Annotated in this window: 111 protein-coding genes, 1 tRNA gene, 1 riboswitch and 1 other annotated feature (1 of these 114 running past the window's edge); of the genes, 82 read left to right on the forward strand and 30 right to left on the reverse strand. The window is 38.5% G+C overall.

All coding sequences use genetic code 11. The features are described 5' to 3' along the window. Positions 1–58: 58 nt before the first annotated feature. The 3 genes from IV80_RS05525 to IV80_RS05535 are packed head-to-tail and all read right to left on the reverse strand — an operon-like array spanning position 59 to position 2580. The gene (locus tag IV80_RS05525; RefSeq protein ID WP_057750708.1) at positions 59–1354 is read right to left on the reverse strand and encodes an MFS transporter; all 1296 of its coding nucleotides are present in this window, start codon (positions 1352–1354) and stop codon (positions 59–61) included. A 45-nt stretch (positions 1355–1399) separates the two neighbouring features. After that, positions 1400–2128 (reverse strand): LiaF transmembrane domain-containing protein, encoded by a 729-nt coding sequence (locus IV80_RS05530; RefSeq protein WP_057750711.1) that lies wholly within the window; start codon positions 2126–2128, stop codon positions 1400–1402. Continuing rightward, positions 2128–2580 carry a LytTR family DNA-binding domain-containing protein gene (locus tag IV80_RS05535; RefSeq protein ID WP_057750714.1) on the reverse strand — a complete coding sequence of 151 codons (453 nt, stop codon included), beginning with the start codon at positions 2578–2580 and terminating at the stop codon, positions 2128–2130. The genes IV80_RS05530 and IV80_RS05535 overlap by 1 nt, the downstream gene beginning before the upstream one ends. Before the next feature lie 203 nt (positions 2581–2783). Between IV80_RS05535 and lepB (IV80_RS05540) the strand changes: the two genes are divergently transcribed. The 6 genes from lepB (IV80_RS05540) to IV80_RS05565 all read left to right on the forward strand — a co-directional run bounded on the left by lepB (IV80_RS05540) (position 2784) and on the right by IV80_RS05565 (position 10579). Next, the gene (gene lepB / locus IV80_RS05540) at positions 2784–3398 is read left to right on the forward strand and encodes a signal peptidase I (RefSeq protein WP_057750718.1); all 615 of its coding nucleotides are present in this window, start codon (positions 2784–2786) and stop codon (positions 3396–3398) included. Between the two features lie 96 nt (positions 3399–3494). Next, positions 3495–4100, forward strand: coding sequence for a signal peptidase I (gene lepB / locus IV80_RS05545; protein ID WP_147186327.1), 606 nt, complete (start codon positions 3495–3497; stop codon positions 4098–4100). 133 nt (positions 4101–4233) lie between these two features. Beyond that, complete coding sequence (locus tag IV80_RS05550) at positions 4234–5550, forward strand: C1 family peptidase (protein WP_057750721.1); 1317 nt, start codon at positions 4234–4236, stop codon at positions 5548–5550. 160 nt (positions 5551–5710) lie between these two features. Next, positions 5711–9460 (forward strand): MMPL family transporter, encoded by a 3750-nt coding sequence (locus IV80_RS05555; protein WP_057750724.1) that lies wholly within the window; start codon positions 5711–5713, stop codon positions 9458–9460. Between the two features lie 103 nt (positions 9461–9563). Beyond that, the gene (locus IV80_RS05560) at positions 9564–9971 is read left to right on the forward strand and encodes an HIT family protein (RefSeq protein ID WP_057750727.1); all 408 of its coding nucleotides are present in this window, start codon (positions 9564–9566) and stop codon (positions 9969–9971) included. 71 nt (positions 9972–10042) lie between these two features. Next, on the forward strand, positions 10043–10579 hold the full coding sequence (locus tag IV80_RS05565; protein ID WP_057750730.1) for a hypothetical protein: 537 nt from the start codon (positions 10043–10045) through the stop codon (positions 10577–10579). 17 nt (positions 10580–10596) lie between these two features. Here the strand turns inward: IV80_RS05565 and IV80_RS05570 are convergent, their stop codons facing one another. After that, the gene (locus tag IV80_RS05570; protein ID WP_057750733.1) at positions 10597–11058 is read right to left on the reverse strand and encodes a GNAT family N-acetyltransferase; all 462 of its coding nucleotides are present in this window, start codon (positions 11056–11058) and stop codon (positions 10597–10599) included. A 389-nt stretch (positions 11059–11447) separates the two neighbouring features. Here IV80_RS05570 and cls point away from each other — a divergent pair, with 389 nt between their 5' ends. Both cls and nhaC read left to right on the forward strand, forming a co-directional pair. Continuing rightward, positions 11448–12905, forward strand: coding sequence for a cardiolipin synthase (gene cls, locus IV80_RS05575; protein WP_057751105.1), 1458 nt, complete (start codon positions 11448–11450; stop codon positions 12903–12905). Positions 12906–13342: 437 nt separating this feature from the next. Next, positions 13343–14761 carry a Na+/H+ antiporter NhaC gene (nhaC, locus tag IV80_RS05580; RefSeq protein WP_057750736.1) on the forward strand — a complete coding sequence of 473 codons (1419 nt, stop codon included), beginning with the start codon at positions 13343–13345 and terminating at the stop codon, positions 14759–14761. 10 nt (positions 14762–14771) lie between these two features. Here the strand turns inward: nhaC and IV80_RS05585 are convergent, their stop codons facing one another. Beyond that, a complete protein-coding gene (locus tag IV80_RS05585) occupies positions 14772–15791 on the reverse strand; it encodes an SGNH/GDSL hydrolase family protein (RefSeq protein ID WP_057750739.1) in 1020 nt (339 codons plus the stop codon). Between the two features lie 12 nt (positions 15792–15803). After that, on the reverse strand, positions 15804–16379 hold the full coding sequence (locus tag IV80_RS05590; protein ID WP_057750744.1) for a DNA-3-methyladenine glycosylase I: 576 nt from the start codon (positions 16377–16379) through the stop codon (positions 15804–15806). Between the two features lie 416 nt (positions 16380–16795). On the opposite strand from IV80_RS05590, the gene IV80_RS05595 reads away from it, so the two are divergent. The 4 genes from IV80_RS05595 to IV80_RS05610 all read left to right on the forward strand — a co-directional run bounded on the left by IV80_RS05595 (position 16796) and on the right by IV80_RS05610 (position 20043). Next, a complete protein-coding gene (locus IV80_RS05595; RefSeq protein ID WP_057750746.1) occupies positions 16796–17863 on the forward strand; it encodes a methionine ABC transporter ATP-binding protein in 1068 nt (355 codons plus the stop codon). Next, the gene (locus IV80_RS05600) at positions 17863–18531 is read left to right on the forward strand and encodes a methionine ABC transporter permease (protein ID WP_057750749.1); all 669 of its coding nucleotides are present in this window, start codon (positions 17863–17865) and stop codon (positions 18529–18531) included. Before IV80_RS05595 ends, IV80_RS05600 begins: the two co-directional genes overlap by 1 nt. Before the next feature lie 96 nt (positions 18532–18627). Then, positions 18628–19479 carry a MetQ/NlpA family ABC transporter substrate-binding protein gene (locus IV80_RS05605; protein ID WP_057750752.1) on the forward strand — a complete coding sequence of 284 codons (852 nt, stop codon included), beginning with the start codon at positions 18628–18630 and terminating at the stop codon, positions 19477–19479. Positions 19480–19569: 90 nt separating this feature from the next. Further along, positions 19570–20043 (forward strand): S-ribosylhomocysteine lyase, encoded by a 474-nt coding sequence (locus IV80_RS05610; RefSeq protein WP_057750755.1) that lies wholly within the window; start codon positions 19570–19572, stop codon positions 20041–20043. A gap of 75 nt (positions 20044–20118) precedes the next feature. Here IV80_RS05610 and IV80_RS05615 read toward each other — a convergent pair whose 3' ends face one another. Both IV80_RS05615 and IV80_RS05620 read right to left on the reverse strand, forming a co-directional pair. Then, on the reverse strand, positions 20119–21429 hold the full coding sequence (locus tag IV80_RS05615; protein WP_307723481.1) for a nucleobase:cation symporter-2 family protein: 1311 nt from the start codon (positions 21427–21429) through the stop codon (positions 20119–20121). 166 nt (positions 21430–21595) lie between these two features. Beyond that, positions 21596–21694: riboswitch (purine riboswitch) on the reverse strand. A 157-nt stretch (positions 21695–21851) separates the two neighbouring features. Then, positions 21852–23144 (reverse strand): aminotransferase class III-fold pyridoxal phosphate-dependent enzyme, encoded by a 1293-nt coding sequence (locus IV80_RS05620; protein ID WP_236699577.1) that lies wholly within the window; start codon positions 23142–23144, stop codon positions 21852–21854. 106 nt (positions 23145–23250) lie between these two features. Between IV80_RS05620 and IV80_RS05625 the strand changes: the two genes are divergently transcribed. The 3 genes from IV80_RS05625 to addA all read left to right on the forward strand — a co-directional run bounded on the left by IV80_RS05625 (position 23251) and on the right by addA (position 31270). Next, a complete protein-coding gene (locus IV80_RS05625) occupies positions 23251–23856 on the forward strand; it encodes an SDR family oxidoreductase (RefSeq protein WP_057750765.1) in 606 nt (201 codons plus the stop codon). A 69-nt stretch (positions 23857–23925) separates the two neighbouring features. Then, complete coding sequence (locus tag IV80_RS05630; protein ID WP_057750768.1) at positions 23926–27513, forward strand: PD-(D/E)XK nuclease family protein; 3588 nt, start codon at positions 23926–23928, stop codon at positions 27511–27513. Continuing rightward, positions 27500–31270 carry a helicase-exonuclease AddAB subunit AddA gene (gene addA / locus IV80_RS05635; protein WP_057750771.1) on the forward strand — a complete coding sequence of 1257 codons (3771 nt, stop codon included), beginning with the start codon at positions 27500–27502 and terminating at the stop codon, positions 31268–31270. The genes IV80_RS05630 and addA overlap by 14 nt, the downstream gene beginning before the upstream one ends. 2 nt (positions 31271–31272) lie before the next feature. Here the strand turns inward: addA and IV80_RS05640 are convergent, their stop codons facing one another. Beyond that, entirely contained in the window at positions 31273–31800 is a 528-nt protein-coding gene (locus IV80_RS05640; protein ID WP_057750774.1) for a GNAT family N-acetyltransferase, read from the reverse strand. Positions 31801–32012: 212 nt separating this feature from the next. Continuing rightward, positions 32013–32228, reverse strand: coding sequence for a CsbD family protein (locus tag IV80_RS05645; RefSeq protein ID WP_057750777.1), 216 nt, complete (start codon positions 32226–32228; stop codon positions 32013–32015). A 153-nt stretch (positions 32229–32381) separates the two neighbouring features. Here IV80_RS05645 and IV80_RS05650 point away from each other — a divergent pair, with 153 nt between their 5' ends. Continuing rightward, positions 32382–33026 (forward strand): NAD(P)H-binding protein, encoded by a 645-nt coding sequence (locus IV80_RS05650; protein WP_057750780.1) that lies wholly within the window; start codon positions 32382–32384, stop codon positions 33024–33026. Between the two features lie 237 nt (positions 33027–33263). Here IV80_RS05650 and IV80_RS10240 read toward each other — a convergent pair whose 3' ends face one another. The 5 genes from IV80_RS10240 to IV80_RS05670 form a co-directional block, all read right to left on the reverse strand. Next, a complete protein-coding gene (locus tag IV80_RS10240) occupies positions 33264–33398 on the reverse strand; it encodes a hypothetical protein (RefSeq protein ID WP_261763747.1) in 135 nt (44 codons plus the stop codon). Between the two features lie 26 nt (positions 33399–33424). Next, on the reverse strand, positions 33425–33658 hold the full coding sequence (locus IV80_RS05655; RefSeq protein ID WP_057750781.1) for a hypothetical protein: 234 nt from the start codon (positions 33656–33658) through the stop codon (positions 33425–33427). A gap of 2 nt (positions 33659–33660) precedes the next feature. After that, on the reverse strand, positions 33661–34206 hold the full coding sequence (locus IV80_RS05660; RefSeq protein ID WP_057750784.1) for a CvpA family protein: 546 nt from the start codon (positions 34204–34206) through the stop codon (positions 33661–33663). 258 nt (positions 34207–34464) lie between these two features. After that, a tRNA-Ala gene (locus tag IV80_RS05665) sits at positions 34465–34537 on the reverse strand. Between the two features lie 160 nt (positions 34538–34697). After that, positions 34698–35216 (reverse strand): helix-turn-helix domain-containing protein, encoded by a 519-nt coding sequence (locus IV80_RS05670; RefSeq protein ID WP_057750787.1) that lies wholly within the window; start codon positions 35214–35216, stop codon positions 34698–34700. A gap of 708 nt (positions 35217–35924) precedes the next feature. On the opposite strand from IV80_RS05670, the gene IV80_RS05680 reads away from it, so the two are divergent. From IV80_RS05680 to IV80_RS05715, 8 genes are all read left to right on the forward strand, one after another. After that, positions 35925–36542, forward strand: a complete 618-nt coding sequence (locus IV80_RS05680; protein WP_057750792.1) for an ATP-binding cassette domain-containing protein — start codon at positions 35925–35927, stop codon at positions 36540–36542. Then, entirely contained in the window at positions 36539–37693 is a 1155-nt protein-coding gene (locus tag IV80_RS05685) for a hypothetical protein (protein WP_057750795.1), read from the forward strand. Before IV80_RS05680 ends, IV80_RS05685 begins: the two co-directional genes overlap by 4 nt. Positions 37694–37883: 190 nt before the next feature. After that, entirely contained in the window at positions 37884–38825 is a 942-nt protein-coding gene (locus IV80_RS05690; protein ID WP_057750798.1) for an alpha/beta hydrolase, read from the forward strand. 135 nt (positions 38826–38960) lie between these two features. Continuing rightward, entirely contained in the window at positions 38961–39911 is a 951-nt protein-coding gene (locus IV80_RS05695) for a diacylglycerol/lipid kinase family protein (protein WP_057750802.1), read from the forward strand. A 105-nt stretch (positions 39912–40016) separates the two neighbouring features. Continuing rightward, positions 40017–40844, forward strand: coding sequence for an alpha/beta hydrolase (locus IV80_RS05700; protein ID WP_057750805.1), 828 nt, complete (start codon positions 40017–40019; stop codon positions 40842–40844). Positions 40845–40947: 103 nt separating this feature from the next. Beyond that, positions 40948–41826, forward strand: coding sequence for an aldo/keto reductase (locus IV80_RS05705; protein WP_057750808.1), 879 nt, complete (start codon positions 40948–40950; stop codon positions 41824–41826). Positions 41827–41933: 107 nt separating this feature from the next. Next, on the forward strand, positions 41934–42260 hold the full coding sequence (locus IV80_RS05710) for a thioredoxin family protein (protein ID WP_057750811.1): 327 nt from the start codon (positions 41934–41936) through the stop codon (positions 42258–42260). A gap of 90 nt (positions 42261–42350) precedes the next feature. Then, complete coding sequence (locus tag IV80_RS05715) at positions 42351–43019, forward strand: MgtC/SapB family protein (protein WP_057750813.1); 669 nt, start codon at positions 42351–42353, stop codon at positions 43017–43019. Between the two features lie 26 nt (positions 43020–43045). Here the strand turns inward: IV80_RS05715 and IV80_RS05720 are convergent, their stop codons facing one another. Then, a complete protein-coding gene (locus IV80_RS05720; RefSeq protein ID WP_057750817.1) occupies positions 43046–43822 on the reverse strand; it encodes an alpha/beta hydrolase in 777 nt (258 codons plus the stop codon). 115 nt (positions 43823–43937) lie between these two features. Between IV80_RS05720 and IV80_RS05725 the strand changes: the two genes are divergently transcribed. From IV80_RS05725 to IV80_RS05750, 6 genes are all read left to right on the forward strand, one after another. Then, positions 43938–44573, forward strand: coding sequence for an SDR family oxidoreductase (locus IV80_RS05725; protein WP_057750820.1), 636 nt, complete (start codon positions 43938–43940; stop codon positions 44571–44573). 223 nt (positions 44574–44796) lie between these two features. Next, positions 44797–46179: a PTS sugar transporter subunit IIC gene (locus tag IV80_RS05730; protein ID WP_057750823.1), complete on the forward strand. Its 1383-nt coding sequence runs from the start codon at positions 44797–44799 to the stop codon at positions 46177–46179. Between the two features lie 153 nt (positions 46180–46332). Continuing rightward, the gene (locus IV80_RS05735) at positions 46333–47772 is read left to right on the forward strand and encodes a 6-phospho-beta-glucosidase (protein WP_057750826.1); all 1440 of its coding nucleotides are present in this window, start codon (positions 46333–46335) and stop codon (positions 47770–47772) included. Positions 47773–47860: 88 nt separating this feature from the next. Next, on the forward strand, positions 47861–48769 hold the full coding sequence (locus IV80_RS05740) for an ROK family protein (protein ID WP_057750830.1): 909 nt from the start codon (positions 47861–47863) through the stop codon (positions 48767–48769). 125 nt (positions 48770–48894) lie between these two features. After that, on the forward strand, positions 48895–49359 hold the full coding sequence (locus tag IV80_RS05745; RefSeq protein ID WP_057750832.1) for an RrF2 family transcriptional regulator: 465 nt from the start codon (positions 48895–48897) through the stop codon (positions 49357–49359). 13 nt (positions 49360–49372) lie between these two features. After that, entirely contained in the window at positions 49373–50179 is an 807-nt protein-coding gene (locus IV80_RS05750; RefSeq protein WP_057750835.1) for a PHP domain-containing protein, read from the forward strand. A gap of 104 nt (positions 50180–50283) precedes the next feature. Here IV80_RS05750 and IV80_RS05755 read toward each other — a convergent pair whose 3' ends face one another. Then, positions 50284–50802, reverse strand: a complete 519-nt coding sequence (locus IV80_RS05755) for a helix-turn-helix transcriptional regulator (RefSeq protein ID WP_057750837.1) — start codon at positions 50800–50802, stop codon at positions 50284–50286. Positions 50803–51049: 247 nt separating this feature from the next. On the opposite strand from IV80_RS05755, the gene IV80_RS05760 reads away from it, so the two are divergent. From IV80_RS05760 to IV80_RS05835, 16 genes are all read left to right on the forward strand, one after another. Then, positions 51050–51262, forward strand: a complete 213-nt coding sequence (locus IV80_RS05760) for a hypothetical protein (RefSeq protein ID WP_057750840.1) — start codon at positions 51050–51052, stop codon at positions 51260–51262. A 40-nt stretch (positions 51263–51302) separates the two neighbouring features. Further along, the gene (locus IV80_RS05765; RefSeq protein WP_057750843.1) at positions 51303–51488 is read left to right on the forward strand and encodes a hypothetical protein; all 186 of its coding nucleotides are present in this window, start codon (positions 51303–51305) and stop codon (positions 51486–51488) included. Positions 51489–51524: 36 nt separating this feature from the next. Then, positions 51525–51716, forward strand: a complete 192-nt coding sequence (locus IV80_RS05770) for a hypothetical protein (RefSeq protein ID WP_057750846.1) — start codon at positions 51525–51527, stop codon at positions 51714–51716. Positions 51717–51739: 23 nt separating this feature from the next. After that, entirely contained in the window at positions 51740–51907 is a 168-nt protein-coding gene (locus IV80_RS10095) for a hypothetical protein (RefSeq protein ID WP_157048829.1), read from the forward strand. Positions 51908–52091: 184 nt separating this feature from the next. Further along, positions 52092–53438: a sensor histidine kinase gene (locus IV80_RS05775; RefSeq protein WP_057750849.1), complete on the forward strand. Its 1347-nt coding sequence runs from the start codon at positions 52092–52094 to the stop codon at positions 53436–53438. Beyond that, complete coding sequence (locus tag IV80_RS05780) at positions 53439–54188, forward strand: response regulator transcription factor (protein ID WP_057750852.1); 750 nt, start codon at positions 53439–53441, stop codon at positions 54186–54188. A 203-nt stretch (positions 54189–54391) separates the two neighbouring features. After that, positions 54392–55027, forward strand: coding sequence for a hypothetical protein (locus tag IV80_RS05785; RefSeq protein WP_057750854.1), 636 nt, complete (start codon positions 54392–54394; stop codon positions 55025–55027). A 192-nt stretch (positions 55028–55219) separates the two neighbouring features. Beyond that, positions 55220–55420 (forward strand): hypothetical protein, encoded by a 201-nt coding sequence (locus IV80_RS05790; protein ID WP_057750857.1) that lies wholly within the window; start codon positions 55220–55222, stop codon positions 55418–55420. A 1121-nt stretch (positions 55421–56541) separates the two neighbouring features. Beyond that, complete coding sequence (locus IV80_RS05800) at positions 56542–57366, forward strand: hypothetical protein (protein WP_147186324.1); 825 nt, start codon at positions 56542–56544, stop codon at positions 57364–57366. Between the two features lie 15 nt (positions 57367–57381). Continuing rightward, positions 57382–58290, forward strand: coding sequence for an ABC transporter permease (locus IV80_RS05805; RefSeq protein ID WP_057750866.1), 909 nt, complete (start codon positions 57382–57384; stop codon positions 58288–58290). 7 nt (positions 58291–58297) lie between these two features. After that, entirely contained in the window at positions 58298–59194 is an 897-nt protein-coding gene (locus IV80_RS05810; RefSeq protein ID WP_057750867.1) for an ABC transporter ATP-binding protein, read from the forward strand. Between the two features lie 1173 nt (positions 59195–60367). Further along, positions 60368–61144, forward strand: coding sequence for a hypothetical protein (locus IV80_RS05815; protein ID WP_057750870.1), 777 nt, complete (start codon positions 60368–60370; stop codon positions 61142–61144). Beyond that, positions 61131–61820, forward strand: a complete 690-nt coding sequence (locus IV80_RS05820) for a hypothetical protein (RefSeq protein WP_057750874.1) — start codon at positions 61131–61133, stop codon at positions 61818–61820. Before IV80_RS05815 ends, IV80_RS05820 begins: the two co-directional genes overlap by 14 nt. Next, a complete protein-coding gene (locus IV80_RS05825; RefSeq protein WP_057750875.1) occupies positions 61817–62485 on the forward strand; it encodes a hypothetical protein in 669 nt (222 codons plus the stop codon). The genes IV80_RS05820 and IV80_RS05825 overlap by 4 nt, the downstream gene beginning before the upstream one ends. Positions 62486–62500: 15 nt before the next feature. Continuing rightward, positions 62501–63133: an ABC transporter ATP-binding protein gene (locus IV80_RS05830; RefSeq protein WP_057750878.1), complete on the forward strand. Its 633-nt coding sequence runs from the start codon at positions 62501–62503 to the stop codon at positions 63131–63133. Positions 63134–63483: 350 nt separating this feature from the next. Further along, positions 63484–64785, forward strand: coding sequence for a D-serine ammonia-lyase (locus tag IV80_RS05835; RefSeq protein ID WP_057750881.1), 1302 nt, complete (start codon positions 63484–63486; stop codon positions 64783–64785). 402 nt (positions 64786–65187) lie between these two features. Here IV80_RS05835 and IV80_RS05840 read toward each other — a convergent pair whose 3' ends face one another. Together IV80_RS05840 and IV80_RS05845 are read right to left on the reverse strand one after the other, a co-directional pair. Further along, positions 65188–65691, reverse strand: coding sequence for a helix-turn-helix domain-containing protein (locus IV80_RS05840; RefSeq protein WP_057750885.1), 504 nt, complete (start codon positions 65689–65691; stop codon positions 65188–65190). Positions 65692–66077: 386 nt separating this feature from the next. Next, positions 66078–66599 (reverse strand): helix-turn-helix domain-containing protein, encoded by a 522-nt coding sequence (locus IV80_RS05845; RefSeq protein ID WP_057750886.1) that lies wholly within the window; start codon positions 66597–66599, stop codon positions 66078–66080. Between the two features lie 196 nt (positions 66600–66795). Here IV80_RS05845 and IV80_RS05850 point away from each other — a divergent pair, with 196 nt between their 5' ends. The 9 genes from IV80_RS05850 to IV80_RS05885 all read left to right on the forward strand — a co-directional run bounded on the left by IV80_RS05850 (position 66796) and on the right by IV80_RS05885 (position 75562). Next, positions 66796–67071, forward strand: a complete 276-nt coding sequence (locus IV80_RS05850) for a hypothetical protein (protein WP_057750889.1) — start codon at positions 66796–66798, stop codon at positions 67069–67071. Between the two features lie 17 nt (positions 67072–67088). Further along, positions 67089–67238 carry a hypothetical protein gene (locus tag IV80_RS10100; protein WP_157048830.1) on the forward strand — a complete coding sequence of 50 codons (150 nt, stop codon included), beginning with the start codon at positions 67089–67091 and terminating at the stop codon, positions 67236–67238. Positions 67239–67353: 115 nt separating this feature from the next. Continuing rightward, entirely contained in the window at positions 67354–69879 is a 2526-nt protein-coding gene (locus IV80_RS05855) for an excinuclease ABC subunit UvrA (protein ID WP_057750892.1), read from the forward strand. A 137-nt stretch (positions 69880–70016) separates the two neighbouring features. Beyond that, the gene (locus tag IV80_RS05860; RefSeq protein WP_057750895.1) at positions 70017–71168 is read left to right on the forward strand and encodes a baeRF6 domain-containing protein; all 1152 of its coding nucleotides are present in this window, start codon (positions 70017–70019) and stop codon (positions 71166–71168) included. A gap of 343 nt (positions 71169–71511) precedes the next feature. Beyond that, positions 71512–72414: an EamA family transporter gene (locus IV80_RS05865; RefSeq protein WP_057750898.1), complete on the forward strand. Its 903-nt coding sequence runs from the start codon at positions 71512–71514 to the stop codon at positions 72412–72414. A gap of 165 nt (positions 72415–72579) precedes the next feature. Then, the gene (locus IV80_RS05870; protein ID WP_162259299.1) at positions 72580–73227 is read left to right on the forward strand and encodes a hypothetical protein; all 648 of its coding nucleotides are present in this window, start codon (positions 72580–72582) and stop codon (positions 73225–73227) included. An 18-nt stretch (positions 73228–73245) separates the two neighbouring features. Next, positions 73246–73785 (forward strand): hypothetical protein, encoded by a 540-nt coding sequence (locus IV80_RS05875; protein ID WP_057750904.1) that lies wholly within the window; start codon positions 73246–73248, stop codon positions 73783–73785. A gap of 32 nt (positions 73786–73817) precedes the next feature. Next, on the forward strand, positions 73818–75350 hold the full coding sequence (locus IV80_RS05880; protein ID WP_057750907.1) for a MucBP domain-containing protein: 1533 nt from the start codon (positions 73818–73820) through the stop codon (positions 75348–75350). Next, complete coding sequence (locus IV80_RS05885; RefSeq protein ID WP_057750910.1) at positions 75350–75562, forward strand: hypothetical protein; 213 nt, start codon at positions 75350–75352, stop codon at positions 75560–75562. Before IV80_RS05880 ends, IV80_RS05885 begins: the two co-directional genes overlap by 1 nt. A 253-nt stretch (positions 75563–75815) precedes the next feature. On the opposite strand, the gene treC is transcribed toward IV80_RS05885, so the two are convergent. Together treC and treR are read right to left on the reverse strand one after the other, a co-directional pair. Next, positions 75816–77471, reverse strand: a complete 1656-nt coding sequence (gene treC / locus IV80_RS05890) for an alpha,alpha-phosphotrehalase (protein ID WP_057750914.1) — start codon at positions 77469–77471, stop codon at positions 75816–75818. 13 nt (positions 77472–77484) lie between these two features. Continuing rightward, positions 77485–78201 carry a trehalose operon repressor gene (treR, locus tag IV80_RS05895; RefSeq protein ID WP_057750917.1) on the reverse strand — a complete coding sequence of 239 codons (717 nt, stop codon included), beginning with the start codon at positions 78199–78201 and terminating at the stop codon, positions 77485–77487. A gap of 235 nt (positions 78202–78436) precedes the next feature. Here treR and IV80_RS05900 point away from each other — a divergent pair, with 235 nt between their 5' ends. The 7 genes from IV80_RS05900 to IV80_RS05930 all read left to right on the forward strand — a co-directional run bounded on the left by IV80_RS05900 (position 78437) and on the right by IV80_RS05930 (position 84825). Then, a complete protein-coding gene (locus tag IV80_RS05900) occupies positions 78437–78928 on the forward strand; it encodes a PTS sugar transporter subunit IIA (RefSeq protein ID WP_057750920.1) in 492 nt (163 codons plus the stop codon). A 13-nt stretch (positions 78929–78941) separates the two neighbouring features. Further along, positions 78942–80447 carry a PTS transporter subunit EIIC gene (locus tag IV80_RS05905; RefSeq protein WP_057750922.1) on the forward strand — a complete coding sequence of 502 codons (1506 nt, stop codon included), beginning with the start codon at positions 78942–78944 and terminating at the stop codon, positions 80445–80447. A 129-nt stretch (positions 80448–80576) separates the two neighbouring features. Then, positions 80577–80782 (forward strand) — a binding site (T-box leader). A gap of 79 nt (positions 80783–80861) precedes the next feature. Then, a complete protein-coding gene (locus tag IV80_RS05910) occupies positions 80862–81419 on the forward strand; it encodes an ECF-type riboflavin transporter substrate-binding protein (protein WP_057750925.1) in 558 nt (185 codons plus the stop codon). 4 nt (positions 81420–81423) lie between these two features. After that, positions 81424–83133 carry an ABC transporter ATP-binding protein gene (locus IV80_RS05915; protein WP_057750928.1) on the forward strand — a complete coding sequence of 570 codons (1710 nt, stop codon included), beginning with the start codon at positions 81424–81426 and terminating at the stop codon, positions 83131–83133. Continuing rightward, the gene (locus IV80_RS05920) at positions 83126–83959 is read left to right on the forward strand and encodes an energy-coupling factor transporter transmembrane component T family protein (RefSeq protein ID WP_057750931.1); all 834 of its coding nucleotides are present in this window, start codon (positions 83126–83128) and stop codon (positions 83957–83959) included. Before IV80_RS05915 ends, IV80_RS05920 begins: the two co-directional genes overlap by 8 nt. A 361-nt stretch (positions 83960–84320) precedes the next feature. Continuing rightward, positions 84321–84527, forward strand: coding sequence for a DUF1659 domain-containing protein (locus IV80_RS05925; RefSeq protein WP_057750933.1), 207 nt, complete (start codon positions 84321–84323; stop codon positions 84525–84527). Positions 84528–84588: 61 nt separating this feature from the next. Beyond that, on the forward strand, positions 84589–84825 hold the full coding sequence (locus IV80_RS05930) for a DUF2922 domain-containing protein (RefSeq protein ID WP_338045654.1): 237 nt from the start codon (positions 84589–84591) through the stop codon (positions 84823–84825). Between the two features lie 231 nt (positions 84826–85056). Here the strand turns inward: IV80_RS05930 and IV80_RS05935 are convergent, their stop codons facing one another. Both IV80_RS05935 and IV80_RS05940 read right to left on the reverse strand, forming a co-directional pair. Beyond that, positions 85057–86286: an MFS transporter gene (locus tag IV80_RS05935; protein WP_162259300.1), complete on the reverse strand. Its 1230-nt coding sequence runs from the start codon at positions 86284–86286 to the stop codon at positions 85057–85059. 370 nt (positions 86287–86656) lie between these two features. Beyond that, positions 86657–87193: a GNAT family N-acetyltransferase gene (locus IV80_RS05940; RefSeq protein WP_057750942.1), complete on the reverse strand. Its 537-nt coding sequence runs from the start codon at positions 87191–87193 to the stop codon at positions 86657–86659. Between the two features lie 220 nt (positions 87194–87413). Here IV80_RS05940 and IV80_RS05945 point away from each other — a divergent pair, with 220 nt between their 5' ends. Further along, positions 87414–87635, forward strand: coding sequence for a P8 family protein (locus IV80_RS05945; RefSeq protein ID WP_057750945.1), 222 nt, complete (start codon positions 87414–87416; stop codon positions 87633–87635). Positions 87636–87765: 130 nt separating this feature from the next. On the opposite strand, the gene IV80_RS05950 is transcribed toward IV80_RS05945, so the two are convergent. Continuing rightward, positions 87766–88962, reverse strand: a complete 1197-nt coding sequence (locus tag IV80_RS05950) for an MFS transporter (RefSeq protein ID WP_057750948.1) — start codon at positions 88960–88962, stop codon at positions 87766–87768. A gap of 82 nt (positions 88963–89044) precedes the next feature. Continuing rightward, complete coding sequence (locus tag IV80_RS10110; RefSeq protein ID WP_157048831.1) at positions 89045–89203, reverse strand: hypothetical protein; 159 nt, start codon at positions 89201–89203, stop codon at positions 89045–89047. 183 nt (positions 89204–89386) lie between these two features. Here IV80_RS10110 and mutY point away from each other — a divergent pair, with 183 nt between their 5' ends. The 8 genes from mutY to IV80_RS05990 all read left to right on the forward strand — a co-directional run bounded on the left by mutY (position 89387) and on the right by IV80_RS05990 (position 96699). Further along, a complete protein-coding gene (mutY, locus tag IV80_RS05955; RefSeq protein ID WP_057750951.1) occupies positions 89387–90508 on the forward strand; it encodes an A/G-specific adenine glycosylase in 1122 nt (373 codons plus the stop codon). Between the two features lie 17 nt (positions 90509–90525). Then, entirely contained in the window at positions 90526–91215 is a 690-nt protein-coding gene (locus tag IV80_RS05960; RefSeq protein ID WP_057750954.1) for an NAD(P)H-dependent oxidoreductase, read from the forward strand. Continuing rightward, entirely contained in the window at positions 91208–91393 is a 186-nt protein-coding gene (locus IV80_RS05965) for a hypothetical protein (RefSeq protein WP_057750956.1), read from the forward strand. Before IV80_RS05960 ends, IV80_RS05965 begins: the two co-directional genes overlap by 8 nt. Before the next feature lie 307 nt (positions 91394–91700). Then, complete coding sequence (locus tag IV80_RS05970) at positions 91701–92888, forward strand: aminotransferase class I/II-fold pyridoxal phosphate-dependent enzyme (RefSeq protein ID WP_057750959.1); 1188 nt, start codon at positions 91701–91703, stop codon at positions 92886–92888. Positions 92889–92908: 20 nt separating this feature from the next. Beyond that, positions 92909–93970, forward strand: coding sequence for a PTS sugar transporter subunit IIC (locus IV80_RS05975; protein WP_057750962.1), 1062 nt, complete (start codon positions 92909–92911; stop codon positions 93968–93970). A gap of 356 nt (positions 93971–94326) precedes the next feature. After that, a complete protein-coding gene (locus IV80_RS05980) occupies positions 94327–95961 on the forward strand; it encodes a peptide ABC transporter substrate-binding protein (protein ID WP_057750965.1) in 1635 nt (544 codons plus the stop codon). Positions 95962–96117: 156 nt separating this feature from the next. Continuing rightward, positions 96118–96486 (forward strand): hypothetical protein, encoded by a 369-nt coding sequence (locus IV80_RS05985; RefSeq protein WP_057750967.1) that lies wholly within the window; start codon positions 96118–96120, stop codon positions 96484–96486. 12 nt (positions 96487–96498) lie between these two features. Then, on the forward strand, positions 96499–96699 hold the full coding sequence (locus IV80_RS05990) for a hypothetical protein (RefSeq protein WP_057750970.1): 201 nt from the start codon (positions 96499–96501) through the stop codon (positions 96697–96699). Between the two features lie 196 nt (positions 96700–96895). Here IV80_RS05990 and IV80_RS05995 read toward each other — a convergent pair whose 3' ends face one another. Continuing rightward, positions 96896–98314, reverse strand: a complete 1419-nt coding sequence (locus tag IV80_RS05995; protein ID WP_057750973.1) for a C69 family dipeptidase — start codon at positions 98312–98314, stop codon at positions 96896–96898. A gap of 354 nt (positions 98315–98668) precedes the next feature. On the opposite strand from IV80_RS05995, the gene IV80_RS06000 reads away from it, so the two are divergent. The 3 genes from IV80_RS06000 to IV80_RS06010 all read left to right on the forward strand — a co-directional run bounded on the left by IV80_RS06000 (position 98669) and on the right by IV80_RS06010 (position 102314). Continuing rightward, a complete protein-coding gene (locus tag IV80_RS06000; RefSeq protein WP_236699578.1) occupies positions 98669–99343 on the forward strand; it encodes an endonuclease III domain-containing protein in 675 nt (224 codons plus the stop codon). Positions 99344–99513: 170 nt separating this feature from the next. Continuing rightward, positions 99514–101127, forward strand: a complete 1614-nt coding sequence (locus IV80_RS06005) for a peptide ABC transporter substrate-binding protein (RefSeq protein ID WP_057750976.1) — start codon at positions 99514–99516, stop codon at positions 101125–101127. 14 nt (positions 101128–101141) lie between these two features. Next, positions 101142–102314 (forward strand): ArgE/DapE family deacylase, encoded by a 1173-nt coding sequence (locus IV80_RS06010; RefSeq protein WP_057750979.1) that lies wholly within the window; start codon positions 101142–101144, stop codon positions 102312–102314. Between the two features lie 2 nt (positions 102315–102316). Here the strand turns inward: IV80_RS06010 and IV80_RS06015 are convergent, their stop codons facing one another. After that, on the reverse strand, positions 102317–102976 hold the full coding sequence (locus IV80_RS06015; protein WP_057750982.1) for a TetR/AcrR family transcriptional regulator C-terminal domain-containing protein: 660 nt from the start codon (positions 102974–102976) through the stop codon (positions 102317–102319). A gap of 188 nt (positions 102977–103164) precedes the next feature. Between IV80_RS06015 and IV80_RS06020 the strand changes: the two genes are divergently transcribed. From IV80_RS06020 to IV80_RS06040, 5 genes are all read left to right on the forward strand, one after another. Further along, positions 103165–104880, forward strand: coding sequence for an ABC transporter ATP-binding protein (locus IV80_RS06020; RefSeq protein ID WP_057750985.1), 1716 nt, complete (start codon positions 103165–103167; stop codon positions 104878–104880). After that, entirely contained in the window at positions 104881–106650 is a 1770-nt protein-coding gene (locus tag IV80_RS06025; protein ID WP_057750988.1) for an ABC transporter ATP-binding protein, read from the forward strand. A 130-nt stretch (positions 106651–106780) separates the two neighbouring features. Continuing rightward, positions 106781–108079, forward strand: coding sequence for a Y-family DNA polymerase (locus tag IV80_RS06030; protein WP_057750991.1), 1299 nt, complete (start codon positions 106781–106783; stop codon positions 108077–108079). Beyond that, entirely contained in the window at positions 108072–108389 is a 318-nt protein-coding gene (locus IV80_RS06035) for a hypothetical protein (protein WP_057750994.1), read from the forward strand. Before IV80_RS06030 ends, IV80_RS06035 begins: the two co-directional genes overlap by 8 nt. Before the next feature lie 6 nt (positions 108390–108395). Continuing rightward, a complete protein-coding gene (locus tag IV80_RS06040) occupies positions 108396–108722 on the forward strand; it encodes a hypothetical protein (protein WP_057750996.1) in 327 nt (108 codons plus the stop codon). 36 nt (positions 108723–108758) lie between these two features. Here the strand turns inward: IV80_RS06040 and rlmD are convergent, their stop codons facing one another. Together rlmD and IV80_RS06050 are read right to left on the reverse strand one after the other, a co-directional pair. Then, the gene (rlmD, locus tag IV80_RS06045) at positions 108759–110201 is read right to left on the reverse strand and encodes a 23S rRNA (uracil(1939)-C(5))-methyltransferase RlmD (RefSeq protein WP_057750999.1); all 1443 of its coding nucleotides are present in this window, start codon (positions 110199–110201) and stop codon (positions 108759–108761) included. Between the two features lie 33 nt (positions 110202–110234). Beyond that, on the reverse strand, positions 110235–110711 hold the full coding sequence (locus IV80_RS06050; RefSeq protein WP_057751001.1) for an 8-oxo-dGTP diphosphatase: 477 nt from the start codon (positions 110709–110711) through the stop codon (positions 110235–110237). A 141-nt stretch (positions 110712–110852) separates the two neighbouring features. Here IV80_RS06050 and IV80_RS06055 point away from each other — a divergent pair, with 141 nt between their 5' ends. From IV80_RS06055 to IV80_RS06065, 3 genes are all read left to right on the forward strand, one after another. Further along, positions 110853–111737 (forward strand): NAD(P)-dependent oxidoreductase, encoded by an 885-nt coding sequence (locus IV80_RS06055; protein WP_057751004.1) that lies wholly within the window; start codon positions 110853–110855, stop codon positions 111735–111737. Between the two features lie 66 nt (positions 111738–111803). Continuing rightward, positions 111804–113018: a multidrug effflux MFS transporter gene (locus IV80_RS06060; protein ID WP_057751006.1), complete on the forward strand. Its 1215-nt coding sequence runs from the start codon at positions 111804–111806 to the stop codon at positions 113016–113018. 76 nt (positions 113019–113094) lie between these two features. Further along, positions 113095–113631 (forward strand): MerR family transcriptional regulator, encoded by a 537-nt coding sequence (locus IV80_RS06065; RefSeq protein ID WP_057751009.1) that lies wholly within the window; start codon positions 113095–113097, stop codon positions 113629–113631. 153 nt (positions 113632–113784) lie between these two features. Here IV80_RS06065 and IV80_RS06070 read toward each other — a convergent pair whose 3' ends face one another. Then, positions 113785–115343 carry the 3' portion of an ABC transporter ATP-binding protein gene (locus tag IV80_RS06070; protein ID WP_057751012.1) on the reverse strand. 223 nt of this gene lie beyond the right edge of the window, so only the last 1559 of its 1782 coding nucleotides appear in the window; its start codon lies beyond the right edge, outside the window; it ends in the stop codon at positions 113785–113787.

The following is a 115343-nucleotide window of genomic DNA, read 5'->3' on the forward strand; positions in this document are numbered from 1 at the left end:
TGTTTGTATCAAATTATAACTTCAGTTCCGTAAAGATCATCTTTTTTTAGTTTAATGATTATTCCTGAACTTCGTGAATGGCAGGATGAATCGCTTTTTCGGAGTTATCAAGCAGTTTCTGTTTGTTTAAAAACATCAATATAAAACTAGTGAAGAGTAATAAAACCATACCGGTAATTGCAAAAATTGGTAATGCTTGAACGCGATCGAATAAGTAACCAAAGACAAGAGTGCCAACCGGCATTAGTAGCATACAAATAGTACTGTTTAGGGAGAAAACGCGTCCTTGCATGTGCTCCGGAATTAGTTGCTGCATATAGGTGTTGAGTGGGGTATTGATAAAGACCAGCACAACACCGTTCAAAAAGTTTAACACAATGAAATAAAGGGTGTTAAGTGCAGCTGTCAGACCGAAAATTTCTGGCAAACCCACTGCAATTAGGATTAAGGAAAGTAAACCAATGTTTACATAGGAAATAATAACTGGATGATGCTTTAACTTCATTAAACTTAAAATGAGACCTCCGGCAAACATGCCAACAGCGATTGCGGAATCGGTAATACCATATTGAGCACTTGATAATTTTAATGTTTTTACCAAAAAGTAAGGTTCGCCGACATTCACTGCGGAGAAGAAAAAGTTAATGGCAGCAGCCGAAATGATCAAAATTAACAAGAGTCGTTGCGTACGTAAATATTCAAACCCACTACGAAAGTTTTGCCAGATCGTTTCAGTTTGCCCTGATTGAGTGGCGTCATCTTCTTCTGAAGTTTCAATGCTGTTAAACTTCAAGAAGGCGATCGTAACCAAAGCAATTAATTCGAAACCAATTTCGATAAACGCAAACATGGCAATTGAAATTAAGGTATAGATCAAGGCACCCACAATCGGTGCCAAGAATGAAGCTAACGAGGAAATCGACTGATTTAAAGAATTTACTTTCTGAAGTTCATCATCTTTAAATAACTGTACAAGGCTGGCGGTGAGCGCCGTTCCCAAAAAATTATCAGTAATTTGTAGGATAATTATTAAGGTAATTAGTTCTGGATAGTACTGGGTAGGCCAGATATTGAAAACCATGCCAAAGAGGAAAAGTCCAATGCTCGTAACAACTTGAGCTAAAAGCATAATTTTACGATGATTGAAGTTGTCAATCACGTAACCTACAAATGGAGTTAATAATAAAGAAATGATAGGGCCAGTAATCAAAAAGACCCCCATGCCTAAAGCAGATCCTGTCCGATGTAAAATATATAAACTAATGGCAAAAGACAGCATGCCACTCCCAAAGTCGCCAGCAAATCTAATCACAAGTAAACGAAGCATTTGTACAGATGATTTGAATTTATTCATAGTTATACCTCCATTTTTGAAGTGAGATTGAACTTCAATTAATTCTTAAATATAGTGAATCGTGATATCTCCCATGGAAAAGTTACCCATAATGGTAACTTTGGGCCCCGTTTTAGTGGGCTTCAGTCCTTTTTCGGACGTGTCAGCTGCAAAAGAATTCAGTTGCGTTTGCACGTTCCATTCCTTGGGGATGTATAGATCAATATCGCCTATACTGCCTGTTAGTTCAATGACAGCATGGTCTGCAATAATCTCGGCATGGTCGAAGTAAACTTTAGCGTCGCCCATTTTGACATGAATGAGGGCGCTCTGAAAATTAGTGGATTGAACGTAACGAATCGCACTGCCAATATGTACATTAACGTTAACTAAAGATTCATAGTCATTGGTCTCTGTATCTGAAAAAGTATGACTTTGAGCGTGAGCGTTAGATGAAAAGGATCGGTACCATTTACGTTTGAGTGGCTGAAGGACCAAAGATAGGCCAATGCTAAATAATAAGGCGGCACCTAAAAGGGTCCAAGGCACTAAACTCGTAATTCCCAAGGGTTTAGCGTATAACATACAGATGAAGGTAAGACTAAAAATGGTTCCGGCGACGCTAAAGTAGACAACGCTTTTGATAGCGGCTGCTGCCAGCACTAGGGTTAAGATGAGTGTCCAGAAGCCCACGTGATAAGAAAATAGGCCTAATTTGCTGGCTACGAGGACAACTGCACAGACTAAGAAGAATAGTCCCCAAAACCAGTGACTCCAGTTTGTTTTTTTGTTCATTATAATGACCTCATTTCGTTTAAACGTTCTTGTAATTGTTTGTAATAACGCCTTGATGCATAAACTTGTTTATGTGAATTGTGAAAAGATATGAGGCAAGTCGAAATAGATTTGTTCAAGGCATTGATTTGGTAAAGATTCACCAGCGCTGATTTGGAAATTTGTAGGAAGTAACCTGGTAAGCGATCAGCCAATTCATACAGATGCTTTTTACTCATATAGATATTATCGGATGTATGTATTTGCAAGCGACGGTCTGCAGTTTCAATAAACAGAATTTGATCTAGTTTCAGAAAATATTCAGTTTCGCCTTGATAGCAAGCAATCGCATCTTCTTGGCTAAGATTCTCTAGAATTTGTTGCCAACGCTTGACGTTTGGATCATTGCTAGCAGCTCTAATGATAATTTCTGGTTCATGTATTTGATCATCAAGGTCAAGTCGAACTTTCATTGACGTTGCCTCCTTTCGTGTATGCTATTATTAGACTACTTTTATGATCAGAAAGAAATGCTTTTTGTGTAAGTGGTCAAAAATAAGTCATAAGCGGTTAGAAAATGATGAGATTTCTCATTTAAAAAAATGTGTTACTTTGATTTGAATTTCAACCCGTCATGGTAGAATTAGTTTAGATAAATTGATAGTGGGGGATTTCTATGAAAATATTTAAAAGCATCTTAAGTTGGTTGTTTCCAGTGTTTATTGGTTTTGCAATTGCGCTGTTAGTACGAACTTACCTATTTGGTGTGGTGCGTGTCGATGGTTCATCAATGGAACCGAATCTAGTCAATAACGAACGGGCAATCGCTTTAAAACAAGCAAAAATTAAACACTTAAGTGTCATTGTATTTGATGCCTACGGAGAAGATCCAACAGCTAAGCCTGGAATGGACTACGTCAAACGGGTCATTGGGCTACCAGGAGATAAAATTACGTACCGTGATGGTAATTTATATGTGAACCACAAGCTAGTTCCACAAAAATTTATTAACACTTATCAACGGACAACGGGAACAGCCCATGGAGCAGAGGCCACCAAATGGAATTTAGCATCAGTAGCTAAAGCACATCACTGGGGGAACCAACCGAGGACGGTTCCAGCAAATGAGTATTTTGTGATGGGTGATCATCGTTATGTATCCAATGACAGTCGGTATTGGGGATTTGTAAAGAAGGACAAAGTAGTTGGTGTGGTGAAAGTGCCATTCTGGGGTAATGCAACGGCTAAGCGAAATGTTAACCAACGTGTGAATGATTATCCGCAAAAATAATTTATGAAGATTTTGTATAGCTTTGGGCGTAAAACGAGATTTTTAATCAGCTTTGCACTAAAATAGAGACATAAATAAGTTTATTGAGGAGTTTTCATGAAAACTATAAAAAGTATTTTAAGTTGGGTTGTGCCCATTCTTATTGGGTTAGCGATCGCGATGCTAGTACGCAGTTTCTTATTTGAAATTGTCCGGGTCGATGGGTCGTCAATGGAACCGAATTTAGTGAACAATGAACGCGTATTTGTTTTAAAACAAGAAAAAATCAAGCACTTGAGCGTCATCGTTTTTGACGCTTACGGTGCGGATCCCGAGGCTACTCCAGGAACCGAGTATGTAAAGCGTGTTATCGGAATGCCAGGAGATGAAATTTCTTATAAAAATGGGGATCTGTACGTTAATGATAAAAAAGTTCCACAGTCCTTCATTAACAAGTATCAGCGAACGACAGGAACAGCCATTGGCGCGGAGGCAACCGATTGGAATCTTGCATCAGTTGCGAAAGCGCGTGGTTGGGGGAGTAAGCCCGAAAAGGTACCTTCCGGTGAATACTTTGTGATGGGCGATCACCGCAGTGTTTCCAATGATAGTCGTTATTGGGGATTTGTGAAGAAAAGCGAAGTAATGGGTGTAGTTAAGGTGCCATTCTGGGGGAGCGCTTCAGCTAAGAAGAACGTCAACCACCGAACGAGTGACTATTAATCGTTAAAATAAGGACATCAAGAGTTGAAAAGCTTTTGATGTTTTTTTATGGAAAGATTTACTAATAATTGCAAAAGTATTAGAATATGCTTAGTTCATTCTTATTATTGATTCATAATTTTGGAGGTGCCTTATGGAAAAAGAAGTTTCACAAGAGAACGTCGCAAAATTTCGGCAAGCATTTAATGCTGGCAACCGAAATACAGTTGTGCAACGTGCTGCAACAAAAAATGGTGTTTTGAATGCAAGTGAAGATATTGCGGCAAAGGTGCGCCTCGACCGAACTTTTTCAATTGAAATCGACACGGGTAAGGTCACAAATCAGCGTCAAAGTGGACGATGCTGGCTATTTTCCCTTTTAAATACGTTGCGTCACCAAGTGGCCGATAAATATGATCTGAAGGATTTTGAATTATCACAAGCTTATTCTTATTTTTGGGATAAAATCGAGCGAGCAAATATTTTTTATGAAAATATTATTCGCACTGCTGACAAACCCACCACAGATCGTGAAGTTGAATTTTATTTAGCTGGCCCTGGAGATGATGGCGGTCAGTGGGCTATGGCAGCAAGTCTGGTCCAAAAATACGGTGTGGTACCTGCCTCAGTTATGCCAGAAAGTTTCAATACAAATAACACGACGGGGTTCGGCGGAGCTTTGGACACTAAATTGCGTAAGGATGCTGTTGAATTACGTGAACTTAAAAATAGCGGCGCAACTGAAGGTCAATTGAATGCTAAACGTGATCATCTATTAGGTGAGGTTTACCGAATGACAGCAATTGCAGTTGGCGAACCACCTGTTAAATTTGATTTTGAATATCGTGATGACAAGAAAAATTATCATCGAGATGCCGATTTAACACCTAAGGAATTCTATGATAAATATATTGGGGTTGATTTGGATGACTACGTAGTTCTTACAAATGCCCCATACAAGCCATTTGACAAGCTATACAGTTTACCGGCAGAAGATAATGTTGTTGGTGGTAAAAACATTACCTTATTAAATGTCGAAATGGACACCCTACGCAAGGCAGCAGTTGCCCAGCTTAAAGATGGCGAAACAGTTTGGTTTGGTAATGATGTTTTAGAGCAAATGGATCGTAAGGAAGGTTTCTTAGATAGCCAGCTTTATCAAACGGACGCCTTATTTGATGTTGATTTAAGTTTAAGCAAGGCAGAACGATTTGAATATGGCCAAGCCCAAGTTTCGCACGCCATGACGTTAACTGGCGTCGATGTTGTAAACGATCAGCCAACTAAATGGAAGGTTGAGAACAGTTGGGGTGAAAAAAATGGTAAAGATGGCTACTTTGTAATGACGGATGACTGGTTTGAAAACTATGTTTATGAAGTTGTGGTACATCGTAAATATTTAACTCCTGATCAGTTAAAAGTAGCGGACTCTGAACCAGAACCATTACCAGTTTGGGATCCTCTTATGTAGTTAAATGAAGTTCAGTAAAGCTCAATGTGAGATTGGGCTTTTTATTTTGCAAAAATTTACGAAACATTAAATGAAAATATATCAAAACTGTTTACATTTATTTTCGGAACGCTTATAATATCCTTTTGTATATTAAAGTGGACATTGAAAGGAGATAAACATGCAGAAATTTGTGAAGAATCACGGTATTGCGCTGATTGTGTGGCTTGGCATTATTTTAATTAGCATTTTTACCTTGCCGGATATTGATCAATTGGTTCGTTCTCATGCGGAGACCAAAATACCTAGTGCGGCACAAAGTCAAATTGCAAATCGAATTCAGTCCAAGTGGGGATATGGACAAGGGAATACGACGCAAGTGGTGGCTATTTTTAATAATGGCGATCAAAAGTTAACCGCAAACCAAAAGGAAAACATTAATAGTACCGTTCAGTATTTACGTGATAATAAAAAGAAATACGGGATTAAAGATGTCACCGCAGCATCCGATAATGCCGAGACACGTAAACAGTTGGTTTCAAAGGATAAGACCACCCAGTTAGTGCAATTATTGGTATCTAAGAAACACGGGTCTTATAAGAAGATAGATAAAGAACTGACAAAAGCGGTCAAAACACCTAATGTCAAAACATACATTACGGGTGGGGACATTTTAAATGAAAAATTCTCCGAGGCTACTCAGGAGGGAGTTAAGAAAACTGAAATTATTGCGGCTATTTTCATTTTTATCGTTTTGATTTTAGTTTTCCGCTCACCAATTGTACCGTTGATTTCGGTATTTACGGTTGGCGTTTCGTTTATCACGACGCTTTCGATCGTGACAAACTTAGTTTCAAAGGTAAACTTTCCATTTTCTAACTTCACCCAAGTTTTCATCGTGGTGGTGTTGTTCGGAATTGGAACAGATTACAATATTTTGCTTTATGAGCAATTTAAAGAGCAATTAAGTAAAGGTGAAGATCGGCATACAGCCAGTCGTAAGGCAATCAGAACCGCTGGACGAACCATTTTGTATAGTGGTTCATCCGTCTTCATTGGTTTCTTAGCACTTGGTTTAGCTAAGTTCTCCATATATAAGTCAGCTGTTGGGGTTGCCCTTGGCGTTGCCGTCTTAATTGTGGTGCTCCTTACTTTAAACCCATTCTTTATGAGTGTCTTGGGTAAAAAAATGTTCTGGCCGTCTAAGAACTTTAATGGTCATTCACAAAGTAAGATGTGGCGTGCTTTGGCAAACTCATCAGTTTTGCACCCTATTATTGCCTTAGCATTGGTCTTGCTTTTGACCGTACCATTTGTTGCAACTGGCTCAGGAACCTTAAATTATGATGATTTAGTTGAATTAAGTGATAAGTTACCTGAAAAAGTTGGATTTAATGTCGTTAAAGATCACTTTTCGGCAGGAACGGCCGAGCCTTCAACTTTATACATCCGTTCGAATAAACGGTTGGACAATGAGAAAACTTTGAAGTTGATTGATCAAGTTACTCAGCAACTTCAAAAAGAAAAAGGAATCAAAACGGTGGCTTCGGCGACCCAACCAGGTGGCTCAGAAATTGGGAAACTTTATGTCAAAGGCCAGGTTAAAACGGTCACTACGGGAATTGATAAGGCACACAAAGGCTTAAATACGATCGGTAAGGGTCTTACGAGCGCTTCTGATCAATTAGCTGGCACCGATATGGATAGTGGTTTAAACAGTGTCCAGAAGCTTATCAATGGAACTGAAGTGCTACGTAATGGTTCCTTGAAGATTACAGCGGGTGCTAATAAGCTTTCAAGTGGTGCTTCGAAGATTTCAAATGGTGTATCTGGGATGAGTAGTCAAATTTCTCCGCTAGTGAGTGGCCTAAATCAATATGCTGGTGGTGTTGATAGCTTAAGTTCAGGGTTAAGTTTGTTAAATAGCAATTCAAGTCAGTTAACAAATGGCTCACAAGAATTGTTAACTTCGGCTCAGAAGCTTTCAACAGGCGTATCGACACTCAATTCAGCTGCTGTGAAGATTGATAGTCAGTTAGATGGTCTGCAACAAACGTTAAGTGCAGGAAATACGGCCATGGGCAGTCTTTCTGGGCTAAGTAGTGGCGTGAAGCAGTTAAACACCTTGAAAGCAGAATTGGCTAAGTCACAAGGTGCGGTTAATAGTTTGGAACAACTAGCCCCACTGCTAACCGAACTCGAATCAGCTAAGAAAAACTTGGCGGCTGTTAACAGCTCGTTTGCTAGTTTAGACAAAGTTTCTAGTGCGTTAACTTCAGCAGCTACTGATTCTGCTCAGGCTGCTGCCTCAAATACAGCCGCATTAAAAACATTGTCAAGTATTGACCAAAGTACAATGAGTGCGGCGGACAAACAAAAATTAGCGACTGCGGAATCACAAATCACGGCCGGTGCCAAAACAGCTGGTGCATCAGCACAAACGATTAAAACAACCGGTGAAACTTTAAGTGGACTTTCCAGTGTGAAGACGCAGGTTGAAAATCTTGAAAAAGAATTAAATGCAGTGAATATTGATTCCAACACAATTAGTGAATTAAAACAGCTTGAATCAGTTATGAGCCAAGCGGAGTCTCTCATGAATTCAACTAATATTAGTGAGACACAAATAAATCAATTGATCACGCTGGGCAGTCAATTAAAGAACGCTTCAGGTAGTATTTCTCAATTGAAGCAGTTTACGGCTGGTGTCGAGCAACTAAATGCACAAGTTAATAAAAACTCAGCCTTGGTTAATGGTGTTGCTAAGTTAAACGGTGGCCTTAACCAATATGCGAATAGTGTTCAATTGGCAGCAAGTGGTGCCTCAACCTTGTCCAGCAAGAGCGGTCAATTGACAGGCGGCGTTGGTCAACTAACTAGTGGTTTGGGAACCTTGACAAGCAGTCTTAATCAGCTTTCAAGCGGAGCAAGCACGTTAGCTGGTTCCACACCAGCCTTAACGAGTGGCCTTGACCAAGAAGTATCTGGTCAAAAGCAGATGTATAGTACACTCAAAGGCTTATCTGGTAAAATGGGCGAACTTCAAACCGGTTTGAAGACAGCTGCTGATGGTACAAAGACTATTGGCTCTGGGATGACAACGGCTAATGATTATCTAAATGGTATGGGAAATTCATCAGTTGGGAAAACATTCTATATTCCGGCTGATCAAATCCATGGTAAGTCATTCAAACCTGTTTTGAAGACCTACTACTCTGAAGATAAGAAAGCGACGAAGTTAACCATTGTACTAGATTCTAATCCTAGTTCTGCGGCGTCTATGGCAAAAGTGAAGGACATTCAAAAGCAGGTTAAAGATAGCTTGCGTGGAACTTCATTGAAGAATGCACAGGTGGCAATTGGTGGTCAAACTTCTCAGACTGCCGATATCAACAAAGTTGCGGGAAATGACTTCACGAGAACGGCCGCAATTATGATTGTCGGAATTCTGATTGCCTTAATGTTTGTAACCCGATCAATTTTGATGCCATTCTACATTATTGGAACGCTACTATTGGCTTACTACAGTTCATTAGGAATTACCAAGGCCATCAGTACCCTCTTCTTAGGGCACTCGATGCTAACTTGGAACACACCGTTCTTTGGTTTCATTATGATTATTGCGTTGGGTGTTGATTACAGCATCTTCTTAATGATGAGGTATCGCGATTTCAACAAGGAGTTGAAACCGAGTGCGCGGATTTTGGAGGCTGCTGGCATTATCGGAGCAGTAGTCTTATCAGCAATGATTATCTTAAGTGGTACGTTTGCTGCTATGATTCCGTCAGGTGTGCTTACGTTGATTCAAGTGGCATTGGTTGTGATCATTGGATTGATTATTTTGATTATTATCATTCCGGTTCTCTTACCAAGCTTAATTAAGTTAACGTATGAAGGCGTGTCATTTAAGAAGAAAAAGAATAAGCATTAGACTAAAAAGGTGTCTCCTTTAATCAAGGAAGACACCTTTTGTTTGTTCTTGTATAATGATGGCAGAAAGGTCATTGTGGACATTTGATTAGGAGGTAGAAAAAATGGATTTTGATCCTAATTGCGTATTTTGTCAAAAGCAGCCCAAAGATTATGTGATGGCAAACAATTTATGTGTGGCGTTTTGGGACAGTCATCCAGTCAGTAAAGGACATCTATTAATTGTACCCAGACGTCATGTCGCGCAAATTTGGGACGTTACAGAAGCCGAACGACAGGCGCTAGTACAATTAGTCGCTGATGCCAAAAAGCACCTAGACAAGCAATTTAAGCCAGATGGATACAACGTGGCCATTAACTCTGGAGCGGCTGCTGGACAAAGTGTTTTTCACTGTCATATCCATTTGATTCCGCGTTACTGGAATCAGACAACAAAACGGTTGGGTGCAATACCAGGTCAATTTTTGGTTCCCAAAGCACGTCCGGAGTTTAAGCAATCTAAACAGTCTTGATAGCTTGTCGTTTAAAAACGAAGTATAATCAGTTTGAAGAGTGACATGAACAAGGAATGGGGGCAAAAACAATGAAATGGCATCGAAAATGGACATGGTTTATAGGTGTGGCTGTGCTTGGTCTAAGTTTAGTTTTAACGGGATGTAGCAACTCGTCCACAGAAACAGGACGTGCAGTGGTTAAGAGCCAAGCACCGAAAGTTTCAAGGGTAGCCGCCAGCAAACAAATTCGTAATAACGGGGGTTTGTGGTACTTTACCCGTTCTTTAAAAGATAAGTCTAACTCAGGTTTAGAAGTTTTCACTTTTGATAAAAAGGGTAAAGTGACAGCATATAATGTCAAAAAATATTATCGGTCTTATCAAGCCGCTAAAAAGGCAAAGGGACTTCGTGAATTTGGACAGGGCACGTATCAAATGAAGACGAATCAGCAAAAACAAACCACTTTAACTTTGAAAATGAAATTGTCAGGGATTCCAGCAACGTATCAATTTAAGCTGATGAAGGCTATGGCAACTAAGCATCAAAACTTGATTTTCAATGGCTTTAAGGCTAGTCGAACCGTTGATGGCGATACCGTGAATGGTTTGTTTGTGCAAGCTAAATAAAGAATCATGGAAGCTTCCTATTTTTTCAGTAATGGGTAGGCTTCTTTTTTTGTGTCCTGCAACGTATAAGAAGGTGGTGTTTGCCACAATGAATGGTCAACAATTTTGAACCCTAAAGCTTTATAGAAGGTCAGGGCATTGCTATTTTTGCGAACACATTTTAAGGTGACCGGCTCAGTGGCAAGCAACCGCACAGCTTCAATGAGATGTTTGCCAACACCTAAGTGCATGTGTTCGGGATCCACAAATAGTAGGTGAATAAAGTTTTCTTCTCTATAAAAACTTAAAAATCCCACAATTTGGTGATTCAATTCAGCTTTTAAAAGGTATTCTCCCTTAGAATCACGCGAAAAGTCGGTAAGACGGGGATGCTTTACCCAAGGAAAGGTAGCCAAACGAGCGTTCAAATAAATTTGGGCAAGTTGGTCATGGTCGGCTGGTGTGGCTGGTAAGACAATTATTTTCGAAGAATTTAACATATAGTGACTTCCTTTTTCAATTGTAATTTTATTGAAATCTTTTCTTCACAAAATCTTCACAATTTATGAATAATATAAACAATATAAATAACTTTTTCATTTACTCCCCCCATAAAGTGAATGGATGGCCATCTATATGGTCATGTTACTTATTTTCCGTTGCTTCGGCAACGGTTTTTTTGTGTCTAAATAGTTTAAACTTGGCTTTATTCTACAGCATTGTGATAAAAGGTGCTGTATTTTTTTTCGTGGATTTTTGGTAACGGTTTTCATTCTTATGTGGGAAGGGTAAAATGAAAACATGGAAAAGTCCTTTTTTTGATTGTGGAGAGCTAAAATCGTGCTTTTTAAATAAAAATCAGTATTATATTAACTATCGGGGGATCATTATGAATTGGGTACACATTGTAATTGAAATTATTGTAACGATTAACGCCTTGGCAGCTATCATCACCGTCTTTCGAGAAAAACGGGATATTGCAGCAACGTGGGCTTGGTTACTTGTACTCTTTTTTCTCCCAGTCGTGGGCTTTATCTTTTACGCTTTTGCTGGCCGCAAGCTACCTAAGGGAAAGATGTTTCAATTGAAAAAAGAAACTAAGATAGAACTACAACGGGTTTTAGCAAGGCAAACTCAAGAATTAAATAATGACCATACTGACGCAGACAAAGTGGTTGAGGATGCAAGTGGCATGGCGACCATGTTTATGAACGCCGATGCGGCATTTTTAAGCCATCGAAATCGTGTGAAAATCATTACGGATGGCAAAGAATTGTTTCATGAAATGTTTCAAGATATTGAACGTGCTAAAAAGCATATTCATATTGAATTTTACACATTTTATGCAGACAAAATTGGTAATGAAGTTCTGCATTTACTAGAGAAAAAAGCGGCTGAAGGGGTTGAGGTACGTGTCCTTTGGGATTCATGGGGATCCATGGGAACCAAAAATAAGTTTTTCGATCACCTTCGTGAATTGGGCGGTCATGCTTATCCCTTCTTGGGTACACACTCAGCAGTCACTGACTTTCGTCTAAACTTCCGTGATCACCGGAAAATTGTGGTGGTTGATGGACAGGTTGCCTATACTGGCGGTTTTAATATTGGGGATCAGTATTTAGGACGGAAAAAGAAGTTTGGGTATTGGCGTGATACCCATCTGAGAATTGCGGGTTCTGGTGTTTATGGACTACAGGCACGATTCATTCGTGATTGGAACGCGACAGATCCTGAGCATCCAATCGATAAGGTGTTTGATCCTGGCTCTGTTTACTTTCCTGTGGCAAAAGTGAATGGCAATACCAGCTTACAAGTTGTGGCGAGTGGGCCTGATTCAGACATTGAAACGATTAAGTTAGGTTATTTGAAGCTGATTTATTCAGCGCATCGTTCCATCTGGATTCAAACCCCATATTTGATTCCTGATGACAGTGTATTGGATGCATTAAGGGTTGCGGCGCTTTCGGGAATTGATGTGCGTATTATGATTCCATGTATGCCAGACCACGCGTTTGTTTACCGGGCAACGCAGTATTATGCGCGCCAGTGTGCAAAGTGGGGGATTCAAATTTATAACTATGATGCTGGGTTCTTGCATGCAAAAACAGTGGTTGTGGATGGTAAATTAGGCTCGGTAGGTTCTGCTAATTTAGATTTTCGTAGTTTTAAACTTAACTTTGAAGTGAATACGTTCTTGTATGACGAAAAAGTGGCACAAAAACTAGAGGAAATTTTTAAAGCTGATATTCGTAAGTCTACTTTACAGACGACCAAAATGTATGATGAACAGTCCTGGTGGCTTAAATTCAAGCAGTATTTTTCTAGATTATTGTCGCCAATCCTCTAATCAATTTTTAATTTCAGTTGACGTGGATAAAAGGGCATGGTAAAATTCATTCAACTTAATAATTAAAAGCGAACTTTCATATCAAGTAGCTGGTTATCTGGGAGTCAGGAAGTCGGTGGTTGCTGCGAACCGATCAGGATAATTTAGACGAAATACCATGGAATAGTTTCAATTGAACGGATAATAACTAGAGCCGTTACCTTCTAGTGAGTGGAGAATATGCTTTTGGCGTCTTCTCAAATTGGGTGGTACCACGGTTTTATCGTCCCTGTTGTCGTTAGATAGCAGGGACTTTTTTTGTCCCTAAAATTAAGCAAATGAAAGTGAAGTGGCCGAAATGGAAAAACGAACGTGTGGCGGGATGCCTCGTTATTGGAATTTGAATGCATAGGAAAAGTGATGGGGCGTTTAAATAACAAAAGATGATGAGGTGCAATATGGAAAAGAAAGTAAGTTTTAAAGAAGCTGTTAGTGTGCTATTGGTGATGTTAGTCATTATGGGTCTAGGTGTTATCAAGTTTGGTTTGTCGCCACAGGTACCAGTGCTATTAGTTTTGGTAGTCGTAACGTTTTGGGCGCGATTCCGTCATTTCTCATGGGAAGATGTGAATGCTGGAATTAAAGATGGGATTCAGACTGGTATCATCCCTATCTTTATTTTTATTTTAGTTGGGGCTTTAATTAGCACATGGATTGCGGCAGGAATCATTCCATCTATGATGGTTCTTGGGTTCCATATGATCAGCGCGGCATGGTTTGTGCCCTCAGTATTTGTGGTTTGTGCGCTAGTTGGAACGTCAATTGGGTCTGCGTTTACCATTATCTCAACCATTGGGATTGCATTTTTTGGTATGGGAATGACAATGGGTGTGAATCCTGCCTTAGTCGCAGGGGCCATAATTTCAGGGGCTATTTTCGGTGATAAGTCTTCCCCGCTTTCTGATTCCACTAATCTTGCTTCCGCGGTGGTGGGCACAGACTTATTTAGTCACATCAAAAACTTAATGTGGTCCACAATTCCTGCTTTTCTTGGCTCTTTAGTTTTATATGCACTGTTAGGGTTTCACGCCACAACCTCAACTAATTTAGGTAAGATTTCACAAACGGTAGCTGTTCTTCAAGCGCACTTTAGTGTGAACTTCTGGGCAATCATTCCTATTGCATTGATGTTCTTCTGTGCCTGGAAAAAAGTGCCCGCAATTCCCACACTCTTTATTAACATCGTTGTTTCAGTTGTCATGGTTTTTATTGAACAGCCAAACACGCAAATCACTAAAATGGCAACGGTGATTGAGTCCGGATTTGTATCGAAAACGGGCAATACTAGTGTTGATGCACTGCTTTCACGAGGAGGCATTAGCAGCATGATGGGGACCGTTTCATTAATTATTCTGACACTTTCATTAGGCGGTCTATTAATGAAATTTGGACTTATTCAAGCTGTTATGGCTCCTTTGACCAAGCATCTCAACTCAGATGGAAAAATGGTGACGGCCACGATCTTGGCTGGGATTGGTGTAAACATCTTTATTGGGGAACAGTACTTATCTGTGATTCTTCCCGGAAAAGCCTTTAAGAAAGCCTACAACGATTCTGGCTTAGCAAATTTAGCACTTAGTCGTGTTTTAGAAGACGGCGGTACAGTCATCAATTACCTGATTCCTTGGGGGGTTGCTGGCGCATTTGCAGCAAACACACTTGGTGTTTCAACGTTTGAGTTTCTCCCGTTTGTTTTCTTTAGCTTGCTATCACCCGTATTCTCGATCATCAGCGGATTTACTGGCGTTGGCTTAAAACATACAAAATCAGAAAATGATCAGACCAAGATGGCTGAATCGGCAGAAAGTTTGGACTAAAAAAGAGGTCTCAGAACAGACCTCTGTGCAGTTGATTTTTGAAGTAGTCAGTACCATAGTAATGTTTTAAAGCGGTTGTCAGATGTTGTGCAATAATTTTTGAGCCGTTTAAGTCCGGATGAGCGCCATCTGTAAACGTAATTGGCCAATCCTGGGTTTCAATTAGATGAATCTGTGCATCTTGTTTAGCCAAATGACGGAGTTCTTGTGCGAAACTTTGGTTAAACGGAATAATAACATTGAGGCTAGCTTTCGGAAATAACTGCTTTAACTCCTTAATAAAACTAAAAAATTGCGTTTCGAAAAGCACGCTAGGCAACTTTCGATCATTGGTGCCAAGGTTCACCACCAAGAGATCAGGTTGTAACTGGGGTGCTTTCGTTTCGAAATCGACATACTTGACGAATCTGGGAGCTGCTGGCACACCTCCTGTCCCATAGCGGAGCAATCCAGCTGCACTATAGGCAATTCTGATGTCGACGGCATTTAATTGTTGGGCCGTTTGGGCCGCATAATTTGATTCGGCAGCATAACCAGCTGAAGGGACTCGGCCTAGTACCCAACAACCGGCAGTAATGGAATCCCCAATAAAAGCAATGGTGCGTCCAGCTGGCTTTACAGCAGTCAATTGACCGGTGTCTTTAGGTGAAATATCAGTGATCGCCAAACCTTGTTGGTGTTGCCAGACCTCGTCAGAATCGGAATTGCCGGCAAATACAAAGCGAATTAAATGTGGTCTGTCTGACTGCAATTGAAGTTCACTAGGTACTTCATTGACCTTAAATCGCAGTTCGGGACGATCATCAATAAATATAGCGATTTCCGGTTGAAAACGAGCTATTGGTGTGGTGTCCATGAATTTGAGTTTCAGACAGCTTGTGTGCTTGGTCATTAGTAAAAACGCTGCTCCAAGATTGGTGGTGTACATGGTCGTTTGGTTAGCAACTGTCTTTTTAACCCAGCGGCCCATGAAGTAAACTCCCGAAAAAATTCCATTTGCTGAAGTTTCAATATATTCAGTCTGTGCCATAGGTTCAACTCCTTACTGCGGGTTATCCATACAACTAATTTCATGGTCATTCACTAACCCAATAGCCTGCATGAAAGAATAGGTGATGGTCGGCCCCATGAATTTGAAGCCATGTTGTTTTAAATCCTGAGAAATTTTTTCGGAAAGTGGCGTTTTTGCATGAATTTCTGCGGGAATACGAATATGGTTGTTAACCTGACGATAATTAACGAACTGCCAGATGTAGTGTTCAAAACTCCCGAACTCTGATTGAATTTTTAAAAAAGCTTGAGCATTTGTAATGGTATCTTGTATTTTTAACTGATTTCGGATGATACTGGCGTCGTTCATTAAATGCGTCACATCTTCTGATGACATGTTCGCAACCTTCGTAACTTCAAAGTTGGCGAAGCCATGTTGAAATGCCGGACGTTTCTTTAAAACGAGTTCCCAATTTAATCCTGCCTGAAAAATTTCTAATGTCATCATTTCAAAAATATAATGATCATCATGAGACGGGTGGCACCATTCATTTTTATGATAGGCACGAATTTCTGGACCGCCATTTTTAGCCCATGTACAAATAAAGTCGTCCAAAGATTGTTGCATATTGTTTGCCTCCAAAATGCGTCTGCAAAGTGATAACTTGACGCTTATTTTTGATTCTATTATACCTCATGTGAAACAAGTGCTTGACTTATTAAAATTTGATGATAGAATAAATTCAATTATTAAATATTGATGCACAGACGAGAAGAGTAAATTCGGCGACTGTCTAGAGAATTCCGTTTGGTGAAAAGGAATCAGTCTTAAGAATTGAAGATGAGCTCAGAGCTAATGACTAGGGTGCAAGCTTTAGTCACGTGAGGATACGATATAATCCCAGACATAATTTTTTGTGTCGTTGAGGTGTTGTTTGCAAGAATAACACGAACATGGGTGGTAACACGAAGTTTTCGTCCCTAGTCTTTTATCTAAAGACATGGGGCGGAAACTTTTTTATTTGTCAAAAAGAGGGTGAGTGAATGACTGAGAACATTATTGATTTAAAACAAATTACGGTTGATTTTAAAGACGGAGAGAATCGTGTCAAAGCCGTGAATGATGTCGACTTACAGGTCGAAAAAGGTGATATTTACGGTATTGTCGGTTATTCAGGCGCCGGAAAAAGTACCTTGGTACGTGTGGTTAATTTGTTGCAAAAACCAACAGCAGGAAAAGTGATTGTTAATAATCAGGAGCTATTGAAGTTAAATCCGGTTGATTTAAGAAAAGCACGTACTAAGATTGGCATGATTTTTCAACACTTTAACTTGATGAAGTCGCGGACAATCTTAGGTAATGTTGAATATCCGCTTTTAAAAACAAAATTAACTAAAAAACAACGTGAAGAGAAAGCTACGGAATTACTGAAGCTGGTGGGCTTGGCTTCACGTAAGGATGATTATCCACGTCAGCTATCAGGTGGTCAAAAACAAAGAGTGGCGATTGCCCGTGCCCTGGCCAATAACCCGGATATTTTGATTAGTGATGAGGCGACAAGTGCATTGGACCCTAAAACAACTTTATCAATTCTAAATTTGTTGAAACGTTTAAATCGTGAATTAGGATTGACCATTGTTTTGATTACACATGAAATGCAAGCAGTCAAAGAAATATGTAATCATGTGGCCGTGATGCAAAAAGGTAAAATCGTCGAGCGCGGAAATATTGAAGCTATTTTTTCAACCCCACAAAAGCCATTAACACAAGAATTTATTAATGTGGCCACGAACGTGGGACCAGCAGTTGAAAAGGTAGTAAAGAATCCAAGCTTTAAGGCTTTAACGCAGAATCAGCAGTTGGTGCAATTGAATTTCATTGGTAAATCGACTGAAGAGCCTATTATTTCAACATTAGCAAAACAATTCGGAGTGGACGGGAACATTTTATTTGCTAACGTGGAACAGCTTCATGACGAAACGTTAGGTTTTATGATCTTGGTATTAACTGGTCAAGAAGAACGGATTAAACAAGCAATTACCTTTCTTCAAGAAAACCAGGTTCGTGTAAAGCTCCTGAATCAAGCGGTGGAAAGCGAGGCGAATGGCTAATGGCAAGTTGGATTCCAAATGTAATTCATATGCAAAGTGAGTTTATTCAAGCCACATGGGAAACAGTTTATATGACGTTGGTCTCAGCTGTTATTGCGGGTGTTTTGGGTTTGGCAACTGGCATTTTGTTAATCACAAGTCAGCCGGGTGGCATTCTAGAGGACAGTTTTTTGTATGGTTTGTTAGATAAAATTGTAAACTTGCTTCGTTCAATTCCGTTTATCATTTTGTTAGCAGTAATTGCACCTTTTACCCGCTACTTGGTGGGGACGACGATTGGGACTACAGCGGCACTGGTTCCGTTAATTATAGGCATTTTCCCATTCTATGCACGTCAGATTCAAAATGCACTGACCGAAATCGATCCGGGTGTGATAGAAGCGGCGCAGGCTTCAGGATCCAGTCCATTGGAAATTATTTTTCACGTCTACTTGCGAGAAGGGCTACCAGACATTATTCGGGCGTCCATTTTAACAATTATTAGTTTAATTGGGCTCACTACGATGGCTGGAGCAATTGGTTCGGGAGGTTTAGGTGACATCGCAATTAGTATTGGCTATGCGCGTTTTGAAAATGATGTCACAATCGTTGCGATGATTATTATTTTAGTCATGGTATTTATCGTTCAATTTGCAGGCGACTGGCTGGCTAAACGGCTGGAGCATTAAAGAAGGTGAGCTTAATTGAACTTTAAAGATAGCGACGGAGGATTGCCACGAATGTGGTTGGATTTGGTATAAGTAAGAAAAAGAGGAGAGAAGAATATGAAAAAAAGTGTTTGGTGGGTTTTAGGTATTGTTGTTATTTTGGTTGGCGCCATAGTGGGGGTCCATCAAGTGAGTCAATCGGCAAAAGCGAAAACAACAACGATTACAGTAGGATCGATGGGTTCTGATTATGATATTTGGAAGCACATTGCTAAGAGTAAAGATGCTAAAGATGCAGGATTAAAGATAAAGGTTCAGCAGGTCACTGATGGGGTTCAGCTGAATAACGGCACGGCGCAAGGTAACATTGATGTTAATGCGTTTCAATCTTATTCTTATTACGAAGCGTATAACAAACAACATCCAAAACAGAAATTGGCAGCTTTAGGCACAACTTATTTAGAACCACTGGGGATTTACTCTAAAAAGTATAAAAAGGTTTCTGATATTCCAGCAGGAGCAACGATCGCGATTGCTAATAATCCGGCTAATACAGCTCGAGGGCTCCTTTTACTACAGTCAGCTGGGTTGATTAAGTTGAAAGCTAACTTTAGCGCTCTGGGTAATGTCAGTGATATCAAGAGTAATCCTAAGCAATTGAAGTTCAAAGAGATCGACGATACTACCGGTCCACGTGTATTAAAAGATGTTGATGCTGTTTTGATTTCTAACACGGTTGCCCTTGAAGGTCATTTACACGTTTTGACGGATTCTATTTTTCATGAGAAAGTTAATCAAAGTACCCGTGAAAATATCAACATATTGGCCACAGATAAGGCAAACAAAAATAATGCAAAATACAAAAAGTTAGTGAAACTCTATCATCAAAAAGATATTCAACGATACATTAAATCCAAATATTATGGCACAAAGATTGAAGTTCAAAAACCACTTTCTTACTTAAAATAGAAAGACTACCCTTGTACCAACTTGAAAAAAAGGGGTTACAGGGTCAAAATGGATAATGAAAATGAATTTATGAAAAGGGGAAATTAAATTATGGCAAAAGTTGAAAGTTTTACATTGGATCATACAAAGGTTAAAGCACCTTACGTTCGTTTAATTACAGTTGAAAATGGTGCAAAAGGTGATAAGATTTCGAACTATGATTTGCGATTAGTTCAACCAAATCAAAATGCCATTCCAACGGCTGGTTTACACACTATTGAACATTTATTAGCTGGTTTATTGCGTGATCGTTTGGACGGTGTGATTGATTGTTCACCGTTCGGTTGCCGCACTGGTTTTCATTTAATCACTTGGGGCGAGCATTCTACTGAAGAGGTTGCCAAAGCTTTGAAGAGTTCTTTAGAAGAAATTGCAGATAAGATCGAATGGAAAGATGTTCAAGGAACTGACAAGTACAGTTGTGGGAACTATCGTGACCATTCCCTATTCTCAGCTAAAGAGTGGTCAAAGGCCATTCTTGAAAAGGGCATTAGCAGTGATCCATTTAATCGCCAGGTTGTTTAATTTTTCGAATTGAAATAAAAACCACTAGTCATCGGGAAATAATTTCCGTGACTAGTGGTTTTTTATTGCCTAAATTTAGTGAGCTTTTTTAACTTCAGATTTTGTTTCACCATGAAGGCCGTTAAAAAGAAGATTTAAAAGTACGGCTACAATGCTGGCCACGACAATACCATTCGTAAGCAACATGCGAGCAGCAGCTGGTAAAAATTGAAAGATTTGAGGATAAACAGTGACGCCAAGTCCCATCCCAATTGAAAGAGAGGTGATTAAGATATTTTTATCTTCTGAGAAATTAACTTGTTGAAGAATCTTGACGCCTTGGGCACCAACAATACCAAACATGACAATCATGGCACCACCTAAAACAGGATCTGGAATGATGGTCGCAACCGCGCCAGCTTTAGGAAGAAGGCCTAATAAAATTAGGAAGAAAGCAGAATAGTAAATTGGTTTTCGCGTTTTGACACCTGATAGCTGTAAAACACCGACATTTTCTGAAAAAGTGGAATAGGGGAACGTATTGAACAAACCACCTAACATAGCAGCGATACCTTCGGCGCGATAGCCACGTTTTAAGTCGTCTTCTTCGATTTTTTTGCCGGTTAGATCACCCAAAGCGAAGAAAACACCGGTAGATTCGATCATGGTGGTTAAAGAAACCATAATCATTGTAACGATTGCGGAACCATGAAATGTGGGGGTACCGAAGTAGAAGGGCTGTGGTAAATGAAACCAACTGGCTTGCGCGACAGGACTTAAGGAAACCATGCCCATGGCTCCAGCAATCAAGGTACCTGCCAAAATACCGATTAAAATGGCAATTGAATGTAAAAAGCCTTTGCCCCAAATATTAATGGCTACAATGATTAAGACGGTTGCGAACCCGATGATAAGGTTTCGTGGATCTCCAAAGGACTTAGAGGTGACGGTACCACCGCCGAGATTTTGAAAAGCGACAGGAATTAACGTGAACCCAATAATAGTAATAAGAGAGCCTGTCACAACTGGTGGAAAGAGGTTTTTAATTTTTGAAAAAAGACCACTAATTAGGAAAACAAACAATCCGGCGCACATAATGGCGCCATACATAGCGCCAATACCTAAGGTGCCACCAATGTTTTGTAAAGGCTGAACGGCTTGAACGGCACAGCCTAACACAACGGGGAGGCCAATTCCGGTTAAAGCGGTACGCTTCAGTTGTAGGAGCGTTGCGATCCCACACATGAAGATATCGATTGAGACGAGATAGGTCATTTGAGCAGCAGTAAAATGTAAATATCCACCAATGAGTAAGGGAACGAGCACGTCTCCAGAATACATAGCTAGAAGATGTTGCAATCCTAGTAATGCGGCCTTAGGTTGTGAAATGGTTTTGACAGATTGGATAGATGTAGGTGTGGTTTCAGCTTCAATAGACTTCAAATTAGTGCTCCCTTTCTGCTACTTAGCTGTATAAATGAAAATATGGAACTAAAAACAGGTCACAACGTGATTGTTGTGGCCTGCATAAGTCTGTCGTCTACTGTTTAGGAAAAACCAAATAAAGAGTTTATCAAAAACACTATTCGCCTATAGTCCAACATTTAAGGTGTCGGGTAGAAACTTATCAACCATATTATGACATTATACAGGTAAGTGCTATTAAATTGTGTGTCGTTAGTTTAGCACAAGGAAAAAAGATTAACAACTAGAAAAACTACATCTTGGTGATATTTAACTTAAATGAAGTTAAATCGCAATTCAAAAAAGCACTGAATTGGCCAGACTGGCAGCTAAAAATTGAGATGATAGCTATTTTTATCATTCAGCTAGCTTAACTGTTGAAGAGCTTGACGAATAATTTGAATACCTGCCATTAATTCGGTTTTTGTGATGACTAGCGGTGGTTGAAATCTAAGAATATGGTCCATGGTTGAGATGATAATAAGACCGTGTTCGAAGCAGTATTCACTTAATTGTGTTACAAATTCAGCTTGGTTAGGAGCAAATTCAATGCCGCCATTGAGGCCAATCATACGAACCTGCTTAATGATTGGGAATTCTTGTTGTAGTTTTAGAAATTGAATTTTCGCAAACGCACCAAGTTCGCGTGAGCGTTCAACCAAATGCAAATTTTGAATCTCATCTAGTGTGGCTAAACTTGCTGCACAGCAAATTGGATTGGCAGCTGTCGTAGTGGCATTAGCAGGTGAGGCAAGGGCGTCCATAATAGCGGCTTTGCCAATAACTGCTGAAAGTGGCATACCAGAGGCAAGTGATTTACCTACTGCCATGAGATCCGGCTCAAGATTAAAATGATCAATTGACCACATTTTACCGCTGCGACCAAATCCTTGGTTAATTTCATCCGTACAAAAGAGAATACCATTTTCATGGCAAAGCTGGTAAAGCCCGTGCATATATGCTTGGGGTGGCATAATGATGCCCGCATCTCCTTGAATAGGTTCGATTAAAATGGCGGCTACTTGGTCAGCCGGTATGTCATGTTTAAACAAATCCTGAAGTTCATTTAAGTAACGATTCGAAAAGTGGGTTAAGGACTCACCAGAAATTATTTTTTGTGGATCTGGAAATGGCAGATGGTAAATATCAGGGACTAGTGGCCCAATGCCACGATGCATGTTGGGATCAATCGCCGATAAGCTGGCAGCTCCTAAAGTTGTACCATGCCATGAGTTTTGGAAAGTTATAACGATAGGCCGTTTAGTATAGCTACGTGCAAATTTTATGATTCCTTCGGCGGCCTCGGAGCCAGAAGTACTAAAAGAGACCTTTTTGGCTGAACGACCTGGCGCAAGTAAAGCCAAGCGCTTAGCCAATTGGATGGCTGGTTCATGATAAAAATAGCCTGAAATATAATGAACAAGTTTGGCAGCTTGGTCTTGAATAGCTTGAACGACGTGCGCATTGCCATGTCCCACATTAACTGCCGAGGCGCTGGCTAGAAAATCTATGTAGCGATTCTGGTCCACATCCCAAACGGTGGCATTTTTAGCATGATCGACCACTAAGTCGAATTTAGTTACGCGTCCGGCTGCAGCCACATATTCGTGATCAAGCGCAATCAAATGGCGACGAACCTGTGTTTTCTTATCAGTCACCAACATCACTTCCTATTGTTATTAAGTTGCATTGATTATAGCACAGCAATTTTCCAACGTTCGTTTTATAATGGAAATATCAATTATGAACGGGGAGTATAGACTTATGAAACGAGTTTTAGTCATGGGCGTGAACAGTCCCATTGGAAGAGCTTTTTGGAAATTGTGCCAACAAAAATTAGATTCACAATACCAGTTTACCTTCATTGAGACAAAAGAAGCTGTACCGGAAGGCTTTGAAAAAGTCCAACCTATAAATTTAACGGATGCAGAAAGCCTAGCGCCAATAATTTCCGAGAATGATGTCTTGGTTATTAATGTGGCAGGCTGGGATGTGGATTACATTTTAGATGCGGTCATGGATGCCATTGAGGGTCATGGCATTCGTTTAGAAAAAATTGTGTTTTGTTCGGTGGCTGGTGTAAATAATGAGTTTCCTAGCGAAAAGATTACAGCGGTATCGCATGATTTTGGTGAATTCATTAAGCAGCAACAATACGCCGGAAAGTTAGTGGATGAATCAGAAATTCCCTACACTATTTTGCGACCAAGTGTTATCGATCAAAATACGACGACCAATTACCAATTATTTGACGAAGGACAGTCCATGCAGCAGGCAAAAGCAATCCGTCCGGTAGCAGTCGCGCAAGTGATCTACCAAGCCCTTAGTGAAAAACAATTTAAAAATCAATCTATTGGTATTGGGGGGTAAAAAATTGAAAATTCAGGTATAATAAAACAAAGCGAACGTGTGTGCGTATCTTTTCCACAGGAGGTAGTTATGGCGCTAAAATTTGTTTTAGGTAAAGCAAGTCGTGATGAACGACAAACAATGATCGATGAAGTGGATAAAACTTTGCAAGATGAAAAAATTTCGCAAGTCTATTATCTTGTACCTAATCATATTAAGTTTCAATCAGAGTTGACGGTTTTAAATGCGCTTCGTAAACAACATCGGCAAAACGAGACTACTTATGCGCAGAGTGCGTTGCAAGTATTTTCATTTTCTCGTTTAGCCTGGTATTTTATGAAAAACGAACCGGTTTATCAAATTCCGCGCCTTTCAAAAGCAGGCGTTGGGATGCTGATTGATCGGATTATTTTAGAGCATCAAGAGGAACTAACTGTTTTCAATGGTGAACAGACGCAACCTGGGTTTATTCAACAATTAGCTAGTCAATTTAATGAGTTACAAAAGGGTCAAATTACGGCTGAAGATTTTGAAACAATGGCTCAGGAGATCCGCACGGATGAAAATGCTACGGTTGATTTAACCGCCAAAATGCATGATTTAGCCATTATTTACACTGCTTTTGAAGAAGAAATGTTAGGGAATTACGTTGACAACAATACGTTGATGCGAGCACTCTGCGAATATCTTGATAGTCAAGACTTGAGTCAAACGGCCTTCTTTTTGGACGGTTTTTCGTCTTTTACGGCACAGGAAATGAAGTTGGTCCAGGTACTTATTCAACACGCTCATGCGGTCACAATGAGTTTGACAATTGATCGACCATACTATGATGCGTTGCCGGAACCCGAGAATATTTTTTATGAATCCGGGAAGACGTATTATTTGTTATATCAATTTGCAAAACAACATCACGTTCCAATTCAAACGGATCGCTTTGCAAAGCAGATGCGGGTGACCGATGATCTTGTTAAATTGGAAGATTTTTGGATTAAGTCATCTAATATGGTGCCGACCCAACCGGAGGCATTACTTGATAATAACAGTATTCAAGTGATCCAGACAGATAGTCGACGTACTGAAATGGAACAGGTGGCCCGCAAAATTAGGCAGTTGGTTGCAGATGATCGCACAATTCACTATCACGACTTTTTAATTTTAACGCGTCATTTGGATAGTTATGAGACTGTCCTTGATCCCGTTTTAAATGAATATGAGATTCCTCATTTTAATGATTTACAAATTTCAATGAAAGATCACCCGTTTGTGGCTTTAATTGAAGCACTGTTTGATGTCAAAGCTCATTATTATCGGTATCAGGATATGATGAAATTACTAAAAACAGAATTATTAATTCCTAAAATTGATAATCAGCCTATGTCAATTCAGGCATTCCGACAAGCTTTGAATTTAACAGAAAATCTCATTTTGAAAAATGGGTACGAAGGTGGAAAATGGCTTCAAAAACAAGATTGGCAGTATTTACGTTTTAACACGAGCGATTTTGGCATGCAAACGGACCGAGACTTGGCGATCACAGAGCAGATTAATATCATTCGCAATTATATTCGCAAAATTTTACCACCATTTTTTAAAGCTTTAGACCAAGCAACAACCGGTAAGGAAGCCGTTACTGTTTTGTATCAATTTCTGATTAATCAAGGCGTTGATGACCGCTTAAAAAATTGGCGAGATGAGGCAGTAAATGCTGGTGATTTAGCTAAGGGCGCGCAACCTGAACAAACCTGGCAAACTTTTTGTGACATGTTAGACGAATATGTGGCCATTTTGGGTAATCGAGAATTTACGATTGCTAATTTCACCTCACTATTAGATGCCGGATTTGAAGGTGCCACTTATTCCTTGATTCCTTCAACGCTAGATCAAGTATTAGTCTCAGAAACTGGGATGGCACAGATGAACGATCGCAAGTACACGTTTATCATAGGAGCAAATGACACGGTCATGCCAGAACGGTTTATTGATCAAGGAATTTTAACAGACGATGATTGTGCCACGTTACAACCAGTCCTAAATGATGAACAATTCTTTTCAAATGATAACAGTGCCCAAGCACGATTTGAACGATATTTAAATTATGTGGCTTTTTTGTCCGGTTGTCAGGAAATTCATTTCTCATACGCTATGAATGACAGTAACGGGAGTGAACTGCAATTATCTCCTTACGTTCAAGAAATTCAGACGCATTTCAATATTGAAATGCCGACATACTTTGATCGCCCACAAGTTACTAAAGAGGATACACGAGAATTTTTGGGATCCAAACGAAGTACTTTGAGTCATTTGTTACAGGTGAGTCGTGACAGCAAAAGTATTCAAAAGATGGTGACACCTGAGTGGCGTTATATTTATCGAGTTTTAAATCAAGACGCCCAGCTCGGGCCATTGACTAAACGGGTTTTTGCCAGTTTAAATTACCAAAATGTGCCTGTGAAGTTACATCCTGAAATTGTGGGTGAACTTTATGGAAATACGATCAATACTTCAATTTCAAAGCTTGAGGAATTTTATCAAAATGAATACGCCTATTTCTTGAAGTATGGCTTGAAATTACAAGAACGAGATGTTTTTGAGTTGTCGCCAGCTAGTACCGGTGAATACTTTCATATGGCATTGGATCACTTTGTGAAGTTAGTGACGCAAGAGCATCTGGATATTGGTAAGCTGTCGGAATCGGAAATGGACAACCTTTTGACTGAGGTCGTCAAGCAGGTAAAGGAACAGCCGCAATTTGAAATTTTAAGTAGTTCAAATCGTATGCACTATATTAATAATCAGCTTAATCAAACCCTGAAGCAAATGCTCAAAATTTTCTTATTACAAAGTGCTAGCTCCAAAATGCGGCCGATTAAAACAGAAGTCCTCTTTGGCCAAGTGGGCTCGGAAGTGGGATTAAAGTCCTTAGATTTCAACGTCTCTGATCACCATAAAGTTCGGGTACGAGGAAAGATCGATCGTATTGATGAACTTAATTTAACTTCAGAAGATGGTGGTGCGCGCAAGTATTTCGGAATTGTAGATTACAAGTCTAGTGTGCACGATTTTAATTTCCGGGATGTTTACTACGGCTTGGCCATGCAAATGTTGACATACATTGATGCTTTGAAACAAAATATTTCATTGATTGATCAAAGTGCTGTATCACCGCTTCTGTCAGGAGCATTATACATGCACTTACAAAATCCGACGGTGAATGTGAATAAATTGGGCACTATGGCACCGGATGCGATTCAAAAAGAGTTATTAAAACAAACGAAGTACAAAGGTATTTTACTAAGTGACCCTGAGTTGTTAGATAATTTAGACGTTCAGTTAGATTCGGGTGCTTCCTTGGTTTATCCCTTTAAAAAGACCAAGAGTGGCAAGTACACTTCTTATGATAATCGTATTGTGACGCAAACAGATTTGGAACGCTTGATTAAGCATGCAGAGCGCAAAATTGTGGAAGCTAGTCGCCGTATTTTTGCGGGTGAAGTGGCATTGAATCCAGCACGCTGGCCAGATACACATACGGCTTTACAATATTCTCCTTACAAAGAAATTATGCAGTTTGATGAAATGTTACCTGAGAATAATTATCATAAATTAGCTAATTTAAGTGCGAAAGAAGTACTCGAAATTTTAAAGGAAGAAGATGACAAGCATGAGCAAAACTAGTTTTACCCCTGATCAACAACATGCAATTAGTCACGGCGGTCACAATGTGCTTGTCTCGGCTTCTGCGGGGTCAGGAAAAACTTCTGTACTGGTTGAACGGGTCATCCAAAAAGTTTTACAAGGGACTGATGTAGATAAACTTTTAGTTGTAACGTTTACCGATGCCGCAGCGAAAGAAATGCGAGATCGAATTCAGACAGCAATTAACCAACAGATTAGAGTAGAAAAAGATTCTGAACAACAACGTCATTTGATTTCACAATTAACGAAGCTTAACACGGCAAATATTAGTACCATCCATGCTTTTTGTTTGGCAATTATTAGACGCTACTATTATGTCATTGATCTCGATCCGATTTTCCGCATTTTGACAGATGAAACAGAGGGAATTTTGTTACGGGAAGAGGTATGGAATGATCTTCGTGAATCCTTGTATGAAAAAGATGGCGAGATTTTTGCACAACTTACAGCTAATTTCTCTAATGATCGTAGCGATGATGGGTTTACGGATCTTATGTTGCGCTTATATGATTTCGCCAATGCGACTTCGGATCCTAAAGGTTGGTTAGCTAAGTTACCAGAAAAGTATCATATCGATTCAGATTTAGACAAAACGGCATTTTATCAACAACAAATTTTGCCCATCGTCAAGACAACTCTGCAAGGTGCTTTAGAAGGCGTTCAGAGTTTGCAAACAGCAATTCAAAATGGATCTGAGGATCTCGAAAAATTTAGTCCGATTCTAGCTAGTGATCACCAACAAATAGAAGAAATTCTAAAAAATGGTTTGACGGACTGGAATGTGCTGCGCGGAAAACTCCAGGCACTTGAATTTGCGCCAGTGAAGGGCGGTAAGCGTAACGATGAGGTAAAAGCCTTTAAAGCCCAAATGAAGGATGTTCGTGGCGATTCCACACACAAGGATGGCTACAAGATGCAACTGCAAGAGCTGACACAAAAATATTTTAGCTTAGATAAAAGTCAACTGACACAAGTGTTGCAGCATTCAGAAGCTTTAGTTACAGAGCTTTGCAAAGTCACCAACGCGTTTATGGATGCATACGCAAAAGAAAAACGGCACCGGCAAATTCTTGATTTTAGTGATTTGGAACACTTTGCCATGCAAATTCTGAATGGCAGTTCAGTCGAGTCCAAAAGTGCTCGTAAAGCTTACCAAAAACAGTTTGCAGAAATTATCGTGGATGAGTACCAGGACATTAATCCACTTCAAGAAGCTATTTTAACCAGTGTGGCGCAAGAACAACCAGGGAACATGTTTATGGTGGGGGATGTTAAGCAGTCCATTTATGCTTTCCGTTTAGCTGATCCACATCTTTTTATCAGTAAAGACCGGGCTTATCAATCCAGTGATATCGACGATGAACGGATTATTTTGTCGAAAAATTTCCGTTCAGTTCGAAATGTGGATGATTTCACAAATTTAATTTTTGAACAACTTATGGATCGAAAGTTGGGTGAAATCCCCTATGATGAAGATGCCAAGCTGGTGTATGGAGCCACTTATTATCCACAGGAAGCCTCAAAAGAAACGGAAATTCTCATCTATGATGATGACGATCAAGAAGATACGCAACCAAAAGAAGAAGCTAAGCCGGGGACATTTGAAATTGATGATAAATCGCGAGGGCAAGTCGCAATTGCAGGGCGTCGAATTAAGGAACTCATCGAAGAGAAAACTTTAATCTATGATCGTCATTTAAAGCAGCAGCGTCTGTTAACCTATGGGGATGTCGTTTTGTTAACACCAACTAGGAAAAATAATTTGACAATTGTGGCTTTGTTTAAACGAATGGGGATCCCGGTTGTTGTTAATGATGCGCAGAATTATTTTCAAACTACAGAAATTGCCATCATGATGTCGTTATTAAAGATTATTGATAATCCTTATCAGGATATCCCTTTGGTTGCGGTGCTACGCTCACCAATTGTGGGCTTAGATGAAAATGAATTAGCCTTTTTGCGTATTAATAATCGGACGGGTAACTATTTTCAGGCGGTATTAGATTTTCATCGCCAGTTTGATGCCAATCAAACTCAAGCCTTTCAATTAAAAGTTTTCGAAAAGGTTGATCGTTTTCTAGCGCAATTAACCCACTTTCAAGACATTGCCAATCAAAACCAGTTGGCAACACTAATTTGGACCATTTATGAAGAAACAGGTTTTTTAGACTATGTCGGTGGTATGCCAGCTGGGCAACAACGACAAGCTAATTTGAATGCTTTATATGATCGGGCGAGAAGCTATGAGAAAAGTAGTTTTAAAGGCTTGTTTCAGTTTGTTCGCTTTATTGAGCGCATGCAAAAGCGCAGTAAGGATTTAGCGGAAGTCCCCATTCATAGTGATGAAGCGGCCGTTCAGGTCATGACAATTCATGGAAGTAAGGGATTGGAGTTTCCAGTCGTAGTTTTGATGGATGCTTCCCATAAATTTAATACAGATTCACAGAAGGGAAAATATGTGCTTGATTCCAAAGAAGGGATTGGAATCACTTATTTGGACCCTGAAATCCGGATTCAAGTGGATACGCCACAAAAGTTGGCGATTACGGACCATATTAAACGCAATAGTTTAGCTGAAGAAATGCGACAACTTTATGTGGCTTTGACGCGGGCTCAACAACGACTCATCATCGTGGGAGCGTGTGATTCTAAAGAAAAGTTATTAAAAAAGTGGCAGACAGCTGCTCAAAGTTCAAGTTTGTTGCTGACAGAAGCCACGCGTTTAAATACCAATAATTTCTTGGATTGGATTGGAGAAGCTTTGGTTCGGCATCCACAATTTAGCGAAACTGACGTAGACCAGGTTACCTTGCCGGATTTAAAGACGGATACGACTCAGTTTGAAGTTAAATTTCAAACAAAATCTGAACTTCAGAATGTTACAGGAATGCCAATCGACGGGGAACAAAAGGATTGGTGGCAAGCCTTTGAAAAAGCTACCCATGAATTAGATGTGACTAGCTTAAATACACAAGAAATTGATCGGGTATTGAACTTCAAATATCCGCATCAAATTGCCACACAAACAACGGCTTATCAGTCAGTATCAGAAGTAAAACGACTATTTGATGATCCAGATAGCTTAGAAATGACATTATCTACCGTACAACAAGATCAAACGTTAAAAACACAGAGTCGATATGTCACAAATGATTTGGGGACCCCTAAATTTCTCCAAACGACAATTAAGCCTAAACCAACAGAAATTGGGACGGCTACGCATTTAGTGTTACAGGAAATTCCACTGGATGTGCCGCCTACAGAAAAAAGTGTTCAAGATTTAATTGGCAAGCTATCAATGGATCGGGTCATTACTCCTGAAGTCGCCGAGTTAGTGAATGTTCAGCATATTTTACGTTTTTTTGATTCGGATCTTGGAAAACTCATGTTGGCCGAACCAGAAAAGGTTCATCGTGAGGTACCTTTCTCACTCTTAATGCCAGCTAAACAACTGTTCAGTGGTTTTAAAGATTTCTCTGATACGGAAGACACCCAAATTCTTATTCATGGAATTATCGATGGGTATGTTGAGTTGAAAGATCGGGCGGTTTTATTTGATTACAAAACGGATTATGTACAACCAGGCAGTCCAAAAAACGGGGTGCAAAATATCATTAATCGCTATGCCGGCCAGCTTAATTTGTATGCTGCGGCCTTAACGGATATCTTAAAACACCCCGTTGAAGAACGGTATTTGTATTTGCTTGCCATTGGTCAGCTAGTTGAAGTTCACTGAAGCTAGACTAGGAATAATTGGTAGGCACGCCGAATTTCTTTTGGATCATTATCCATTAAGACAATTCCGCGGTAGTCGAAACCACACTTGGTAATTAGATGTTGCATCAACTTATTGTCAGGATGTGTGTCAATTCTGACTTGTGAGTACCCAAATTCATAAGAAAGAGTTAGTAAACCAGAAATCATCTTTTCAGATAAATGTTGTCCACGAAAGTTTGGTGACATTGCAATGCGATGAATGGCTGAATATTTGGCATTTTTAGCTCCTTGCCATGTGCCTTCTTGAATGATTGCGTAATTGGGATCTGCACCAAGTAGTAAAGCAGCATAACCTGCAATTTGACCTTCAATTATAAGGACGTATCCCATGTGATTAGTTACATCAGCTTCAAGGTCCGGTAAGGCTGGATAGCCATCTTGCCATTGATCAATGCCTTGATCCTTTAGAAATTCTTGTGCGGATTGAATAATCTTTAAAACGGTTGGTAAATCCTGAACGGTTGTTTTGCGTAAGTAGGCAACAGTCACAGGTGTCACTTCCTTTATCAGTATTAAAAACTCATTTTAGCGCAAAATAAGGGGTCTGTCATTAACCGCTAATAAAGGTTAAAAAGTATATGTAATTGTAAAAAAATAAAAGATTCGTCGATATCCTTTAACAGGGGAGAATATCAACGAATCTTTTTTTCATAGAGGGGAAATTATGGTAGTTAAGATGTCAATGGGATTTAGTAACTTTGTTAATCTTTGTGATCATCACGATCTAAGACTTTGTTAATTTCTTCGGCAGCTTTATCTTTTAACTCGGCTGCCTTGTCTTTTAGATTGCCCTTTTTCTTTTGGGCCTTGCCCTTTAATTCTTGAGAGTCATCATTTGTGACTTTTCCAGCGGTTTCTTTTGTCTTACCAGCGGCTTTGTCTTTCAATGCGTCTAACTTATCATTGGTTTTCGACATTTTGGCACCTCCTTATGATTTATATAAATTTTATCTTAAACAAGTGCCGTCCGTCAATTTAGATGCTTATCAATGTTATAAAAAGTGTAAATGGTTGCAGTCTTAATTGTAAGTATTATAATTACAGTTGAAGACAAGAAAGGGGTTTTATAAATGAGTAAGGTTATTATTTTGGGAGCAGCAGGGCACATTGCACGTCTAGCGGCTAAGCAATTAATTAAAGAAACGGACGATCAACTTACCCTATTTGTGCGCCATCCAAAGAAGTTAACAGATGTTGATGAGAATCGTGAAACGGTTGTTGTGGGAGATGTCAATGATGAGGAAGAATTAACCAAAGCCCTTAAAGGACAAGATCTTGTTTATGCAAATTTAGGTCCTGATGACACCGATAAGATGATTCCCCACATTGTGAATGCCATGCACAATGCGGGATTAAAGCGATTAATCTGGATTTCAACTTTAGGTGTGTTTGATGAAGTTCCAGGTAAGTTTGGAGAGTGGAATAAGCAAATGTTAAATCCAAGTGGTTATTTGCCAACCCAAGCAAAGGCTGCCAGCGAAATCGAGGCGTCCGACTTAGATTACACAATTGTTCGGCCAAACTGGTTAACTAACAAGGATGAAGTGGCCTATGAAACAACTGGGCGTCACGATGATATGAAAGGGACTGAAGTTTCTCGCAAATCAGTTGCGGATTATGTCGTGAAACTAATTCAAAATCCGCAAAAGGATGTTCGTACATCAACGGGCTTGAATAAGCCAAATACGGATGGAGATAAACCAAGTTTTTATTAATACAAATAAGACAAACGAGATTGGAAAAAATTCCAGTCTCGTTTGTCTTTGTACTTTTATAGTCACAATTGTGAAAAATGGCGGACTTTTCTGTTTAGCTACGAAAATCAAGCGATTCAAAGGATGATCCTTTGATTTTCCCAGACTGACGGTGCAATTTTAGTTGCATACACAACTAGTAGGCACAGAGTCAAAGCACCTCGGCTTCCACTTTGGTTTATGGTCCTTAACGCTGGGTTAAGAGTCTTTTGGTGCTTTCCTTAAAAATAAGCGGTAGCCAATGAATAAGGCACCACTGACAGAACTAATCGCAAACAAGGAAAAAATAAAACGACAGATTGCGATAGTTAAGAAAATAAGTGGATCTTTCATTTGTATCCCCCCCAGATAGTTTAAATTTAGAGTGTTACGGTTGTGAAGTCGTGTGTGTTTGCATCATAGGTGTGCTTGTATTGGAGCTCACCATGCTTTTCAAAAAAGCTATTTGAGTCATTATCGTCAAGATAGAAAAACGAGCTGTTATCGCCATTTTTGAAGATAATTCCTGCTTGAGGATCCGTGACCTCAGTTAAAGAAGCAGTCGGGGTAGCCAAATGGGAGGCAATATATTTTTTGATTATTCGATAGTTCATGGTTAATTTTCCTCGTTTGAAATAGTATTCGTGTTGGTTGTTTCGTCGGTATTTAAGATATATTTACTTAAAATATCCGATGAAATCCCGGGCGTTTTTTTAATGATAAATTGGGCTACTTGTGAGTCTGAAAGTTGTGCCTGATAGGTATCACTTGGCAAGAATTGGCTAACAATCAAAAAAATGAAAATTACGAAATAGGCAATCACAATACTGACGATTCCACCAGCCAAACCGTTAACTTGTTTGATGACCGGAATCCATGTAATTAAACGGGACCAATGTGCGATAAGTCGGACTAAAAGCCAACCGATAATCATTAAAAACATGAAAGCAACGGAGCTCATCACAGCCAAACTGCTTGCAGAACTTTGTTCACTGTTGAAGGTGGTTGCAAAAATTTCGGCGACCGGTTTACAAAAGATTTTGGCAAAAATGAAGACTGCAAAGTAACCGATTGTGTAAAGTAATTCGATAACCAAACCTTTGTGGAGCCCACTTATGAATTTCCATAGTAATATGGCAATGATGACAATCGAGAGAAGCATCACGCAACCTCCTTATAAAATGAATACTCTGAATTTACCATAGTTTACAGAAGATTGCTTGGATGACTGATAAAACTTAATGTAATTTAAATGAGTTGCTGCAACTTCATAAAAAAAGTTGATGCTTACTACTCAATAATGTAAGCAGGGTTAATGCCTATATTACTGAGTAGTCAAACTAAGCGTGGCTGATCTATTAAAAAAGACTGACATAGCAAGCGTTTAATGCGCCTATCTGTATCAGTCTTTTTCTATTAGTGGACCCTAACGGATTTGAACCGTCGACCTCTTGCATGCGAAGCAAGCGCTCTCCCAACTGAGCTAAGGGCCCAAAAAGCTTACTTGAATAGTATACCGCAAAATACCAGAAGAAGAAATTTAAAAATTAAAGTAGCTGTACAGTTTGTTGCTTTAAGATAAATCAAGTTACATAATTAACTTAAATGAAGTTCAAGATTGCCTTTTTGACGAAATGATTCCAAATTTGTATACTAATTAACTAAAGTGGTTTCGGTATGATAGTGGGTAAAAAACATGTCATATGTCCAGGCACCTGTGCTGATTAGGCTGACCATTAAAACAATAATAGCAACTATATAAATCCATCTAAAAAGGTTGTTAAACTTATTATTTCGAAACATCACATAAATGGGAATAAAGATTCCTAACATGGGAATAATTGCACTTACAATAGCTAGAATTAATAGCTCCATACTTTCATCTTGAGCATTGTACATTTTACGGTTAAGGAAGGTCTGCCTTTTAGTGGCTTCTATTATATTTTTAGTGTTGATATTAAGTTTTTTCTTGAGAGTTTCATTTTCAGCTAGTAAATCATCTAATGTTACTGAATACAACTTGCTTAAGCGAATTAAATTATCAATATCTGGATAAGCGCGATTGTTTTCCCATCTCGATATGGCTTGTCTGGTCAGAGCTAAATTGTCTGCAACTTCAGTTTGCGAAAGATGTGATTTTTCACGATACTTTTTTAATTGTTCACCAAGCATTATGTTTCCCCCCATTAGCCAAGTTGTTATGATTAATTTATTAATTATACCGCGTTTGAATTATTTTTGTTGTGTGAATTGAACTTCAAATGTAGTAGGAGGTAATCAATAATTTCCTGGGGGAAACTAATGGTTTCTTTTTAATTTGAAATAAATGTTCGATAATAAACGTGGCTAAAACGGAATAAGTAGGTTTTTACTAAAATAATGATGGTTATTTGGTGTAACCAGGAAGGAGCGTAGTCATGAACTTAAATTTTCAAAAATACTCAAAATGGTTTCGATTTTTAGAATATTTATTTTTTCCGATTTCGAGTTTTAGCTTAATCACATGGGGCGTGAATATGGGACACTACTTGATTGAATTAATAGATTTTGGTTATATGTCGATATATTTACTGACTTTTTGCATTGAAACCATTATCCATAGTTTGAGAAAAAATCGCAAAATTGAAGATATACATGAAAAAAGGATTCACATGAATCGTTCTAAAGAGAAATACACAAAATGGTTTTATTTTATTAATTATTTATTCTTTCCTGTGGCTATGTTAAGTCTAATTGCCACTGAAACTAGTCAATACAACTACATCATCAGGTGGTCAATACTGATGTACGTGGGTTTGGACTTGTTTACTTTTGTGTGGTTGTTTGTTCAAAAGCGGAGACGAAGAAAATAAAATTGTAAGAAGAAGGAAAAAACTAAAAATGTTATCTATCCAAAATGTAACAATCAAAACGCGACAACCAATTCTCGCTAATTTTAATTTTGAATTTCAACCACACAAAGTTTATGGTCTAATAGCTCCTAATGGTTCCGGTAAAACGACTTTCTTTAGGTCTGTTATGCAATTAATCCCATCGGTTTACGGAAAGTATCAGATTGACGGTCTACCAATTGGCAAACAACTACAAAAAATATTTTATTTTGAATCGTCTAACTGGTTTGACGATAATTTAAGTGGTTTAGATTATTTATTGTTTATTAAACAGATCTGGGGTTCTTCGATTGATATAAAAAACTTGATTCAAGATTGGCAAATGATTGATTATATCAAGTTACCAATTAAAAATTATTCTTTGGGCATGAAACAGCGACTGCTCATTGGACTATATGAAGTTAGTGATGCTAAATATATGTTGATGGATGAGATCACCAATGGTCTTGACGAGGGGAATCGTGACAAATTATTTTCAAAAATTAAACAACTGAGAGATAACGACAAAATGATTGTAATTTCATCCCATTATAAAGAGGATCTTGAATCAATTTGTGATTATGAGCTTTTTTTGGAAAATAATACAATGGTGGTGAAAAATGCATGAGCTATAGAAGCTACTTGAATCGGAAAATTTTGAAAAATAAATTCAATTTTATTCCATTGATCATTTTAATTGTCATGGTGTTAGTTTGTTTAGCGTTTAATGTGAATAATAAGGCTGCAAATAGTTACATAGTGGATGCCAAAGACAATATCCGTCAGGGAAAACAGGCATTACGAGATTCACAAAATGATTTGAAGAGAAAGAAGCTAACAGTCAGTGATAGAAAACTAGATTTAGCAAATATTGCCAACGAGAAAAAAGATATTAAGATCAATCAAACGATCATCATGTTATCTCATCAGCATCAGTGGCGAGTAGCCTACCAACAAAAGGTTCGTCAAATTCAAGAGGATTTAACTGTGGCACAGACTAGTAAAGGCAGCGGTTCTGGGCTTATTAATGCAATGAAACGAGATCGCCTTATTTATCAAGATTTGGCTTCAAAAAATCTTGAGAAACAAGATGATGATTTTCCGACACAAGGAATCGGCTACAGTGTCTGGGTATCAAAAACAATTCTACCGTATTTATTGGTATTAGCGATCACTTTTGTTTTGGTACAGGTTTACGGAGATGCGTTTGAAGGTAAATTAAATAAGAATAAGTTACTACCCATTTCTAAAGTGACGATAACTACTCAAAATATTTTGAGTGGTAGTTTTTTTGCCATTGTCTTGTGGATACTTACCGAATTGATTGCATTTATCGCTGGAACTGTCATGTCTGGAATTGGAGCCTTGAATTACCCATATTTGTCCTATGCAATCGGATCGGGAAAGATGCTGCTTCAAAACATTTCGAAACTTATCTTACCTTCGTTGATTTTGCAGGGATTAGCAATTGTTTTCATAGTGGAAATCACTTATTTTATTGTAATTTTAGTTAGAAACCGGCTGGCTGCATTATTCGTTATTTTACTGTTAACCTTGGGTCTTATTTTAGTAACGACGGTAGTTGAACCTTTGCAACGAATTGCAGCATTTTTACCAACCACGTATGTTAACGGAATTTCCATTGTGTCCGGGCAATATGGGCACGCAATTGCAAATAGTCAAATTTCATTTGCAACGGGTGTTATCACTTTGCTGATTGGTATTGTGGGACTGTATGGATTCACACTTGTAATGAATATTAAACTTAAAAAATTTTAGTTTTTTTATAAACAAGACTCCTTTTGCAAAGGAGCCTTTTGTTTTGTTACAATGGATTGGTAGCGGATTCAATAAAACGAGTCTTCTTCATGTTTTCGTCAATATTCTAAGATATAATGAAATTAACAAACCAATAAATTGGAATAAATATTGTACAAGTAAACTTTAAAATTTTTAAGGAGATGATGATGTGCGTGCACAAAAGATACTGAAAGTGGCTGGCATATCGTTGATTGGGGTAGCTGCAAGTTTGGGTATAAGTAGCTTAGTAAGCTACCAGATGGGGATCAGAAGTTCTAAGTCGCAAAAACGACGGGCAATTCGTAACGCACGTGTTAAAGACAATACTCCGGATAGCTACAACTGGTACAAACAATTAATTAAGCAAACTTGGTTTATTCGGGCTGAGGATGGCATCCACTTAGCGGCAACGTATCTTAATAATAATAGTCGTAAGACGGTGATTTTAGCACACGGCTATCATCATGCGCATGAACAAATGATTCCTTATGCCAAATTGTTTATGGATTTGGGATACAACGTTTTAATGCCAGATGCCCGCGGACATGGGATTAGTGATGGCAACATCATCGGTTTCGGGTGGCTTGATCGTAGAGATTACATCAAATGGATTAAAGAAGTGAACGCGCGGAGCAAAACACCACAGAAGATTGTCTTATTTGGGATAAGCATGGGAGCAGCAACCGTCCTGGCTACAGCTGGTGAAGCAGACCTGCCTGATAATGTTGTCGCTGTAGTAGAGGATAGTGGGTTCAGTTCAGCCCAAAAAGAATTCAGTTATCGCCTTGGGCACCACTATTATTTACCCCCATTTTTAAGTACATTTGTCAGTTTAATGACAAGCGTGACCGGTGGTTATTCCTTAAAGGAAGCAGATATTGCCCATCAGGCGGCCAATATTAAGATTCCAGTGCTCATGATTCATGGGGATGCGGATCGTTACGTACCAATTGAAATGATGGCTGAAATTAAGGCTTCACTAGCAAAACAGTTACCCAAAGAAAGCCACCGTGTTTCAGGAGTGGATCATGTGGCTTCGCGAAAGCACGATCCGAAGAAGTATCATCAGACAATTGAGACCTTTTTAAATCACTGGGTAGACCAAAAATAGCGCATGGCGACTGGGAGTGTATGTCTCAGTCGTTTTTTTGTGAAAAAGTGGTGACAGACACATTCTGCCTAGTTTTTTGCCATTTTCATATGGTAAACTGTAGCGTAATAAGCTTTTTGGCTAGGAGGGATGAGAATGCCCAGTACACGACCCACATTTATGATGATCGTTAATCCATTTGCAGGAGCTGGTCAGGCTAAGAAAATTTGGCCCAAAATTGAAGTTCAATTGAAGGAACAAAAAGTGAACTACAGTGTGCTCATGACGACGCATCCTGGACATGGCATTCAGCTGGCACGCAGTTTTGCGTTGCAGCATAAATTCGAGAAAAATTGGGTAGTTGTCGCAGTTGGTGGTGATGGTACGTTACACGAAGTTTTGAACGGACTGCATCAAGGTGGTGGCGATCAGATACCGTTAGGATATATTCCAGCTGGTTCAGGAAATGATTTCGCACGGGGAATTAACTTACCGACACAACCTTTGGCGGCACTTTTACGCCTACTTGAAGTTCAAGCACCAACTAGCTTGGATGTGGGTGTGTATAAAAATCGGCTGGATTCACATGAAACACTATTCACGAACAATGTTGGCATTGGTTTTGATGCAGCAGTCGTACATGCGGCTAACGCAGGGCAAAAAGAGCATTTAAAGAAATATCACCTGCAATCCAGCGCTTATGTTTTTTCCTTAATTAAGGCATTTTTTAACCAAAAAGGATTTCGGTTATCGGTGGAGACGGCACAAGCCAAGCAACAATTTTCAAAGGCTTTTTTAGTCACCACAACAAATATTAAATATTTTGGCGGAGGCGTTCCCATTATGCCGACTGCAAATTTACATGATGGCAAGCTCGATTTGGTAGTTGTAGAAAAAATTGGCGTACTTCGTTTTATAAAGCTTTTTGTTGAAATGCTCACGACAGGGAATCACCTTAAATCACCGATTGTTCACCATTTTCGAGCCGAAACGCTGCATTTAAGTACAAATCTACTAGAGAACGGACAAGTTAATGGAGAGAACATTCAAAAGCAGAGGTTTGACTTGCATTTTAAGGTCACGCAACGGCCGTTTTGGATTAAGTAGGGTTGGTTGGCCTAAATCTTTCCTTTACTTACAAAAAATAGTAGAATAAGCGATGTTATTATAAAATGTTTATGAGTGAATTTTGAAAATAAATGGGGGATATAAATGAACGCAGCGACCATTTTTGTGCATGGTTTCAATGGTGGCGTGAGCTCGACAGGTCATATGATTTCAGCGGCACAACATGCGGGTTGGGCGCAGCAGATTATGACGGCAACCATCACGCGTTATGGCAGGATTTCAATTACGGGTTCTGAAAATGTGCATGCTAAAAATCCGATTATTCAGGTCCTTTTTGAAAATAATCGGGCACCAGAATTTGTCCAAATTAATTGGTTACATAGCTTATTGATCCTGCTAAAACGTGAATTTAATATTATGGAATATAATGGTGTCGGACATTCTCTTGGAAGCAATGACCTCGTTAACGAAGCCTTGTTATACGGGGATGATTTGCGGGTTCCCAAACTAAAAAAGTTGGTTACAATTGCGGGGCCTTTCAACGGGTTACGTGGTTTTTTACATGCTAAACCTGTTGCTGAAATTTTAAAAATGGATCATCGGCCAGTTCACCAGACGAAACATTTCAAACGAATGCTTCAGTATCGTGACCACTTCCCAAAGGGCGTACAGTTGTTTAATGTCGTGGGTAAAGTAGAAGGCTATTTTGATAATGACTGTTTTGTTTCAGTGAATTCAGCGCGTTCTGTCAAATATTTGCTGCATGGTGTATTGAAGGATTATCGGGAGCTTTTGGTTACTGGCGAAGATGGTTATCACTGCAGCTTGAATCATAATCCGATGGTCTTTGAAGCCATGAATGACTTTTTGTGGAATGACTATGCCACATTACCTAACATGCAGACTCGTCAGGTACCGGTCATGGCGTCAGAAAAAAATTTAAGCGAAGACTTAGCTACGAATGCGGGATAATCCTGTTCATTCGTAGTTTTTTTAATTTTAAGCCAAATTATATGCAATTTTAATCATGAGCGTTCAAAATGGGGTATGGTAATAAAATATGAGGAGGCAAATAATGGTAGAAAAAGTAAAAATTGGTAAAACAGATGTGATGGCAACTCCGATTGGCTTAGGTACAAATGCAGTTGGTGGGCATAACTTGTTTCCTGATTTGGGTGATCATGTAGGTGTCCAAATTGTTAAAACTGCTTTGAATCATGGTGTAAATTTCTTAGACACTGCCTATGCTTATGGGTTCGGTCGCTCAGAGGAACTGATTGGTCAGGCCATTCAGGATTATGATCGTAAGAAAATTGTGATTGCGACCAAAGCGGCTCAAACTCCAGGGCATCCAGATCGATTGGATAATTCACCTGAGTTTTTGAAACAGGCAGTAGAAGATGCATTGAAACGACTTGATACAAACTACATTGACATTTTTTATATTCATTTTCCAGATGGCAAAACACCTTTAAACGAAGCTGTTAAAGCTCTTGATGAGAAAAGAAAAGAAGGTAAAATTAAAGCGATTGGACTTTCAAATGTTAATTTGCAACAAATTAAAGAAGCAAATCAAGATGGCTTAGTTGATATTGTTGAAAATCAGTATAGCTTACTTCATCGGGAGGCTGAAAAGGAATTAATGCCATATTTGAGGGCTAATCAAATTTCATTTGTCCCATACTTTCCACTGGCTTCTGGATTGTTGACTGGTAAATATTCTGAAACAGTTTCGTTTGCGTCTGATGATATTCGCCATATGAATCCAGACTTTCGTGGAGATCGCTTTACTCAGATTGTGCAACAAGTCCAAAAAATACAGCCAATTGCTGATAAATATCATGCTACGATTGCACAAATTGTTCTGGCGTGGTACATTAAGAATTCAGACGTAACAGTGGTTATTCCGGGTGCTAAACAGGTCAAACAGGTAGAAGCAAATTCGGAAGCGTAAAAAGTTACCCTATCTGAGAAAGAATATGATACAATTAAATCATTGTTTAAAGACTTATAAAAAGTAAGTGTTTAACGATCATAGATTAATTTGTGGGAGGAATTACAATGGATGCACAAGAACAACAATTAACGGATCAGGAAATCCTTGATGCAATTAAAACTGGTAAAAAAATGCTATTTTTCACGGCTGGATGGTGCCCTGATTGTGCATTCATCAAACCGGTAATGCCAGAAATTGAAGCTGAGTATGATCAATATGATTGGATTACAGTAGATCGTGATGCCAACATTAAGATCGCGCAAAAATTTGGTGTGATGGGAATTCCTAGCTTCATCGCATTAGAAGATGGCGAAGAAATCGGCCGTTTTGTAAATGGTGACCGTAAGACTCGTCAAGAAGTCGAAGCTTTTGTAGATAGCATCGGCAAATAAAATAATCAGATTATTAAAAAATAAACAGGATTGTCTGTATACTTAATACAGATAGTCCTGTTTTTATATTGTAAGGAGGCGTGATCGGACATGACGGCGGCAACACAACTTGATTTAATTCTTCGGGTTCTCATTGCGGGTGGCTGTGGTTTTGCAATTGGTTATGAGCGCGATGCCCGAGCAAAAACAGCGGGATTGCGTACGCATATTATTATTGCAGTGGGTGCAGCTTTGATGATGATTGTGTCTAAATATGGATTTGCGGATTTACTTGGAAATAAAGGAATCGAACTGGATCCGTCACGAATTGCAGCCCAAATCGTAAGTGGTATTGGTTTCATTGGAGCCGGAACAATTATTGTGAGACATGAAGATGTCAATGGCTTAACGACTGCAACTGGATTATGGACCACGGCTGGAATTGGCATGGCCATTGGTGCGCACATGTATGTGGTAGGGATTATTTCCGCGTTGCTAGTTTTAGGAACACAGGTGATGCTGCATCGAAACTTAAGCTGGTTGCGATTACCCAACACAAATGAAGTGAGAATGCGCGTAAAACCTGGTGATCATAATATTTCGACGATTCAAAATAAGCTTCAGGCTCAAGATATTGAAGTAACAAGTATGCATGTCAGAAAGGCAGACACGGCTGATATCGTTCATATGGCCATTCAATCTTCAAAAAATTTTGATATGGCTAAATTAACCGCTATTCTTGAGACCGTACCGGAAATTATTGATATGGAAATTTATTGATAAGTGGTTAATGTGATTAAAGACACTCAGTGCCACAAAAATTCAGCCACCAGTTTATCAACCTGAGGATTTTCGTGTAAGGCGCTATGTTGAGCCTTGAAACGATCACCTTCAATTGTAACATGACGGTAGCTTGCCACATGGCCGGTGACAACGGGCTGCAAAGCTTCGTTACTTTTTAAGGGAACAGCGGTGTCAGTACCCGTATGATTTAAATTACCGGCGATATTCAGAATTTTTAAGTCGTGGGGAAGATTGCTAGCAGCGGTTGCGAGGCTATTTTGCGGTGTAATGTAACCAAAAGGAGTTCCAATAGCTACAAATCTTGTGATTTTAGGATATTGATTATTTTGAACCTGTTTATTCTCCAGATATTCAAGAACCACACTGCCACCCATGGAATGCGCTACAAAGTTAACATGCTTAATATGATAGACCGACTTTAGTTCTTTCATAAATGCAGGCAAATATTGCATTTGTTTTTGAGGATCTTGGTTGTTTACAAAGGTGAGCTGAATCAATGGATTTTGAACCAGGTTACCTACTTTACGAATATGTGCCAGTCCATTAGCATCAATAGTTACCTTTAAGGCCAGATGAGCCAGTTTTTTATGATTGAGGCGCCGAATCATACCATTAAAGGTGTAGGTACTGCCATTAGAACCGGGAATAAGAACAGTAGCTGTATTACTGGTAGTGACGTGAACATGATTGAGTGGTGCATTTCGATGTTGAACGTAAAGTGTGCCACCAATTAGACAAACCATAATTAAACTAAAACTGTAAATTAAAAATTTTTTCATAGTGAACTCCCCAAGTGCTTTTAGTTCAACATAACACGAGATCATGATAGGGTTAAAGTTAAGTAGAAAAGTTTACAATTATTTAACTAAAACGAGTATAAATGGAGGTACTTTTGTGAAAGTATTTGTAATCGGTGCGCACGGACAAATTGGCAAACTATTAGTGGCCCAGCTACTTGACCGTGGCGATGAAGTGGTTGCAGGAATTCGTGATACTAAACAACGAAGTTTCTTTGAAGATCAAGGTGCAGCAACTCAGTTATTTGATTTGAATGAACAGCCAGAAGAAATGGCTAAAGTTTTAAAAGGGGTTGATGCCGTGGTATTTAGTGCAGGCTCAGGTGGTAAAACCGGAGATGACCAAACACTTTTAATTGATTTAGATGGGGCAGTTAAGAGTATGGAAGCCACACAAAAAGCTGGAATCAAACGGTTTGTGATTGTTAGTGCCATGAATGCCGAAGATCGTACGCTTTGGACAGCAATTAAGCCATACTATGTGGCTAAGCACTACGCAGATTTGTATTTGAAAGACGAGACCAATTTGGATTATACCATCATCAAACCGGGTGTTTTAACAAATGAAGCTGGCAAGGGCGGAATTCAACTTAACCAACATAAAGGCCAAATTGCACGTGAAGATGTGGCTGAAGTGATTGTTGCAACGTTGCATAATGATCAAACAATTAAGAAAGAGTTCGCGATTAGCGAGGGCAAAACACCTGTCAGTGAGGCAGTTAACCAGGTCTAATTCTATGTATAAAAATTCATTTGAAACATGTTCCATTTAGGGCACATAAGCCTTTTAATGGAACATGTTTTTTATTTGAGGAACAGCTTTACAGTAAGACATTTTACAGCTTATACTGGATTTGTTGAAAGCGCTTCACGTTACATAATCTTCGGCCGAAGATTTTCAATTATTATTTATTTATTGGTTTTGTCGTCAGTAATTATTATTTGAGGTGATTTTAATGAATGATTGGATTAACAATAAACTTCTTCCTCCAATTATGAAGTTTGTTAATACCAAAGCAATCACAGCCCTAAAGAATGGTATGTTAGTCAGTTTGCCATTTATTATGGTTGGATCTATATTCTTGCTTTTAAGTGCCTTTCCATGGGCACCAATTGCTAATTGGATGAATGCAACTGGGTTAACTCCTTACTGGACGCAAGCCTACAACGCTTCTTTTGGAGTGTTAGCAATTTTTGCCGTAGTAGGAATTGCCTATAATTGGGTAAAAGATGATGGTTTTGAGCCTTTGCCGGCCGGTATGACGGCTTTGGTAAGTTTCTTCCTAATTATGCGTCCTACGACAGCTGTTATGAATGGTACTAAAACTGTGGTTTCTGCTTCACAGGCACCAACGATGTTAACTGGATTTATCGATCGGACTTGGCTTGGTGGTCAAGGTATGATCGCTGCTATTATTATTGGATTGTTAACTGGTTGGATTTATTCTTGGTTTATCAAAAATCATGTAACCATCAAATTACCAGATCAAGTTCCACCAGCAGTAGCAGAATCATTTGTGGCCTTGATTCCAGCCTTTGTCATTATTACCGGTTGGTTAATCGTTTATATCTTATTTGATGCAACTGCTCATACAACTATGACACAGTGGATTTATCAAACTATTCAGACACCATTGCAAGGAATGACAGATTCATTTGGTGGCGTTCTTATTATTTCACTATTGATTCCATTCTTCTGGTTCTTTGGTGTTCATGGTGCGGTTATTGTCAGTGGTATCATGACTCCAATTTTAACTGCCAATAGTTTATCGAATGCCGCAATTTTCAAGGCACATGGTGTTGTGACAGCCGCAAATGGAGGTCATGTTTTCGTTCAATCCTTACTTGATCAATTTGGTACTGTGACTGGTTCCGGTATGACAATTGGATTAGTTTTCTTCATGGCATTCTTTGCCAAGTCAGTTCAGATGAAGAGTATTGGGCGTTTGTCATTCTTACCAGGAATCTTCAATATTAACGAACCCGTTTTGTTCGGAGTTCCAGTTGTTATGAACCCAATTTTAATTTTGCCATTCATGTTTATGCCAGCCATATCAATGGGTTCCACATATTGGTTAATTAAATTAGGTGTTATTCCATACTTTACTGGTGTTCAGGTGCCATGGACCACACCACCAGTTATCTCTGGCTTATTAGTTGGTGGTTGGAAGATGATGATTTGGCAAGCAATTGTCTTAGTACTTTCGTTCTTCGTTTACTGGCCATTTGCACACAAACAAGATCAAATCTTGTATGGACAAGAACAAGCTGCAGCTGATAAAGAAGCACATACTAAAGAAGCTGAAGCTGCTGCCACTACAGAACACGCAACGGATTAATTTAAACTTAGAAGTCTATTTATGGCGATGCAAATCAAAATGAATAGGCTTTTTATGAAAAATAATGTAAGAAATAAAAGCCTAGTAAAACGTTTTCAAAATGAGTTATACTAAATATGTAAGACATTAAATAATGAGAGGAGTTCAAAAAACATGAGTAAATTAAAGGACGGTTTTTTGTGGGGCGGCGCTGTTGCTGCTCATCAACTTGAAGGTGGTTGGCAAGAAGGCGGCAAGGGTGTCAGTGTCGCAGATGTGATGACGGCGGGCGCCAATGGTGTTCCACGTGAAATCACGGATGGTGTTTTGCCAGGCAAAAACTATCCTAACCACGAAGGAATTGACTTTTATCATCGTTACAAGGAAGATGTCAAACTGTTTGCCGAAATGGGTTTTAAGTGTTTTCGAACATCCATCGCATGGACTAGAATTTTTCCTAATGGGGATGAAGACCAACCAAATGAAGCGGGCTTAAAGTTTTATGATGATCTCTTTGATGAATGCCATAAATATGGTATTGAACCGGTCATTACTTTAGCTCATTTTGAAATGCCTTATCATTTGATCAAAGAATATGGCGGATTCACGAATCGAAAAGTGATCGACTTTTACATGAATTTTGCTGAGACTTGCTTCAAGCGGTATAAGGATAAAGTTAAGTACTGGATGACTTTTAATGAAATTGATAATCAAAGTGATTTTAATAGTGAATTTGCTGTTGCAACTAACTCGGGAATCTTATTCCGTAATGTAAAGAAAGAGGATCGGGAAGCAGCAATGTACCAAGCTGCGCATTACGAATTGGTCGCTAGTGCTAAAGCAGTAAAATTGGGCCATGAAATTAATCCTGATTTTGAAATTGGTTGCATGATCAATATGACACCAATCTATCCGTTGAACGCGGATCCAAAGAACATTATGTTGGCGGAGCGCATGATGCAGCGTCGCTATTGGTTCTCTGACGTGCATGCTAACGGAGTTTATCCAGACAATATTGAGGCATATGTCACACGTAAGGGTTATCGGAAAGATATTACGGATGAAGATCGGGAAATTTTAAAACAAGGTACAGTTGACTACATTGGACTGAGCTACTATAACTCCATGACTGTTAAAGCGGATGAGGTTGATGTAGATGGCGAACTTAATCCTGAAGCACCAGTCACTAAAAATGAGCATCTTAAGACAAGCGAGTGGGATTGGCCAATCGATCCTGTTGGGCTACGGTATTCATTGAATTGGCTAACAGATCGATATCATTTACCATTGTTTATCGTTGAAAATGGTTTGGGCGCCCGCGATAAGGTTGAAGCTGATGGTAGCATTCACGATCCTTATCGTGTAGATTATCTGCGTGCACATATTGAAGAAATGGAGAAGGCAGTTGCATTGGATGGTGTGGACTTGATGGGTTACACACCATGGGGATGCATTGACTTAGTATCAGCTGGAACTGGTCAAATGTCCAAACGTTATGGCTTTATTTATGTGGATAAAGATGATGAAGGCCATGGAACGTTAAATCGTTCAAAGAAAGATTCATTTGATTGGTATAAAAAGGTGATTGCCAGCAATGGTGAAGATTTAGATTAGTCGAAAATAGGTTTGAAACGATGGGATCGCAAAGTGACGATTGTTTCATGCCTTTTTTTATACATAAAATGCAAAGGAAGTAGGAAAAATGAACTATTACGTTGGTTTGGATATTGGTGGGACAAGCATTAAATATGGATTAGTTGATGAAACGGGAAAAATTCTTGAAAAAGATCGTGTAAAAACAAGCATTAGTGGTGAAGAAATTTTAAATAATATTGAGATGATCGTGAGTCAATTTAAGTCGTTAAAACCTATTACAGCCGTTGGGGTCAGTGCCCCGGGTATTGTCCAACAAGATGGCTTTATGACTACCGGTGGTGCTATTCGAGATTTTTATGGTATTAATTTAAAAAAGGAAATTGAAAAACGAACAGGCATTTCAACAACTATCGAAAATGATGCGAATGCGGCTGCTTTTGCGGAACAGTGGCAAGGGAATGCTGTTGGTTTTCATAACTACTACTGTATGGTGATTGGCACAGGAATTGGTGGTGGCTTGATTATCAATGATCAAATTTATCGTGGTGGTCACGGAATGGCAGGTGAACTTGGAATGATGTCAGTCATGAATGTGTCCACGGATACGCATTTGGAGTACAATAGTTTGAATTTTACAGGTGCAACGGTCGGTGGATTGCTTCGCTATTACAATAATCACAGTGACAGCCCTGCTATTGATGATGCCCGAGTGATTTACCAATTAGCTGCCCAACAGGATAAGTTGGCATTAGCAAGTTTGGATTTCTTTTATACAGCTTTGGCAAAAGGGATTATTAATTTGATGGTGGCGTTAGATCCAGAAATTGTATTAATTGGTGGTGGAATTTCGGCTAATTCACAGTTCATGGCGGGGTTGCAGGACAAGATTGCGGATTTAAAGTATCGCAATCAAGATATACGCAACCTAAATTTCGCCGAAGTGAAACCAGCGAAGTTACGTAATGATGCTGGTATAATTGGTGCCGTTTATCGTGCTATCCAAGTAGAGGCGTAATATTTTCTTCTGGATGTCGCTGTGTAGGCTTTCATTACCGTTGTAAATGCTGTTTGTAAACTCCCAAGATTCATGTAAATTGTGTTAAAATGTAGGTGTAAATATAAATAAGGGGGCGCGATCGAATGAAATTGGATTTTTCCGTTGCGGTACATAGCTTATTTTACTTGGAAGAAAATAGTCCTCGTAAGATCGCTAGTCGTGAATTGGCCGCATCGTTAGATCTAAATGCGGTGGTTATTCGCAATATTTTGTCAGTCCTCCATAAAAAAGGCTACATTGAAGGATCAGTAGGGAAAAATGGTGGCTATCAGCTTAAAAAAGCGTTAATTGATATCAATGTTGGAGAATTATATGATCTCACCATTCCGCCGACGCTAAGTTACGCGCGTTTTATTACCGGACGGTCAGAAGGCATTAATAAAGTAGATCAAATTTCTAGCAACATGTCAGAAACACTAACTGATCTGTTTACTTTAGCAGACAGGCGATATCGGGCTTTTTACCGCCATTTTACGTTGGCAGATTTAAAACAAGATTTGTATCATCATGGCTACCTTAAAAAATTAGTCAAAAATAACGATAAGTGAGATGAGTTTTTCTATGGATTATTATGATCAGCATGTACATACAAATTTTTCATTTGATTCAGATGAAAAAATGGCGGCGTATTTGAAGCTTGCGGGGGAAAATTTTGTCAGCACTGAGCATCTAGATTACAAAGCACTAGATGATAAAAGTGGGGACAATTTAATCGACTACGAAGCTTACTCACGTGAAATTCACCGTTTGGAAGAAGAAACTGGCAAGCACATTTTTAAGGGCGTTGAGATTGGCTATTTTGCCGGACGCGAACCAGAAATCCGTGCGTATTTGCAAAGGCATGATTTTGATATTAAACTCTTAAGCTTTCATCGGAGTCCAGATTTTGATTTTGATGATGCCATTGTTTCGCAGATGGACCCTTTGAAGGTTGCAGATCAGTATTATCGATTAATGTGGAAGGGCATTAATGCCTTTCATGATGCGGATGTATTGGCTCACTTTGATTACGGTGTTCGTAAACTTAATTTAACTTCAGGAATGTTTGAAACAACGGCTGGGGTATTGCTGACCAACATTTTGAAGTTGGCGGTTCGCTACAATATGGCGTTTGAATTGAATACAACCAGTATGTATAAATACCATAATATTGGGCTGTATGACTATGCGGTTGAAATTTATAAACAACTTGGTGGTAAACGGTATACGATTGGTTCAGATGCACATGATACTTCGCAGTACATGCGTAATTATGAAAATGCGGTTGATATGTTGAAGGCGCATGACATTCATCACGTCAATGTCTATCGTAAGAATGCCATGATTATCGTGCCTTTGGATGATGTGGATGAAGGCATTAAGTACTAAAATAATAAAAGATTCGTGAAAATAAGAGTTAAAAATCAAAAATTTGATTTTTAACTCTTATTTTACTTTTATAAAATTGAAAATGTTTTATGACAGAAGACAAGTTACTTAATTTTTTGAACAGTTGTGGTTCCGGGCATGAAAAAAGTGTCATTGATAATAATGTAAGAACTGTATAAACTAAATAGAAAAATAACAATACTAGTTAGTAAAACTATTTTATGTAACAGATGATTTGTCTTGTTTCGCCAGATAACAAAAAAAGGTAAGATAACTCCTAAAAACGGAATAAAGGCACTGATCATTAAAATGATAAAAAGAAGAATTAGTTCCTCTTTAGAATTGAAATTTTTAGTGATTTTATAATTTAATGGCTTGTGTTGATTTTTTATTTCAGAAACGGGCGATTCAATTTTTTCTCGCGTTACTTGGTCGTCTTGTAAAAGATCATCAATTGAACACTTGTATAACTGACTTATCAGAATAAGATTGTCCATATCAGGATAACCACGACCGTTTTCCCAACGAGAAATGGATTGTCTAGTGATATGAAGTTCTTTTGAAACTTGATTTTGTGATAGATGAACTTTTTCTCTATATGCTTTTAATTGCGTTTTTAACATTCACTTTCCCCCTTAAATTTAATACGCACTATGTTTAAGTAGTCGCCTGATTTGAATTTATACTAAATTAGTGAGAATGTAAATTACTAAATCGTTGTATATTTTCGTAATTACCTTAATTGAAGTTCAAAATCAACGAATGTAACGTAAGAGTTACCCAATGTAAATCAATGGTTGCTACCTATTCAATTAAATTTAGAATATGATTAAGCTATAAATTTAAACAACCCAAACTGGGGGAGAAGAAATGAAAAAGATTATTGAAAGTTGTGCAATTTGTTCACTTGGTTTAATGATCTTATCAGTTCCTAAACTGCTGGCTATTTTTAACTTGTTAGATCATGGCAGACACTATGCAGATTATCAAATTAATTTATGGGGAGCTGCTTGGACATTGATGTTCGCTATGATCTTTAATATTGTGGTGGTCATTCTGTTGTGGGCTATCAGAAAACAATGAAGTGAATTTGGACTGATCAAATGGGTGGGGGCAATGATGTATGAAATTTATTAATCTTAGAACCTTAAGGCTGAGTTTACTAACGGCTTCTTTGATTGTAATGGCAATTCCTGGTGGTAATCCAGGGAGAACAAATGTTGTACTGCGAATGGTATCTTTTGGATTAATCGCATTGGCCATGGTTGTGGCTCTTATTAGTTACTACCAAGATAAACATCACAAATAAAGCGAAAAAATTTTTTCTTATTTGAGGCGTAAAAAAATGAAAAAATTTATCTATTCTGAAAAATTCATCCGTTTTTTAACGTTGTTGGGTCCTTTCGTAATTGCGATGGATCCATTAGACAGTTATAGTCCCCGTAATATTGCCGATAATATTATCGGGTGGGGGATATTGACACTAGCATTCATTTTAGCAATTGCAAGATGGTTAGACCACAAATTGCAAAAGTAAATTAGATAAGAAGGTTTAATAAAATGACGACTAAGAAGAGATCTTATATTGTAATGGCAATTTTCTTTATAATTGCGTTGATAATTCTTTGGTTATTTCCAAGTTACTCTGCCATTTGGGGAATGGTTAGCATTCTTACTGGTCATTTAGTGGTAGGTCTGTTAAATGTAATTAGGCCGCTAAAAAAGTAGAAGCGCATTTTATTGATGATTGACGTTAATCACGAACTATTATACGTTAATCGAAAACATCACTGTTGATATTGTGTCGTTGATACAATTTAGTTAAACTAAAGGAGGTGATGTGAAACGAAGATTTGGTTTAAAGGAAGCCAAGGATGAACTAATTTTATTATTCATCTAAACTAATATACAAATGATAGAACCTGGGATTACTGAATTTCTTATTGAAAATTTTGTGCTAATTTTTGTTATTTTAAATATGAATACCTATTTAAAAAATAATTGTGAGTTGAATGTAGTTACTTTAAACTTTGGAGTTAGCATTCTTTGTGCAATTTTAGGGATTTTTTTGGAAGATGCTGCTTACCTTCCTTTAATTTTAGGAGCAGTCGTAATTGAGATAGGTAGACAAAGGCGGTTTAAAATCCGTCTGCGTTATGTAAATACCATGCTCATAAGCGTTATTATCCAAATGATACTTATTTCTATTAGTGCATACATTAGCACGACAATTTCAATGTGGGCAAATCATTTTCATTCGCTTAAATCACTTTCTAAAGTTAGTGGCATGTTGATTACACAAGATCTTGTGATTGATTTATTTCTTACTTTACTTTTATTTATTTGGTTTTATCACCATCGTACATGGTGGTATCATTTGGTTGATCAAATTGAAGATTTGGGATTATCCACACGAATTTTTTGGATGCTAATGATGATTTATGCATCTATTCAGATCATTTTAATTATTAGTGATATTCAGAATATCGCAGCAACAATTCAAGCAGCCAGTATTGTGATCTTTATGTTGATTATTCTTTTAATGGGTTGGCAAATGCAGTTCTTCATAAAGACCTATGCTACTCAGCAGAGTGTGAAAGACGAAAAAATGAGGAATCAACAATTACACGATTATTTGGATAGTGTTTCCCAACAATATACGGAGCTGCGTCAATTTAAGCATGATTTTCGAAATATTATGGTGTCCATGTCAGAATTAGCTAAGCACGGTGATCAAACTGAACTTAATGAATACTTGTATGAGTTGAAAAATCAAAAGAATTTAAATCAGTCATTAAAAAAAGCGAGTATATCTCAATTAGATCATCTCAAAAACGAAACCTTGCAAGGGCTTATTGTCCAGAAGTTTTTTGAAGCTCGCAAACAAAATGTTGAGTTGAATATTGAAATTGAACAAAGTGATTTTTTTATTGAAAAGCAATTGGTGGATATCGTTAGAATTGTCGGAGTGCTTTTAGATAATGCGATTGAGCAGGCAGAAAAAATGTCCGATCGAAAAGTCGCCTGTGCCCTGATTAAAACGGTTGATACTGTAGAAATTTCTGTTGAAAATACGGTAAAATTACCATTTGATTTGAGGAAAATCTTTAAACTTGGATTTTCCTCAAAAGGAGAGGATCGTGGGTTAGGACTTGCAAACGTCAAGGAACTAGTTGATCAAAATGAAAATTTTTACTTAGATACACAATTGATACAACGAAAACTAAGAATTACTTTAATTATTACGGGGGAGAAATAAGTGTTTTCAATCTATTTATTAGAAGACAATCCAGAGCAACAGGCATTTTACGCAAGAATTATTAAAAATACTATTATGATTAATGACTATGCGATGAAGTTGGTTTGTGCCACAAACAGTGTTGAAAAATTAGAGAATGGTATTTTAGACCAGGAACAGGGACTGTTTTTTTTGGATATGGAAATTGCCAAACAGACGGATGCGGGATTAAAGCTGGCTAGTAAAATTCGACAGAAGATGCCATTTGCACAAATTGTGTTCGTGACGACACATGATGAATTGGCATTTTTAACCTTGGAGCGTAAGATTGCACCATTGGACTATATCTTAAAAGATCAATCAATTGAAGATATTAAATCTAAAATTATTGAAGACGTCAATTTAGCGCGATCTCAATACGTTGAGTCTCTCTATCATCAACAGTCGTTGTTTGGGTATCACATCGGGTCCCGCTATTTTTCAGTACCAATGAACGAATTAGTGATGTTATATACCATCAAAGAGCGCCCGGGAAGCGTTACCATGATTGCTGAAAATCGACAAGCAGAATTCCCCGGAAATCTGAACAATTTGGAAGAAAAGTATACGAATTTGTTTCGTTGTGATAAAAGTTATTTGGTTAATTTAGATCATATGACCAGCTTTAACGCTCAAACCAGACAATTGCATTTTAATCAGGGACTTTTTTGCAAGGCATCTTTTCGCAAGGCCCGAGATTTGACTAAATTGATGAAAAATCATGTATCTTAAAATGGATTTACAGTATAAAATTGTAAATCCATTTTTTTACGTTAATCATTGAAATTGGTACGTTTATTTTTTATTTACTCACACCAGACCGTTTGACTATATACTATAGACATACTAAATAATTGTGAGGTGTTTGCGATTTAATAAAGTGGAGTAGGGATTAAAAACGACAATGAAAATAAGTGTTTACGGGGGGATTTATTATGTTAAAGAAGAACATGAAAAATATTGCATTAGTTTTGACGTTAATGTCTTTAGGTACTGTTGTAGTGCCAAGTTCTGTGGCTTATGCTGATACTGTTAAAAATGATGAAACAAGCAAACAAGATATAACAACTAAATTAGAGAATCAAGGGGAACTATCAGGGGACGATGTTGCAAAACTTTTTAATCAACAAAAGTCGGAAACAACAATCCAAACAAATGAAATTCAAGATGCAGAGTTGTATGATAACTTTGATCCGACAATTAACTTGGTAATTACACCAGATGAAGTTAAACAAGCAAAAACACACCTTATGTATTATGACAATTTTACGGCAGAAGAACTATCAACAATTAGTGACAAAGAAGTGGTCTATTTATATCAACAGTCTCAAAATCCCGAAACAAGAATGGGAGGAAAAACTGTTGCAAAGTTGATATTGAAAGTATGGAAAAAACTACCTAAAGCGGCGAAAAAGAAGATTACAAAGTTTACGGGCTTAGGAGGCTTTCTAAAAGTTGTGGATCATTACACAGGTACAGAGTACCATATCATTTATTCGGCATTGAGAAAAGTTGGAATGTCAAAAGGATGGGCAAGCATGACTACCAAAACGATTACTCTCTTTATTTAATTTGAAGACATGAGCAAATCTAAATATTATAGTTTGATGTAGACGAATTGCTTAATTTTTTAGCGTTCAAGTGTTCGATACTGAAGATAAATATATTATTAGCTCTACATCAAATTTTACTACTGTGACTTTAATTATCTAAAGAAGCGTAGCTTAAGGGAGCAGAAAAGAGGCTAAGAAGGGCGTGTTGGTATGAAATCGGATAGTAAAACCTTAAGTATTATAGAATGGGGACTGTTTATAGCTGCAATTATTTTTAACGTTATTTATATTTTGGATGGCAAATCATTTGGAGCGGCGCTTACAGCTACAATATGTGGTATTATATGGAGTTTATTACAGATTATTGGAATAGCTACAAGTTTGTATTATTGGCACAAAGATAAAAATTAGTGCCGGTGTGAGGTGCTTCGATTTAAGATTTTAAAATTAGTCAACGATTATTTTCGGAAAATATCTGTTATTTTTATTTTTATTATTACCAAAAATCTTCAGTCAAGCGAATTGTTATGAGAAGCATCAAATGTTTTAAAAAGTAAAATTAGTGGACAACGTCCTGTATTATTTATAAAGGTTCTCGTCAGAAAATGTAATCACAAACTTGTGGTTGAAATTTTTGTCGGGAATTTTTTGAATAAGACATAAAGAAAATTACCAAATGCTGAGATTGTTGAAACCTTTTATCTATGACTAGTCACTAATAGGTCTGGGGGTCAAACGTTTGGGAATAAACACATTGAAAAAAGATATAGAACTAGTTTTTCAAGCAAAGTGGGGTGATAGAGAAGAGTGGTCTACCTTACTGGTTGATCTGCAATCAAAAATGTACAAAACTGCGTTGTTATATTTTCACAATCAGGAGGATGCTCTAGATATTGTGCAAGAAACTTCTTTACAGGTATTCTTGAGTATCAAGCATCTGCGGCACCCACAATATTTTGATACGTGATTAGTACGTATTTTGATTAATGTATCGCGTCGCTTTTATTATCGTGATAGACTTGTGTCCGAAGTGGTTGAATTGACAACAGATTTTCATAGGTAAGTGGATCTTCATCAAGACTTGATGCAAGATCTTGCTATGGTTCCGGAAAAGCACTTTGCTCTGCTTGGCTTTTTATAGTTTATCACCAAGTGTAGCCTCTACTTTAGATGATGAACTAAAACGACAACATGGAAGGCTTATATTAGGTATCTTTTGCAGCTGTATTATGGCTATTTAAGCCAGAACGGCCAACGGCCTTTAATGACCTTATGGATTATAGGGGCTTGTTTATAACCTGCCTGATCTTCAATTTAATTTACATTTTAGATGGCAAAACCTATGGTGCGGCACTTACGGCAACGGTATGTGGTATTATATGGAGTTTAATACAGATTATTGGAATAGCTACAAGTTTATATTATTGGCGCAAAGGTGAGCGGCGTAACAAATAGGTAAGGTAGTAAAGGGGTGAATACTAAAACGAATATGGCTAGATTGCGTGCTTTTCACGAATTCGTTTAAAGTTTTTATGACAAAAATAAATTTACGACGTTTAAACGTTATAGCTAAATTTACGTTTAAACATAACATCAAGAAAAGTTCATACTGGTCCGGTTTGTTATGGCCGGGTTCTGTGTTAGTTATGATTTTAGCATTTGGAATCTCACCTGATGTGAACACAAATACTTTAGTGTTTAGTAATTTTCCCAGAACTTTATCAATTGGCATGGCTGTGTTTGTCTTACTCTTCAGTTTGTTATTAATACCCATAACTGGGAACGAGATTGAAAATGATCGATCGTCAAAAATTAATGAGTTTTTGTGGGTCATTAGTAGATCAGAGGATCAATTCTCTGGCAGATTACTGGGTGTCCTTTACCTTTTGATAGCAAGTTTGGGATTATACATAATTAGTTTCTCTTTTTTAATGACAACAAATAAATTGTTATTCTCGTTAATGACAGCCAGTTACAGTTACTTTGTAAATTGGCACACTTTTTTATTAATTTTACTTATGCTACAAATCTTTGGTTGGATATTATTATTGACGGCACATATCAGCATTTACATAAAAAATCATAGTCATTTACTACAGGCTTTAACGCCAGTTTATGTATATATCATGATTTCCATCTTTTTGTCATTCGTCACCTTGGGACATTTTTCGAGTTTTAAGTTACTTACTGCTCTAATTTTTCCGGTGTGGTCACAGATAATTAGCAGTCAACTTGTTTTTTATCATCGTGATGATACGTTCTTTTTATTCATAAGTACGGTTCTGCAAACGATTTTACTTGTAGGCTATTTTTGGATAGTCAAACAGAAATACCAAAAAGCTGCAATTATGGATTAATGTGGGAGTGATGAGATGAAGATACTCAAACAAAAACAAGTTTTGGCGGTAGCTTGTCATGAAATTAAAGGTCAATTAAGTTCGTTTACTTATTGGACAATTATTTTATGGCCATTATTAATTGCAGCAATTTTTGAACGAAGCGGAAATATTCATCTCGATCTGTCGACTAGCAATCATTTGAATTTAAATTTATTTTGGGGAAACTTTCTCCCCATATTTATTTTTATGGTTAGTCTTTCGTATGTGTCTATTATGGCTAATTCGGTGGCTGCGGATAAAACGAGTAAAATTTCAGAAATGTTGTTGGCAATGGTGGATGCTAAAGAACAATTGATTGGTAAAATTTCAGCAACCTATTGCCTGATGCTTTTACATATGACGATTTATGCAGGGTTAATTTATATATACGAACGGGTGACGCACGGTTTTATCGTTCAAACAATCATTAGAAATACTAGCCCCGTTTTTTTCGTGTACATCGTGTTAGATGCCGCAGTGGCGTTATTTATGGCACTAGTGTGGGCTACCGAAATTGCGTCTTATGTGACGGATGAGTCACAAGTAGCGGTGGCCATTATTCCTGTCATGTTACTGATCGGAACTGGAACGGCGGTGTCATTTTTATTTAATGCACCGCACTATTTTGATGCAGGAATTAGTGTTATGCGTGTGTATGCCAATGTTGTGCTAGCCTTTCCACCAATTGGCTCCTTGTTGATGCCGACATTATTGGCTAATCAAAATGTTGGTTACGGTGAAGCCTATTTAAACATCGTAATTCAGTTGGTTATCATAGCTTGGCTACTAAAACAGAGTGTTCGGCAGTATCGCTTTGGCTTGTTATCATCCAAAAAAGCAAATCCGTTTTTAGCAGTGCTTTCACATGAGAATACGGGCAATTCAAAAGAAAATAAAAGGTGAGGTTTAAATGATTGAACTACAACATGTTTCAAAACAGTTTGGCAATTTTAATGCGGTGTCTGATTTATCATTTTCCTTGCATGGTGGTCAAATTTTGAGTTTGATCGGGCAAAACGGAGCGGGGAAATCGACAACTTTTCACATGATTTTGGATTTCATTAAACCAGACAGTGGCAAAATATTGTGGAATGGCAAATCTTTGACTCCTGATGCAATCACCGCAAAAGTCGGGTATATGCCTGAAGAACGAGGACTCTATCCAAAGGAGACCATTAAAAACCAATTGCTTTATTTTGCCGCACTACATGGGATGAAAAAAGCGGAAGCTATAATACTTCTGGACGACTGGATGAAAAGACTTAATGTGGTTGGAAAAGTCACTGATAAAATTGAATCTTTATCCAAAGGGAATGCACAAAAAGTGCAACTGATTGCTTGTTTGATGTTCAAGCCACAGTTGTTAATTTTAGATGAACCATTTTCTGGATTGGATCCGGTAAATAGTGAGTTGCTGATTAGGGCGATCTTAGCGGCAAAGCAGCAAGGAAAGATGGTTATCTTCTCAACCCATAATATGGATAATGTACAGAAGTTATCAGACTATATTGTTATGTTGAAACATGGTCAAACCGTTTTGCAAGGGACACCAACAGAAATTTATCGACAATTCGGTCGGTTAAGATTAGATATTGAAGGATATCAGGATGTAGCACGACTTAAACGAATTAAAGGTGTCAAAAAAGTTACTTTGATGGCTAATGGCGTACACCTTGAATTGCATAATGAGCAGTGTGGTAAAGTAATTTTCGCCGAGGTTACCAAGAATGGCTATGTGCCGGTTTTTAATCAGCATTATCCTGATTTAGAAGCTATCTTTAAATATGAAGTACATAAAAAGGTTTAATATTGGCCTAAATCTTGTTGAATAATGACGTTAATCATTAAAAAGTGCACGTTAATTTTTTAATTTACCGTTTTGAATTATATGCATATATACTACATTTATGTGGTAATTTAAATCACTAAAAATAATGACAACGGAAAATAAGTATTTATGGGGAATAATAACAAAAGAAGAGTAGTAATACTTACTTCGCGGAGACTTTTGTTATTTTACATAGCATGAAAAAAGTTATGAAGATGTTTGATGATTGTTTCTTCTTGATGGGAATTCAAAACGTTATTCAACTTCATTGAAGTTCAGTTTCCGGCAAGATCGACCACGTAAACTGACGGTTGCTAGAATGTAAACCACTGGTTTCTATGCAAAAAGTCTTTCTCATTGCATAATTGGTTTTGTTGATTAGCAAAAATTGGAATTTATATTTTTGGCAATGGAAAATCAGTACCTACGCTCTGGGGGGAGTTCATAAAAGCTCAATCTGAATATGTGACAGTCAAAACTGGTCAAATGTTCAGATGAGATAGAAATAAGAGCTGGTAACCTTATACCGATTCTTATTTTTTTTGTAGATATTGAGGGAAGCTTAAACAAAACTAATTGTCTAAATTCTCGTCAAAAATTACACTTACAGATTTGTGGATGCAATTTTTGACGGGATTTTTTGGTAATGAGCACGTTATGAATTAGAACATATAAATGTAATGTGTGACGTGGGTGATAACTTAAGTCTTCGATCAAGCCGTTCAATACTATAGTCAGCATCAAAGACTTAAATTGTTGATCACATTTGTGGCGCTTCTTTAATCCATTGACCATTCAAGAGGGAGGTGTCGTTCCTGCAATTTATCAACCGGCAGTGAATTTTTCGTTTCATCAAGTTCATATGAAACAAAAAGCGTCCAATTATCAAGTGTCTACAAGATTTACTATTAAGCAAGCTGATCTGCTATCATATGGTAATCGTCGTGCAAATCATAACTTTTGGAAAAATTTGCGCCTTGTAATTCCTTACAGTATGTTGATCATATACATAATTTGAACGAATCAGCAATTAAGTACCAAGTACCAATACAAAAATACATGATGTCTTATTAACATTTCCAATTCCAAATGAACGGCTTGATTTGAGGAGTAAGTAAATTAAAAATTGTGAATAGCTAGGGAGGGACAATTATGTTAGCAAAAATTGAATTGATCCGACTATTGAAACGTTGGGAAATATACGTTGCACTGCTTATTGGTTTTGCAATGATTATCATACAAGCCATCACCATTTATCCTGAAAATGCTAACTTTATGAACAGTGCGTACATACATTTAACCGGTTTTGATTTTACGGGGGCCGGTAGTAATCTCTACTACTTCATTTTACCAATTATGAGTGGATTAGCAGCTACCAGCATATACAGTGAAGATAAACATCAAGGACTATTAAATTTCATTTTGATGCGTAAGTCAAAACGTGTCTATTTGCGGATCAACCTAATGATAAGTTTTTTAGTAGGTGGTTTTGTTGGCGCAATACCATTGATAGTTGAGGGTGCTTATTTTTTTACAAGATATTCGACGACGAATGTGCCTGCTGATTTGTTTTCGGCTGGAGGATGGGTACATAATTGGTTTTATACGTCACCCATGTCTTTTTGGTGGATGTCTATACTAATTGTGTTTCTGTATAGCGGCCTTTTTAGTATTCTTGGAATTGCGTGTTCTTACGTGGCTAAAAGAAAAAAAGTAGAAATGGCTTTTCCATTCTTAGTTGTAGCAGCTTCATTTTTAATCAGTAATTATGCTGGTATAGATAACCTTGGGATTACGTATATTTTGCCACCTACTTTTAGTAATGATTATGTTGGCAGCCAATATTTTTTAATAGGAATATTCTTATTAGGATTACTTAGCGTATTGCTTGTCACAGCTTTTGAAGGGAAACGCGATGAAGTGGATTAATAAAGTGTGGTGGGGATCTAAACTACGAGAGTTAGTTATTATTTTAATAATTTTAATGTTAAGTTTCTTTTCTTATTACTACGTATCAGGAATTGATATTGACATGCGGGGACAATTGGCCATGTATCAAAATTTACTCCCTAACGTATTTTTTTCAATTATTAACGCCGCTAATATTTTTCTAGTTATTGCTTTACGTGTGAGGGTGGAGCCGTTTTTGTTGGCACGATTAGAGCACAAGACGGATTGGCTAATTATGAACAATGTTGCTGTCTTTATTAGTAGCGCGCTGACATCGTTTGTAGTCACCATTGGCCTTTTTGTAGCTATGCAAATGATGCAAGGAACAACAGACATTGAGCCACCATGGGTATTAGGTGGATTCTGGTTTGTTTTTCAGGCTTTAGTAATGTGTCAAACAATCATTTTACTGATGGTTACGTGTTTTCCACTATTAAATTTCACAATGGCGAGCTGCTTAGTAGGTGTTGTACTTTTTACAGGATCTCTGAGAAGCTTTTCCGCAACACCCATTAATGAAATTACTTTAATAAACGAGATTTTGGCTAAACAATCACTGGTGATAATTATTTCCAAATCTTTAATTATTTGGGGGATCATTTTTGCAATTATGAGTTTAGCTCAATTGCGAGCCAGAAAGCGTGAATATTTATGAAAGCAGAACTAGATCTGCTTTATGATCAACTCTTAGTTAGAAATTTGAAGACCAAAATTTGCTTAATCATACTTCAGATAGGACTACTCTATGAATATTGTCAGGAATCTAGCTTTAATAGTGCAGAAAATATTTTTAACACTTTTCCAGCAATGACAAGTAATTTTATTTTTCAAAACTTGAATTGGATTTTATATTATTTAGTACCGCTGTTTGCGATGATTCCGGTATTTAAAGAGTTTTTGTTGAAACAAAATGTTTTCGTTTGGATTCGCAAGTCTAATAGTCGATTGCCTGTTGTATTAGTTGGTGGCCTGATTCTGGCTAGTTCGATTTTATATAATTTATATTTTTGGGTTGTTGTTTGGATTCTTAAAATAAAAACAATTTCTGTGCTGTTTATTTTTAGGTTAGGATTAGCAACAATACTTAGTCTGATGGGCATTACTATTTTGATTTTAGTGTTAACCATGCTTTTACGAGGAATTGTAGGGGAGCTTTTAACAGTAGTTTTGTTTTTAATAGTTTTAGCATTGAAAACAAACTGGGCTATTTTAATTACAACGACTTTAAATTTGAAGTTTGTCAGTGGAATATTAGTAATTTGGCTTGTAATACTTGTTGAATTATTAAATTTAGCATATCGAAAAACGGAGTTGCTATAGGGAGAAGAATTTTAAATGAGTTATATAAATTTAAAGAATGTTTCAAGAACAATTAAACATAAACGGATTCTACAAAATATAAATCTGAACATTGAAAAAGGAACTATCACAGGCTTTGTAGGACCTAACGGATCTGGGAAAACGATGTTTTTTCGTGCAATTCTAGGGATGATTAAGTTAGATTCTGGTGAAATTGAGATTAATGGAGAGAAGATAAGTCTGGGATCTAGTCCACAAGTCAATATTGGTACCATTTTGGAAACCCCTGGTTTTATTAATAATTATACGGCACTTGATAATCTCAAATATTTAGCCGCAATTAAAAATGAAATCCAAGAAAAACAGATTTTAGAAGCAATGCAATTGTTTGATATGATTGACCATAAAGATGAAAAGGTTAAGTCGTTTTCATTGGGAATGCGACAGAAATTGGCAATTATTCAAGCTATTATGGAAAATCAAGAATTAATTATTTTAGATGAACCGACTAACGGCTTGGACGAAGCATCTGTGCAAACTTTTGAGGACAAGTTGCGGGAGTTGAAAAATGAGGACAAAACTATTTTAATTGCCAGTCATGATCGTTTTGTCATTCAAAGTGTTGCTGATCAAGTTTATCAGGTGAACGAGGGTGAGGTTAGCGTTTAGAATGTTAATCTATGCTTAATTGGAAAAAACTTTGAATAATGAGGAAAAATATAAATCTGGTTTTCTTTTTGATTTGATGTTCAGTTCTTGACGATTGGTATAGTACTCACACACTATGTAGATATGAGCATATATTTTGAATATTTTACTCGATATTCTTTAACGTGTTCAATAGAATTCTTAGAAGGCCGTGGTGTTGTAACAGAGATCATTTACGACTTTTTTGTATTGTGGTAATTGCATAATTAATGGTAAAGGTTTAAAACAAATTGTTGCTGTATACTTAAAAAATCACAGTATTGTTGTTATACTGGATAACGTACAAAAACAAGAATAGGGAGATCTAGAGAATGAATGTCGATGCTTTGATCGAAAAGTACCCAGAAGTAAAAACAATGCAGGAGTTAAAGCCTTTTTTCTGGCGTAACCCTGATTATGGTAAGAAAGCTGATCTTTCAATTGGAATTGCAGATGTTTTTGATGCTGAAGCACGTTTCCATCGATTTGCACCATACTTTGAAGTAGCTTTTCCAGAGACGGTGGCGACTCATGGAATCCTTGAGTCACCATTAATAGACCTTCCATACATGAAGGCTCGCCTAAATAAAAGCTTTACAAATGAAATTGAAGGTGGCTTGTACCTCAAAGCTGATAACTACTTACCAATTTCCGGTTCGATTAAGTCTCGTGGTGGAATTTATGAAGTCTTGAAATTTGCTGAAAAAGTGGCCATTCAAGAAGGCGGCTTAATTTATGAGGATAATTACGCCGTGTTAGCCAGCAAGAAGTATCACGATCTTTTTGCCAAATATGGAATTGCGGTGGGCTCAACTGGTAATTTAGGCCTTTCAATTGGTATTGTGGCGCAAAGATTAGGCTTCCGAACCTCAGTTCATATGTCAGCCGATGCTTCACAATGGAAGAAAGATAAGTTACGTTCATTTGGCGTGAATGTCGTCGAGTACAACGATAACTTCACACATGCGATTACTGAAGCTCGCAAGTCGGCTGCAGCTGATCCAATGACTTATTTCATTGATGATGAAGGTTCATATGATTTATTCCTTGGTTATTCGGTTGCTGCATTGCGACTACAAGCCCAATTAAAATCTCAGGGAATTAAAGTTGATAAGGATCACCCTTTGTTTGTATACTTACCAGCTGGTGTCGGTGGCAGTCCAAGTGGCGTTACCTTTGGTCTAAAGAAGGTTTTAGGCGAAAATGCACATGCTATTTTTGCAGAACCCACACATATCCCTTCTGTTACCTTAGGGATGGTTACTGGTTTAAATGATAAAATTTCTGTTTATGATATTGGTATTGACGGTACGACTAAAGCTGATGGGTTGGCTGTTGGTCGCGCATCAAGAATTGCTGGTAAGAATATGCGGACTTTGTTATTAGGAACGGCAACTTTCAAAGACGAAGATATGATGAAAGATGTTGTTCGTTTGTATGAAACTGAGAAAATTGGATTGGAACCGTCGGCAGCTGCTGGATTCACAATTATGGATCAGTCGTTAGAAAATCTATCGGCTGATTTCCCAATGAAAAATGCAAATCATATTGTTTGGGCAACCGGTGGTAGTATGGTGCCAAAGGAAGATATGGATCGTTATCTTGAAATTGGCCGCGAAGAATTAGCTAAATAATGAATGACAATGAAGACTAGTTGAAAAACTGGTCTTTTTTGATATCATTAATTTTCAGTTCTTATGAACTTCAGTTTGTTAAAGCAATAGCAGCAACACGTAGTTACTCAACTACGTGTTGCTTATTTTTTTCCTCTTTTTGATTGATTCTGAAATCAAGGAGGAAAAAATGAAAAAAATTAATGTTATTTTAGTTTTGTTTATATCTTTGCTGGTGCTATTTTGGAAAGTTCCTAATGCTTATGCGAATAGTCACACTTATACGGTGTCACACACAAAAACATTTTCTTAGAAAGCCTCATACAAAATTGTTGTTCGTAAGAATCAAATAACTAAAGTGTATGGCGTTCATGTACATGCAATTACAAGTGAAATAATACATGGAAAGCTGAGAGTAACTAGTTAATCCAAATGTATTTCAGTTGATGAGTGGGTAAAAATGTCTGAGAGGAAAAGATAGCAGTTAAATAGGCTAACAAGAAAAACAATCATAGCTATGATATAGATTAAAATAAAGTATCGGTTGAATTTATTATTTCTAAACATTATATATGGCGGGATAAATACGCCAAAGACTGGAAGAATAGCACTCAAAAGTGTAATTGTAATTAATTCAAAACTTTCATCATTTGCGTTATACGTTTTTCGATTTATAAATTTTGTAGACTTCTTTTGAGGTTGTTTAGCATCTAATGCAAGCTTTCTTTTAATTTTGGGACTTTCTGATAATAATTCGTCCAGAGAGATTCCATAAAGTTTACTAAGACTCATTAAGTTGTCAATATCGGGGTATGTTTTGTTAGTTTCCCATCTTGACACAGCTTGTCGAGAAACCATAATGGCATTTGCCACATCATCTTGTGAAAGGTGTGCTTGTTCACGATATGCTTTTAATTGTAAAGACATTTTGTTACTCCTTTCAGATAAGAAATTTGAAACTATTTAAAAGATATATCCAATAAAAGATTAAGTAAATGACAGTGATGAGAAATGAAGGTTCAAGAAAGAATGCAATACGTCATAATGTTAAGTTCGACTTTATTATCTCTTTAGCCAAAAACAAACTAATAAATTATTGGCAGGCATTTTTCTTAGTATCTTGTTTGTGTCATTAATTTTTACTGTACTCATAGGTTTCAGGTAAAGCCAGATTGATGTTCAAAGATTTGCATGCTTACATACTAAATAAAAATGACAACAACTATTGAAGTTCAGAATAATTTTTTTAAGTTGGTGATGTTCTGTTGGTTTATGAATATAGATTTATTAGAAAACTTCATTTTATACTTTTATTATTTAGTTGGATAGACGGTATTGGTACCCAGGTTTAGAAAAAGATCTGAAAAAATGACAAAAGAATTAGTAAGACTGACGATGATTGCGATAATGCTAACAAGCATAATGGTTTTGTATAAACTATTGTATTTGTTGTTTCGCCATAAGACGTACATGGGGACAAAAATACCCACGGGGGGAATCATGGTACTTATCAAAGAGACGATTAACAAAATAAGCCCTTCATCGGTATTTTGATAGAGTTTAGTATTAACATTACTAAGCCTTTTTTGTTGTTCGTCAATTTGAGCATCATTTAGGTCCAACTTTTCTTTAAGTTCCTGTTTTTCCCTGATAAGGTCATCTAACGAGACTTTGTAGACTTCACTTAAATCTATTAGGTTGTCTAGGTCGGGATAAGCACGTTCATTTTCCCATTTTGAAATTGATTGTCTGGAAATATGTAAAATAGTGGCAACTTCATTTTGTGAATAGCCGCTATTTTCTCTGGCTTGTTTTAATTGTAGTGCAATTGACATTGTAAATCCCCCCATTTTTTCTGTTACTATTGAATCTATAACAAAAATACCCTAATGTAAACAACTAGTGTCAGCATGTAAAGCAATGCGTTCTTCCTTTTTGATGATTTTTTGCGCATAATTTAGATGTTAGCCGATCTTTTGAAATATACAGGTTGCAACTAACAAAAAATAAAAATGAGAAGTGGTTATCTCAATGAGTGAAGAAAAATCAAATTTCAAGGTGTTAAAATATGTCCTCTATTTTGCGGTATTTTGTCTTATAGCAGGGCCTTGGTTAACAATCTTATGGCAAGAGTTTGGAATTGGTGTTGGCGGAACCGGAATTTTGGGAATCGGGACATACTTTGAGTTTTTACCAAGATTTCAAGGTAACTTTTTTAAAAGATTATTGGGAGCTTTATTAACTCTTTTAGTTATGGTAGTAGAGATTGTTTATGCATTTGTAATATTAGCGTTATTCAGAGTTTAATTCGGGGGATGATTTAGATGGGATTTTGGGTTTTGCTTGTATCATTTATTGTCATGCTGTTTTGTGCATACTATGCATTTAAAAAATGGCAGGTTAACAAATTGTTGGCAGGAGTATCTGCAATTGTGGCTGTAGTAGCATTGATTGCAGTGATTTACTTAGTATAAGAAAAAGCAGCACGTTCTGAAGTTCAATCTGAACTTCAGAACGTGTTTTGTTATGGTCAATGATTTCAGCGCGTTATACTGAAAGAGAAATAAACAGAAAGAAGAGGCGTTCTAAATGGCAATTCAACATAAAGAAACCATCCCTGACAACATTGAAGTGATGGGAGCCCATGTTAACAATTTAAAGAATCTCAACGTGACAATTCCCTTAAACGCATTTGTAGCAATTACGGGCAAATCTGGATCCGGAAAATCTTCGTTGGCAATGGGGGTCCTTTATGCTGAAGGAGCACGCCGATACTTGAATTCGTTGTCGACATACACCCGCCGTCGCATTAGCCAAGTTGGAAAGGCAAACGTGGATGAAGTAAAATATCTGCCCTCTGCTTTGGCGCTGCGCCAACGGCCCACGGTGCCTGGTGTGCGTTCCACAGTGGGTACGATGACAGAAAGCTTAAATGTTTTACGCCTGATATTTTCCCGGTTGGGATCCCATGTCTGTCCTAATGGGCATCGAGTGCCACCGACATTGGAAGTAGCTGAAAATATGGGTTATGTAGTTTGCCCAACGTGTGGCGTGAAGTTTATGGCACCTGGCGCTGAAAGCTTTGCCTTTAATTCCGAGGGCGCTTGTCCCACATGTAATGGGATTGGTAAAGTTCGTCAAATTGTAAAAGAACGTCTCATTCCTGATCAAACCAAAACTTTGCGGGAAGGCGCGGTTGCTTCATGGCGTTTGCCAGGCCGTAACTTTATGATTTATGTGGCGGAACAAATTGGCATTCCAATTGACACGCCCTTCAATCAGATGAGCCCCAAAGATCAAGAACAAGTATGGCATGGTGCCAATAAAAAGTACGCAATTAATATTCCGTCAAAAACGGGTAAAATTTTTCATATGGATAATGCGCAATTTGAAAATGCGTATGCAGCAGTTGAAGATAGTTTAGCCACCACCGCTAATGAACGGGCAATTACCCGGTTAAACCGATTCTATTCCTTTGATGTGTGTCCAACTTGTCATGGTAGTCGATTTAATCCCAAACTATTGGTAACCAAGTTAGCTGATAAAAATATCGCAGAAGTTTCTAAAATGACTATTACCGAATTAACGCAATTTATTCCAAAAATTGTGCCGTGGTTACCCAAACAGGTGCAGGCATTGGGTACTAGTTTGGTCGGTGAATTAAAAGACAGCCTGCAACCAGTCTTAGATTTAGGCTTAGACTATCTCACGTTAGATCGTGCTGGTGATACTTTATCGACTGGTGAACTACAGCGAATCCAGCTTGGTCGTACGTTACGAAGTCAAACTACCGGTGTGCTTTATGTACTGGATGAACCGTCAGTCGGCTTACACCCAGCCAACGTGAGTGGTTTAATCAAGATCTTGCATCAACTTGTGGCACAAGGAAATTCACTAGTCGTTGTCGATCATGATACGCGCATTATTTCAGCGGCCGACTATGTGATTGAAATTGGTCCCGGAGCTGGCAAAAACGGGGGGACCGTTATTGATCACGGGACAGTTCCTACCATTCAAAAAAGTTCCAATTCACTGATTGCCCCATTTTTAAATGGAACGGCTAAGCTTTTAGTTCGTAATCAAGTTCCTAAAGCCCAACTGTTTGATAAGGGTGACATCACGGTTAAGGTCTCTGATCGGTACAATCTGCACAATGTGACAGCCCACTTTCCAAAAGGCCGTCTCAGCGTTGTGTCGGGTTATTCAGGGGCTGGAAAAACGACGTTAATTTTGGATAGTCTAATTCCGGCCATCAAAGCTGCCATCAAAAAACAGCCGTTACCAAAGCACGTCACACAGTTGGATCGCGCCCATATTCATCGCGTGGTGATGGTTGATTCTGTGCCAGTTGGAAAAAATGTGCGTTCAACGGTAGCTACTTATTCTGGTATTTTGGATACTTTACGGGTTCTGTTTGCCAATACAACCGGAGCTAAACAAAGAAAATGGACGGCGAGTCATTTTTCATACAATGTGGGTTCAGGTGCTTGCCCAAATTGTAAGGGAACCGGGACAATTTCGCTTGATATTCAATATTTACCGGACATGGTAGAAACATGCCCTGTGTGCCATGGCAAACGATATAATGACGAAACTTTAGCGGTAAAGTGGCATGGTTACAGCATTGCCGATATTCTAGCACTAGATGTGGAACATGCCTTACCTATTTTTAAAGAGGTTCCCGCAATCAGTACTATTCTAGAAAAATTGAATGAAATGGGACTGGGTTACTTAGTCTTAGGCGAGAGTACACCAATTCTTTCTGGCGGTGAGGCACAACGATTGAAGTTAGTTTCACAAATGGGACGTAAGCAAAGCGGTACCTTATTTGTTTTTGATGAACCATCTGTGGGGTTGCATCCCTTGGACATTCAAACATTAATTCACGTGTTTGATCGCTTAATTGATCAAGGAGCCACCATTATTATCATTGAACATGACCTTGATGTGATTGCGAATGCCGATTATGTGGTTGATCTTGGGCCTAAAGGCGGTCAATTAGGGGGTCAGATTGTGGCATCCGGGACACCTCGAGAAGTTGCCAGCACAGTAAAAAGCGAGACGGGTAAGTACTTGAAAGCTCATTTTGAATTATTTAAACCTGTTGCGGGTTAGTATTTTGTTAGGCATATAATAATTTTATTCTTATGAAAGCTATAACTATACTGGAATTTTCGAGGGAAACATGCTATGCTGAGTTTAAGATGTAGAAAAGGCTTTCATATCTAATATGCTTACTGGAGGAATGACCAATGCGAATTAACAGAAATGATTTATACGATTTATTGAGTTCAGAAAATGGTCCCTTTGTCACAATGATTGTGAATAATCCAACTGACTTAAAAGAAATTCAGCAGACAAAAATTACTTTTAAGAACTTAATGAGAGAAGCTAAGGAACGGCTTACTAAGATGTTTCCTAAGCTGGATCATGAAAGTTATTTAAGTAAATTAGGAATTTACGGCGAAGATAATAGTTTCTGGTTAAATAACAAAGGACGTTCAACAGCGTTAATAGGCAATATGGATCAAGTAGAAAGCTTTCAACTTTCAGAAGCTTATTCAAATCAAGTGTCGGTGTCACGTCAACCCAATGTTTTACCCATCATTCAAGAATTGCAAATGAAATTTGAATACTTGTTAATTGCATTGAATCAGACTTCATTTGAGCTTTATCGGGGTGATGGTTACGATTTGGAAAAGGTACGCCTAGATGAGGATGCGCCGCGAACTTTGAAGGAAGCACTTGGTGATAATGAGTTAGTTGGTGGAGAGGTAACTTTCCGGGCCGCATCAAGTCATGGTGGCGATGTTGCGGTGGCTTATCATGGGCATAATGAAAAGAGTCAGGAAGTTACAATTGATCAAATTAATTATTATCAAATGGTAGATCAATATGTCACAACAAATTACGCGCATCCCGAGAGTTTGATGACAATTGTGTTTGCCTTACCAGAAAATCAGGCGAAATTCCGTCAGGTCTCGAAAAATAAAAATTTGTCACATCACTTAAAAATTGAGGAGTCACCGAATGGCTTAGGTATTGATCAATTGGAGAATAAGATGCGGCCGGTTGCACATAAGTGGTTTGAGCAGATTATGGATGTGCAAAAGCAGCGGTATGAAACAGCCAAGGACAAGAATAAGGCAACGAGCGATATGCGTGAGTTGGTAAGGTGTGCGGTGGCTGGTCAGATTGATACGTTGTTTGTGAGAAGTGATACCACGGTTGTGGGAATGATTGATGATGAAGGCAAGTTGGATACGGAGTCGTTGGAGGCTCAGGAAAACAACTTGGTGAATGATGTTGTGGATAAGACGATGCAGAGTGCGGGTCGCGTCGTGTTATTGGATACAGAAGATATGCCAACCGATAAGGTGGCGGCGGGAATATTAAGGTATTAGTGCGCGAGACAAAACGGTAAAAGACGGAAATTAAGCATGATGTATGCGGGATCGTAATCCCGAGGAAATCATGCTTAATTTCCGTCTTTTGTTTTGTCGAGCGGTCCTAAAGCTCAGCGGAGAAAAGCAGGGCAAGGAAATGCTGGATGCGGGGAGAATACCCCGCTGGAAGCATGCTTATTTATTTACACTTGTTTTGTCGAGCGGTCCTAAAAACCGGAATTCTATGTGGGTGGGATGTTAATGTAGGCCATTTCTTCAAAATCACCATTGCGTTGCTTCTGCAATAGTCAGATAATTGAAAGCAGAAATCGTAATTTAGAAAGTGCTGGGGGACGAAGGAATGAGCAGGTCAACACGAGGAATTTTATATGCATCCATTGGCGCGATATGTTGGGGCATATCGGGTCCAATTGCACAGCTTTTATTTACAAATTACAACCTAAAACTGGGATGGTTAATAAGCTCAAAAATGTTATTTAGTGGTCTCATTTTATTAGTATTTGGGTGGCTACAAACTAAAGAACGGCCAAAGCTATTTAGAATTTGGCATGATAAAAGGGCGCTAGTTCAGTTGGTGATTTATACTATATTTGGGATGACTGCCATGCAAGCTGTGTATTATAAAGCTGTAGAAGTTGGAAATGCGGCAACCGCTACAATTCTTCAATTTTTGTCACCAGTATTTATTGTCGTCTTTACTATTTTGCACTATAAGAGAGTGCCGCGGCGTGGTGATGTTTGGGCAATTATTGCTGCGTTAGTGGGTACGTACTTGTTAATTACAGGTGGCAATCCAACGACACTCACCATTTCTCCCGCAGCTTTATTCTGGGGTGTGATGACAGGAGTGGCCGCCGCAGCCTATGTTTTATTACCAGCCAAAATTTTAAATCAATACGGATCTTTGTCGGTTTCAGCTTGGTCTATGGTCATTGGTGCTGTCTTGTTGATGTTTGTGCAACCCATTTGGCGTGATGTACCTAAGTTTGATTTACTAGGATGGGCTGGTTATTTATTCATTGTCATATTTGGTTCAGTCATTGCCTATTTCATTTATCTGGAAAGCTTGGCTTACATTTCGGCTACGGCTACGGGATTGTTAGATGCTTTTGAACCGTTGGCCGCAACGATTTTTTCTGTCATTTTTTTAAATTTGACGTTCGGGTTTGTTGAAACGATTGGGACAGTCCTAATTTTAAGCACGGTCTTTATCTTGGCGCTGGCCAATCGCCAATCATCGTAATATCAATTATTATTAGCGCTGTTTATTCTATGAAGGAATAAATGGCTTTTTAATTTGGTCTAAATCTATACGGAACAGTGCGAGAGTTAAATATAGTTGTTTTACTGAGACAAAGTGCTAATATTTAGATAAATGGAAACGGTTTCTATGAAGGGGATGGCGCCGGTGCAGAATCGATATTTAAAGTTACTGCTTTATTTTTGTGTTTGGCTAGGTCTAAATGTTTTATGGGAATTACGTGCCATCATCCTTTACACGGGTATTCATTTTCCGTTTTTGTTTATGGGTGCTGCGGCCTTGTCCTTTGCACCCATCGTAGGGATTACGGTCTTGCTGCTGATGGTTCTGTTTAAAAGCCGCAAATTAAATTTAGCAGCGCTAATCTGGCTAATTCTAGCGACTGTGGCTGCTAATCCTCCGATTTATCTGCTGTCAGTTAGTCTGTTCAGTGTAGTCACCGTTCTAATTTGTAATGTTTATCTCACGGTGATTATCTGCAATCGCGACCAACCGCTTAGACACGTCAACAAGATTGCCTGGACTTTTGCCATTATTTTTGTACTTTGTTTAACGTCGCCGGAGTTGAGTGCAAGGTTTGCAATTAATGGGTACGCAACGGCAAATACGGCTGTAAACACACACCTTAATTTAACAACAGATCATAAAAATCAATTGAAAAACCATGGTATCACGACCATTGCACCATCCCAACCCAAAATTGAGCTTTCGGGTGTGGGCGATATTAAGATTACCATCACGCGAATCGGAATTCTTTACTTTTCAACAATTGGTAATTATAGCTATGATTGGTGAAAGAAGGGGGAATGTGGCATGCGTGAAAAATATGATCCTTATCTATCGGCTATCCTATCTTTTTTAGAGTTTCTTATTTTAGTGATCGGTTGGCAAAAAGTTAGTGGCGTTTGGAATTACTTTACGGCGGATATTATGCATTCGTTTAAAGGAAATTCAGTTATGTATATCATTTCTAATCCATTCAATTTTCATGTTGGCACAACTGGGTTGCACGTTACGTACCCATTTGCGGTGGGTTACTGTTTGGTTTTGATTATTCAATACGGCTTACTATGGTATGCCTTGCATCAATTCGCAATGGGTATGAAAGCCTATTTTCATTTGCAAAAAGCCGCATTGGCAAAATATTTTAACCGAATTTCGCTTAGTTTTGTAGGTACTTTAGGGACAGTTTTGATTCTGCAAATTCTAGATTCCGTATTAGCAAAACGAGTACGTCTATTTCAGCCTGATTTTTGGTTGGCAATAGTTGGAACCTGCTTTTTGATCATTGCCTTTCACTATGTGGGAAGCATCATTACCAACATTAATAGGTTTGCAAAGCACAAAAGTTAGATATTCCGTTTTTTGAAGGGCGGGTGAGTGTCATGTCAAATCGTCAATTTTATCGAAAAATATGGCTTGTTACGGCATCGCTATTAAGTTTCATGGTATTTTTGGAAGTGCCGATTTATGCTCAAAAGAATACGGCAACCGGTGAAATTCCAACTAGTACGGCAGCATCCAATATTTCCAGTGCGTCAGAAGTTCGTCCTAAAATTGTGGTGAAATATGTCAATCAAAATAATAAAGCTATTGCCGCAGAAAAAACTGTATCAGGTGCAGTCGGTAGCTCATATGATGCCACAAAATTACAAAAGACGATTAAGGGTTACCGTTTGAAAGCAAAGCAGAATGTGACAGGTCGATATGCACCTCACCATGCCGCAATCATTTTTAAGTATCAAGGGGTAAAAGTAAAATTAACCATTCGTGATATCGATGATTGGAAGAATGATCTTGATGAAGAGCAGGGCGTAAAACGTGCCGTTACAGGCTATTATGGCAATCGGTACAAAATTAGTCCCTTAAAATCAGATGGAGAAACTTTGATTAGTAATCCGGCAATTTTAACGGGATGGTTTCCATTAAAGTCCAAAATGATTACGTTACATTATACGCAAACGATGAACGATGTTGTCTTTAGTTCCGATAAATCCATTACAGTTTCGGAAATCATTTTAGGACGTTTAACAGACGTAATTCAAACCTACCCCAACGGCGAAAAAATAGCTGTGATAGTTGGTCGTGATGGGGGGTATCGTGTTGGAACGACACAAAATAAATATAGTATTGTGGGATTTAAACTTTTGAAAACTTTGAAACGCAACGAAACGGTGAATGTTGTTTCTGCTAACAAAACACAGACACAAGTTTCGGTATTGTCTAATGGCTATGTACGCTTGAAAAGGCTTATGAGCGGAAACGACTATCAAACGGATGGCTCATTAACTAGTCCTAGTGGACACGTTACAAGTATTTTGACAACGGTAAAAGAAGGAATGAAATCCGAGGTTTCTGAAGAAGGACCGGGTATTCCTCCAACTCAGGTTGTGCAGACCTGGCCTAGTGGTGAAATTCTGACCACATTGTCTATCAACAGTAGCCAATTGCAAGTAACCTTGCAAGATCAGGCAAAGCATGTCCTGAGTACCAGAATTATCAAGAAAGCATCTAATGCGGGAACTATTTTTAATTTAGGTCAGGGACGCTACCTTGTATACCAAATTGATGCCCAAAAGGCTGTTATGGCTACTTTGATTTCCGGTAATCAGTATAAACGCCAAACTTTTGGAGTTCACGGGGCAGTGAAAGTGAGTCAAGGCCAGCTGAATTTGACTTCAGCCGCTAAAACGGCATTAAAGAATGGTGATTTAAAGGCCTTTATTAAAGCTATTGCTGACCAAAATGTTAAAAAAATTGGGAACGTAAAACAGCTTGCGGACAAACCAAAGCGGGCGAAAAAAGCTGCTAACCAAGAATTACCCGCTACTAATGAGAGTCGCATAACGCCACTATTAGGATTCAGTTTGTTACTGATTCTTATGAGTGTCTACGCGAAATATAAGTGGGTGATGTGATGTTAAAACAAAATAAAGCATTGACTTATTTATTAAGGTTTATTGCCACATTAACCTCACTTTTTACGATTTTTGTGGGTTACTTTGGTTGGGGAATCGATCACATTGATCGATCTGATTGGCATTATTTCCACTTGACTGATATCATGATGTACTTAATTGCGTTCCTGTTACTGGTTGCTGTTATCTGGATGTGGTTTCCCAAAAAATGAAAACCGCAAAAAGCAGTGAATGTGGCGGCGTTATTAAGTGTTGTCCTGGCCTTGGGGTGGCTAGCATTCATGTGGCCACATTTAATGGTACCAATTGTCATTTGTTTTACGGGTTTTGTTTTGGCATATACAGCCAAAATACAGTAAATTTAAGTAACAGAGTGCATATTTGGTATGATACGCAAACGTAAGCACATGCAAAAAGATCTCAGTGGTAAAATTTATCGCTGAGATCTTTTTGATTTAAAGGAACTTATTTATTAAGCAAGAAAGCCACTGACTGATAAGGTCTTAAAGTCACTTCTTTTCCAAATGTGGTGGGCTTTTCATAATTTGAAATCAAAATACGATTCTTCTCGTTTAACAAATCTTCTGGTAACTGAACCGTGGTTTCTTTACCGTAAAAATTGTTCAAAACAACTAAAGTTTGGTCTTTGTAATGGCGCAAGTACGCAAAGACTTGAGAATCTTTTTCGAGTAAAGGTTCAAAATCACCCACAGAAATGATGGGCTGTGTCTTGCGAAGATGTATTAATTTTTGGTAATAAGTAAAAATCTCACCATGTGCAAGTTCTTCAGCAACATTAACTTCGTCTTGATTAGTTGGCATTAGCCAAGGTTTGTGGGGTGAAAAGCCGGCATACTTTGAATTATCCCATTGCATCGGGGTGCGGCTGTTATCTCGTGATTTAGTTTTGACAATCTCAAAAGCTTCAGCTGGAGTCATTCCGGAGACCAAGAGTGCCTTATAGGCATTTTTGCTTTCAATATCCACGTAATCAGTCATTGATTGATAATCAGGATCGCTCATACCAATCTCTTCTCCCATGTAAATGTAGGGCGTTCCCCGTAGTAAATGCATGGTTGTCGCTAACATTTCTGCAGACTTGGCGCGGTAATGTACAGGGTCACCAAACCGATTAATTGCTCGGGGTTGATCATGGTTGTTCCAGAAAAGTGCATTCCAACCACCACCTTTAGCCATGCCAAGTTGCCATTCATTTAAAATTTGCTTGAGTTGCATGAAATCAAAAGGCGCTTTGGTCCATTTTTCACCATTTGCGTAGTCCACCTTTAAGTGGTGGAATGTGAAGACCATGGTTAATTCATGATTAGCCGGGAGTGTATATTGAACACTGTTAGCAACAGAGGTGGAAGACATTTCGCCGACAGTAATTGACTCTGGATCTTGCCCGAAACTCGCTTGATTCATTTCCTTGAGATAATCTTGGACAATTGGCGTATCGGTGTACAAGGTCTTGCTAGCGACATTCTTGGGAGCATCTTTCAACTTGGTTTGCTTACCGGTGACGTTAATAACATCAAATCGGAATCCATGTACGCCCTTTGCACGCCAAAAATTTATGACCCTATATAGTTCTTTACGAACTTCTGGATTATGCCAATCTAGATCTGCTTGAGTGGGGTCGTAAAGATGGAGATAATATTTTCCAGTTTGCCCAAATTTTGCCCACGCAGGGCCACCAAATTTAGATGCCCAATTTGTGGGCAAATCACCGTTGGGCTTGGGATCACGAATGTAATAATAAGCCTCATATTTTTTGTCGCCAGCTAAAGCTTTTTGAAACCATTTGTGTTGCGTAGAAGTATGGTTTAACACCATATCTAGCATAATACCAATATGATGTGCTTTAAGTTTAGTAGCTAGTTCTTCAAAGTCAGCCATGGTTCCAAATTTAGGATCTACTTTGTAGTAATCCGCAATATCATAGCCGTTATCATTTTGTGGGGACACAAAAAAAGGATTGAACCAGATCATGTCGATATTTAGCTTTACAATATAAGGAATTTTCTGAATAATTCCGCGTAAATCGCCAATCCCATCTCCATCACTATCATAAAAAGATTTCGGATAAATTTGATAGATTACTTTATCTTGAAATGTCATTTCATACACCTTCCTAACTGATTTTTTGCCGACGCGCGAAGTCTACAAAATTGAATTTGTCTGGTCGATGGATAGATTCTGTAAATTGAAAAAGGGTTGTATCTTCCAAATAAGTGCGACTGCGGATGACAACAACGTCTTCATACTCGTTTAACGCAAGCCATTTTTTCTCTTCCACGCTGGGATGTTCAACCGTAATGGTTTTCGTAGCATAACTAATAGTCAACCCTAGTTTGTTTTCAAAATAGTCGTATAAAGAATCGGCGGCAACCGCATGTGAAATATGAGGAACCACACTTTTTAATATATAATCACGATCTAAAACAATGGGATCCTGGTCAATTTTTCTAAGCCTGGCCACATAAGTAGCAGGGAGAGCTTCAGTGGTTTGATAATCGAACTTTTCAACTGGAACGTGCCGATCTTCAATGCAGAGGACTTCAGTTTTCGAATGCATATTTAAAGACCGATTCAGCTCTTTGTATGATGTAATTCCGGAAACAGGAAAGTTAAAGCGTTGTAAATTTAAAACGATCGAACCTTTACCACGAATTTTTTGAATGAAACCGTTGATTAAAAGTTCAGAGAGTGCCTTGCGGATGGTTTCACGTGACGTTCCGTAGAGTTGTGAAAGTTGTGTTTCGCTAGGCAAATAACTGCCAACGGGGTAGATGCGATGTACAATTTTGTCAGCTATGTCATGATAAATGGCACTGTATTTATTACGCATGATAGCTCGCCTCCTAAAGCGCTTCCATTTTAACATATTAAAACTAGTATAGACAAGTCAAAACAAATAATTGGTCTTGTTATTTTTATTTAACCGCGTAATAAAAGGGTTTAAGAGTAAAAAGCTTAAAAATTTGACAAGATGTATAGACAAGATGTATCATGATGCTGTTGTTAAGAAAGCGCTTTAAAAACTAATTTAGACTTGAATTGTTATCTGATGGGAGGAGATATCAATGTTTGGATTTGGGAAAAAGAAAAAAGTGGCGGCTGATGATACGATCTACGCACCAGTTACTGGAACAGTGATTGATTTGAGTGAAGTGAGTGATCCAGTATTTGCTCAAAAAGCAATGGGTGAAGGTCTTGGTGTTAAGCCTAGTGACGGGCATATTGTGAGTCCAGTTGCTGGAACAGTTACTATGGTAGCCAGTACGAAACATGCGTTAGGGTTTACCATGGCAAATGGGCTAGAGGTCTTGATTCATATGGGTGTTGATACGGTTGATCTGAAAGGTGCTCCGTTTACCATCAATGTAAAAGCCGGCGATATTGTCAATGGTGGGGATCCGATCGCGACGATTGATTTAGATCAGATCAGAGCTGCCAAGTTGGACGATGTAATCATTGTGGTATTTACGAATTCTGCGGATAAGTTGGATCATCTAAACGTTACAACTGGTGACACACAAGCTAAGGCAAATATTGGGTCGGTAACGGTTAAGTAAGGAGGTATTTAAAATGGCAAAAGATTATACACAGCTTGCTTCTGACATTATTAAAAATGTTGGTGGTAAGGAAAACATTAAAAGTTTGATTCATTGTATTACGCGTTTACGTTTTTATTTAAAGGATGAAAGTATCGCGAAAGATGATGTGATTCAGAATTTGGATGGTGTTATCTCTGTTCGCCATGCTCAAGGACAATACCAAGTCGTCATTGGTGCCGCGGTAACTGACGTTTATAATGCTGTGATCGATCAAATTGGTCATGAATATGAGGATCCAGATGCAACAGAAGCTGCCATTGCAGAAACAGCGGCTGCGGCTAAGGACCCAGACAATCGGAAGTTTACCGAAAAAGTAAAAGATGGTTTTGATGCCTTAATTGGTGTGATTACCGGTTCAATGATGCCTGTCATTGGTTTGTTGGCCGCAAGTGGTATCTTAAAAGGATTACTACAAATGGCTGTGTATTTCCATTGGACAACGATTACTTCTCAAACTTATATCATTATTTCAGCAATGGGTGATGCAGCATTCTATTTCTTGCCAGTAATTGTTGGTTTTACCGCTGCACGTCGTTTGAAAGCTGACCCTGTGATCATGGCTATTATTGGTGGTGTATTAATTTATCCTTCATTATTTTCAATTGCCACCGGAACTAAAGTATCAGGACATTTATTAGGGATGGCTTTAAACACAAACTTGTTTGGTTTACCGATTCACATGGTTAATTACACCTACACAATTTTCCCAATTATTGCGGGTGCATGGATGGCACACTACATTGAAATTTGGTTGAAGAAATGGATTCCACAAATTCTCCAAATGATTTTTGTCCCATTGTTTGAAGTGATGATTGTTTCTGCTTTGATTATGATTGTGGTTGGGCCAATTATTACTTTGATTAGTACTGGAATTTCAATTGTTTTAGATGCTGTATTGAAGTTCAATTACCCAATTGCCGGATTGTTAATCGGTGGTTTCTATCAGATTTTGGTTATTTTCGGACTTCACTGGGCGATTGTACCTTTGATTGCCAATGATATTGCTTCAAAGGGTTACAGTTATTTAAATGCGATTGTTTCAATGACAATGGTTGCACAAGGTGCCGCCGTATTGGCGATCTTCCTTAAATCAAAGATTGCATCCATTAAGGAACTTTCAGGTGCTGCTGCGATTTCAGCGTTTGTTGGAATTACAGAGCCTTCTATTTATGGTATTAACTTGAAGTATGGACGAGCGTTCTTGACTGCTAATATTGGTGCGGCAGCTGGGGGCTTAGTTACCGGATTGTTGAATGTTAATATGTATGGATTTACGGGTTCAATTATTGGATTTCCATCATTCTTTACACCAGCTCGTTTTGGTGGCGGTATCAGTAATGAAATTAACTTTTGGATTGCAACAATTGTGACGCTGGTTGTGGGCTTTGCTTGCACATGGGCATTTGGTTTCAAAGATTCTGATGTCGCAGATGCCAAGGAAGTGACACGTCGAAAGACCATCGGTAAAAATGCTTAAATTTTTAAAAGTTAGTAAACGAATAACCAACGAAATTTATGGTTGTTCGTTTTTTGTTTGCGTATTTTTAGTACAAAGACTTGTTATAAAGTTCGTTTTGGAGTATTATCAAACTTATTCAGAATATTAAAGAACGCTGTGAACAGATGAGTAGGAACAAAGCCGATTTTAAAGAGAGCTAGGATAGTGAAAGCTAGTAATGAGGCAGTGCTGAAGATGGTCTGGGAGCGTTGCGGTGAACTCCAAAAGTGAAGCTGCAGGTGCGAAGCCTTTATGAATTAAGATAAACGTTTTTCGTTTAAATAAAGGTGGCACCGCGGTGAAACGCCCTTTACTTCAAATTTGAAGTGAGGGCGTTTTTTTATGATCTAGGTTACAAAAATTAAAAATATTTTACATAAGGGAGAGAGACTTATGAACCAAAAACAAGGTATTTCAGTAAGAACCGTTGTGGCAATCGGAATTGGGACCGCAATTTTCTTTGTATTAATGCGTTATATTCCCATTCCAACTGGTGTGCCAAATACGAATATTAACTTAGCCTATGGATTCTTAGCACTAATGGGAGCTATTTTTGGCCCCATTGCGGGTGGCTTGATTGCTTTTTTGGGACACATGTTTACTGATTTAACCTGGGGTGAACCTTGGTGGACATGGATCATTGCTGATGGCATCTATGGTGTTCTGTTTGGATTAACCAAAAAATCCCTGAATATTGAAAGTGGTGCTTTGTCGAAACGAAAATTAATCCTTTTTAATGTTTACCAGATTATTATTACGATTTTGGTATGGGGTGTGATTGCGCCAACCGGAGATGTACTTATCTATTCAGAACCAGCTTCTAAAGTTTATCTACAAGGAATAACTTCAGTGATCTGCAATGCCCTTTCAGTTGGAATTTTGGGAACAATTTTATTAGTGGCTTATGCCAATACCCGTTCTAAGAAAGGTAGCTTAAAGGAAGAGTCTTAATTTTATGAAGAAACCAATCATTAGTTTTCAAGATGTTAGTTTTCAGTACCACAGTCAATCTAAGCCCACGCTGCATCATCTAAATTTTGACATTTATCCTGGTGAAAAGGTTTTGATTGCGGGCCCCTCAGGATCAGGAAAAACCACAATCAGTCGATTAATCAACGGCTTAATTCCGACTGCCTATCCCGGACAATTGTCTGGTAAAATTTTGATCAATGGCGAACCAGCTGAGAAACAGACCATATTTGACCTTTCATTAAAAGTTGGCACTGTCTTGCAGGATCCGGATACACAATTTGTAGGATTGACAGTGGCCGAAGACATTGCATTTGCACTGGAAAATGATGATGAGAATCAGCCTGTACTGCAAAAAAAAGCACATGAATGGGCGCAGCGATTAAACATTCCGGCCATTTTAAATAATCATCCACAAGAAATCTCGGGTGGTCAAAAGCAACGAGTTGCCATGGCAGGTGTGTTAGTGGATGAGGGAAAAATTCTCTTATTCGATGAGCCCTTGGCTAGTTTAGATCCAGTGGCTGGCCGTGCTTCCATTGAGTTAATTGATGGGATGCAAAAACAGGATCATACGACCACAATTATTATTGAACATCGCATTGAAGATGTCTTGTACAAGCCAGTGGATCGGCTTATTTTGGTTGATCAAGGTAAAATTGTGGCTAACGATACGCCTGAAGCCCTTTTGAAAAGCGGCATTTTGATGAGTTTAGGACTGCGTGAGCCTTTGTATCTGTCTGCTTTGAAGTACGCGGGTGTGAAACTAGATTCAGTCGAAAATGTAGACAGTATTCAAAAAATTCAGCTTTCCTCTGCCGTTGCTCAGAGTGTGCAAAGCTGGGTTAAACCACAAACGGTAACTGCCGCAAAAGCGAAAAAGACCCCGATTCTTAAAATAAAGAACCTGTCTTTTAGCTATGATTCTAGGCCAATTTTACGTCAATTGAACCTCAGTATTCAGGCCGGTGAAATGGTTAGTTTGGTTGGCAAAAATGGGGTAGGTAAAACAACACTGAGTAATATTATTACCGGCTTTTTGCATCAGAATTCCGGTAGTTTGGATTTAAATGGTGAAAGTATTGATGATGCCTCCATAAAAGAACGGGCGGACCACATTGGGTATGTCCTTCAGGATCCCAATATGATGATTTCGAAAAATACCGTTTCAGAAGAAGTTGCTTTAGGACTAACACTCCGTGGTGTCAATTCGGATGAGATTGACGCTAAAGTAGCCAAAACATTGAAGGTTTGTGGGCTATATGCCTTTCGTCACTGGCCAATTTCGGCTTTAAGTTATGGACAGAAAAAAAGAGTTACCATTGCGGCAATTTTGGTCTTAGATCCGGAACTTTTGATTTTAGACGAACCAACAGCAGGTCAGGATTGGCGTCATTATACAGAGATGATGTCTTTTATTCGTGATTTAAACCAGCAATACGGAATTACTGTTATTTTTATTACGCATGATATGCATTTAATGATGGAATATACAGATCGTGTGGTTGTTTTAAATGATGGTGCCATTGCCTATGATGATCAACCGATGAAATTGTTTGCCAATTTAGATTTGCTAAAACAGGCCTCATTAGTTGAAACCAGTTTATTTACGCTCGCACAACGAGTTAATGTAGCTCCGGAGAGGTTAATTGCAAGCTTTATTGCTCAAGAGAAGGTGGGGCGTGCACATGAATAACAATGTCTTAATTGGGTATAAAAAACGAGATAACTTTGTAGATCGTTTGACAGGAACTACAAAATTAATTGGTTTGATTGCACTTTCGGTCATTGGCATGGTCAGTTTTGACACGCGCTTTTTATTGGTTTTGACCGTGGGTTCACTAGTGCTGTTTCGGCTTTCTGGAATCAGATTTCGAGAAGTTTCGTTTGTTTTAAGTTTTATTACGGCGTTTTCAGTACTGAATCTGGCTGCAGTCTATATATTTGGACCGCAGTATGGTGTGCATTTATATGGGTCGGCACATGTCATTTGGCAGGGAATTGGTCCCTATAATTTAACGTGGGAGCAGCTCTTTTATGAATTTAATTTGTTTTTGAAATATATTTTTACAATTCCGTTGGCGTTGATATTTTTGATGACGACGAATCCAAGTGAGTTTTCATCAAGCTTGAACCGTATTGGAATTTCGTATCGCATTAGTTATGCGGTGTCATTAGCGTTGCGCTATATTCCGGATGTGCAAAAGGATTATCGGCAGATTAGCAAGGCACAGCAGGCACGTGGCAATGAAATTTCGAAAAAAGGAAAATTGACGCATCGGGTGAAGGCGGCAGCACAGATTTTGTTGCCGTTGATTTTCACGAGTTTGGATCGGATAGAAACGATAAGTCAGGCGATGGAGTTGCGTCGGTTTGGTAAATTGAAGAAGCGAAGTTGGTACGCGCAGCGGCCGATGAAGAAAAATGACTTTGTGGCCTTGTTGGGAGTTGCGGTAGTGGTGTTGGTAGGTATTTATCTATTTAGGGTGAATGGCGGAAGGTTTTATGATCCGTTTAACTAAATAAAGTGAGCGAGGCAAAGCGGTAAAAGGCGGTAGATAAGTGTGATGTATGCGGGATCGTAATCCCGCAGGAATCATACTTATCTGCCGCCTTTTGCTTTGCCGAGCTGTCCTAGACTAGGTAAGTGGTGGTGATGTATGCGGGATCGTAATCCCGCAGGAATCATGCTTATCTACCGCCTTTTGCTTTGCCGAGCTGTCCTAGACATATATTTTTTAAGGGCCGAAACTAGTGAATCAGAAATAATTTTTATCTTTTTAATTTTCTTTGTTTACATTTGGCCTCTTCAAACGTTATTAGTATATGTAAGCCGTCGCGACACTTACGAAAAACTAATTTAAAAAAATGGAGGAAATCAAAATGGAAAAATCCTGGTTAAAAACTGCTGTTTCAATCACAATGACGGGTGAAGGTCATGAGAAAGGTCTCAAACGCAGCTTCGCAAATATGCCTGAAGTTGTCAGTGATGACCAAATCAAAGGACTTGGCAATGTGCTTGAAGCCGTTTCAAACGACACATTTGATTTTGCTACTGTAACCACAACGGAAAAAATTATTAATAACTAAATTAAAATAAAATAAAAATCTCACTCAATTTACGACTATGTATATAAAATTAGGAGGATACATGATGAAACAATTAGATATGGAATTTTTGAGCAGTCTTGGTAAGGTACGCCACGTTAAGTTAAAGTACGTTAACGAAGGTTTAGATGCTACAGCGGTACGAGCTGCTATGGCCCAATTAGCAGGCTTGAAATTGTTTGTAAAAGACGAAGAAGAATTGTACGCAAAGCCACAGGCCGCAAAATATATTGAAACAATTGATACACCCTTATTTGATGATGAGGCTGTAGAAGCCTAATAATAGGGTAACGAAACAACAAAATTCAACTTGTCATAAACAAAGGGGTTCTGAAAAATTAATTTTTCAGAACCCCTTTTTGGGTACAAAATGGTCATACATAACAAAGGTGTCTCATAATAATTTTTTCAAAATTGATTAAAAATCGGAATATGAAGTTAATATTCCTTTAAATAACCAAAGACTAGAAGTTTCATTCTAGTTGTATAAGGAAATCGACCAAATATGTTTCTAATTATAATTTTTGTCATATTTGGCCAATTCCTTGTTAAAGTAAGGGCTAAAGACTGCTAAAGCCGCAAATAACATAATGCTTCCAAAAATAACTATAATAGTTGGTAGTGTGTAAAGCCTAGATATTGGAGCACTTAAGGCAGCAGCAATCGGATTTGCTAAAGAAAAAATGGTGAGTACTGCACCGATAATGAGACCAATAGTATCATTGTTGGCCGACATTTGAATTATTGAGAAATAAATGACTGAAGAAATACTGTTGAATATACCATATCCAATCCACAAAATAGATACAAAAAAGACATTAATTATTGAGGGCCTAACCCATGCGTTAATCCCAAGCAAGATTAACATCATTGATTGCCCAACAAGTAATGTAGGATAAAATACGCCGGTTTTAAGTCGGCCATGATATTTTGAAAAGGCTGCGGCACCTAAAATACCGCCAATTGTAAATGAAATATCAATGATATTGTAGACGATCTTGTATTGGTTAAATATATCAACACTATATTTAGGCATGAGTAACCAAATAGACCAAAAACAGAAATTGGAAATTAAAGCAATTGGAATCATAAGACTTATTAAGCGATTATGAACAATTAGTAACAGGCCGTGTTTAAAATCGCTCATTGTCTTTCCGAAGCTTAGACTATGTTCTTGAATGGGAGTAGCATCTGATGGAACATGCAAAATTGTGAGATACGAAATTAAGACAGATAAACCAAGACCAAATAATGCCCAAATCGGCTTTTTCCACAGTACAAACAAGACGGAAAGGCCGGATGAACTCACAGACGCAAGTTGGTTAGCTAGAGAAACCCATGAATTTGCTTTAAAAAGCTCTTTTTTATTCTCCACAAGTACCGGTGCAATTGACTCACTTAGTGGTGTGTAAACTATGCTAAGTAAGGAGTTGGCAATTACAACAAGAAACAGTGTTTTTAAATTACTGTGAAATAAATATAATAACGACAGACCAATCACAACAAGTAAGCAACGAATTAAAATAATTGCACGAAGTAACTTTACTTTGCTTTGCTGATCAACAATGTAGCCTCCGATGAATGATAGTAACATTGCAGCCATTGAAATTGTACCGAGAATGGAAACTAAGGATTGATTTTTTGTAGTTTCGTAAATGTACCAATAAGCATATGTAGTAAAAGCACCTATAGAAAGACTATCGAAAAAATCACTGATGACGACACGTCTAATTTTTTTCATAAAGATCACGCCTATCTTAAATCGGATTGCTGAAAAAGATTCAAGGAGCATTGGAACCCTTTTGAACCTTTTTTGCGTATGTATTGACATAATTAATGAGTACCATAAAAATATCGTACAACACCAAAAATGAAAAATCAATTAAAAGATTAAAATAAAATTGGAGCGAAACGATGGAAGTTTTACAAAATAGTTGAACTAATTTAGGTTACAGAGGAATTACAAGCAAAGCCACAAATCGCTAATGATGTCGAAACAATAAATACACCATTATTTGATGGTGAGGTTGTAGAAACTTAATAACAAAATAAGGTAGACAACCGACAGTGTTAGTCGTTTGTCTACCTTATTGTATATATGAAACTTTTAATCAAAACCATTCAGAACGTAAAATACCATGTTTCACGGAATCATAGTATTTTCCTTGCCAGTACCGAACCTGACGAATTTTGCCCTCTAAATGAAGACCAATTTTCTTGCTAAGATTGATCATTCGTAAATTTCCAGACCAAGTTGTTAAACCGATGTGAGGCAAATCAATGACTTCGTCAAAAAGATGTGTGATCCATAACTTTAGTGCTCGCTGCCCAATATGTTGTCCCCAAAGGTCTGTTCGGTAAACTGTGATTCCGACGTCTAGCCATCGTTTTAATGAACCATCATCATAATAGGCAAATAAGGCTCCTACTAGTTCATCATTGAAAGTGATGATCCAGCGATACTTATTGCTTAGCCATTCTTTGGGCCCGATGGTGGTTAAAAATGCTTGCTTAGTAGGTAAAACATCATGAAAATATGGGCCATTCCATTTGGTCCATTCAGCATGTGAGTCGCTAAAGGCTAATTGCCATAAGGCTTCTAATTCAGATGTGTGTAGCGGTCTAATTTCTAAATTATTTTGTTGCATAGTGTTGTGAACTCCATTAAGTTTATTTTTTATCATACGCCAGTTGAATCAAGTTTAAATTAAAAAAGTGTTTTTTTACGCCAATTTTCAAAATTAGTGGTATAACAAAGTTGTTGGGGGTATTTCAATTCTGAGACGATCAACACATTAATTTAAACAGTACTTGGTGGCTGTTTTAATTAGTGGGCTTCACCCAAAAATATAATTGGAGGTTTTTGATATGGCAGCAACAGCTTATGTAGAAAAAACCGCGCTTTTAGACACGGCAACCAAAGATATTTTTGATTGGAGTGACGATGCTACACCATTGCGTGATGCAATGTGGGACAAAGTCATGGAAAGCAATAACCATAATACAGATAAGACATCTGAACAAGCAGCAAAGTGGGAAGATATGAATGATTCCGACTTAAAAGCAGCTGCTGAAAAGCTATTGAAGTAAAATTAAATCAGGTAATTAAAAAAAGTGACTGGAAGCAAAACTTCCAGTCTCTTTCTGTCTCTGCACTTTAATAGTCGAAATCGGGGAAAAAGCTATGACTCGAAGTCAAAATACCTTTTTCCTACTTTCTTTATTTTTTGATCAAATACGTGATCGCAATTGAAAAACAACTTGCCAATAACAGAATACCAATGCTGAAAAAGGCTAAATTGAAATGTAACCATGTAATTAAAACACCCACAACAGGGAAAAGACCAATCATCACAAGACTGAATATCATACTCATCACACTTAGCAAGGTTGCTCGGGCGTTTGAGGGCAGTTGTTGCTGTAGAAAATCATTGAAAATGGGCTCAACTATTGCAGTAACCAAATTAATAAGAATAAAACAGCCGGTTAGAACGACTATGTTGGCGTATAAAGTCGCTAATAGTCCGATATCCATGAGTATGACGAGACTGGTAATGATGGCTTGCTTAGACCAGTACTTTTCTAGATTTGGTGAAAATTTGGCACCCAAAATATTAAAAATGGAAGCAAGTACAATAACGGTACTAATTTGCCAACCAGAAAAATGGTAATGAGTCATCAGTGTTTGAAAATAGAAAAAGTAAGTTGTGCCAATGGCTTGATAACAAGCTAAGAAGAGCATCAAAGCCGCAATGAGATGATGTGTATTTAAAAAACGCCAACTTGTCGACACAATATCTGCAAAACTGGTGGTAGGTTCATTGTTTGAAGCAGGCTGGGTATCTTGTGGTTCCCGCATACGTAAAATCGCAATAATGGCCAAAAAAGAAGTTAAAATATAAATAACATAGGTTAACGCAAAGTGCCAGTGAACGAAGAAACCGGCAATGATAAGACCCAACATGTCTGCTAATTCATAAATGGCGTTTAAGTTAGCTGTGATTTTTAAATATGATTTTTCCAAGTGAGCCGATTTTAATGTTTCAAAAATCAAGGCCTCGTTTGTTCCTGAATTTAGGTTGTAAGAAAAGGCCTGAATGATAAAGGCTAAGGCAAACCACCAAAATCCAGAGCCAGACAAAAAGAGCAATCCAGAGATGATGGCCATTATGCGGCCCATGATGAGGACTGTTTTGTAGGCAAAGCGATCAGCCAAAGTGCCAGATGGCACTTCGAATAAAAGACTGGCAATATGAAAGATACTTTCAAGCAAGCCAACTTGAATGAGGCTCATGCCATGTTGCGTTAAATAAATGACCCAGAGGCTGGTAATACTAAAAAAAGCCCAAAAGCTGTAATGATAATTAGCGTGGATCGTGCGTTTTATTGAGAAATCGTGATTAATTTTTGTTTCCATGGTTCACTCCTAAGGTTTGAGCGCGACCATCAAAAAAAGCGGGCCAAAGAGGCGACCCGCTTTTGAAGTTCAATTGTGGCTGTTATGAAGCACGCATTTGGGTGGTCGCAAAGTTATGAAATTGAGGGTTAAAAATGGACAGACTGGTCCCGTTAGCCTTCAAAATGTATGCTTCCGCACAAATAATCCCTGCAAAATTGAGGTAGTCAGCTGTATGTTTAGCTATTGAAATTACTGACATTGGGCGTGCTCCTTTCGTATAATGATGCTATAAGCTTAGCATAAGAGATTTTTCCTTACAAGATACTTTTAAAATAAATGTATAAAAAACAACGTGAAAGACAAATTATAAAATTATCGGTATACTAGAATTTAAAGTGCATTTTTGGATGATAAAACGTTGATTTTATGAGGAAAGTTTAAAATGATTAAATGGTCAGATGAAAAAACTAAAGCCTTTCAAAAGGCATTATTGACTTGGTATGATACCAATAAACGTGATTTACCATGGCGAAAGGATCATGAACCTTATCACATTTGGGTTTCAGAAATTATGTTGCAGCAAACGCAGGTCAACACGGTGATCCCCTATTATGAACGATTCATGCGTCTTTTTCCTTCAGTTAATGCATTAGCAAATGCGCCTGAATCTCAACTCTTAAAGGCTTGGGAAGGACTAGGTTATTATTCACGTGTCCGTAACATGCAACGTGCAGCCCAACAACTGGTGCAAGACTATGCAGGAAGATGGCCACACAGTAAAGCTGAATTGCAAGAGTTAGTGGGCATTGGGCCTTACACAGCGGGTGCTATTGCCAGTATTGCTTTTCAGCAACCTGAGCCGGCAGTGGACGGGAATGCTTTTCGTGTTTTTTCTCAATTACTGGAAATTGATGCTGATATTACTAAGCCGCAAACTAGAGCCTTATTTGAAAAAGTTATCCGTCAGATTATTCCTATAGATCGACCGGGCGACTTCAATCAAGCCATTATGGATCTGGGAGCCAGCTACATGACACCCAAAAATTCAGACAATGCCCATTCACCAGTTAGGGCTTTTAATCAAGCATATTTAGACGATCGCTTGAACGAATTTCCAGTTCGCTCTAAGCGACAAAAGCCGGTCGACAAACATTATTTTGCCTTGGTGATTCGCACGCCAGCTGGTTTTTTGTTCCAACAACGGGCCAGCAATGCATTATTGGCAAAACTTTGGATGTTTCCACTCATTGACATAGATTCACTTCAAGAAGCTAATCCTGATCTTGATGAAAGTGGCCTTTTGCAAATGGCAGGAAAACAATTTTTCGAAGATACTGAACTTCAGATTGAACTTCAATATCTTGATGTACCAGCTGTGAGCCACACTTTTACCCATCAGAAATGGCATCTTACACTTGTCAGTGCGGATCTGAAAAGCAAACCAGATTTAAGCCATTTTTCTGGTAAAGTTGTTTCTGAAGATGAATTTGAACAATTGGCTTTACCCACCGTGCAAAAAAAGTTATGGGCCGCCTTTCAAACGAGACAGATTAAGTTATTTTAGACAAGAGGTCGGAGTAAATGAAAACACTTATCGTGGTGGCTCATCCTAAATTGGTTGAGTCTGGGACTCAACAATTTCTAAAAATGAGTCTTAAAACTAGTCAAGATGTCACATGGCATGTCTTAGAAAAAAATTCAATTTCGTTAAATGTTGCGGCTGAACAAAAACTTCTGCAAAGTCACGATCGCATCATTTTTCAATTTCCGCTTTATTGGTATAGTGCCCCAGCACTTTTGAAGCATTGGGAAGATGAGGTTTTGACACGCAATTTTGTCTATGGCGCTGGGCAATCACTGCAAGGAAAAGAATTAGGAATTGTGGTTTCAACCGGTGATGCCAAACAAGGCTTTAGCGCTGGAGGCTCAGAAAATTATACACTTTCAGAGTTGCTAAAACCGTATCAAGCATTAGCACTTAAGGCGGGCATGAAATACTTATCCCCATTTTCCATTTTTCAATTTGCTTATTTAACGGAACCAGAAAAGCAACGATTATTAGTGAACTATCAACAATATGTCACGAATCCGAATTTCAATACCTTTCATGGTCGTGAATTATGGTTAGAACAACAGTTAGAACAAAAAGCGGCTGCTTCGACAAAGCCGCAACAACTGCAACAAATTTTGGCGGTAATTCGTGATAATCGTGAAAATTTAGAAGAACTAAAATGGACCTTAGGAATGATTAAGGATGACGAGGATGAGTGAAATGGATACGAATCAATGGGTCAAACAACAACTCACGACTTTAGCAACAACCAGCAAGCATTATGAAGATCGTGCACTTTATGTCGCTCTTTTAGATCTGGTTACCGAACAACAAAAGCGGCTAGTACAAAGTCAAGGTGAAGTAGACGGACGAACTTGGAATCCAAGTAAGTGGTAAATTTCGAAAAAATTAAATTGCATCTTGATTAAAAGAATTAAAATGGTATGATAAAAACACGTCTTAAATTCAAAGGAGTTTTGATTATGAAAATTAAACAACCAACTCAATTGAATAATTGTCGTTATTACTTTTGGTTTTTCCGCGTGTGATTTGTGGAGAGCCAAAAGTGTTTTAGAGTGAACTAAAACCGGCCGCACAGATCACGTTAAATGACTGTGCGGGGGATATAAAAGGACTACTGAAAACCCCTTTTCAGTCATTGATGATGACTGGAAGGGGTTTTTATATTTTAGGAGGAATTGATATGAGTAAGTTGATCGGGCACATGAAACAAGAATTATCCGCACTAAAGCCATCGGATATTTTGGCGTTTAATCAAGAAATTGCGGAAATTCCAGATATCGTTAAATTAACATTAGGTGAACCAGACTTTAATACACCCGACCATGTTAAAGAAGCTGCCATTCGCAGTATCAAAAATAATGAAAGTCACTACACGAACTCGCGAGGCACACTGGGCCTTCGTAAAGCGGCGGCTAACTTCTTGAGCCAAAAATATGGGTTATCTTATCAACCGGAATCGCAGATCTTAGTGACCACCGGAGCAACAGAAGCAATTTATGCGTCTCTGACAGCGATATTGAATGCTGGTGATACGGTTATTATTCCTACACCAATTTTTCCGCTTTATATTCCTGTCACCATGCTAAATGGTGCTAACCCAATTTTTATTGATACTTCGGACGATGGCTTTATTTTGTCTCCGGAAAAATTGAGTGCAGCCATAGAAGCAAATAAAGAGACGATAAAAGCCGTTGTGCTTAACTTTCCCAATAATCCTACCGGCGTAACTTATAAAAAAGATGATCTTGAAAAACTTGCTGCAGTCATCGCCAAATACAATATTTTCGTAATTAGTGATGAAATCTATAGTGAGTTAACTTACGAAGGGACTCATGTTTCCATGGGAAGTATTCTGCCAGAACAAACGTTGGTTCTAAATGGTGTATCTAAATCACATGCGATGACAGGATGGCGAATCGGCCTATTGTGTGGGCCGGCAGACGTGATTACTCAGATCGGCAAAGTCCATCAATTTGCGATTACTTCCGCAACAACGAATGCGCAGGCTGCCGCGCAAGAAGCTTTTGAAAATGGAATGGATGATGGTCAACAAATGCGGGCTGTTTATCAAACGCGACGTGACTTGCTACTGGAAGGCTTAGCCAAAGCTGGTTTTACTTGTGCGAGTCCCAACGGTGCGTTTTACCTATTTGCTAAGATTCCAGACACATTGAATCAAGATAGTTGGGCATTTTGTTATGATTTGGCCAAAAAAGCTAAAGTAGCGGTGATTCCAGGCGCTTCCTTTGGCCCTGGCGGCGAAGGGTATGTGCGAATCAGTTATGCTGCCAGCACGGAAGATCTAACCCAAGCAATTAAACGTATCCAAGCATATGCGAAACACGCATTAACAACGGTAAGTAAGTAAAAAATAGAGGAGTGGTCTAAATGTCAAAAACAAAAAACAAACCATCAGTGAGTAAAGAAGTCGTTATGAATACTTTGAACGGGCTATCAATTGGTATCATCGTAGCACTCGTTCCCAGTGCCTTATTGAATCAGCTACTTACAGCTCTTTTACCGGTTTTTCCGGCCGGTCAAACGATTATGATGATGACCAATGCGGCAATGACATTGTTACCAGCAGTTAGTGCTGTATGTGTAGGTATGCTGGCAAAATTTTCACCTATTCAAACCACGTCAATTGCATTGGCTGCTGTTATGGGTGCGGGTAGTTTTAAAGTAGGAGCTACCGGATTTAACGTGAGTGGCACGGGAGATGTGATTAACATTGCCCTTACAATTATGATTGGTTATGTGCTAATTTTATTATTGGGAAAACGTTTGAAAGCTTATACAATCTTGTTGATTCCCACACTTGTGCTGGTGATTGCTGGTGGAATTGGGACTTTGACGCTAGGACCTGTAAGCGGAATTACTAAGCTTCTTGGTATTGGGGTCATGCAACTTACTAGTTTACAGCCAGTAGTCATGGGTATTTTATTAGGAATTGTCTTTGCACTTTTGATTATTTCTCCAATTTCGTCAGTTGGGATAGCCGCCGCCATCAGTATTCATGGAGTGGCAGCCGGATCAGCAAATCTAGGAATTGTGGCAGCAGGTTTTGCTTTAGCAATTTATGGCTGGAAAGTGAACTCTCTTGGCACTTCCTTAGCACATTTTCTTGGTTCACCAAAAATGCAGATGGCAAACATTATGTCACGGCCAAAATTAGTGCTGCCAATTATCATTAATGCGGGGATCCTAGGAGGGCTTGGTGCTGTATTGAATATTCAAGGCACCACAATGAGTGCAGGTTTTGGATTTTCAGGTTTGATTGGCCCGATTGCAGCACTAAACGGATTGGGAGGCGTCACAGTTAGCTCACTCATTCTCGTTACACTCATGTTCCTGATTTTGCCAATCAGTCTTGGTTTAGTAAGTGATTATGTGTTCGCGACTAGATTGCATTTTTACGACAATAGCGATTTCGAATTGAATTATGCCTAAATCATGAGATTAAAATAAAATTAAAAAATGTGTTGACTTCTAATTTTGCTTGGTTATAATAGGGTTTATTAAATCAAAGGAGATGAAGTCACATGCCACGTACACTTAACGCTAAAAACTTAATTAGTTTAGTCATTATTAGCTTAATTATTAAAGTGCACGGTGCTGTGACTTTAACCTTTAGCTAATAATTTTTAGTGGCCTAAAGAGGATGAAAAGTTACCCACCGTGCTTTCGTAAGAAAGATATGGTGGGTATTTTTTATCCTCTTTTTTTATAAATCTGCGCAGATGAAAAGGCTAACTTCAAGTCATAGGTTTCTTAATTTACAAACTAAGTTTAAGGGGATTTGAAATATGCAAAATAAGTGGAAAAAGCTAGGCACGGCGACACTTCTTTTATCAGTATTATTGGCGGGCTGCGGAAGCGCAAAAAGTTCTGAAGCAAAAAATGAAAGTTTTAGTGTGATGGAGCAAACAGATTTGCTAACAATTGACAGTTCGCAAATTACCGATTTGACATCATTTAACATGGTTAACAATGTTCAAGAAGGCCTTTATCGTGTGGCAAAAGGAAATAAACCCGTTGCGGGATTAGCAGAAAAAGTTGTGAAACCCACCAATAATGGTAAAACGTATACGTTTAAGTTACGTAAAGGGTTGAAGTGGAGCAATGGAGATCCGTTAACAGCACAAGATTTTGTTTACTCGTGGCGACGTACTGTCAATCCAAAGACCAAAGCGGGATATGCTTACATTATGCAAAACGTTAAGAATGCCTCGGCAATTTCTGCAGGAAAGATGCAACCAAGCAAATTAGGTGTTAAGGCACTGGATAAACGGACCCTTCAAGTTAATTTGACACATGCCACACCTTACTTTAAGTATTTGATGGCATTCGGAACTTTCTTCCCACAAAATCAAAAGGCTGTGGAAAAATATGGGTCTAAGTATGGCACGGCCAGCAAATACATGGTCTACAGTGGACCATTTAAGATGGTTGGCTGGAATGGCACCAATATGAGCTGGAAGCTCGAAAAAAATAATCGGTACTGGGACAAGAAAAATGTTGCTGTAAGCAAGATCCCAGTTAAGGTTGTAAAAGACCCCAATACGGCTTTGAATTTATATCAATCAGGAAAGCTTGACGATGCTTTGCTATCAGGAGAACAGGCCAATCAAGAAAAAAGTAATAAGGCTTTTGTAAAGTATGAACAAGGTCAAACTGGCTACCTTGCTATGAGTTTTACAAAAGGTAAGGCCACTGCAAATGTGAACGTACGTAAGGCGCTCTCTTTAGTGATTAACCGTAAGACTTTGACGAGCAAGGTTCTTGCTGACGGCTCCACTCCTGCAAAAGGATTCTTACCATCTGCATTTGTGACAAATCCAAAGACGGGGACAGACTTTACAAAAGATGCGAGTTACCCAGAAGCTGTGGCACATGATGTTTCTAAAGCGAAAACATACTGGCAAAAAGGTTTGAAGCAAACGGGTAAGACAAAGATGAACTTCGAATTGGTAGTTAGTGATGATGATTCACAAAAGAAGTTAGGTGAAGCCGTTCAAAGCGCTGTAGAACAAAGCCTGCCAGGAGCGACGGTGACCGTTCGATCCTTGCCTACTAAAGGCGCGCAAAGTGCACAGTTGGGCGGCAAGTTTGATATGACAATTGTGCGTTGGATTGGTGATTACACAGATCCATTAACATTTGCCCAATTGGAAACAACTGGCAACACGTATAACTATGGAAGATTCTCCAATAAGACCTATGATAAATTGGTTGCGGCCACTAACGGGAAAGATGCCAATAACGAACAAAAACGTTATGAAGATTTTGTTAAGGCTGAAAAATTGTTGATGCAACAAGAAGCGGTAGTTCCTTTGTATCAAGCAGTTCAAACACAACTAGTTAATCCTAAAGTTAAAGGGATTGTCTATCATCCAACTGGTGCTCCTTATGATTATAAGTGGACCCATGTTGAAAAATAAATGAAATTTGAAATTAGATTGGACTTATCATCATCCGATCTAATTTTTTGTCTTAAATACCGTCCGGTGGGCAACTGATCTCAATTAGTTGCATGCTCATGGCACCGCATTTATAATGACCGTGAAAACGATATCGTAAAATGGTGAGGTGAGCAGATGCTTGATGTATGGGGTTCCTTGAAAAATGTTCAGCAAACGGTGCAGGCACATTTGGCGTGGATTAAAGCTCGAAAATCCTTCGAGCGTGTTTTTGCGGTGGATTTTGAAATGGCTTATAGTGATTTTCGAGTCGTCCAAATGGCCCTACAATTGGCAGGTGAAATGGCTCTTTTAAAACGATATACGACAGCCTATAGTGCAATTTACAATTACGAACATGCTTATGTACAAGGTGGGCTGGAAGAATTTAATCGGCAATATGGCGAGAAACTTGCTGATTATGAGCAGACGGTTGTGACTTTAGAACAAATTATAAAAGAAATTGGCGCTCTTTTACCAGAAGATGATGCATCAAATCTGGTCTAGGAGAAATGAGGCATGCAAGAAATTTATTCTACAATTGAAACGGTGCGGTCGGGAGTCATTGATCCTAATGCACAAGTGATTGCGACTGTGCAGTGGCGAACCGTTTTGTTATTTGGAGAAGTGGGCCTTGAGGAAATTAGACAAAATTTGGCCCGAGCTTTGCCAAGCGCGAGTTCTTACGTCGTCAGTTTCCTAAGGGGCCGTATGCGTTGATTGGACCAGTTGAAATTGAAGGCGGTCAGCTCTATTGGTTGGCCACTTATTGGTAAGTTGAAGTTCATCGTGTCTTCTTTATAAGCGAAGGCCGTATTATGGGTTTCGAAGCTTAGTACCTAAAAATGAGGTTGCGGAAGATAGTTTCCGCAACCTCATTTTCAAATTTAAGAATTAAAGTGTGAGTTGTATGAGCTTAAAGATTTTTATCCATGTTAAAAGTGAGTTTGGAAAGGGTTAAACCTTCCGTCAACAGATGGTAGAACAGGGACATGGTACGTTTCTTCATGGCTGCAACTGTTTCGTGGTTGGCGTTAGTCAAATACTCTGTAAGTTTTTCGCCAGAATAATTAGCGGCCTTTTTGTCAATTTCGGCCACACGACCACGTAAGCTTTCTTGAGAAGCAGTTAAGTAGTCAATATCTTCTTGGATGAATTTACTGTAATGACCTTCAACGACAGAAGATAAGGCACGATACATCCAGTAAGCATCATCCAAGTTCATCGTTTCAGCAGTGTGACTATAACTTGGGTCTGTATCTGTGGCGTTGTTATAGAACGGCACATATGGACTAAAGGCAGGCACACCAAAGTTTAACCAGAAAATAGCGGATAGTTCTTCAGGAACATTATTACGGATCTGGAGAACATGTGAATTCTGAGTCCGGTTCATTGAAATTGGGCGGAACTTCAAACGGTCTTTGTCATCTGCGTGACCAAATGGATCGTAAGGCGTTTCGTTGTAGTGGGAACTTAGGATGTAACCGACATCTTCAACAGAAATTTTGTGTTCTGTATGGCAAATGAAAGGTAATTCAGCTGATTGAGGATCCTGTTCAATTTCTGGATTCAAGTAATGTTGACCAAACCAAACCCGCGGTGTGTTGTAGTGACGGTCTTTTTCAGTTGAAGTCCCGAAAATATGACGGAAATTCCAGCCTGTTTTGTCAGGGTTTAAGTGATTTGTTTCCACAAACTCTTGAATACCTTCTGACCACATAAAGTTGTCAGGATCATTGAAGTCGATCTGTTGAATAGCTACTTGATTTGCAGCAACCGCGTAGGCATCATCGGGGATGCGTTGTGCCACCCAGTGATGACCGGTTACAATTTCCATGTACCAAACATCATTTTTATCACTGAAAATAACGCCATTACCTTCGGGTGAACCATATTTGGCAATTAACTTACCTAAATAAGTGACACCGTCTTTGGCAGAGTCAATGTAAGGTAAAACCATGGTTGGCATGCTGTCTTCAGCTAAACCATTGGCAACTAAGGGATCATAAGCCAGAGCCTTAGGATTTCCATAGACACTTTCGGTGGCACTCATAGCCACGTTTTTTTCATTGAAGCCACTTTCGTCATAGATACCGTCTTTGTCAGGGTTGATGTTAGGAACGGCACTGTGACGATAGCCCTTACTTGGTAATTTGGCCGTGAAGCCATTTTGTGACGAAGTGATAGTCTCGTTAACGTCGCTTTCAGCGGGATGCATATAAAAACGGTGGGGTGCAATTGGTAAAAATGTGTCATCATTGCGGGCAACCATGGTTGAACCGTCAATGGAGGCATTTTTGCCGACTAAAACTGTGGTACAAGCTTTTTCCATCAATGTAAAAAACTCCCTTTATATTATATTTGTTAAACCTATTCTAACTCAAAAGTTATGTGCGTGCATGAATGAGAAGTTAAAGAGAAATGGAAAACGTTTCAGATAAATTAAAGCGCTATCATATTGCAACACGAAAAATAAAGTTGCTAGTTTGGTATAAAAACTTTTTTGTTTGCTTTATCTGCCAGTTTATAAGAGGATAGACGTTAAAGAATGGAGTGATCACATGTTTGATTTTTCACACTTGCTGCTAGGGTTTAATCATGTGCCCTTTCCCCGGACGACCGCTAAAATCATAGCGCTAATTATTATTCTAGTAGCCAGTTATTTATATAATTGGTGGCAAAATCGCCGATGACAGCTGCAAAAATTAGTTTAAATGAGCTATATACTATTATGAATGCCAACATGGGACCCCAAACGTGGTTACAGCCGGGAACCGATTGGGCAGAATCACCTTGGGAAGTAATCTACGGGGCAATTTTGGTTCAAAACACGAACTGGCAGAACGTGGCACCAAGTTTATTGAAATTAAAGGCGAAAACCAATTTTGATCCGCAAAAAGTTGAACACTTGAGCCTAGCCGAACTTACCGAATTAATTCGAACAAGTGGGTTTTACACCCGAAAAACGCAAACTATTTTCAATGTTTGTCACTGGCTTGAAAAATATCAATTTGACCTTGCACAATTGAAGCAGCGTTCGCAAACGGCTTTGCGCCAGGAACTGATCAGCTTGAAGGGCATTGGCAATGAAACAGCTGATTATATTCTTATGTATGTGCTCGATAAACCTAATTTTATGGTCGATGCGTATTCGCGACGCTTGTTTAGTTGGTTAGGTTGTCAGCTCCCTAGTGATTATTTGCAGGCACAAGCCTTAATTGAAAAGCAAGTAAGTTTTGACCTAAAAAAATGGCAAGACTTTCATGCCTTGATTGTGAACTATGGCAAAACTGTTAAGGGGAAAAAAGCCTTTACGCAAAGCTTCCTTGGTAAGTATCAAAATAGATTGAAACTGAATAAGTAATTGTAAATATCCACAAATGATGAGTAAAAATCATTATTTGTGGATATTTTTGTATAAATAATTAAAAATAAATTTGACTTTCAAGAAAAAGATGATAATATACAGTTATTGTATATTTATTCCTTTTTAAATCAAAATAATGAATATAAATACTTTAGAGGAGCTATCATATGAAAAAGAAAATTTTTGTATTAGGTGCGGTTTTATTTTCGGGAATGTTATTTTCGGGTTGTTCATCAAGCAAAGCAGACAGTGATATAGAGACAATCAACGTCACTTTGGCCGGTAATCCAGCCACCGCCGATCCTAATAAAGGCGGCGATACCAATAGCGGGAGTTTATTTGCACAAACGGATGAAGGTTTATACAAATTAGATAAAAATCAAAAAATTGTCGCCGGTGTGGCTACTAAAGTGGTGAAGCCGACTAACGATGGTAAAACCTATACGTTCACGATTAAAAAGACTGCTAAATGGTCTAATGGTAAAAAAATTACGGCTCAAGATTTTGTTACTTCGTTTCAACGCCAAGTTGATCCTGACACAAAATCGCAGGTGGCGAATTTGCTGACTTACGTGAAAAATTACCAGGCTGTCCAAGATGGTAAGGTGAAACCTTCAGCTTTAGGAGTGAAGGCATTAAGTAAACAAACATTGCAAATTCAATTGTCTAAGCCAGAACCTTATTTAAAAACGGTTTTAGCTACATCACTTTATCCAGTTTATAGTGCTTATGTTCAAAAGTATGGTTCTAGTTATGGCACTTCATCTACGAAGATCGTTTCTAGCGGTGCCTATAAATTAGTTGATTGGAACGCAACTAAAGATACTTGGACATATGTTAAGAATCCTTATTATTGGAATGCCAAACAAGTTAAATTAAGTAAAGTGAACGTCCAAGTGGTGAAAGATGATACAACCGCAGTTAACTTGTTTAAAGGGAATAAGGTTCAAGAAACGGCAATCTCAGGTCAAACCGTTAGTCAATTTGCTGATTCAAAAAACTTAAGTACACAAATGATTTCACGAATGGCCTTTCTGGAGTTTAATTACAAGCATTCGGCTACCAGCAATGAAAATTTATCCAAGGCTATTAGTTTAATTTTGAATCGAAAAACAATGACTTCCAAAGTTTTAGCGGATGGATCAATTCCAGCGCTAAACATGGTACCTAAGGGCGATTCAACGGATGAAAAGAATGGTAAAGATTTTGCAGGTGAAGTGGGTAATTTACTTTCTTACAATGTGACAGAAGCACAAAAGAATTGGAAGCTCGCTCAAAAACAGTTGGGCAAAAAGAAGATAACTTTAGCAATGCTGGTTGATAATACCTCAACTGACAAACAAGTGGGTCAATATATTCAAGGACAAGCTGAGAAGTACTTGAAAGGCCTCACTATTGAGATTAAACCAATGCCACATGCCCAGCACATTGGTGTGGCATCCAACGGTAATTATGATATCAATCTAGATGGTTGGACGGGTGATAATCAAGATCCAGAAGAGTTCTTACAACTTGGTAACGGCCAAGATCCAGTGAACTTCACAAAGTGGGCTGATAAACATTACACCAAATTAATGAATGAAATTGATGACACTAATAATCACACCACTAGTGAACGTTGGGCACTCATGCAAGAAGCCGACAAATATCTGATGGCCAAACAAGGAATTGTGCCGTTGTATCAATCAACGGCCACACACTTAGTTAGCAAGGATGTTAAGGGCCTCACATATTCGAATCAGTCTGGAAAAGCGTTGTATCAATATGCATCTGTAAAATAAAGGAGAAAGCGTTTATGACAAATAATGAAAAAATTAGCATTTTACAAAATTTAATTAAAATTGAATCCGTGAATGATCATGAAGCACAAGTTGCGGATTATATCAGCTCTTTATTTGAACCATACGCAGATCAAGTTGAAGTTCAAAAAGTTCCTTTTTCTAAAGGACGAACGAACCTTGTGATCACCATGGGCAATCCGAATGGAAAGCACCTTGGCTTCAGTGGTCATATGGATGTTGTGGATCCAGGAAATGTGGATGAATGGCAACACGATCCCTTTTCTGGAGATGTTGATTTAAATGCAGGTAAAATATTTGGTCGTGGTGCCTCTGATATGAAAAGTGGGTTAGCGGCAGCGGTTATCGTGATGTTAACACTATTGGAAAAAGGAACTGAAATTGAAGGTCAAATTAAGTTGCTAGCTACGGTAGGTGAGGAAACTGGCGAATACGGCGCGCATGTACTCACCCAGGACGGTTATGCGGATGATTTAGACGGGTTAATCATCACGGAACCTCACATGGATGGTATTATCACAAGTTGCAAAGGGGTCATTGATTATCAGGTGACCTCCACCGGCGTACCTGCCCATAGTTCTCGTCCGGATATGGGAGTCAATGCGATCGACAATTTGATTCAATTCTACTTAGCAGCCAAAAAATTGATGGCACAGCACACTGAAGTGAATGCCACCCTGGGTCAAATGACGCATAGTGTTGATATTATTAGTGGTGGTAAGCAGGTGAACAGTGTGCCAGACTATGCCATGCTGAAAGGAAATATTCGGTCCATTCCGGAATATTCAAACGAGGAGATTTTTTCGGATCTACAAAAGATTGTCGATGATTTGAATGCACAGGATACTAAAATGAAGCTAAAAATTAAATTCATTTATCCAGAGGTACCCATCGTGAATGGTGAAAATGAATTAACTAAATTGGCACAAGAAATCAGTCCCAAATATTTTGATAAAACATTGCCTGTTGAGAGTTCTTCTGGGGCAAATGATGGGTCTGAATTTAGACAAGCTGAAAAACAGTTCCCAATTATTCTGGTTGGACCTGGCAATAATTCTTCACATGGATATGATGAGTACGTGGCGATTGATCAGTACCTGACGAGCATCGATTATTTAACGGATGTTGCCGAACAATTTGTGGGTGTACATGTGGTAACAAAAATTTAGGATTAATGCGATTGGTCGCTGACAAGACCTTTTATAATTAACTTCAAGCCAACTTCAAATTGCTGTTTTGCAGATTGAGAATGGTGTTCCTGAATGGCATTTTGTATGTGTGCAAGTTTTTCCTCATGGGTAATTTGAGGAACTTTCGTCACTTGTTTTTGTAAATAGGAAGTCTGCTTGTTTGTGACGTTATTTTGTAACTGATATTCTCTTGAAAGATGAATAACCAGTCCGGTTAAAAAGAAATTAATGGTGGCCATGGCTTCACTACTTTGTTGTTCACTAAACCCAGCAGTTACTAGGATGCTGATCGTATGATTCATTAAAGATAGACGAATTTTAGATGAGGGAACAGTCGCAAGCATAAGCTCCGCAGCATGGGGATGAGCGACGTAAACTGAAAAGATGGTGTTGAATAATTGTGTGAGTTGTTGTTGCCAAGCAAGACGGGAATCTGGAAAAGTAATTTGAGCAGCAATTTCATCGGCCATCGCTTGTAGAAGAGCTTGTTTATTTTCAAAATGCCAATAGATGGTCGACACATCCACTGGGAGTGTGGCTGCCACTTTACGCATTGAAAACGCATCCAAAGTTTGGCATTTAGCTAAAGTTTCCAGGGATGCTTGAATGATTTGGGAATGTGAAATTTTAGCTTTAGGCATGAGGAGACCTTCCTTAATTTTTATTTTTAAAAACTATTAAAACACTAATTTGAAATGATGTCTTGTTTTCTGTTAAGTAAAGAGGCGTTTTTTCCAAATTGGTGCTTTTTTAGTTGACTTATCCAACAGTGTTGGATAAATTAGTATAGTTGTTATGATAGCACGGATGAAAGAACGGAGGAGTGCTTTTGAAAATTTTGAAAGAACATGCCAGAAAATACTGGTTAGACATTTTGTTAGCCATGGTGACGGTAGTTGTGATGGCAGGTTCGACGCTGTGGCAGCCCAAATTGCTTCAAAATGTGATCACTGCCATTTTACAAAATCAAAGTCATAAGATCACCACCTTAGGCATTTATTTAATTGTGATTGCGGTAATTGGTTTACTAGCTGGAATTCTTAACACGATTCTATCGGCAAAGGTTGCCCAGTCTATGAGTGCAGATATTCGTGAAACAGTTTTTCGTAAAATTGAAACTTTTTCGTTTGGCAATATCGAAAAATTTCAGGCCGGTAATCTTGTTGTCCGTTTGACCAACGATGTTAATCAAATTCAAAATTTGATTATGACTGCTCTGCAATCACTTTTGAGAGTCCCTATTTTATTTGTGGGAGCCTTCATCTTGGCAATTAACACGATTCATCAATTATGGTGGATTATTCTTGTCCTAGTCTTACTAGTAGTTGGCATTTCAGCGGCGACATTTGGAAAAATGGGCCGTCATTTCGGCTTGATGCAGGGGTTAATCGATCGTGTAAACGAGTTGGCAAAAGAAAATTTAGTAGGTGTACGCGTTGTCAAATCGTTTAATCAAGAAAAGAACGAAGAAAAACGATTTAATGAAGTTTCGGACCAATTAAACGAACAAAATATTTTTGTTGGCACACTTTTTTCAGTCCTAATTCCAGCTTTTACCTTGGTTGGAAATTTAGCAGTTGTAACGGCTATCTATTTTGTCGGCGATTTGGCAAAAAGCGATCCAGGAAGTGTGGCTGCTATCGCGTCGTTTGTGAATTACTTAATGCAAGTTATGTTTGCCATTATTATTGGTGGCATGATGATGACATTCAGCGCACGTGCGATGGTTTCACTTCAGCGGATTCGTGAAGTGTTGGATACCCAACCTGAAATTACGTATCCAGAAGTCCCAGAACAAGAACTAGATGGGTCGGTTTCGTTTGAAAATGTTTCTTTTAGTTATGAGGGTGAAAATACACCAACGTTAAAGGACATTAATTTTAAGGCAGATGCTGGTGAGATGATTGGAATTGTGGGGGCAACCGGTTCGGGGAAGTCTACCCTTGCACAACTCATACCACGATTGTTTGATCCACAAACAGGTGTGGTTAAAGTGGGTGGCGTTGATTTAAAACAAGTAAATGAGAAGTCCTTGCGTAAAGCCGTAGCATTTGTGTTACAGCGCGCAATTTTATTTTCGGGGACCATTGGCGATAATTTAAAACAAGGGAAAAAAGATGCCACTGAACACGATATGAATCGTGCGAGCCGCATTGCCCAGGCAGCCGAATTTATTGATCGGTTGCCAGAACGATATGAGGCTTCAGTTGAAGAACGGTCGGCTAATTTTTCGGGTGGACAGAAACAAAGGTTATCCATTACACGTGGGGTAATTGGACAGCCGAAAATATTAATCATGGATGATTCCACATCTGCTTTGGATGCACATTCTGAAAAGCTAGTTCAAGAAGCGTTGAATCACGAATTGAAGGGAACCACGACCTTTATTATTGCAGAGAAAATTGCTTCCGTCCTTCATGCAGACCGGATTTTGGTTATGGATGATGGTCAACTGGTTGGGGAAGGGACACATGCCCAATTGGTGAAAAGTAATCGGATTTATCAAGAAATTTATGCCACTCAAAAGGGGAAGGAGGCTATCTAAATGCGTGAAATTGGTAAAGCAATAAAATTTTTCTATCACTACATGAAACGTTATAAAATTGGCTTTACGGTCACTATTTTAGCCATTATTGCCTCAACCTACTTTCAAGTTAAAGCGCCAGTCTATATGGGGAGGGCTATTACTGAACTGGCAAATTATGTGGTTGGCTTGAGTCGTGGGGTGAGTGACAAAGGTTCTTTTATGCAAGCCATTTGGATGCTGTTACTTTTCTATGTGCTGACGGTTGTGGGAATGTTTATTTCTAACATTGTGGTTACCTATATTTCCGGAAATTCTACTAATCGTATGCGTCGCGGTTTGTTTGGTAAATTACAGCGTATGACTATTAAGTTTTTTGACTCCCATCAAGACGGTGATATTTTAAGTCGTTTTACAAGTGATTTAGATAATATTTCAAACGCACTTAACCAGGCTTTAGGCGAAATTTTAATGAATATTGCCATGATGATAGGAATTATTATAATGATGTTTCATGAAAATGTGGCTTTGGCCTGGGTAACCGTTGCGTCAACACCGATTGCTGTGCTTATTGCAATTGTATTGATTTCAAAGACGCGTAAGTATGTCGATTTACAACAGGATGAAGTCGGCAAATTAAATGGCTATATCAATGAACAGATTAGTGGACAAAAAGTGGTCATCACTAACGGTCTGCAAGGTGAAGCAATTAAAGGTTTTTTGCCCCACAATGAAAAAGTCCGTAAGGCAACTTTTAAGGGCCAAGTTTATTCGGGAATGCTGTTTCCAGTGATGAATGGTCTTTCCTTGGTGAATACGGCCATTGTGATCTTCTTTGGAGGCTGGTTAGCTCTTAATGGCGATATGGCACGTACCACAGCTCTGGGATTGGTTGTCGTATTTGTTCAGTACTCACAACAGTTCTATCAACCTATTTCGCAAATATCTTCTCTGTACAGTATGTTTCAGGTGGCTATTACTGGTGCCAGACGCCTTAACGAAACCTTTGATGAACCGGATGAAATTAATCCTAAAGCTGGTAAGCAACTTTCAGGATTAAAACAGGGGGTAGCACTCAAGCATGTTCATTTTGGTTATCAGCAAGATAACGAAATTTTACATGATGTGTCTATGAATGTTGAAAAAGGTCGTATGGTGGCACTGGTTGGGCCAACTGGATCCGGAAAAACCACCATCATGAATTTGCTAAATCGATTCTATGATGTGGATAAAGGAGCTGTGACGTTTGACGGTGTGGATGTGCGTGATATTGACCTTAAAAGCTTACGAGAACACGTTGGGATTGTTTTACAAGACAGTGTGATTTTTTCGGGAACCATTCGAGATAACATTAGTTTTGGAAAGCCAGAAGCAACGGACGAAGAAATTTATGCTGCAGCTAAGCAGGCGAATATTCATGATTTCATTATGGGACTTGAAAAAGGATACAAAACGCAGGTATCTGATGAGAATTCAGTGTTTTCCACTGGACAAAAGCAATTGATCAGTATTGCGAGAACAATTTTGACCAACCCAACTTTGCTTATTTTGGATGAGGCCACTTCTAATGTGGATACGGTCACGGAGGCAAAAATTCAAAAGGCAATGGACAATGTGATTCAGGGGCGGACGAGCTTTGTAATTGCACATCGATTAAAAACAATTTTGAGTGCGGATAAGATTGTGGTTTTGAAAGATGGCAAAGTGATTGAACAAGGCAGCCATGAACAGTTGTTGGAAGAAAAGGGTTTTTATTCAGAGCTTTATCATAGCCAATTTGTATTTGAATAACAGTATTTTAAATAATAAGTTCGAAAAACGAGCCACAGAAACACTGTTTTCTGTGGCTCGTTTTTTTGTAAATAAAAGTTGACTTTAAAGAACGTATGTTCGTATAATGGGGTGTGAAGAGGTGATGACGATGAATTATGAACAGGAGCCTCATGGTGTTTACTTCATGATTGATAATAAATCTTTTTATGCCAGTGTGGAATCGGTTGCCCGTGGGGATGATCCCTTACAGTCCGTAATGGTTGTTATGTCAGAAGCCGAGAATACTAACGGGGGACTTATTTTGGCTGCATCTCCACGAGCCAAAAAGATTTTTGGAATCTCAAATGTTTCTCGCTGTCGAGACTTACCTCATGACACACGGTTAAAGGTTGTTCCGCCACGAATGAATTTGTATATCAAAAAGAATTTAGCCATTAATGAGATTTTTACTGAATTTGTAGCCGATGAAGACTGCTACCCTTACTCGATTGATGAGTCAATTTTGGATATGTCAAAATCTTGGCGTCTTTTTGGAAATACACCTTTAGAAGTCGCTCGGCGGATGCAAAAAACGGTTCATGATCGTTTGGGGTTGTGGACCACGATTGGAATCGGTGAGAATCCAGTTCAGGCTAAGCTGGCACTGGATTTATTTGCCAAACATGATACCGATTTAATGGGTGAATTAACCTATCAATCATTTCCAGAAAAAATATGGCCCATTACTAATTTAACCTCTGTTTGGAGCATTGGACATCGGACGGCTGCCCATCTAAATCGGGTGGGTATTCATAGTATGGACGATTTAGCTCATTCTGATCCTTATGAATTGAAAGCGGAATTTGGCATTATTGGCACGCAACTTCTCGCACTAGCCTGGGGAATCGATCACAGTCAGTTACCTAATTTGATTACACCGCATGATAAAAGCTGGGGAAATTCTCAAGTTTTGCCTCGAGATTATATGGTACAACGTGAAATTGAGACGGTAATTAAAGAAATTGGGAACCAGGTGGCGTCACGAATGCGCCATCACCATCAACAAGCTGGGTGTGTTAGTCTCATGATTGGTTTTTCTTACGCAAGTTCCTCTGAGGATGGACGTAGCGGCTTTGCACATTCCATGCGCATTGATACAACGGATAACCCAGACCGTATCAACCAATATTTACTTTATTTATTTCGTAAAACTTGGGATGGTGAAGGGATTCGTAACATTGCGGTGGGACTATCACATTTATCAGTTAGTGATGGCCTGCAACTTAATTTGTTTATGGATCCTCATACTCAAATCAAACAAAATTTGATGATTCGGGTCCTTGATAAAATTCACGATCAATTTGGCACAACGGCACTGATTCCGGCAAGTAGTCTGCTGCATGGGGCCACGATGTTGGAACGTTCTGCCTTAGTTGGTGGGCACAATGGAGGGAATAGTTTTGATTGAAACAAGTGAACAGGCTGCAAAATTAATTTTAGAACGCTTAGAAAAGGACTTCTTACGTAAGTCACGGACAATTTATCAAATGCTGGTTGTGCGAGATCGCTTCGATGAAGCATACAACTTTTTTTTAGAAATTAAACCTAAAAATGATCGAGAAAAATCAGTCCCCTTGCACACGCTAGCAAGTTTTGATCTCTCCTATTTGGAAGATGTCGTCCGTATTATACAGAAACAAACGCAGATTACGATTCGATTCAAGGACTTTGGTGAACTTGTCTGGCCACAAGCACAGACGAGAATTAGTAAGGGGTAAAGCATTATGATCATTAAACGTGTGGATGAGTCGGTGACTGAACGCTTTTTTAAAAATGATTATCATGATCGTGGCATGTTAAAGTGGGGTGGCTTCTTTTTATCTGATCATACGAGTGCCATTCAAAAAATGAAGCGTGATAAGGTTCCTGAAACAATTCGTGCGGAACAGTCTCTAGAACGAGTAGCTGGCTTTCAGGAGGAAACCATTATTTTTATTGATAAAGAAGGTCGGCCTCAAATGGTTAACGTCAATGAGATTCGTAACGTGCAGTTGGTCGCGGCACCTGTGGACTGGCATCATGTGACAAAAAAATCGGTATCCCAGGATTGAAATATCCAAGCATACCGATTTTTGAAATTTTAAGGTTTAATGACGACGCGTAAACTTCACGACTGCTTCACAACGCGCAGTTTGCGGGAACATATCAATGGATTGAATATAATCCACGATGTAGGACTTAGTAAGTTGTGTGAGATCGCGAGCCAAAGTAGAAGGATTGCAAGAAATGTATACAAAACGCTCAGGCTTGCTAGTTAGGATAGTTTGAATTAAAACATCATCTAAACCGGTTCTTGGAGGATCGACCACTAAAGCATCGGGACGAAAACCTTCAGCCATCCATTGGGGAAGTACTTCTTCTGCACGTCCCACCTGGTATTTAGCATTGGTAATACCGTTTAATTTGGCATTTTCATTAGCGTCGGTGATTGATTCAGGAATAATATCCATTCCTCGAACTTCCTTAGCTTTATTGGCCAGTGAAAGGCCAATGGTACCCACGCCAGAATAGGCATCTACAAGATTAGTGTTCGCAGAGAGCTCAAGGGCCTTTCGGGCTTCATCATACAATTTTACCGTTTGATAAGGATTAAGCTGGTAAAAAGCACGCGCAGACAAATTAAAGGTCAACTCACCTAATTTGTCTTGAATAAATGATTTGCCTGCTAGTAGAGTAGTTTCGTCTCCCCAAACGAGAGAGGTTTTACCCTTGTTGACGTTCTGCATGTAGGAAACAATTTCTGGGAATTCTTTTTGAAGGTCAGCGATCAATTCACGTTTGTGCGGTAATTTAGCTGAATTAGTAATGAAGACCAATTGAACTTCATTAGTGGCAACGGCAACCCGAACAACCACGGTTTTAATAATCCCCGAACCTTGTTTTTCGTTATAAATGGGAACTTGATAAGTTTCAAGCAGGGCAACCACCCGACGCATTACTTTCATGGTGAGGGGATGTTGCACACTGCAGGTTGGTAAATCCACAAGATCATGGCTATTTTCTTTATATAAACCAGCAGCGACCTTACCGTCTAATTCACGAACTTGGAACTGTGCTTTGTTTCGATATTCATAAGGATTTTCCATGCCAATGGTGGGAAGCAGCTTGTAGTACTTGTAGCCTGAAGGACGATACTTTTCAAGAGCTTGACGGACCACATCTCGTTTGAATTCAAGTTGTCCGGCATAGGAAAGGTGCTCTAATTCAAAGCCCCCTACTTCATCCGCATAAGCATCTCTAGGTGTGACGCGATCAGGACTCTTTTTACGGATGGTATGTAATTTTGCAATCATATACCGGGGATGAATCTCGGTGACAGTAGCGGTGACGACTTCATTTGGTAAGGCGCCCTTTACAAAACAAATGGTGTGTTTAAAATAGCCAATACCTTCACCGTTAATGCCCAACCGTTTAATGGTGAGCGGAATGCGTTGTCCAATGGGAATGGTGGCCTGAACGGAAGTCGGACGAGATTTGGTCTGAGTTGGTTTAGCCTGAAAATGTGCGTGACGATTTTGATTATTATTCATGGTGCGTCCTTTCTGTGCTTAAAAACATATCGTTTATTCAACGCGTTTAATTGATTGACCATCATAGTCTTGGTAGTAAAGTTCTGAAACGTCATAACTTTTAAAAATTTGTAAAAGATCAAAAAAGTCATCAACTGCTTGACTTTGCTTGACCTGATAGGGGTTCTGCCAGAAAACATCGCCCTCAATTGAGGCATGCAAAGTACCTTTGAACTGGTTGGTGCGAAAAAGAAAAACGACATAACGAACCGGTGTATCCTGAACAGTCATCATGAATTGTTTGACACCAATTAATTGCGGATTTTCTATGTGAAGATGACTTTCTTCATAAACCTCACGGATGGCAGACTCAACAAAGGATTCTCCGGGATTCACATGACCACCCGGAAAAGTAATGCCTGCCCAATTTTGATTGAGACGATTTTCAAGTAAGACTTCTTTAGTATCGGCATTTTCTACCATGACTAAATTAGTTAAAATAGTTTTTTCTGGTAAATGTTTTTGTGGCATGTTTGTTAGCCTCCAAGTAATAACCTTATGGTCTATCATAACAGAAATGGGGCATAAAAATTAAATTTTAGTCAGTCTAACTTGTGTAATTTTAATAGAAATTGCGTATGATATGGGTGTAACCCTTAGGAGGCGTTAATATTGAAGAAAATTGGCTTTATTGGTACTGGTGTGATGGGTACCGGAATTATCAAGAATATGTTAAAAGCCGGCTATGCAGTGACGGTGTTCAACCGTACCAAAGCACATGCAGATGCAGTCCTACAGGCTGGTGGCGTTTGGGTAAATACTGCAAAACAGGTTGCGGAAAATAGTGACATTGTGTTTACGATGGTTGGGTTCCCACAAGATGTTGAATCCGTTTATTTTGGAGAAACGGGCGTTTTTGCGGGTACAAAGGCTGGAAAGATTGTGGTCGATATGACTACTAGCACACCCACACTGGCCAAAAAAATTGCGGCGTATGGGCAATCTCATCAGATTCAGGTTCTAGATGCTCCCGTTTCTGGCGGTGATATTGGAGCCCAAAAAGGGACGCTTACGATTATGGTCGGTGGTGATCAAGCTGCTTATCAGCAGTTAACACCGATTTTTGATGTAATTGGACAACAGACTAACTACTTTGGTCAAGCTGGGGCTGGGCAACATGCTAAAATGGCCAATCAGATCATGATTGCCGGCACAATGACTGGAATGAGCGAAATGTTGGTTTATGCAAAGGCAGCCGGGCTAGACCTGTCCAAGGTCTTACAAACTTTGGAAAGTGGTGGTGCTGATAACTGGAGCATGGAAAATTATGCGCCACGCATTTTAAAGGATGATTATACGCCAGGATTCTTTGCCAAACATTTCTTAAAGGATTTGCGTATTGCGCTGAATGAGGCCGACAAAATGCACTTAAACTTACCAGCAACTGATGCCGCACGTAACTTATATGCACGTTTAGTAGACGAAAAACATTTAGGTAACGATGGAACTCAGGCCCTAGTAAAACTCTGGTGGCCAGAAGGCAAATTACCAAATTAATTTGGTTTTTAGGATTAAATTGGTTACACTATGTCTTGAAGTTATTTCAAAACAGAGGTGGAAACCATGGAAAACAACATGACAAAGAACCGGAAGCTTTGGTTAACCTTTTTCCTCGGTTTAATCAGCGCGACCGGTCCTTTATCTCTAGATATGTACTTACCGGCCTTACCAAGCATGCAAATCACATTTCACACCCAAACCTCTGTTATTCAAATGAGTCTGACATTTTGTCTAATTGGGTTGGCAGTGGGACAGCTCCTTGTGGGCCCACTAAGTGATCATTATGGCAGACGTTTACCACTTTCAATTGGTTTTGCCGTTTTTGCGCTTACCTCAGTGTGGATTATGATGGTGCACTCGATTGTTTTATTTCTTATCCTGCGTTTTATTCAAGGGTTAGCAGGCTCGGCTGGGCAGGTATTATCGCGTGCCGTGGCTCGTGATTTATTTTCAGGAAAAGCGTTAACCAAATTTTTCGCGATGCTGATGGCAGTTAACGGGGTTTTCCCGATTATATCACCAATTATTGGTGGGTTTTTGTTGAAATTTATGAGTTGGCGAGGCATTTTTGCTGTTTTAGCCGTGATTGGTGTGCTCGTCGTAGTTGGCATTTGGTTAACTTTGGCAGAAACTTTACCGAAAGCGTCTAGAAGTGACCAAAGCTTATTTCAAGGGTTTGCCGCAATGGCTACCCTGTTCACTAAACGCGATTTCATTTTGATTGCTTTAATTCAAGGACTCGTTTTTGGTGCCCTATTTAGTTATATTTCGGCATCTTCTTTTGTTTTTCAAAACTTCTTCCATTTATCAGCACAACAGTTTAGTCTTTTATACGCCCTAAATGGGTTGGGGATTATTGTTGGCAATAATATTCCTGCTTACTTACCCGCAAGATGGACCAGTTTTCAGATTTTAGGAACAGCCTTGCTGGCTGGTACTGGGGCAGCGTTGGTCATGGTTGTCAGTTTATTCATGGCCCCACAAATGTGGCTAGTGGCGGTACCTCTATTTGTTGTAGTGGTTTGCATTGGAATCGTAAACACCATTGCCACCTCAATAGCAATGAATAGTCAAAATAAAAACTCCGGGAGTGCTTCAGCGGTTCTTGGTTTAACGATGAACATCATTGGCGGAATCTTTACGCCTCTTGCTGGTGCCTTAGGGGCAAGTAGTTATGCACCTATGGCCGCCTTAATTTTAATTAGTGAACTGAGTGGGCTGGGCTTGTTTGCTTTCGTATCTAAAACAACGAAATTTCATCAAACACATGGTGCATAGTACTTTAACAACTTAATTTTAACTTCAAAATTAGGAACGATTGTAGTACAATTAAGTTAAAAATGAGGTGGAAATTTTGGCAAAAGATATCAAAGCAGAGGAATACATAACAGGTTCAGAGGTTGTTCACAAAATTGAGCGTATTGGCAGCTTAGCAACTTTAGGTAACTGGGCCAAAGAAATGGAACGAATGGGTCATAAGTTTCAACATGATGGTCGTGGTCGTCGCATTTATTCTGACGATGACATGAAGCTTCTCAAGCAGATGAACGATTTATTAGGTGATCGCAATACTTTGAAGCAGGCTGTGGATGTGACCTTAGGGGTTACGGATAAGGATGCCGCTGAAAAAGAAAAAGCTGCTGATGGAAAACAAACACCAGCTGTTTTAGATAAAAAAATGTTGCAGGCACAAAATAAGGATTTATCTGAGATTAAAGAAATGTTGGCACAATTAGTTAAACAAAACCAACAATATCATGAAGAAAATGTGCAGTTACAAGCCCAAGTAACTGAATTAACTGAAATGACTAAAAAAAATGAACAACTATTACAAGAACCACCTAAGAAAAAATCATGGTGGCACCGTCATTTCGGATCAGATGAAGACTAAAACGCTTTTTTAATTAGAAAAGTTATACAAAGTGACTCAATTTAAAAAAATAGGACTGAAATCTTTCTGCACACAGAGATTTCAGTCCTATTTTAAATTAAACATCTTAAAAATCATGTTGTGCATTTTTGGCAGCATATGATTTTTTCTAAATTAACCTTGTTGAAAAGATTTTGCCTGTAAATTATATAGATCAGCATAATATTTATTTTCTGCCATCAGAATATTATGAGGGGCAAAGCCCACAATTTCGCCATTTTTTAAAACTAATACCTTATCTGCCAGTTTAACAGCTGATAGACGATGAGTTATGAAAAAAACGGTTTTATTTTTGGTCATTTTAATAAAACTTTGATAGATTTCAAATTCGCTACGTGGATCCAATGAGGCGGTTGGCTCATCTAAAACTAAAATACTAGAATTTGCCATAAAAGCCCTTGAGATTGCCACTTTTTGCCATTGCCCACCTGATAAATCAATTCCTTCAGTAAATTGTTTTCCTAACATAGTATTTAATTCCATTTTCTTGTTAACGAATGACTCGAAAAAGCCACCATCTTTCATTGCAGTAATAATGCGTTGTTTGTTATGAATCTGTTGTGGATTTCCTAGCCCAATTGATTCACCGATTGGTAAATAAAATTTAGAATAGTCTTGAAAAACAGCTCCAAATTTTTCGCGATAGGCATTGATATCAAATTGTGAAATTTTTGTATTGTTTAAAGTGATCATGCCTTGTTGGGGATCATAGAAACGCATAAGTAATTTTATTAAGGTAGATTTTCCAGAGCCGTTTTCACCAACTATGGCAATTCTTTCGCCCACTTTAACCTTAAAAGTAATATGTTTTAAAGCAAAATCCTGCTGGCCTGGATATTGAAACGAAACGTTATTATAAGAAATATTATTTATTTCACTAGGAAATGGCAATGAACCAGAATAGTCATTTTTTTCTGTTATGTGCATGAAATCAAAATACTTTTGCATGTATAACAGAGTGTCGTATAACAAGCTTGAATTTTCAATGAATGCATAAACGCTGCTTGAGGTTGCTGTTAGTGATGAGATAAAAACTAAGAAGCCACCTGTTGACACTTTACCTTGTTGAATAACCATGATCATCCAGATCAAACTAGCGATACTAAGAATGACGCTAATTGCCAAGAATCCAAGTGATATCCACATTTGTTTAAGACGTACATTTTTCATTCGGGCATGCATGCCTTTATAAACTGATGTATAAGCATTGATGAAAAAATCAAACATACCGAACAGACGAACTTCTTTAGCATCTTTAGCAGTTAGTAAGGCCTCACTATAATACTGAATTTTTCGCGCATCCGGACTGCGTGTCACCATGGTTTCAAAAGAATCTTGCTGAATACGATAACTGACGAGACTCTGTGGAATTATGGCCAAGAGTAAAATTATGGCAATCCAAAAATTATATCTTGCAAGTAATACCATCATCGAGATAACCGTAATTAGTTCACGAAACATACTAATACCAAAAACGATTAAATTGACGGGACGCCATGATGCTTCGGAACTAACCAATTGCAAGTTATCATAAAAATCTGAATTTTCGAATAAATTTAATCCCTTAATTGTCTTTGACTTTTGCATTAATTGTGTGTTGACAAAAGCAATCAACTTATCGGTTAAAATTCCTTGTAGTGAAGTATTAACCGGTATTGCCGCAGAAGAAATGA

Source organism: Pediococcus cellicola (assembly GCF_001438655.1).
Classification (GTDB): Bacteria; Bacillota; Bacilli; order Lactobacillales; family Lactobacillaceae; genus Pediococcus; species Pediococcus cellicola.

Coding starts and splice junctions, on each gene's coding strand:
- IV80_RS05660 (WP_057750784.1), bottom strand. CDS start 34,206: ATGCTTCTCTCGATTGTCATCATTGCCATATTACTATGGAAATTCATA.
- IV80_RS05965 (WP_057750956.1), top strand. CDS start 91,208: ATGAGTGAAATGGATACGAATCAATGGGTCAAACAACAACTCACGACT.
- IV80_RS05970 (WP_057750959.1), top strand. CDS start 91,701: ATGAGTAAGTTGATCGGGCACATGAAACAAGAATTATCCGCACTAAAG.
- IV80_RS05695 (WP_057750802.1), top strand. CDS start 38,961: ATGCCCAGTACACGACCCACATTTATGATGATCGTTAATCCATTTGCA.
- IV80_RS05815 (WP_057750870.1), top strand. CDS start 60,368: ATGTTAGCAAAAATTGAATTGATCCGACTATTGAAACGTTGGGAAATA.
- IV80_RS10095 (WP_157048829.1), top strand. CDS start 51,740: ATGACGACTAAGAAGAGATCTTATATTGTAATGGCAATTTTCTTTATA.
- IV80_RS05555 (WP_057750724.1), top strand. CDS start 5,711: ATGCAGAAATTTGTGAAGAATCACGGTATTGCGCTGATTGTGTGGCTT.
- IV80_RS05700 (WP_057750805.1), top strand. CDS start 40,017: ATGAACGCAGCGACCATTTTTGTGCATGGTTTCAATGGTGGCGTGAGC.
- IV80_RS05960 (WP_057750954.1), top strand. CDS start 90,526: ATGAAAACACTTATCGTGGTGGCTCATCCTAAATTGGTTGAGTCTGGG.
- IV80_RS05930 (WP_338045654.1), top strand. CDS start 84,589: ATGATGAAACAATTAGATATGGAATTTTTGAGCAGTCTTGGTAAGGTA.
- IV80_RS05985 (WP_057750967.1), top strand. CDS start 96,118: ATGCTTGATGTATGGGGTTCCTTGAAAAATGTTCAGCAAACGGTGCAG.
- IV80_RS05855 (WP_057750892.1), top strand. CDS start 67,354: ATGGCAATTCAACATAAAGAAACCATCCCTGACAACATTGAAGTGATG.
- IV80_RS05710 (WP_057750811.1), top strand. CDS start 41,934: ATGGATGCACAAGAACAACAATTAACGGATCAGGAAATCCTTGATGCA.
- IV80_RS05775 (WP_057750849.1), top strand. CDS start 52,092: ATGATAGAACCTGGGATTACTGAATTTCTTATTGAAAATTTTGTGCTA.
- IV80_RS05535 (WP_057750714.1), bottom strand. CDS start 2,580: ATGAAAGTTCGACTTGACCTTGATGATCAAATACATGAACCAGAAATT.
- IV80_RS05745 (WP_057750832.1), top strand. CDS start 48,895: ATGAAATTGGATTTTTCCGTTGCGGTACATAGCTTATTTTACTTGGAA.
- IV80_RS06060 (WP_057751006.1), top strand. CDS start 111,804: ATGGAAAACAACATGACAAAGAACCGGAAGCTTTGGTTAACCTTTTTC.
- nhaC (WP_057750736.1), top strand. CDS start 13,343: ATGGAAAAGAAAGTAAGTTTTAAAGAAGCTGTTAGTGTGCTATTGGTG.
- IV80_RS05570 (WP_057750733.1), bottom strand. CDS start 11,058: ATGTTAAATTCTTCGAAAATAATTGTCTTACCAGCCACACCAGCCGAC.
- IV80_RS05785 (WP_057750854.1), top strand. CDS start 54,392: ATGTTAAAGAAGAACATGAAAAATATTGCATTAGTTTTGACGTTAATG.
- IV80_RS05975 (WP_057750962.1), top strand. CDS start 92,909: ATGTCAAAAACAAAAAACAAACCATCAGTGAGTAAAGAAGTCGTTATG.
- IV80_RS05805 (WP_057750866.1), top strand. CDS start 57,382: ATGAAGATACTCAAACAAAAACAAGTTTTGGCGGTAGCTTGTCATGAA.
- cls (WP_057751105.1), top strand. CDS start 11,448: ATGAATTGGGTACACATTGTAATTGAAATTATTGTAACGATTAACGCC.
- IV80_RS05850 (WP_057750889.1), top strand. CDS start 66,796: ATGAGTGAAGAAAAATCAAATTTCAAGGTGTTAAAATATGTCCTCTAT.
- IV80_RS05825 (WP_057750875.1), top strand. CDS start 61,817: ATGAAAGCAGAACTAGATCTGCTTTATGATCAACTCTTAGTTAGAAAT.
- IV80_RS05525 (WP_057750708.1), bottom strand. CDS start 1,354: ATGAATAAATTCAAATCATCTGTACAAATGCTTCGTTTACTTGTGATT.
- IV80_RS05840 (WP_057750885.1), bottom strand. CDS start 65,691: ATGTCTTTACAATTAAAAGCATATCGTGAACAAGCACACCTTTCACAA.
- IV80_RS10240 (WP_261763747.1), bottom strand. CDS start 33,398: ATGAAAGATCCACTTATTTTCTTAACTATCGCAATCTGTCGTTTTATT.
- IV80_RS05645 (WP_057750777.1), bottom strand. CDS start 32,228: ATGTCGAAAACCAATGATAAGTTAGACGCATTGAAAGACAAAGCCGCT.
- IV80_RS05920 (WP_057750931.1), top strand. CDS start 83,126: ATGAATAACAATGTCTTAATTGGGTATAAAAAACGAGATAACTTTGTA.
- lepB (WP_147186327.1), top strand. CDS start 3,495: ATGAAAACTATAAAAAGTATTTTAAGTTGGGTTGTGCCCATTCTTATT.
- IV80_RS05790 (WP_057750857.1), top strand. CDS start 55,220: ATGAAATCGGATAGTAAAACCTTAAGTATTATAGAATGGGGACTGTTT.
- IV80_RS10100 (WP_157048830.1), top strand. CDS start 67,089: ATGGGATTTTGGGTTTTGCTTGTATCATTTATTGTCATGCTGTTTTGT.
- IV80_RS06040 (WP_057750996.1), top strand. CDS start 108,396: ATGATCATTAAACGTGTGGATGAGTCGGTGACTGAACGCTTTTTTAAA.
- IV80_RS05935 (WP_162259300.1), bottom strand. CDS start 86,286: ATGAAAAAAATTAGACGTGTCGTCATCAGTGATTTTTTCGATAGTCTT.
- IV80_RS10110 (WP_157048831.1), bottom strand. CDS start 89,203: ATGTCAGTAATTTCAATAGCTAAACATACAGCTGACTACCTCAATTTT.
- IV80_RS05610 (WP_057750755.1), top strand. CDS start 19,570: ATGGCAAAAGTTGAAAGTTTTACATTGGATCATACAAAGGTTAAAGCA.
- IV80_RS05875 (WP_057750904.1), top strand. CDS start 73,246: ATGCGTGAAAAATATGATCCTTATCTATCGGCTATCCTATCTTTTTTA.
- IV80_RS05915 (WP_057750928.1), top strand. CDS start 81,424: ATGAAGAAACCAATCATTAGTTTTCAAGATGTTAGTTTTCAGTACCAC.
- rlmD (WP_057750999.1), bottom strand. CDS start 110,201: ATGAATAATAATCAAAATCGTCACGCACATTTTCAGGCTAAACCAACT.
- IV80_RS05905 (WP_057750922.1), top strand. CDS start 78,942: ATGGCAAAAGATTATACACAGCTTGCTTCTGACATTATTAAAAATGTT.
- IV80_RS05600 (WP_057750749.1), top strand. CDS start 17,863: ATGGCAAGTTGGATTCCAAATGTAATTCATATGCAAAGTGAGTTTATT.
- IV80_RS06025 (WP_057750988.1), top strand. CDS start 104,881: ATGCGTGAAATTGGTAAAGCAATAAAATTTTTCTATCACTACATGAAA.
- IV80_RS05945 (WP_057750945.1), top strand. CDS start 87,414: ATGGCAGCAACAGCTTATGTAGAAAAAACCGCGCTTTTAGACACGGCA.
- IV80_RS05550 (WP_057750721.1), top strand. CDS start 4,234: ATGGAAAAAGAAGTTTCACAAGAGAACGTCGCAAAATTTCGGCAAGCA.
- IV80_RS05940 (WP_057750942.1), bottom strand. CDS start 87,193: ATGCAACAAAATAATTTAGAAATTAGACCGCTACACACATCTGAATTA.
- IV80_RS06000 (WP_236699578.1), top strand. CDS start 98,669: ATGACAGCTGCAAAAATTAGTTTAAATGAGCTATATACTATTATGAAT.
- IV80_RS05885 (WP_057750910.1), top strand. CDS start 75,350: ATGTTAAAACAAAATAAAGCATTGACTTATTTATTAAGGTTTATTGCC.
- IV80_RS05655 (WP_057750781.1), bottom strand. CDS start 33,658: ATGAACTATCGAATAATCAAAAAATATATTGCCTCCCATTTGGCTACC.
- IV80_RS05595 (WP_057750746.1), top strand. CDS start 16,796: ATGACTGAGAACATTATTGATTTAAAACAAATTACGGTTGATTTTAAA.
- IV80_RS06005 (WP_057750976.1), top strand. CDS start 99,514: ATGAAAAAGAAAATTTTTGTATTAGGTGCGGTTTTATTTTCGGGAATG.
- IV80_RS05950 (WP_057750948.1), bottom strand. CDS start 88,962: ATGGAAACAAAAATTAATCACGATTTCTCAATAAAACGCACGATCCAC.
- mutY (WP_057750951.1), top strand. CDS start 89,387: ATGATTAAATGGTCAGATGAAAAAACTAAAGCCTTTCAAAAGGCATTA.
- IV80_RS05765 (WP_057750843.1), top strand. CDS start 51,303: ATGAAATTTATTAATCTTAGAACCTTAAGGCTGAGTTTACTAACGGCT.
- IV80_RS05880 (WP_057750907.1), top strand. CDS start 73,818: ATGTCAAATCGTCAATTTTATCGAAAAATATGGCTTGTTACGGCATCG.
- IV80_RS05845 (WP_057750886.1), bottom strand. CDS start 66,599: ATGTCAATTGCACTACAATTAAAACAAGCCAGAGAAAATAGCGGCTAT.
- IV80_RS05685 (WP_057750795.1), top strand. CDS start 36,539: ATGAGCTATAGAAGCTACTTGAATCGGAAAATTTTGAAAAATAAATTC.
- IV80_RS06010 (WP_057750979.1), top strand. CDS start 101,142: ATGACAAATAATGAAAAAATTAGCATTTTACAAAATTTAATTAAAATT.
- IV80_RS05900 (WP_057750920.1), top strand. CDS start 78,437: ATGTTTGGATTTGGGAAAAAGAAAAAAGTGGCGGCTGATGATACGATC.
- IV80_RS05735 (WP_057750826.1), top strand. CDS start 46,333: ATGAGTAAATTAAAGGACGGTTTTTTGTGGGGCGGCGCTGTTGCTGCT.
- treC (WP_057750914.1), bottom strand. CDS start 77,471: ATGACATTTCAAGATAAAGTAATCTATCAAATTTATCCGAAATCTTTT.
- IV80_RS05585 (WP_057750739.1), bottom strand. CDS start 15,791: ATGGCACAGACTGAATATATTGAAACTTCAGCAAATGGAATTTTTTCG.
- IV80_RS06015 (WP_057750982.1), bottom strand. CDS start 102,976: ATGCCTAAAGCTAAAATTTCACATTCCCAAATCATTCAAGCATCCCTG.
- IV80_RS05835 (WP_057750881.1), top strand. CDS start 63,484: ATGAATGTCGATGCTTTGATCGAAAAGTACCCAGAAGTAAAAACAATG.
- IV80_RS05990 (WP_057750970.1), top strand. CDS start 96,499: ATGCAAGAAATTTATTCTACAATTGAAACGGTGCGGTCGGGAGTCATT.
- IV80_RS05820 (WP_057750874.1), top strand. CDS start 61,131: ATGAAGTGGATTAATAAAGTGTGGTGGGGATCTAAACTACGAGAGTTA.
- IV80_RS05650 (WP_057750780.1), top strand. CDS start 32,382: ATGAGTAAGGTTATTATTTTGGGAGCAGCAGGGCACATTGCACGTCTA.
- IV80_RS06030 (WP_057750991.1), top strand. CDS start 106,781: ATGAATTATGAACAGGAGCCTCATGGTGTTTACTTCATGATTGATAAT.
- IV80_RS06050 (WP_057751001.1), bottom strand. CDS start 110,711: ATGCCACAAAAACATTTACCAGAAAAAACTATTTTAACTAATTTAGTC.
- IV80_RS05800 (WP_147186324.1), top strand. CDS start 56,542: ATGACAAAAATAAATTTACGACGTTTAAACGTTATAGCTAAATTTACG.
- IV80_RS05980 (WP_057750965.1), top strand. CDS start 94,327: ATGCAAAATAAGTGGAAAAAGCTAGGCACGGCGACACTTCTTTTATCA.
- IV80_RS05560 (WP_057750727.1), top strand. CDS start 9,564: ATGGATTTTGATCCTAATTGCGTATTTTGTCAAAAGCAGCCCAAAGAT.
- IV80_RS05720 (WP_057750817.1), bottom strand. CDS start 43,822: ATGAAAAAATTTTTAATTTACAGTTTTAGTTTAATTATGGTTTGTCTA.
- IV80_RS05740 (WP_057750830.1), top strand. CDS start 47,861: ATGAACTATTACGTTGGTTTGGATATTGGTGGGACAAGCATTAAATAT.
- IV80_RS05755 (WP_057750837.1), bottom strand. CDS start 50,802: ATGTTAAAAACGCAATTAAAAGCATATAGAGAAAAAGTTCATCTATCA.
- IV80_RS05705 (WP_057750808.1), top strand. CDS start 40,948: ATGGTAGAAAAAGTAAAAATTGGTAAAACAGATGTGATGGCAACTCCG.
- IV80_RS05925 (WP_057750933.1), top strand. CDS start 84,321: ATGGAAAAATCCTGGTTAAAAACTGCTGTTTCAATCACAATGACGGGT.
- IV80_RS05670 (WP_057750787.1), bottom strand. CDS start 35,216: ATGCTTGGTGAACAATTAAAAAAGTATCGTGAAAAATCACATCTTTCG.
- IV80_RS05750 (WP_057750835.1), top strand. CDS start 49,373: ATGGATTATTATGATCAGCATGTACATACAAATTTTTCATTTGATTCA.
- IV80_RS05760 (WP_057750840.1), top strand. CDS start 51,050: ATGAAAAAGATTATTGAAAGTTGTGCAATTTGTTCACTTGGTTTAATG.
- IV80_RS05910 (WP_057750925.1), top strand. CDS start 80,862: ATGAACCAAAAACAAGGTATTTCAGTAAGAACCGTTGTGGCAATCGGA.
- IV80_RS05830 (WP_057750878.1), top strand. CDS start 62,501: ATGAGTTATATAAATTTAAAGAATGTTTCAAGAACAATTAAACATAAA.
- IV80_RS05730 (WP_057750823.1), top strand. CDS start 44,797: ATGAATGATTGGATTAACAATAAACTTCTTCCTCCAATTATGAAGTTT.
- IV80_RS05715 (WP_057750813.1), top strand. CDS start 42,351: ATGACGGCGGCAACACAACTTGATTTAATTCTTCGGGTTCTCATTGCG.
- IV80_RS05530 (WP_057750711.1), bottom strand. CDS start 2,128: ATGAACAAAAAAACAAACTGGAGTCACTGGTTTTGGGGACTATTCTTC.
- IV80_RS05590 (WP_057750744.1), bottom strand. CDS start 16,379: ATGCAACAATCTTTGGACGACTTTATTTGTACATGGGCTAAAAATGGC.
- IV80_RS05860 (WP_057750895.1), top strand. CDS start 70,017: ATGCGAATTAACAGAAATGATTTATACGATTTATTGAGTTCAGAAAAT.
- addA (WP_057750771.1), top strand. CDS start 27,500: ATGAGCAAAACTAGTTTTACCCCTGATCAACAACATGCAATTAGTCAC.
- IV80_RS05810 (WP_057750867.1), top strand. CDS start 58,298: ATGATTGAACTACAACATGTTTCAAAACAGTTTGGCAATTTTAATGCG.
- IV80_RS05605 (WP_057750752.1), top strand. CDS start 18,628: ATGAAAAAAAGTGTTTGGTGGGTTTTAGGTATTGTTGTTATTTTGGTT.
- IV80_RS05625 (WP_057750765.1), top strand. CDS start 23,251: ATGAAACGAGTTTTAGTCATGGGCGTGAACAGTCCCATTGGAAGAGCT.
- IV80_RS05565 (WP_057750730.1), top strand. CDS start 10,043: ATGAAATGGCATCGAAAATGGACATGGTTTATAGGTGTGGCTGTGCTT.
- IV80_RS05630 (WP_057750768.1), top strand. CDS start 23,926: ATGGCGCTAAAATTTGTTTTAGGTAAAGCAAGTCGTGATGAACGACAA.
- lepB (WP_057750718.1), top strand. CDS start 2,784: ATGAAAATATTTAAAAGCATCTTAAGTTGGTTGTTTCCAGTGTTTATT.
- IV80_RS05680 (WP_057750792.1), top strand. CDS start 35,925: ATGTTATCTATCCAAAATGTAACAATCAAAACGCGACAACCAATTCTC.
- treR (WP_057750917.1), bottom strand. CDS start 78,201: ATGCGTAATAAATACAGTGCCATTTATCATGACATAGCTGACAAAATT.
- IV80_RS05865 (WP_057750898.1), top strand. CDS start 71,512: ATGAGCAGGTCAACACGAGGAATTTTATATGCATCCATTGGCGCGATA.
- IV80_RS05770 (WP_057750846.1), top strand. CDS start 51,525: ATGAAAAAATTTATCTATTCTGAAAAATTCATCCGTTTTTTAACGTTG.